This is a genomic window from Streptomyces sp. NPDC044063 (assembly GCF_056434285.1).
Genome location: NZ_JBWKFM010000015.1, coordinates 56,605 through 168,022, shown reverse-complemented (window position 1 = coordinate 168,022; position 111,418 = coordinate 56,605). Strand labels below are relative to the sequence as shown.

Annotated in this window: 102 protein-coding genes and 1 pseudogene (1 of these 103 cut by a window edge); 61 read left to right on the top strand and 42 right to left on the bottom strand. The window is 73.8% G+C overall.

Features of this window, described 5'->3' with window-relative positions:
• Nucleotides 1-263 precede the first annotated feature (263 nt).
• Nucleotides 264-1,115, top strand: coding sequence for a tyrosine-type recombinase/integrase (locus tag AC07BS_RS20390; protein ID WP_478933557.1), 852 nt, complete (start codon nt 264-266; stop codon nt 1,113-1,115).
• A 62-nt stretch (nt 1,116-1,177) separates the two neighbouring features.
• On the opposite strand, the gene AC07BS_RS20385 is transcribed toward AC07BS_RS20390, so the two are convergent.
• The 3 genes from AC07BS_RS20385 to AC07BS_RS20375 form a co-directional block, all read right to left on the bottom strand.
• Nucleotides 1,178-1,777, bottom strand: coding sequence for a restriction endonuclease (locus tag AC07BS_RS20385; RefSeq protein WP_478933571.1), 600 nt, complete (start codon nt 1,775-1,777; stop codon nt 1,178-1,180).
• Nucleotides 1,778-1,860: 83 nt separating this feature from the next.
• Nucleotides 1,861-2,073, bottom strand: a complete 213-nt coding sequence (locus tag AC07BS_RS20380) for a hypothetical protein (RefSeq protein ID WP_478912266.1) — start codon at nt 2,071-2,073, stop codon at nt 1,861-1,863.
• Nucleotides 2,074-2,473: 400 nt separating this feature from the next.
• Complete coding sequence (locus tag AC07BS_RS20375) at nt 2,474-3,625, bottom strand: magnesium and cobalt transport protein CorA (RefSeq protein WP_478640424.1); 1,152 nt, start codon at nt 3,623-3,625, stop codon at nt 2,474-2,476.
• Between the two features lie 127 nt (nt 3,626-3,752).
• On the opposite strand from AC07BS_RS20375, the gene AC07BS_RS20370 reads away from it, so the two are divergent.
• Nucleotides 3,753-4,865, top strand: a complete 1,113-nt coding sequence (locus AC07BS_RS20370; protein WP_478933555.1) for a winged helix DNA-binding domain-containing protein — start codon at nt 3,753-3,755, stop codon at nt 4,863-4,865.
• Between the two features lie 213 nt (nt 4,866-5,078).
• On the opposite strand, the gene lysA is transcribed toward AC07BS_RS20370, so the two are convergent.
• Entirely contained in the window at nt 5,079-6,413 is a 1,335-nt protein-coding gene (gene lysA, locus AC07BS_RS20365; protein ID WP_478933569.1) for a diaminopimelate decarboxylase, read from the bottom strand.
• A gap of 124 nt (nt 6,414-6,537) precedes the next feature.
• Nucleotides 6,538-6,930: an SAV_915 family protein gene (locus AC07BS_RS20360; RefSeq protein ID WP_478640421.1), complete on the bottom strand. Its 393-nt coding sequence runs from the start codon at nt 6,928-6,930 to the stop codon at nt 6,538-6,540.
• Between the two features lie 352 nt (nt 6,931-7,282).
• Between AC07BS_RS20360 and AC07BS_RS20355 the strand changes: the two genes are divergently transcribed.
• Both AC07BS_RS20355 and AC07BS_RS20350 read left to right on the top strand, forming a co-directional pair.
• Complete coding sequence (locus AC07BS_RS20355) at nt 7,283-8,977, top strand: AMP-binding protein (protein WP_478933553.1); 1,695 nt, start codon at nt 7,283-7,285, stop codon at nt 8,975-8,977.
• Nucleotides 8,974-10,620 (top strand): AMP-binding protein, encoded by a 1,647-nt coding sequence (locus tag AC07BS_RS20350; RefSeq protein ID WP_478933551.1) that lies wholly within the window; start codon nt 8,974-8,976, stop codon nt 10,618-10,620. The genes AC07BS_RS20355 and AC07BS_RS20350 overlap by 4 nt, the downstream gene beginning before the upstream one ends.
• Before the next feature lie 232 nt (nt 10,621-10,852).
• Here AC07BS_RS20350 and AC07BS_RS20345 read toward each other — a convergent pair whose 3' ends face one another.
• From AC07BS_RS20345 to AC07BS_RS20330, 4 genes are all read right to left on the bottom strand, one after another.
• Nucleotides 10,853-11,563: a hypothetical protein gene (locus AC07BS_RS20345; RefSeq protein WP_478640415.1), complete on the bottom strand. Its 711-nt coding sequence runs from the start codon at nt 11,561-11,563 to the stop codon at nt 10,853-10,855.
• 174 nt (nt 11,564-11,737) lie between these two features.
• Nucleotides 11,738-13,456, bottom strand: a complete 1,719-nt coding sequence (gene gcl / locus AC07BS_RS20340) for a glyoxylate carboligase (protein ID WP_478641091.1) — start codon at nt 13,454-13,456, stop codon at nt 11,738-11,740.
• Between the two features lie 11 nt (nt 13,457-13,467).
• On the bottom strand, nt 13,468-14,358 hold the full coding sequence (locus tag AC07BS_RS20335) for a 2-hydroxy-3-oxopropionate reductase (protein WP_478933549.1): 891 nt from the start codon (nt 14,356-14,358) through the stop codon (nt 13,468-13,470).
• A 101-nt stretch (nt 14,359-14,459) separates the two neighbouring features.
• The gene (locus tag AC07BS_RS20330; RefSeq protein WP_478933547.1) at nt 14,460-15,323 is read right to left on the bottom strand and encodes a TIM barrel protein; all 864 of its coding nucleotides are present in this window, start codon (nt 15,321-15,323) and stop codon (nt 14,460-14,462) included.
• Between the two features lie 57 nt (nt 15,324-15,380).
• On the opposite strand from AC07BS_RS20330, the gene AC07BS_RS20325 reads away from it, so the two are divergent.
• The 8 genes from AC07BS_RS20325 to AC07BS_RS20290 all read left to right on the top strand — a co-directional run bounded on the left by AC07BS_RS20325 (nt 15,381) and on the right by AC07BS_RS20290 (nt 22,290).
• Entirely contained in the window at nt 15,381-15,635 is a 255-nt protein-coding gene (locus tag AC07BS_RS20325) for a hypothetical protein (RefSeq protein ID WP_478640409.1), read from the top strand.
• Between the two features lie 44 nt (nt 15,636-15,679).
• Nucleotides 15,680-15,982, top strand: coding sequence for a helix-turn-helix domain-containing protein (locus AC07BS_RS20320; protein ID WP_478641089.1), 303 nt, complete (start codon nt 15,680-15,682; stop codon nt 15,980-15,982).
• A 90-nt stretch (nt 15,983-16,072) separates the two neighbouring features.
• On the top strand, nt 16,073-16,621 hold the full coding sequence (uraD, locus tag AC07BS_RS20315) for a 2-oxo-4-hydroxy-4-carboxy-5-ureidoimidazoline decarboxylase (RefSeq protein WP_478640408.1): 549 nt from the start codon (nt 16,073-16,075) through the stop codon (nt 16,619-16,621).
• Entirely contained in the window at nt 16,618-16,959 is a 342-nt protein-coding gene (gene uraH / locus AC07BS_RS20310; RefSeq protein WP_478640407.1) for a hydroxyisourate hydrolase, read from the top strand. The genes uraD and uraH overlap by 4 nt, the downstream gene beginning before the upstream one ends.
• Before the next feature lie 3 nt (nt 16,960-16,962).
• On the top strand, nt 16,963-17,883 hold the full coding sequence (gene pucL, locus AC07BS_RS20305) for a factor-independent urate hydroxylase (protein WP_478933545.1): 921 nt from the start codon (nt 16,963-16,965) through the stop codon (nt 17,881-17,883).
• Nucleotides 17,884-17,946: 63 nt separating this feature from the next.
• Nucleotides 17,947-19,344: an 8-oxoguanine deaminase gene (locus tag AC07BS_RS20300; protein ID WP_478640404.1), complete on the top strand. Its 1,398-nt coding sequence runs from the start codon at nt 17,947-17,949 to the stop codon at nt 19,342-19,344.
• 68 nt (nt 19,345-19,412) lie between these two features.
• Nucleotides 19,413-20,741, top strand: a complete 1,329-nt coding sequence (locus AC07BS_RS20295; RefSeq protein ID WP_478933543.1) for a nucleobase:cation symporter-2 family protein — start codon at nt 19,413-19,415, stop codon at nt 20,739-20,741.
• Between the two features lie 34 nt (nt 20,742-20,775).
• Entirely contained in the window at nt 20,776-22,290 is a 1,515-nt protein-coding gene (locus tag AC07BS_RS20290) for a YfcC family protein (RefSeq protein WP_478933541.1), read from the top strand.
• A 23-nt stretch (nt 22,291-22,313) separates the two neighbouring features.
• On the opposite strand, the gene aceB is transcribed toward AC07BS_RS20290, so the two are convergent.
• Both aceB and AC07BS_RS20280 read right to left on the bottom strand, forming a co-directional pair.
• The gene (gene aceB / locus AC07BS_RS20285; protein WP_478933539.1) at nt 22,314-23,912 is read right to left on the bottom strand and encodes a malate synthase A; all 1,599 of its coding nucleotides are present in this window, start codon (nt 23,910-23,912) and stop codon (nt 22,314-22,316) included.
• Nucleotides 23,913-24,036: 124 nt separating this feature from the next.
• Nucleotides 24,037-24,681 carry a nucleotidyltransferase family protein gene (locus AC07BS_RS20280; RefSeq protein ID WP_478933537.1) on the bottom strand — a complete coding sequence of 215 codons (645 nt, stop codon included), beginning with the start codon at nt 24,679-24,681 and terminating at the stop codon, nt 24,037-24,039.
• 159 nt (nt 24,682-24,840) lie between these two features.
• Here AC07BS_RS20280 and AC07BS_RS20275 point away from each other — a divergent pair, with 159 nt between their 5' ends.
• On the top strand, nt 24,841-25,221 hold the full coding sequence (locus AC07BS_RS20275; RefSeq protein ID WP_478640396.1) for a DUF5955 family protein: 381 nt from the start codon (nt 24,841-24,843) through the stop codon (nt 25,219-25,221).
• A 67-nt stretch (nt 25,222-25,288) separates the two neighbouring features.
• On the opposite strand, the gene AC07BS_RS20270 is transcribed toward AC07BS_RS20275, so the two are convergent.
• Nucleotides 25,289-26,077, bottom strand: coding sequence for an IclR family transcriptional regulator (locus AC07BS_RS20270; protein ID WP_478933535.1), 789 nt, complete (start codon nt 26,075-26,077; stop codon nt 25,289-25,291).
• A gap of 177 nt (nt 26,078-26,254) precedes the next feature.
• Here AC07BS_RS20270 and allB point away from each other — a divergent pair, with 177 nt between their 5' ends.
• Together allB and alc are read left to right on the top strand one after the other, a co-directional pair.
• Nucleotides 26,255-27,583 (top strand): allantoinase AllB, encoded by a 1,329-nt coding sequence (gene allB / locus AC07BS_RS20265; protein WP_478933533.1) that lies wholly within the window; start codon nt 26,255-26,257, stop codon nt 27,581-27,583.
• Complete coding sequence (gene alc, locus AC07BS_RS20260) at nt 27,580-28,824, top strand: allantoicase (RefSeq protein WP_478640390.1); 1,245 nt, start codon at nt 27,580-27,582, stop codon at nt 28,822-28,824. Before allB ends, alc begins: the two co-directional genes overlap by 4 nt.
• Here the strand turns inward: alc and AC07BS_RS20255 are convergent.
• The 4 genes from AC07BS_RS20255 to AC07BS_RS20240 are packed head-to-tail and all read right to left on the bottom strand — an operon-like array spanning nt 28,781 to nt 30,859.
• Nucleotides 28,781-29,341: a GNAT family N-acetyltransferase gene (locus AC07BS_RS20255; protein WP_478933531.1), complete on the bottom strand. Its 561-nt coding sequence runs from the start codon at nt 29,339-29,341 to the stop codon at nt 28,781-28,783. The two genes, alc and AC07BS_RS20255, sit on opposite strands and share 44 nt — an antisense overlap.
• 9 nt (nt 29,342-29,350) lie before the next feature.
• Nucleotides 29,351-30,025, bottom strand: coding sequence for a heme oxygenase-like domain-containing protein (locus AC07BS_RS20250; protein WP_478933530.1), 675 nt, complete (start codon nt 30,023-30,025; stop codon nt 29,351-29,353).
• A 37-nt stretch (nt 30,026-30,062) separates the two neighbouring features.
• Nucleotides 30,063-30,218: a DUF6126 family protein gene (locus tag AC07BS_RS20245; protein WP_478640385.1), complete on the bottom strand. Its 156-nt coding sequence runs from the start codon at nt 30,216-30,218 to the stop codon at nt 30,063-30,065.
• Complete coding sequence (locus AC07BS_RS20240) at nt 30,215-30,859, bottom strand: helix-turn-helix domain-containing protein (RefSeq protein WP_478640384.1); 645 nt, start codon at nt 30,857-30,859, stop codon at nt 30,215-30,217. Before AC07BS_RS20240 ends, AC07BS_RS20245 begins: the two co-directional genes overlap by 4 nt.
• Before the next feature lie 139 nt (nt 30,860-30,998).
• On the opposite strand from AC07BS_RS20240, the gene AC07BS_RS20235 reads away from it, so the two are divergent.
• The 12 genes and pseudogenes from AC07BS_RS20235 to AC07BS_RS20180 all read left to right on the top strand — a co-directional run bounded on the left by AC07BS_RS20235 (nt 30,999) and on the right by AC07BS_RS20180 (nt 42,121).
• Nucleotides 30,999-31,415, top strand: a complete 417-nt coding sequence (locus AC07BS_RS20235; RefSeq protein WP_478640383.1) for a guanyl-specific ribonuclease — start codon at nt 30,999-31,001, stop codon at nt 31,413-31,415.
• 176 nt (nt 31,416-31,591) lie between these two features.
• Nucleotides 31,592-32,782, top strand: coding sequence for a cytochrome P450 family protein (locus tag AC07BS_RS20230; RefSeq protein ID WP_478933527.1), 1,191 nt, complete (start codon nt 31,592-31,594; stop codon nt 32,780-32,782).
• 141 nt (nt 32,783-32,923) lie between these two features.
• A complete protein-coding gene (locus AC07BS_RS20225) occupies nt 32,924-33,700 on the top strand; it encodes a GntR family transcriptional regulator (RefSeq protein WP_478933525.1) in 777 nt (258 codons plus the stop codon).
• Nucleotides 33,701-33,932: 232 nt separating this feature from the next.
• Nucleotides 33,933-34,943: a sugar ABC transporter substrate-binding protein gene (locus AC07BS_RS20220; protein WP_478640377.1), complete on the top strand. Its 1,011-nt coding sequence runs from the start codon at nt 33,933-33,935 to the stop codon at nt 34,941-34,943.
• Complete coding sequence (locus AC07BS_RS20215; RefSeq protein WP_478640375.1) at nt 34,940-35,974, top strand: ABC transporter permease; 1,035 nt, start codon at nt 34,940-34,942, stop codon at nt 35,972-35,974. Before AC07BS_RS20220 ends, AC07BS_RS20215 begins: the two co-directional genes overlap by 4 nt.
• The gene (locus AC07BS_RS20210; RefSeq protein ID WP_478640373.1) at nt 35,971-36,792 is read left to right on the top strand and encodes an ATP-binding cassette domain-containing protein; all 822 of its coding nucleotides are present in this window, start codon (nt 35,971-35,973) and stop codon (nt 36,790-36,792) included. Before AC07BS_RS20215 ends, AC07BS_RS20210 begins: the two co-directional genes overlap by 4 nt.
• Nucleotides 36,793-36,942: 150 nt before the next feature.
• Nucleotides 36,943-38,064, top strand: a complete 1,122-nt coding sequence (locus AC07BS_RS20205) for an ROK family glucokinase (RefSeq protein WP_478640372.1) — start codon at nt 36,943-36,945, stop codon at nt 38,062-38,064.
• A 5-nt stretch (nt 38,065-38,069) separates the two neighbouring features.
• Nucleotides 38,070-38,651, top strand: coding sequence for a hypothetical protein (locus AC07BS_RS20200; protein WP_478640370.1), 582 nt, complete (start codon nt 38,070-38,072; stop codon nt 38,649-38,651).
• A 48-nt stretch (nt 38,652-38,699) separates the two neighbouring features.
• Nucleotides 38,700-39,497: pseudogene (locus tag AC07BS_RS20195) on the top strand (alpha/beta fold hydrolase); the annotation flags it as partial.
• Between the two features lie 21 nt (nt 39,498-39,518).
• Complete coding sequence (locus tag AC07BS_RS20190) at nt 39,519-40,622, top strand: carboxymuconolactone decarboxylase family protein (RefSeq protein ID WP_478933566.1); 1,104 nt, start codon at nt 39,519-39,521, stop codon at nt 40,620-40,622.
• A gap of 28 nt (nt 40,623-40,650) precedes the next feature.
• On the top strand, nt 40,651-41,295 hold the full coding sequence (locus AC07BS_RS20185) for an MBL fold metallo-hydrolase (protein WP_478933521.1): 645 nt from the start codon (nt 40,651-40,653) through the stop codon (nt 41,293-41,295).
• 46 nt (nt 41,296-41,341) lie between these two features.
• Nucleotides 41,342-42,121, top strand: a complete 780-nt coding sequence (locus AC07BS_RS20180; protein WP_478640366.1) for an exodeoxyribonuclease III — start codon at nt 41,342-41,344, stop codon at nt 42,119-42,121.
• 59 nt (nt 42,122-42,180) lie between these two features.
• On the opposite strand, the gene AC07BS_RS20175 is transcribed toward AC07BS_RS20180, so the two are convergent.
• Nucleotides 42,181-44,049: an SGNH/GDSL hydrolase family protein gene (locus AC07BS_RS20175; RefSeq protein WP_478933565.1), complete on the bottom strand. Its 1,869-nt coding sequence runs from the start codon at nt 44,047-44,049 to the stop codon at nt 42,181-42,183.
• 706 nt (nt 44,050-44,755) lie between these two features.
• Between AC07BS_RS20175 and AC07BS_RS20170 the strand changes: the two genes are divergently transcribed.
• The gene (locus tag AC07BS_RS20170; RefSeq protein ID WP_478640364.1) at nt 44,756-45,196 is read left to right on the top strand and encodes a DUF6278 family protein; all 441 of its coding nucleotides are present in this window, start codon (nt 44,756-44,758) and stop codon (nt 45,194-45,196) included.
• Nucleotides 45,197-45,239: 43 nt separating this feature from the next.
• Here AC07BS_RS20170 and AC07BS_RS20165 read toward each other — a convergent pair whose 3' ends face one another.
• Nucleotides 45,240-46,031, bottom strand: a complete 792-nt coding sequence (locus AC07BS_RS20165; protein ID WP_478640361.1) for a GntR family transcriptional regulator — start codon at nt 46,029-46,031, stop codon at nt 45,240-45,242.
• 207 nt (nt 46,032-46,238) lie between these two features.
• Here AC07BS_RS20165 and AC07BS_RS20160 point away from each other — a divergent pair, with 207 nt between their 5' ends.
• From AC07BS_RS20160 to AC07BS_RS20145, 4 genes are read left to right on the top strand one after another with little or no spacing between them, the layout of a single operon-like run.
• Complete coding sequence (locus AC07BS_RS20160) at nt 46,239-46,982, top strand: amino acid ABC transporter ATP-binding protein (protein ID WP_478640358.1); 744 nt, start codon at nt 46,239-46,241, stop codon at nt 46,980-46,982.
• Nucleotides 46,983-47,001: 19 nt separating this feature from the next.
• Entirely contained in the window at nt 47,002-47,916 is a 915-nt protein-coding gene (locus tag AC07BS_RS20155; RefSeq protein ID WP_478933518.1) for a glutamate ABC transporter substrate-binding protein, read from the top strand.
• Between the two features lie 14 nt (nt 47,917-47,930).
• Nucleotides 47,931-48,575 (top strand): amino acid ABC transporter permease, encoded by a 645-nt coding sequence (locus AC07BS_RS20150; RefSeq protein ID WP_478640353.1) that lies wholly within the window; start codon nt 47,931-47,933, stop codon nt 48,573-48,575.
• Nucleotides 48,572-49,480, top strand: a complete 909-nt coding sequence (locus AC07BS_RS20145; RefSeq protein WP_478640352.1) for an amino acid ABC transporter permease — start codon at nt 48,572-48,574, stop codon at nt 49,478-49,480. The genes AC07BS_RS20150 and AC07BS_RS20145 overlap by 4 nt, the downstream gene beginning before the upstream one ends.
• Here AC07BS_RS20145 and AC07BS_RS20140 read toward each other — a convergent pair.
• The 7 genes from AC07BS_RS20140 to AC07BS_RS20110 all read right to left on the bottom strand — a co-directional run bounded on the left by AC07BS_RS20140 (nt 49,435) and on the right by AC07BS_RS20110 (nt 57,220).
• A complete protein-coding gene (locus tag AC07BS_RS20140) occupies nt 49,435-50,625 on the bottom strand; it encodes a globin domain-containing protein (RefSeq protein ID WP_478933515.1) in 1,191 nt (396 codons plus the stop codon). The genes AC07BS_RS20145 and AC07BS_RS20140 overlap by 46 nt on opposite strands.
• An 80-nt stretch (nt 50,626-50,705) precedes the next feature.
• Nucleotides 50,706-51,152 (bottom strand): RrF2 family transcriptional regulator, encoded by a 447-nt coding sequence (locus AC07BS_RS20135; RefSeq protein ID WP_478640347.1) that lies wholly within the window; start codon nt 51,150-51,152, stop codon nt 50,706-50,708.
• Between the two features lie 13 nt (nt 51,153-51,165).
• Nucleotides 51,166-52,563 carry an MATE family efflux transporter gene (locus tag AC07BS_RS20130; RefSeq protein WP_478640345.1) on the bottom strand — a complete coding sequence of 466 codons (1,398 nt, stop codon included), beginning with the start codon at nt 52,561-52,563 and terminating at the stop codon, nt 51,166-51,168.
• Nucleotides 52,545-53,594 carry a cysteine synthase family protein gene (locus AC07BS_RS20125; RefSeq protein ID WP_478933512.1) on the bottom strand — a complete coding sequence of 350 codons (1,050 nt, stop codon included), beginning with the start codon at nt 53,592-53,594 and terminating at the stop codon, nt 52,545-52,547. The genes AC07BS_RS20130 and AC07BS_RS20125 overlap by 19 nt, the downstream gene beginning before the upstream one ends.
• 73 nt (nt 53,595-53,667) lie before the next feature.
• On the bottom strand, nt 53,668-55,080 hold the full coding sequence (locus AC07BS_RS20120; protein WP_478933510.1) for a type III PLP-dependent enzyme domain-containing protein: 1,413 nt from the start codon (nt 55,078-55,080) through the stop codon (nt 53,668-53,670).
• Nucleotides 55,071-56,117, bottom strand: a complete 1,047-nt coding sequence (locus AC07BS_RS20115) for an ornithine cyclodeaminase family protein (RefSeq protein WP_478933508.1) — start codon at nt 56,115-56,117, stop codon at nt 55,071-55,073. The genes AC07BS_RS20120 and AC07BS_RS20115 overlap by 10 nt, the downstream gene beginning before the upstream one ends.
• A gap of 32 nt (nt 56,118-56,149) precedes the next feature.
• Entirely contained in the window at nt 56,150-57,220 is a 1,071-nt protein-coding gene (locus AC07BS_RS20110) for a TauD/TfdA family dioxygenase (RefSeq protein WP_478640336.1), read from the bottom strand.
• A 270-nt stretch (nt 57,221-57,490) separates the two neighbouring features.
• Here AC07BS_RS20110 and AC07BS_RS20105 point away from each other — a divergent pair, with 270 nt between their 5' ends.
• The 10 genes from AC07BS_RS20105 (at nt 57,491) to AC07BS_RS20060 (ending at nt 70,827) form a co-directional block, all read left to right on the top strand.
• On the top strand, nt 57,491-59,038 hold the full coding sequence (locus AC07BS_RS20105) for an ABC transporter substrate-binding protein (protein WP_478933563.1): 1,548 nt from the start codon (nt 57,491-57,493) through the stop codon (nt 59,036-59,038).
• Between the two features lie 110 nt (nt 59,039-59,148).
• The gene (locus AC07BS_RS20100) at nt 59,149-60,075 is read left to right on the top strand and encodes an ABC transporter permease (protein ID WP_478933561.1); all 927 of its coding nucleotides are present in this window, start codon (nt 59,149-59,151) and stop codon (nt 60,073-60,075) included.
• 130 nt (nt 60,076-60,205) lie between these two features.
• Nucleotides 60,206-61,057, top strand: coding sequence for an ABC transporter permease subunit (locus tag AC07BS_RS20095; protein WP_478640330.1), 852 nt, complete (start codon nt 60,206-60,208; stop codon nt 61,055-61,057).
• Nucleotides 61,054-62,475: an ABC transporter ATP-binding protein gene (locus AC07BS_RS20090; RefSeq protein ID WP_478933506.1), complete on the top strand. Its 1,422-nt coding sequence runs from the start codon at nt 61,054-61,056 to the stop codon at nt 62,473-62,475. The genes AC07BS_RS20095 and AC07BS_RS20090 overlap by 4 nt, the downstream gene beginning before the upstream one ends.
• An 88-nt stretch (nt 62,476-62,563) precedes the next feature.
• Nucleotides 62,564-63,463 carry an SGNH/GDSL hydrolase family protein gene (locus AC07BS_RS20085; RefSeq protein ID WP_478640328.1) on the top strand — a complete coding sequence of 300 codons (900 nt, stop codon included), beginning with the start codon at nt 62,564-62,566 and terminating at the stop codon, nt 63,461-63,463.
• Between the two features lie 792 nt (nt 63,464-64,255).
• The gene (ggt, locus tag AC07BS_RS20080; RefSeq protein WP_478640325.1) at nt 64,256-66,076 is read left to right on the top strand and encodes a gamma-glutamyltransferase; all 1,821 of its coding nucleotides are present in this window, start codon (nt 64,256-64,258) and stop codon (nt 66,074-66,076) included.
• 170 nt (nt 66,077-66,246) lie between these two features.
• On the top strand, nt 66,247-67,089 hold the full coding sequence (locus tag AC07BS_RS20075) for a nitrilase-related carbon-nitrogen hydrolase (RefSeq protein WP_478640322.1): 843 nt from the start codon (nt 66,247-66,249) through the stop codon (nt 67,087-67,089).
• Between the two features lie 41 nt (nt 67,090-67,130).
• A complete protein-coding gene (locus AC07BS_RS20070; RefSeq protein ID WP_478641083.1) occupies nt 67,131-68,405 on the top strand; it encodes an aspartate aminotransferase family protein in 1,275 nt (424 codons plus the stop codon).
• The gene (gene hydA / locus AC07BS_RS20065; RefSeq protein WP_478640319.1) at nt 68,402-69,802 is read left to right on the top strand and encodes a dihydropyrimidinase; all 1,401 of its coding nucleotides are present in this window, start codon (nt 68,402-68,404) and stop codon (nt 69,800-69,802) included. Before AC07BS_RS20070 ends, hydA begins: the two co-directional genes overlap by 4 nt.
• 26 nt (nt 69,803-69,828) lie before the next feature.
• Nucleotides 69,829-70,827 carry a TIGR03842 family LLM class F420-dependent oxidoreductase gene (locus tag AC07BS_RS20060; protein ID WP_478640317.1) on the top strand — a complete coding sequence of 333 codons (999 nt, stop codon included), beginning with the start codon at nt 69,829-69,831 and terminating at the stop codon, nt 70,825-70,827.
• Nucleotides 70,828-70,854: 27 nt separating this feature from the next.
• Here AC07BS_RS20060 and AC07BS_RS20055 read toward each other — a convergent pair whose 3' ends face one another.
• Nucleotides 70,855-71,910, bottom strand: a complete 1,056-nt coding sequence (locus tag AC07BS_RS20055; RefSeq protein ID WP_478933502.1) for a lipoate--protein ligase family protein — start codon at nt 71,908-71,910, stop codon at nt 70,855-70,857.
• A gap of 126 nt (nt 71,911-72,036) precedes the next feature.
• Here AC07BS_RS20055 and AC07BS_RS20050 point away from each other — a divergent pair, with 126 nt between their 5' ends.
• The 4 genes from AC07BS_RS20050 (at nt 72,037) to AC07BS_RS20035 (ending at nt 76,869) form a co-directional block, all read left to right on the top strand.
• Complete coding sequence (locus AC07BS_RS20050; RefSeq protein ID WP_478933500.1) at nt 72,037-73,827, top strand: gamma-glutamyltransferase family protein; 1,791 nt, start codon at nt 72,037-72,039, stop codon at nt 73,825-73,827.
• A gap of 115 nt (nt 73,828-73,942) precedes the next feature.
• Nucleotides 73,943-74,815: an inositol monophosphatase family protein gene (locus AC07BS_RS20045; protein ID WP_478933498.1), complete on the top strand. Its 873-nt coding sequence runs from the start codon at nt 73,943-73,945 to the stop codon at nt 74,813-74,815.
• A 32-nt stretch (nt 74,816-74,847) separates the two neighbouring features.
• Nucleotides 74,848-76,257, top strand: coding sequence for a phytoene desaturase family protein (locus AC07BS_RS20040; RefSeq protein ID WP_478641082.1), 1,410 nt, complete (start codon nt 74,848-74,850; stop codon nt 76,255-76,257).
• Between the two features lie 81 nt (nt 76,258-76,338).
• On the top strand, nt 76,339-76,869 hold the full coding sequence (locus tag AC07BS_RS20035; protein ID WP_478640307.1) for a methylated-DNA--[protein]-cysteine S-methyltransferase: 531 nt from the start codon (nt 76,339-76,341) through the stop codon (nt 76,867-76,869).
• 222 nt (nt 76,870-77,091) lie between these two features.
• On the opposite strand, the gene AC07BS_RS20030 is transcribed toward AC07BS_RS20035, so the two are convergent.
• The gene (locus AC07BS_RS20030; RefSeq protein ID WP_478933496.1) at nt 77,092-78,048 is read right to left on the bottom strand and encodes a MerR family transcriptional regulator; all 957 of its coding nucleotides are present in this window, start codon (nt 78,046-78,048) and stop codon (nt 77,092-77,094) included.
• 66 nt (nt 78,049-78,114) lie between these two features.
• Entirely contained in the window at nt 78,115-79,803 is a 1,689-nt protein-coding gene (locus AC07BS_RS20025; RefSeq protein ID WP_478933494.1) for a BCCT family transporter, read from the bottom strand.
• A 123-nt stretch (nt 79,804-79,926) separates the two neighbouring features.
• Here AC07BS_RS20025 and AC07BS_RS20020 point away from each other — a divergent pair, with 123 nt between their 5' ends.
• On the top strand, nt 79,927-81,066 hold the full coding sequence (locus tag AC07BS_RS20020) for a glycerate kinase (RefSeq protein WP_478933492.1): 1,140 nt from the start codon (nt 79,927-79,929) through the stop codon (nt 81,064-81,066).
• Between the two features lie 167 nt (nt 81,067-81,233).
• On the opposite strand, the gene pssA is transcribed toward AC07BS_RS20020, so the two are convergent.
• The 9 genes from pssA to AC07BS_RS19975 form a co-directional block, all read right to left on the bottom strand.
• The gene (gene pssA / locus AC07BS_RS20015) at nt 81,234-82,088 is read right to left on the bottom strand and encodes a CDP-diacylglycerol--serine O-phosphatidyltransferase (protein WP_478640295.1); all 855 of its coding nucleotides are present in this window, start codon (nt 82,086-82,088) and stop codon (nt 81,234-81,236) included.
• Complete coding sequence (locus AC07BS_RS20010) at nt 82,075-82,731, bottom strand: phosphatidylserine decarboxylase (RefSeq protein WP_478640293.1); 657 nt, start codon at nt 82,729-82,731, stop codon at nt 82,075-82,077. The genes pssA and AC07BS_RS20010 overlap by 14 nt, the downstream gene beginning before the upstream one ends.
• Before the next feature lie 180 nt (nt 82,732-82,911).
• On the bottom strand, nt 82,912-84,123 hold the full coding sequence (locus AC07BS_RS20005) for an acyl-CoA dehydrogenase family protein (protein WP_478640290.1): 1,212 nt from the start codon (nt 84,121-84,123) through the stop codon (nt 82,912-82,914).
• A 3-nt stretch (nt 84,124-84,126) separates the two neighbouring features.
• Nucleotides 84,127-84,639, bottom strand: a complete 513-nt coding sequence (locus tag AC07BS_RS20000) for a MaoC family dehydratase (RefSeq protein WP_478641080.1) — start codon at nt 84,637-84,639, stop codon at nt 84,127-84,129.
• Nucleotides 84,640-84,644: 5 nt separating this feature from the next.
• A complete protein-coding gene (locus AC07BS_RS19995; protein ID WP_478933489.1) occupies nt 84,645-85,619 on the bottom strand; it encodes an HpcH/HpaI aldolase/citrate lyase family protein in 975 nt (324 codons plus the stop codon).
• On the bottom strand, nt 85,616-87,628 hold the full coding sequence (locus AC07BS_RS19990; protein ID WP_478640284.1) for a protein meaA: 2,013 nt from the start codon (nt 87,626-87,628) through the stop codon (nt 85,616-85,618). Before AC07BS_RS19990 ends, AC07BS_RS19995 begins: the two co-directional genes overlap by 4 nt.
• A 16-nt stretch (nt 87,629-87,644) precedes the next feature.
• On the bottom strand, nt 87,645-88,982 hold the full coding sequence (gene ccrA / locus AC07BS_RS19985; RefSeq protein WP_478640282.1) for a crotonyl-CoA carboxylase/reductase: 1,338 nt from the start codon (nt 88,980-88,982) through the stop codon (nt 87,645-87,647).
• A gap of 371 nt (nt 88,983-89,353) precedes the next feature.
• Nucleotides 89,354-90,217, bottom strand: coding sequence for a TetR family transcriptional regulator (locus tag AC07BS_RS19980; RefSeq protein ID WP_478640280.1), 864 nt, complete (start codon nt 90,215-90,217; stop codon nt 89,354-89,356).
• Between the two features lie 100 nt (nt 90,218-90,317).
• Nucleotides 90,318-92,138 (bottom strand): 3-hydroxyacyl-CoA dehydrogenase family protein, encoded by a 1,821-nt coding sequence (locus AC07BS_RS19975; protein WP_478933486.1) that lies wholly within the window; start codon nt 92,136-92,138, stop codon nt 90,318-90,320.
• Nucleotides 92,139-92,482: 344 nt separating this feature from the next.
• Here AC07BS_RS19975 and AC07BS_RS19970 point away from each other — a divergent pair, with 344 nt between their 5' ends.
• The 7 genes from AC07BS_RS19970 (at nt 92,483) to AC07BS_RS19940 (ending at nt 101,406) form a co-directional block, all read left to right on the top strand.
• Nucleotides 92,483-93,121: a HEAT repeat domain-containing protein gene (locus AC07BS_RS19970; RefSeq protein ID WP_478933484.1), complete on the top strand. Its 639-nt coding sequence runs from the start codon at nt 92,483-92,485 to the stop codon at nt 93,119-93,121.
• 163 nt (nt 93,122-93,284) lie between these two features.
• On the top strand, nt 93,285-93,743 hold the full coding sequence (locus AC07BS_RS19965; protein WP_478640273.1) for an SRPBCC family protein: 459 nt from the start codon (nt 93,285-93,287) through the stop codon (nt 93,741-93,743).
• A gap of 203 nt (nt 93,744-93,946) precedes the next feature.
• Nucleotides 93,947-96,367, top strand: a complete 2,421-nt coding sequence (locus AC07BS_RS19960; protein WP_478933482.1) for an MFS transporter — start codon at nt 93,947-93,949, stop codon at nt 96,365-96,367.
• A 131-nt stretch (nt 96,368-96,498) separates the two neighbouring features.
• Nucleotides 96,499-97,026: a hypothetical protein gene (locus AC07BS_RS19955; RefSeq protein ID WP_478640268.1), complete on the top strand. Its 528-nt coding sequence runs from the start codon at nt 96,499-96,501 to the stop codon at nt 97,024-97,026.
• 195 nt (nt 97,027-97,221) lie between these two features.
• Nucleotides 97,222-98,055, top strand: coding sequence for a M55 family metallopeptidase (locus tag AC07BS_RS19950; RefSeq protein ID WP_478641079.1), 834 nt, complete (start codon nt 97,222-97,224; stop codon nt 98,053-98,055).
• A complete protein-coding gene (locus AC07BS_RS19945) occupies nt 98,048-99,412 on the top strand; it encodes a M20/M25/M40 family metallo-hydrolase (RefSeq protein ID WP_478933480.1) in 1,365 nt (454 codons plus the stop codon). Before AC07BS_RS19950 ends, AC07BS_RS19945 begins: the two co-directional genes overlap by 8 nt.
• A gap of 5 nt (nt 99,413-99,417) precedes the next feature.
• Nucleotides 99,418-101,406 carry an LpqB family beta-propeller domain-containing protein gene (locus tag AC07BS_RS19940; RefSeq protein ID WP_478933478.1) on the top strand — a complete coding sequence of 663 codons (1,989 nt, stop codon included), beginning with the start codon at nt 99,418-99,420 and terminating at the stop codon, nt 101,404-101,406.
• Nucleotides 101,407-101,430: 24 nt separating this feature from the next.
• On the opposite strand, the gene AC07BS_RS19935 is transcribed toward AC07BS_RS19940, so the two are convergent.
• A complete protein-coding gene (locus AC07BS_RS19935; RefSeq protein ID WP_478933476.1) occupies nt 101,431-102,246 on the bottom strand; it encodes an ABC transporter ATP-binding protein in 816 nt (271 codons plus the stop codon).
• A gap of 158 nt (nt 102,247-102,404) precedes the next feature.
• Between AC07BS_RS19935 and AC07BS_RS19930 the strand changes: the two genes are divergently transcribed.
• The 7 genes from AC07BS_RS19930 (at nt 102,405) to AC07BS_RS19900 (ending at nt 109,198) form a co-directional block, all read left to right on the top strand.
• Nucleotides 102,405-103,199, top strand: a complete 795-nt coding sequence (locus AC07BS_RS19930; RefSeq protein WP_478640259.1) for a 2,3-dihydro-2,3-dihydroxybenzoate dehydrogenase — start codon at nt 102,405-102,407, stop codon at nt 103,197-103,199.
• A gap of 165 nt (nt 103,200-103,364) precedes the next feature.
• Entirely contained in the window at nt 103,365-104,609 is a 1,245-nt protein-coding gene (gene dhbC, locus AC07BS_RS19925; RefSeq protein ID WP_478640256.1) for an isochorismate synthase DhbC, read from the top strand.
• A complete protein-coding gene (locus tag AC07BS_RS19920) occupies nt 104,606-106,255 on the top strand; it encodes a (2,3-dihydroxybenzoyl)adenylate synthase (RefSeq protein ID WP_478640254.1) in 1,650 nt (549 codons plus the stop codon). The genes dhbC and AC07BS_RS19920 overlap by 4 nt, the downstream gene beginning before the upstream one ends.
• Before the next feature lie 36 nt (nt 106,256-106,291).
• On the top strand, nt 106,292-106,924 hold the full coding sequence (locus AC07BS_RS19915; protein ID WP_478640251.1) for an isochorismatase family protein: 633 nt from the start codon (nt 106,292-106,294) through the stop codon (nt 106,922-106,924).
• 8 nt (nt 106,925-106,932) lie between these two features.
• On the top strand, nt 106,933-107,163 hold the full coding sequence (locus AC07BS_RS19910) for a phosphopantetheine-binding protein (RefSeq protein WP_478640249.1): 231 nt from the start codon (nt 106,933-106,935) through the stop codon (nt 107,161-107,163).
• Nucleotides 107,160-108,521, top strand: coding sequence for an AMP-binding protein (locus AC07BS_RS19905; RefSeq protein ID WP_478933471.1), 1,362 nt, complete (start codon nt 107,160-107,162; stop codon nt 108,519-108,521). The genes AC07BS_RS19910 and AC07BS_RS19905 overlap by 4 nt, the downstream gene beginning before the upstream one ends.
• A complete protein-coding gene (locus AC07BS_RS19900; protein ID WP_478640243.1) occupies nt 108,518-109,198 on the top strand; it encodes a 4'-phosphopantetheinyl transferase family protein in 681 nt (226 codons plus the stop codon). The genes AC07BS_RS19905 and AC07BS_RS19900 overlap by 4 nt, the downstream gene beginning before the upstream one ends.
• Here AC07BS_RS19900 and AC07BS_RS19895 read toward each other — a convergent pair.
• The 4 genes in view from AC07BS_RS19895 to AC07BS_RS19880 are tightly spaced (at most 44 nt apart) and all read right to left on the bottom strand, a layout consistent with a single transcriptional unit that may run on beyond the window.
• Entirely contained in the window at nt 109,195-109,392 is a 198-nt protein-coding gene (locus AC07BS_RS19895; protein WP_478640240.1) for a hypothetical protein, read from the bottom strand. The two genes, AC07BS_RS19900 and AC07BS_RS19895, sit on opposite strands and share 4 nt — an antisense overlap.
• A complete protein-coding gene (locus AC07BS_RS19890; RefSeq protein ID WP_478933469.1) occupies nt 109,389-110,168 on the bottom strand; it encodes a MerR family transcriptional regulator in 780 nt (259 codons plus the stop codon). The genes AC07BS_RS19895 and AC07BS_RS19890 overlap by 4 nt, the downstream gene beginning before the upstream one ends.
• A 44-nt stretch (nt 110,169-110,212) precedes the next feature.
• Nucleotides 110,213-110,881, bottom strand: coding sequence for a response regulator (locus AC07BS_RS19885; RefSeq protein ID WP_478933467.1), 669 nt, complete (start codon nt 110,879-110,881; stop codon nt 110,213-110,215).
• Nucleotides 110,878-111,418, bottom strand: partial view of a sensor histidine kinase gene (locus tag AC07BS_RS19880; protein ID WP_478933466.1) — the final stretch only. 782 nt of this gene lie beyond the right edge of the window; 541 of the gene's 1,323 nt are visible here — the last part of the coding sequence; its start codon lies beyond the right edge, outside the window; its stop codon occupies nt 110,878-110,880. Before AC07BS_RS19880 ends, AC07BS_RS19885 begins: the two co-directional genes overlap by 4 nt.

Genomic DNA, 111,418 nt, shown 5'->3' with positions numbered 1-111,418 from the left:
CATCGATGTTCGCCACCCCGCCGCCCTGCGGACGGACCCGCGCCGCAGGCAGCAACGGCTTCACCAACGGCCACAAACCGCCAGGAACAATCCAGCCCCACCGCCCGCTCCCCATGCCCACACCAACGGACAACAGCCATATAGGACACGGTCTAAGCGGGTCGACGAGCGCGTGCGCCTCCACATCCTTCCGCATCTCGGCGAGTTGGCGCTGAGGGACGTCTCCGCGACTGCCCTTCGCAGCTACATCGCCACCCTCGAAGGTGAGCGCGCCCCCCCCCCGCTACGCCCGGCAGATCCTCACCACCCTCTCCAACGTCTTCGAGACGGCGATCGACGACAAGCGGCTCGTCCGCAACCCGATGCGCGCCAAGTCGGTGCGCTGGCCCAAGGTGCCGGAGGACCAGCGGGAGGCATGGCCGCTGGAGACCGCGCAGCGGGTGCGGGACGCGATCAAGGCGCGGTACCGCATCGCGGTCGTCGTCGCCCTCGGGTGCGGGCTACGCCAGGGGGAGGTCTTCGGCCTCTCCCCGGAAGATGTCGACTTCGAGCGTGGCGTTATCCGTGTGCGTCGGCAGGTTCAACTCCTCAATGGGCGCTTGTACTTCACCCTTCCGAAGGGTGGGAAGACTCGCATCGCCGACATGCCCCGGTCCGTCGCGACCGAGCTGACTGCCGACTTCCTGCAGCACCCAGCCGTCGAGGTGGAACTGCCCTGGGGCGGCCCGGAGCCCGAGCGTGAGAAGCGGACCTTCCCGCTCGTTCTGACCACGACGTACGGAAACGCGATCCGCGCCAACATCTTCAACGATGAGGTCTGGAAGCCTGCCCTCGCCGCAGCAGGGGTCATCCCCATGCGGGAGAAGGGGAAGCGCTGGAAGGCATCACGCAAGGATGGCTTCCACGTCCTCCGGCACACCTTCGCCTCGATCATCCTCGAAGCGGGCGAGTCCGTCGTCACCCTGGCCCGATGGCTGGGCCACTCCAGCCCGACCATCACCCTCGACCACTATGCCCACTTCATGCCGGAGGCCGGCGGCAAGGGGCGTGCCGCGGTCGATGCACTGCTCGGCCCGGTTTCCGAGCACGTCCCAGAGAGCTCGATCGCGGCCTGAGCAACGGGTGGTACAGCACATGCTGTGCCACCCGTTCTCGTTGGCGCGTCGCGGCACGCGTGTCATGCCGCTCGACGCCACGGCAAGCGGGAGCCTCTCGTGGGCAGCGCGAGCAGTTCGTGCAGGGGCCTACCTTTGTGGGCCCAGCGGTCCAGCCGGTTGCGGTCTACCCACCGCACGTCATGTCGGTCGCCCCAAGTCATGGCGTCGCGGGTGAATGAGCCGTTGGTGACGACGACGGCGTGGTCCGCCTTGTGCGCGGGACCCGCCGTGCCCTTCACCTGGTACATCACTGACGAGCCGACCTTGCCTCCGGCGCGTGTGTGTTTGGCCTGCACCACGATCCGCCCGAGGGGGGTCCGGACGCCGATCACGTCGGCGGCTTGGTCCCCGGCCCGGCCCACCTTCCTAGCCGCCCAGCCGTCGCGGACGAGGAGGTCACGCAGCGCGTACTCGAACTGCCCGTCGTCCATCGCATCGAACTCGGCCAGGGTGATGCGCAGACGAGCCAGCCGGTCGCTGTCCGCGCGATCTCGACGGTGGCCCCGGATCCGGAGGCTGACCACGGCGACGGCCAAGGCGAAGACGACCAAGCCCAGCAGCGGCCATGCCGCAGCGGCCTTCGTCATTAGGTTCGATGCGGCCTGCGCCAGGGCGACCATGACCGCGAGGGCCACGGCTGCCGCACCCAGGGCGTCCACGGTGCCGCGCGGTCGCCACCTGAGCCTTCGCTGCGGCCGGGCTGTCACTGCCCGCTCGCCGGCGCGGAGACGGCAGGCGTCGGGGCAGGCTGCGGCTCGGCTTCGCTGTCGCCGAACCCGAAGACCTGACCCCACAGCCATACGACCGCACACAAGCCGGCCACGGCCCAGACGCTCAGCCCCTTGGTGGACTTCGGCCCCGGCTTGCGGCGGAGGTGGCTTCGTACGCGCACGTACCCGTCCGGAACCTTCGACATGCTGCATCCCCTCCCTGTCTGTCCGCGCTGCGCGGACCTCCAGTTCGGTTGTAGCGGTGGCCACTGACAGAACCTGATGTCCCGTCATGATCGTGCGGGAGATAAGGGCACAAGTCGGCCATGCCTTCGCGAGTGTCTACCGTCCCTCGCGGTCCTCTGGTCTGCGCCGAGGCTTTCCGGCTGGGTGTCGTGGGCGGATGCGCAAGGCTTTCCGAATGTCCTGTTCCTGCGGAGTGCGGTGAGGAGCGACTGTGCCGGGCGCCGCCGCTCGACGAGAGGGAGGGCCTGAACCCGGTCTACCCGCTGCCGTGCATTCTCCCCGGATTCTCCCCAGGCGGCCTCCGGAGGCGTGATCCGTGGTTCGCTTCTGCTGAGTAGATCAAGGGTGTGGTGTGAGTACCTACAGCCAGTCGCGCTTCTTGAAGATGAAGTAGAGGCTCGTGCACACCACCGCCATCAGCAGGATCGCGAAGGGGTAGCCGAACGCCCAGTGCAGCTCGGGCATCGCCTCGAAGTTCATGCCGTAGATCGTGCCGACCAGCGTCGGTGCGAACAGGATCGCCGCCCATGAGGAGATCTTCTTGATCTCCTCGTTCTGCTCGAAGCCCGCCTCGGCCAGGGCGCGCATCTCGGCGTTCTGTTGTTGGGTGACCAGGGTGGCGTTGACCTGGAGGATGTCGGTCAGGGCCGAGCGGAAGCCGTCGACGCGTTCGCTGGTGTGGGTGACGTGGTCGGCTACGTCGCGGAGGTAGCGCTGGAGTTCGTCGTCCGTGCCGTATTTGGTGAAGCCCGCCATCAGGCCGTGCAGCATGCCCACCAGGGGGCGGGTGGCGCGCTGGAACTCCACCATCTCGCGGGCGAGTTCGTAGATGCGGCGGGAGACGGCCGGGTCGCCGCCGAAGACCTCGGTCTCGATCTCGTCGATGTCGTTCTGGACGCCCGCCACGACCGGGGCGTAGCCGTCGACCACGGCGTCCAGGATCGCGTAGAGCACGGCCTCCGGGCCGAGGGCGAGGAGTTCCGGGGTGGCCTCCATGCGGCGGCGGACGGCCGAGAGGTCCGGGGCCGCGCCGTGCCGGACGGTGATCACGAAGTCGGGGCCGACGAAGACGTGGAGCTCGCCGAAGTCGACCTCCTCGGGTGCGTCGAGGTAGCGCGCGGCCCGCAGTACGACGAACAGGGTGTCGCCGTAGCGCTCCAGCTTGGGGCGCTGGTGGGCCTCCAGGGCGTCCTCGATGGCGAGCTGGTGGAGGTCGAACTCCTCGGCCAGCGAGAAGAGTTCCCCCTCGGTCGGGCGGTACAGCCCGATCCAGGCCATGCTGTCGGGCTGTTCCCGCAGCTGCCGGTACGTGTCGGCCAGCGAGCCCGGGGTGGCCACGCGGTGGCCGTCGCGGTAGACGGCCGCCTGGACGACGCTGCCCTGCTCGGCCGCGGGTTCGGCGGCCGTACCGGGAGCGGGCTCCGCGCCGGGGTTCTGCCGGCCGTTCGCGGGGCGCAGCCAGGAGTGCTTCCGGGGGGACGACGAGCGGTGACGCGGAGGGCGCTCGGCCATGGTTCTCTCGTCCCTCTCGCTCGTCACTGGATAGCGGAATTCAGGATATTCAGGATATACGGCGTCGAAGGAAACACTCGGGCGGCCCCAGGAGGCGCTGTCAGTGCCTCCGCCTACCGTAAGGGGCATGAGAACAGCCGCACCGGCCGGGCCCGTCCTCACCACGCGCGAGCTCAACCGTGCCCTGCTCGCCCGCCAGCTCCTGCTGCGCCGGGCCGCGCTGCCCGCCCTGGAGGCGGTCGAGCACCTGGTCGGGTTGCAGGCGCAGGCCCCCGTCGATCCGTACTACGCGCTGGCCGCCCGGCTGGAGGGCTTCGACCCCGAGGAGCTTTCCGGGCTGCTCGCCTCGCGGGCCGCCGTGCGCGTCTCGGTGATGCGCTCCACCCTCCACCTGGTCAGCGCCCACGACTGCCTCGTCCTGCGCCCGCTGACCCAGCCCGTGCAGGAGCGCCTCCTGCGCGGTTCCCACGGCAAGCGGCTCGGGGGAGTGGACCTGGAGCGGGTGGCCGCCCGCGCCCGGGAGCTGATGGCCGGGCGCCCGTACACCTTCCAGGAGCTGGGCGCGGCGCTGGCCGAGGAATGGCCCGGCAGCGCGCCGCAGGACCTGGCCATGGCCGCCCGGGCGCTGCTGCCGCTCGTGCAGGTGCCGCCGCGCGGGCTGTGGGGCCGCGGCGGCCCGGCGGCCCATACGACCGCCGGGACCTGGCTGGGCCGGGAGCCGGGGCCCGCGCCCGCCCCCGACGAGGTCCTCCTGCGGTATCTGCGCGCCTTCGGCCCCGCCTCCGTCAAGGACATGCGGCAGTGGTCCGGCCTGACCCGGCTGCGCGAGCGGGTGGACACGCTGCGGCCCGGGCTGCGCGTCTTCCGCGACGAGCACGGCGTGGAGCTCCTCGACCTGCCGGACGCCCCGCTGCCCGGCGCCGACGTCCCGGCTCCGGTGCGCTTCCTGCCGGAGTTCGACAACCTCACGCTCTCCCACGCCGACCGGGCCCGGATCGCCACGCCCGACGACCTGCGCCGGGTCTGGCGGGTCAACCGCGCCAACCGCCAGTTCCTGCTGGACGGCTTCGTCGCCGGCATCTGGCGCCTGGATCAGGGGCGGGACACGGCCACGCTCACCGTCGTCCCCTTCCGCCCGCCGACGAAGGCCGACCGGGCCGCGCTGGCCGACGAGGCCGCCGGGGTGCTGGCGATGGCCGCCCCCGGTGCCGACCACGACGTCCGGTTCGCCGAAGCCTAGGTCCTCAGCGAGCGCAGGTGTACCCGTACCACCCGTCGCGTCTCCTCCGCCCCCGTCCGCTCCGGGTATCGGCCTGTGGACCCTGAAGGACGCGCGGGGGCTCGGTGGCGCGGACTACGTCTGGGTGTGGTCGCCGGCTCCCTGCCCGGCGCCGGGCTCGGTGCGGCCCGCGGCCTGCTGACCGGCCTGCCCTTCGCGCCCGAGCGGCGGCCCCTACTCCGTCACCTCCCGGCTCCACAGATCCGCCGGCGTCTCCCGGCGCACCAGCAGCCGCGCCCGGCCGTCCGTCACCGCGGTCACCGGCGGGCGCCCGACGAGGTTGTAGGCCGAGGCCATCGACAGGTGGTAAGCGCCCGACGCGGGCACCGCCAGCACGTCGCCGGGACGGACGTCCCCCGGCAGCGGCACCTCCTCCGCCAGGACGTCGCCCGCCTCGCAGTGCCGGCCCACGACCGTCACCGCCCGCGCCGGCACCGGCGAGGAACGCCCCACCAGCCGCACGGTGTACCGCGCGCCGTACAGCGCCGGGCGGGGGTTGTCGCTCATGCCGCCGTCCACGGCCACGAACGTCCGGCCGCCCGAGGACTTCACCGACAGCACGCGGTACAGCGCCACCCCCGCCGGGCCCGCGATCCAGCGGCCGGGCTCGACGGCCAACCGGGGCACCGGAAGGTCCGCGTGGGCGCAGCGCAGGGCCAGTTCGGCGCCGACCCGGGCCGCGTACGCGTCCGGGTCGAGGGCCGGTTCGCCGTCGCGGTAGGCGATGGCGAAGCCGCCGCCCAGGTCCAGCTCCGGGAAGGTCACCCCGTGGGTGTCGCGGAGGGCGGAGAGGAAGGCCACCAGGCGGCGGACGGCGGCGACATAGGGGTCGACCGAGGCGATCTGGGAGCCGAGGTGGCAGTGGAGGCCGACGAGTTCGAGGCGCGGCTGGCCCAGGACGCGGGCCACGGCGTCCGCCGCCTCGCCGTTCTCCAGGGACAGCCCGAACTTCTGGCCCTCCACCCCCGTGCGCACCGCCCGGTGCGCGCCGGCGGACACCCCGGGCACCACCCGCACGAGCACCTTCTGCCGGGCGCCGGCCGGCACCAGCGCCGCGAGCCGGGCGATCTCGCCGGCGCTGTCGAGGACCACCCGGCCCACGCCCAGGCGCAGGGCCGCGCGCAGGTCGCCGGGGCTCTTGGCGTTGCCGTGGAGCACGATCCGCTCACCGGGGAAGCCGGCGTGGGCGGCGAGCTCGAGTTCCCCGGCCGAGCAGACGTCGAGGCGGAGCCCCTCCTCCTCGACCCAGCGGACCATGGCCCGGGTGAGGAACGCCTTGCCGGCGTAGGCGACGTCGCCGTCCGGCAGGGCGGCGCGCCAGGCCCGGGCGCGCGTCCGCACCTCGTCCTCGTCGACGACGTAGACGGGGGTGCCGAAGCGGTCGGCGATCTCGGCGAGCGGCACCCCGCCGACGGACAGGTCGCCCGAGGGCAGCACCCGCGCGGAGGCGGGCCACACCGGGCCCGGCCGGCCGGGCCCCGGCACGGGCTCCCCGGGCAGCGGCGGCAGCGCGGCCGGGGCCAGGGGGCCGAGGGGAACGAGAGGGGCGGGGCCGCGGGGGACGACGGGAAGGGACGACACGGATGATCTCCTTCGGGGGAAAACGGTGGGCGCGAGGAGTCAGCCGGGGCCGTCAGACGGCGAAGCCGGGCGGCAGCGGCGCGCCGGCCTCGGCGGAGGGGCGCGCGGCCGGCGCCGACAGCTGCGGGTCGACGCGGACGGCGGCCACCCCCAGGGGCACGGCCAGGGCCCGTACGGCGGGCAGGGCGAGGCGGACCGAGGCCACGTCCCGGCCCAGGCAGTCCGTCAGCCGCTGCCGGGAGGTGAAGGCGACGGCCGTGCGGCCGCCGAGCGGGGTGCGGTAGACGCGTAGGGCGTATCCGCAGGCACACGGGCGCACCGGGACGTGGAGGAGGTCCGCCCGGACGGGATGGGACGGTTCGCCGTCGTCGGAGGGGAGGCTGTCGGGTCCGCACGCGCCGGTGACGGCGGCGACGGCGGCGGCTTGCGCGGGGGTACGGCTCACATGCATGACGGTCCTCGGGAGGTGGGTCGGGCGGTTGCGTCGGTCACGCTATGCCCGCCTCGCCGCCGGTCGAGCGTCTCTTTGACAGCACGTTGACCCTCGCCACCGCAGCCTTGACGGACCGTTGACGGCCGGCCGCCGGCCCAAACCCGTAGCTCCTGGGGAATGCCCAGGTCAGCGCGGTGCGCGGGGACCGGACGGCTCTCGCCGCGCGAACACGGCGCACGCACCCGTTCGTCGCGCGCCGGGGCGGACGGCGACCCTCCGCCCGCCGGGTCTGGCCTGACACGGGATCACCGTCGCACGATGATGGGCAGCGGGCCGGCGGCCGGCCCGGCAACCTGGAGGACAAGTGACGGCAACGACCCCGACCGGCACCGCCGGCCCGGCGCACGCGTTCCGGGCGGCGCGGGACTTCCTGCTCGCACATCGCGAGGACTACGACGCCGCCCGCGCGGGCTTCGTCTGGCCGCGGCCCGCCGAGTTCAACTGGGCCCTGGACTGGTTCGACGCGATCGCCCGGGACAACGACCGCACCGCCCTGTGGATCGTCGAGGAGGACGGCAGCGAGGCCCGGCTGACCTTCGACGCCCTCCGCCGCCGCTCCGACCGGGTCGCCAACTGGCTGCGCGCCCACGGCGTACGGGCCGGTGACCGCGTCGTCGTCATGCTGGGCAACCAGACCGAGCTGTGGGAGGTGGCCCTCGCGGCGATGAAGCTGCGGGCCGTCGTCATCCCCGCCACACCCCTGCTGGGCACCGCCGACCTCGTGGACCGCGTCGAACGCGGCCGCGCGGCGCATGTGATCGTCCGGGGCACCGACGCCGGCAAGTTCGCCGACGTGCCCGGCGCCTACACCCGGATCGCGGTCGGCGGCACCGGCGAGCCGGGCTGGCTGGCCTACGAGGAGTCCGCCCGGGCCGGCGCGGACTTCACCCCCGACGGACCCACCCGCGCCGACGACCCCCTCCTCCTCTACTTCACCTCCGGCACCACCGCCCGCCCCAAACTGGTGGAGCACACGCACACCTCGTACCCCATCGGCCACTTGACCACCATGTACTGGATCGGGCTGCGTCCCGGGGACGTCCATCTCAACATCTCCTCCCCGGGCTGGGCCAAGCACGCCTGGTCCAACCTCTTCGCCCCCTGGAACGCCGAGGCCACCGTCTTCGTCCACAACTACACGCGCTTCGACCCCGCGCGCCTCATGGCCGAGATGGACCGCTGCGGCGTTACCAGCTTCTGCGCCCCGCCCACCGTCTGGCGCATGCTCATCCAGGCCGACCTGACCGCCCTGCGCACCCCGCCCCGCGAGGCGGTGGCCGCCGGCGAACCCCTCAACCCCGAGGTCATCGAGGCCGTCCGGCGCGCCTGGGGCCTCACCATCCGCGACGGCTTCGGGCAGACCGAGACCTCGGTGCAGGTCGCCAACCCGCCCGGCCAGGAGCTGCGCACCGGCTCCATGGGCCGCCCCAGCCCCGGCTTCGACGTCGTCCTCCTCGACCCCCACACCGGCGAACCGGCCGACGAGGGCGAGATCGCCCTCGACCTCACCGACCGGCCCGTCGGCCTGATGACCGGCTACGCCGGCGACCCCGAACGCACCGCCGAGGTGATGGCGGACGGGTACTACCGGACCGGAGACATCGGCTCGCGCGACGCCGACGGCTACATCACCTACGTCGGCCGCGCCGACGACGTCTTCAAGTCCAGCGACTACAAGATCTCCCCCTTCGAGCTCGAGAGCGCCCTCCTGGAGCACGAGGCCGTCGCCGAGGCCGCCGTCGTACCCGCCCCCGACCCGCTGCGGCTGACCGTGCCCAAGGCCTACGTGGTCCTCGCCGCCGGCTGGGAGCCGGGCCCGGACACCGCCAAGGCCCTCTTCGCCCACTCGCGCGCCGTGCTCGCCCCCTACAAGCGGCTGCGCCGCCTGGAGTTCGCCGATCTGCCCAAGACCGTGTCCGGCAAGATCCGCCGCATCGAGCTGCGCGAACGCACCGCGCGGGGCGGCGGCGACGAGTACCGAGAGGAAGACCACCGGTGAGCACCCCCTCCCCGTCCCACGCGGCGGGCCCCGCCGACACCCCGCTGCTCGACGACACCATCGGCGCGAACCTGGCCCGTTCGATCGCGCGCTTCCCCGACCGCGAGGCCCTCGTCGACGTCCAGGGCGGGCGCCGCTGGACCTACGCCGAGTTCGGCGCGGCCGTGGACGAGGTCGCCCTGGGACTGCTCGCCAAGGGTGTGCGGAAGGGCGACCGGGTGGGCATCTGGGCCGTCAACTGCCCCGAGTGGGTCATGGTGCAGTACGCCACGGCCCGCGTCGGCGCCATCATGGTCAACGTCAACCCGGCCTACCGGGTGCACGAACTGGCCTATGTCCTGCGACAGGCCGGGATCAGCCTGCTCGTCTCCTCCACCGAGTTCCGTACCAGCGACTACCGCCGCATGGTCGAACAGGTCCGCTCCGGCTGTCCCGCCCTGCGCGACGTCGTCTACATCGACGACCCCACCTGGGACGGCCTGGTCGCCCTCGGCGCCCGCACCGACCCCGAGCGGCTCGCCGAGCGCGGCCTGCTGCTGCGCTGCGACGACCCGGTGAACATCCAGTACACCTCCGGCACCACGGGCTTCGCCAAGGGCGCCACCCTCTCCCACCGCAACATCCTCAACAACGGTTATTTCGTGGGGGAGACCCTCGGCTACACCGAGGAGGACCGCATCGCCCTCCCGGTGCCCTTCTACCACTGCTTCGGCATGGTGATGGGCAACCTCGCGGCCACCTCCCACGGCGCCTGCGTGGTGATCCCGGCGCCCGTCTTCGACCCCACCGCCACCCTCCACGCCGTCGAACGCGAGTGCTGCACCTCGCTCTACGGCGTCCCCACCATGTTCATCGCCGAGCTCGGCCTGCCCGACTTCGCCACCTACGACCTCTCCTCGCTGCGTACCGGCATCATGGCGGGGTCGCCGTGCCCGGCGGAGGTGATGAAGCGCGTCGTCGCCGAGATGCACATGTCCGAGGTCGCCATCTGCTACGGGATGACCGAGACATCCCCGGTCTCCACCCAGACCCGGCGCGACGACGACCTCGACCGCCGTACCGGCACCGTCGGCCGGGTGCTGCCGCACATCGAGGTCAAGGTCGTCGACCCCGGCACGGGCGCGACGGTCCCGTGCGGCGAGCCGGGGGAGCTGTGCACCCGGGGCTACTCGGTGATGACGGGCTACTGGGACGACCCCGAGCGCACCGCCGAGGCCGTCGACGCCGAGGGCTGGATGCACACCGGCGACCTCGCGGAGATGGGCGAGGACGGCTACGTACGGATCGTCGGCCGCATCAAGGACATGATCATCAGGGGCGGGGAGAACGTGTACCCGCGGGAGATCGAGGAGTTCCTCCACACCCATCCGAAGATCGCCGACGTCCAGGTCGTCGGTGTCCCCGACGAGAAGTACGGGGAGGAGATCATGGCCTGCGTCATCCTGCGGGACCCGGCCGAGACCCTCACCCGTGACGAGCTCGCCCGCTACTGCCGGGGCCGGCTCGCGCACTACAAGGTGCCGCGCCACCTGTGGCTGATGGAGGCCTTCCCGATGACCGTCAGCGGCAAGGTGCGGAAGGTGGAGCTGAGGGAGGAGGCCGCGAGGCTGCTGAGCCCCACGACGACCGTGCCGCGCGCCTGAGCGCTCCGCCGGACGTGCGCGGGGCGGGCCGCTCGGCGGCCCGCCCCGTCACCCCCCGTCGTGGGTTGCCCCGTTTCCCCCGTTCCCCGTAGCGCGGCGTTCCCCCGTGGGCGGGCCCGCGTTCCCCCGTGCTGCGCGGGCCCGTGTGCTCAAGTCTCGGCCCGTACGTGTCAACTCGCCACCGTCGTGCCGTAGTTCAGAGCAAGACTTGAGCTTGGGGGTGCGCGCGGGCTCAGCCGCGGGAGCGCCCCGCGAGATCGTCGGCCCATTCGTTCAGGGCGCGCGGGGTGCCCGTCAGATCCATCACGAACAGCGGTAGCCGCAGGTCGTCGGCGCGGCAGCGGGCGTCGGGGGCGTAGCCGGCCAGCGAGAAGCAGGCGGCGTCCGCGGTGTCCAGCAGGCCGTGCAGCCACAGGCATTCGATGTCGCGCAGGGTGGTGGGCAGGGTGGTGGGGTCGACGCGGGCCACGAGCCCGGTGGCCCGCAGGTCCACCCCGGCCGCGGCGGGGGCCGGGCAGCTGCCGGGCCTCGTCACGTCGGTGAAGCCGAGCCAGCGCAGATAGCGCTCGGCGGCCATCACGGCGTCGCGCTCGGTGCGGATGGCCACCGGGCGGAAGACCGCGCGGGAGGGGGCGCGGCGGCGCGGAGCCGGCTCGGGCTCCGGCTCCCGCTCCGGCTCGCGCACCGGTTCGACGGGCAGGCGCACCACCGTTCCGCAGGAGCAGCCGAACTCGGGCCGGGGCCACTGGCCGCGGCGGTCGCAGGACGGGCAGCGCACGGCCACCCAGGAGTCCCGCCAGGTGCGGTGGGTCATTAACTCCGCCTCGGCCTCCGGCAGGACCGGCACGGTGAGCGGGGCTCCGCACGCGCAGGGGAAGGTCGGTGGGGTGAAGGAGTGTTCCCGGTGGCACGTGGGGCAGTGCACCGGCACGCTCTTGGCCATCTTCGGCTCCAGCGAGTGGTCCGTAGGGGTTGTGGGGTACCCCATCGTCCACGATGCGGGCGCGGCCCGGGAGCGAATCGCGAAGGCGGGAAGGAGGAGTTCCGGGCGGCGGCGCCGGGGCGCGGCCGACAGTGGTGCCGGCACCGTCGCCCGGAGGTGCGGTGGGTGCCCGGATCAGGGCGGGGGCTCGAACTCCCGTACGGAGTCGATGTCCTGGCCGTGGGGGGTGAAGGCCTCCCGGTCGATCATGATTTCGACCAGTGCGGGCCGGGAGGTGGCGGCGGCCTCCGCGCGCGCCCACGCGATCGCCGGCCGGATGTCCGCCGGCTCCACCACGCGGCGGGCCGCGCACCCGTAGGCCCGCGCGATCGCCACGTTGTCCGTGCCCGCCCGGTCGTAGTGGACGTCGACCTCGTAGTCCATCCGGTAGCGCGCGCCGTAGCCGGCCGCGGCCTGCCGGATCAGGCCCAGGTACTGGTTGTTGAGCAGGATCAGCACATACGGGACCGCGTACTGCGCCGCCACCGCCAGCTCCTCGACGAGGAACTGGAAGCCGTAGTCACCGACGATGCCGACCACCTCGGTGTCGCCCCGGCCCATGCCCTGGAGGGCCTTCTTCACCCCGATCGCCGCCGGGACCTCCCAGCCGAGCGGGCCCGCCTGGCCGCACACCTGGTAGTGGCGGGGCCGGTGGGCCTTCTGATGCTGGCCGCCCCAGATCTGGTACAGCCCGATGGCGGTGACGACATGGGTGTCCGGGCCGAAGGCCTCGTTGATCTCCCGGTAGACGCGCGGCGCCTTGACGGGCACGGTGTCGAAGTCGTCGCGGCGGGTCAGGGTCCGCTTGAGGTGGCGGCAGCGGGCCACCCAGGCCTCGGTCCGGGGCCGCGCCGCCCGGGCGCGGGCCTCCTCCAGCAAGGCGGCCAGGAACAGCCGCGCGTCCGAGACGATCCCCAGCTCCGGCTCGATCACCCGGCCGATCTGGGTGGGCTCGATGTCGACATGGACGAAGGTCCGGTCGCCCCGGTAGACGCCGGTGTCCGCGCCGGTGTGGCGGTCGCCGAAGCGGGCGCCCACCGCGAGGACGAAGTCGGCCTCCAGGAAGGAGGCGTTGGCGTAGCGCTGCGACGTCTGGATGCCCGTGGTGCCCATGTGCAGCTCGTGGTCGTCCTCGACGGCGCCCTTGCCCATGAGGGTGACCTGGAACGGCACCCGCAGATACTCCACCAGCGCCCGCAGCTCGGCGGCCGCGCCGGACAGGATCACCCCGCCGCCCGCCAGCACCAGCGGCCGCTCGGCGGCCAGCAGCAGGTCCAGGGCCGCCGCCACCCGGGGCGGGTGCGGCACCGCGGTCCGTACGGGCAGCCGGGTGTCGGTCGCCGCGTCGTAACGGATGTCGCGCCGGGCCACATCGACCGGGATATCGATCAGTACGGGCCCGGGGCGGCCCTCCCGCGCGGTGCGGAACGCCTCCCGGAACACCCAGGGGATCTGCGCCGCCTCCCTGACCTGCACCGCCCACTTGGTGACCGGCCGCGCGACGGCGACGATGTCGACCGCCTGGAACGCCTCCTGGTGCAGCCGGCCCGTCACCGCCTGCCCGGTGACGCACACCATCGGCACCGAGTCCGCGAAAGCTGTATAGAGACCGGTGACGAGATTGGTGCCGCCGGGGCCCGAGGTCGCGAGCGCCACGCCCACCCGGCCGTTGGTGCGGGCCCAGCCGTCCGCCATGTGGGCCGCGCCCTCCTCGTGCCGCACGATCAGGTGCTCGATGCCGCCGACGGCCTCCATCGCCTTGTACAGCGGCAGGATCGCGGCGCCCGGGCAGCCGAACACGACGTCCACGCCCTCGTCCTTGAGCACGTGCACCGCCGCCTCCATGGCCGGCATGGTGACCGCGCTCACGACGCCGCCGTCCCCGACAGCCGCTCGACGCCGCGCAGCAGCGCCGAGTGGTCGAGCCCGCCGTCGCCCTGCGCCCGGGCGGCGGCGACCAGCGTCGCCACCAACGCGCCCAGCGGCAGCACCGCGCCCACGGCCCGGGCGGCCTCGGTGACGATGCCCAGGTCCTTGTGGTGGAGGTCGATCCGGAAGCCGGGGGTGAACTCGCGGGCGAGGAAGTTGTGCCGCTTGCGACCGAGCACGGCCGACCCGGCGAGCCCGCCGGCCAGCACGTCGAGCGCCGCGGCGAGGTCCACGCCCGACCGCTCCAGGAACACCACGGCCTCCGCGCAGGCCTGGAGGTTGGCGGCGACGACGAGCTGGTTCGCGGCCTTGACCGTCTGCCCGGCGCCGTGGGGACCGCAGCGTACGACCGTCGTGCCCAGTGCCCCGAACAGCGGCCGGGCCTCGTCGGCGTCGGCCCGCTCCCCACCGACCATGATCGCGAGGGTGCCCTCGACGGCCCCCGCCTCACCGCCGGAGACCGGTGCGTCGAGGACCCGTACGCCCCGCCGGGCACCGGCGCCCGCGAGGGCCGTGGCGGTGGCCGGGGCCACCGTGGACATGTCGACGTACAGCGCGCCGGGCCTGACGTGGGCCAGGACGCCGTCCTCGCCGAGGGCGACGGCGGTGACCTCGGGGTCCGCCGGCAGCATCGTGATCACGACGTCGGCGTCCGCGACGGCCTCGCGCACCGAACCGGCGGGAGTGCCGCCGGCCGCGGCCAGCCGGTCGAGCCGGTCCGCCTCCAGGGTGTGGCCGGTGACGGCGTAACCGGCCCTGAGCAGGTTCTCGGCCATGGGCGCGCCCATGACGCCGAGGCCGATCCACGCGACGTGGGGGAGTGACATGGCGATCCCTTCCCGTGGGAGACCGTGGGAGACCGTGGGAGACACAACCGGGGGAGACGCGGCCGTGGGACACACAGCCGTGGGACACACGGCGGCCCCCGTCAGTGGTCGTCGGTGAGCCAACCGAAGCTGTGCGCGCTGCCGCGCTCGGAGGGCCGGTGCTCCAGCCCGACCCATCCGTCGTAGCCGGCGCGGCGGAGCCGGCCGAGCAGGCCCGGGACGTCGAGCCGGCCGGTGCCGGGCGCACCGCGCCCGGGCACGTCGGCGATCTGGACGTGGCCCGCCCGGCCGGCGTACCGGTCGACGACCGCCGGCAGGTCCTCGCCGCCCGTCGCCAGGTGGTAGAGGTCGAGCAGGACGCGGGTGTTGTCCAGGCCGGTCGCGGCGTTGACCCGGTCGGCCACCGCGGCGGCGTGCTCAGCCCGGGTGAGCGGATAGTGCGGCGACTCCACGGCGTTGAGCGCCTCGACGAGGACGACGGCGCCCGCCCGGTCGGCGGTGCGGGCGGCGAGGGCGAGGTTCTCCAGGGCCGTGGCGTCCTGCTCGGCGGCGGGGACGCCGGGCACGCGGTTGCCGTAGAGCGCGTTGAGCCGCCGGCAGCCGGCCGAGCGGGCGAACGCGACGGCGACCTCCACGTTGGCGCGGAAGCGCTCCGACTCCGCGCCGGGGACGGACAGCGCCCCCCGGTCCGGGCCGGGCAGCCGGCCCGCGTAGAAGTTGAGCGCGACGAGCCGGGTCCCGGCCTCCGCCAGCGCGGAGCGCAGCGCGTCGAGCGCGGCGGCGGGCGGCACCGGGTCCTCGGGCCACGGCCACCACAGCTCGACCGCCGTGAAACCGGCCGCGGCCGCCGCCGCGGGGCGCCGGGGCAACGGCAGCTCGGTGAAGAGGATGGAGAGGTTCACGTCGAAGCGACTCCTCGTCGCGGCCCCCTCGTGAGATTCCTTATCGTGGAAATCTACTTCCATGATGGGGAAGGTTGCTCCCGCCCGGCCAACCCTGTCAAGGCCCGGTACGTTGACCGCGTGCGATTGCGACTGGAGTTCACGACCGAGCCGTTCGACCTCGACGAGCCTCCCGCTCATGCCGTGGCGGCCCGTGGGGCGGTGGAGAGCGCCACGCTCGACGCCGTCGACGTCGGCCCGTTCGGCACCTCCGCCGAAGGGCGCGCCGACGCCGTCCTCGGCGCGCTGGACGCACTGCTGCGCGAGGCCCTCGGGGCCGGGGCCACCCGGGTGTCGCTCCAGGTCAACGTCATCGAGGACGGAGCGGGCACGTGAGCGAGCACCCGTTCCGCGCGGCCGTCCGGCCGCTCGTCGACGCCATGGGCGGGCGGCTGCTGGAGCCCGAGCAGGCCGGGGAGGACGACGTCGTCCTCTCCTGGGAGGGGCGCGCGGTCGTGGCCGTACGCCTGCCGCGCCTGGGCGACTCGCTGGAGCACCTCCTCGCCGACCTCGAGCGCCGCCACGGCGCACCGCTCGCCGAACTGGACCGCAGGACCAAGCAGTCGGTCGTACGGAACCTGGAGGCGCGCGGCGCGTTCTCGCTGCGGCACGGCGTGGAGACCGTCGCCGCGGCGCTCGGCGTCAGCCGCTTCACGATCTACAACTACCTGAACCGCGAATAGCGTTTCAACAAACTGTTGACGCGGTGGCCCCCAGGGCGTTAGCTATGCGCATCCCGTCCGAGCGCGACGAGCAGCGCCACGGAGGCTCCCGTGACTTCGAGTTCGACGCCGGGGCTCACCCGGTTCAACGCGGCCGAGGACGGCCCGGCGCGGGCCGCGCTGCGCGAGATCTGCGCCAGCGGCGCGTGGGCCGAAGCGGTCCTCGCCCGGCGCCCCTACCCCGACGCCGACGCGCTGCTGACCGCCAGCGACGACGCCGTCGCCCGGCTCGGGCCGGCCGACCTCGCCGAGGCCATGGCCGCCCATCCGCCCATCGGACGCCCCGCCCCCGGGGACCCGGTCTCCGCCCGCGAGCAGCGCGGCATGGCGGACGCCCCCGCCGGGCTCCGGGCCGAGATGCTGGAGCTGAACCTCGCCTACCAGGAGCGGTTCGGGCACGTCTTCCTCATCTGCGCCACCGGTCTGACGGCCGAGCAGATGCGGGACGCCGTACGGCGGCGCCTCGGCAACACGGCGGAGCGGGAGCGCGAGATCGTGCGGGGCGAACTGGGCCGCATCAACCGCGTCAGACTCGCCCGGCTCGCCGTACGCCCGGAGGCGGGCGAACGGGAGACGGGCCGGTCGGGGCGCCGGTCGTGACCGGCGGCGCGGCGACCGTCTCGACCCATGTCCTCGACACCGGCACGGGCCGCCCGGCGGCCGGCATCGGAATCGAACTCGCCGTACGGGACGGCGCGGAGGGCACCTGGACCGTCCTCACCACCGGGCGCACCGACACCGACGGCCGCTGGACGGACCTGCCCGCGCTGCCGCCGGAGGCCGCCCACGCCCGGCTGCGCTTCACCACCCCCACCCGGCCCTCCCGGCCCGCCTTCTTCCCGGAGGTGACGGTGACCTTCGCGGTCGACCCCGGCGAGCACCACCACGTCCCTCTGCTGCTCAGCCCGTTCGGCTACTCCGTATACCGAGGGAGCTAGCACGTGATCCTGGGTCAGAACCAGTACGGCAAGGCCGAGACGCGCGTCGTGCGGATCACCCGTGACGGTGCCACCCACCACATCAAGGACCTCAACGTCTCCGTCTCCCTCTCGGGCGACATGGAGGACGTGCACCTCTCCGGTTCCAACGCCGCCGTGCTGACCACCGACACCACCAAGAACACGGTCTTCGCCTTCGCCAAGGAGTACGGCATCGCGTCGGCCGAGGCGTTCGGCATCCGGCTCGCCCGTCACTTCGTCACCGGCCAGCCCTCCATCCACAGTGCCCGCATCCGTATCGAGGAATACGCGTGGGACCGGATCGAGACCCCCGGCCCCAAGCGGCACTCCTTCGTCCGGGAAGGCCGGGAGACCCGCACCGCCCAGATCCGCTTCGACGGCACCGACTGGGAGATCGTCTCCGGGCTCAAGGACCTGACCGTGCTGAACGCCACCGACTCGGAGTTCACCGGCTACCTCAAGGACCGCTACACCACCCTCCCCGAGACCCGCGACCGGGTGCTCGCCACCCAGGTGCACGCCCGCTGGCGGCACTCCACCGCCGATGCCGCCGATGCCGCCGACGCCGCCGATGCCGCCGGCGCCTCCGACGCCGACTGGAACGACTCCTACCGGCAGGCCCGGGAGCACCTCCTGCGCGCCTTCGCCGACACCTACTCCCTCTCCCTCCAGCAGACGCTCTACCGCATGGGCACCGAGGTCCTGGAGAATTGCCCCGGTGTCGACGAGATCAGACTCTCCCTGCCCAACCGGCACCACTTCCTCGTCGACCTCGCCCCCTTCGGCCTCACGAACGACAACGAGGTCTACTACGCCGCCGACCGCCCCTACGGGCTCATCGAGGCGACCGTCCTGCGCGACGGCGCCGAGTCCCGCATACCGGTGGACATGACGAACCTCTAGGACCTCAGGACCCCCAGGACCTCCAGGACCCAGGACCTCCAGGACTTCGAAGGACACGCGACCATGGCGGAACCCCCACCCCCCGCGCCCGAGGCGCACGCCCGCACCGTCATCGAGAACTGCGCCGTCGCGACCGTCGACGCGGCCGGCACCGAATACGCCTCGGGCCACGTCGTCGTGCGCGGCAACCTCATCGAGGCCGTCGGACCGGGCCGCGCGCCCGCCGGGCTCACCGGCGTCGTGCGCCGCGTCGACGGCACCGGCCACCTCGTCACCCCGGGCCTCGTCAACACCCACCATCACTTCTACCAGTGGCTCACCCGGGGCCTCGCCCAGAACTCGAACCTCTTCGACTGGCTCGTCGCCCTCTATCCCGTCTGGGCGCGCATCGACGAGGAGATGGTCCACGCCGCCGCGCGCGCCTCCCTCGCCATGATGGTCCGCGGGGGCGTCACCACCGCCATGGACCACCACTACGTCTTCCCCCGGGGCGCGGGCGACCTCCTCGGCGCGGAGATCCGCGCCGCCCGCGAGCTGGGCGTCCGCTTCAGCCCCACCCGGGGTTCCATGGACCGCGGGGAGTCGGCGGGCGGGCTGCCGCCCGACTTCGCCGTCGAGACCACCGAGGCCGCGCTCCTCGCCACCGAGGAGGCGATCGACACCCACCACGACCCGTCCTTCGGTTCGATGCTGCGCGTCGGCGTCGCCCCCTGCTCCCCGTTCTCCGTCTCGACCGAACTCCTCCGCGAGGCCGCCGTGCTCGCTCGCCGCAAGGGCGTCCGGCTGCACACCCACGGCTCGGAGACGGTGGAGGAGGAGCGGTTCTGCCGGGAGACCCACGGCATGGGCCCCACGGACTACTTCGAGTCCACCGGCTGGCTCGGCGACGACGTGTGGATGGCCCACTGCATCCATATGAGCGACGCGGACATCGAGGCCTTCGCACGCACCGGCACCGGCGTCGCCCACTGCCCCTCCTCCAACGCCCGCATCGCCGCCGGCACCGCCCGCGTCCCCGACCTGCTGGGGGCCGGTGTCCCGGTCGGCCTCGGCGTCGACGGCACCGCCTCCAACGAGGCCGGCGAGCTCCACACCGAGCTGCGCAACGCCCTGCTCGTCCACCGCCTCGCGGGCGGCGAGGGCGCCCTGACCGTCCGGCAGGCCCTGCGGCTGGGCACCCACGGCGGCGCGGTCATCCTCGGGCGGGGTACGGAGACCGGCTCGCTGGAGGCCGGCAAGCTCGCCGACCTGGTGCTGTGGAAGCTCGACGGACTCGGCCACTCCACCATCGCCGACCCCGTCGCCGCCCTGGTCCTGGGCGCGCCCGCGCCCGTCACCCTGTCGCTGATCGACGGGCGGCCGGTGGTCGAGGACGGCCGCCTCCGTACCGCCGACGAGGACGACATCGCCCGCCGGGCGCGCCACGAGGCCCACCGCCTGGCCCGGATCGCCGCCGGCTGACAGGCCGGCCGAGGGCCGTCCCCCTCGGCCGGGCCGGTGCCGACCCCACCGATCAGGAGGAACCGCACGTGGCAGTCCACCCCGTGGACCGGCGGCCCGGGACCGCCACCCTGCTCGCCGGCGGCCTGCAGCACGTCGCCGCCAGTTACGCCGGTGTCGTCGCGCCACCCCTCGTCGTCGGGGCGTACGTCGGCCTCTCCCCGGCGCAGATCACCTTCCTCGTGGGCGCCTGCCTGTTCACGGCGGGCATCGCCACACTGCTCCAGACCATCGGCTTCCACGGGGTCGGGGCCAGGCTGCCGTTCGTCAACGGCGTCTCCTTCGCGGGCGTCGCGCCCATGCTGGCCGTCGCGGACGCGGCGCCGGACCGGCGGGACGCGCTGCCCGCCGTGTACGGGGGCGTCATGGTGGCCGGGGCGCTGGGGTTCCTCCTCGCCCCGTACTTCTGCCGCCTGGTGCGTTTCTTCCCGCCCGTGGTGACCGGCACCGTCATCACCCTCGTCGGGCTGAGCCTGCTGCCCGTCGCCTACGGCTGGATCCGGGGCGACGATCCCGGGCGGCCCGCCTCCGCGCGGAACCTGGGCCTGGCCGCCGCGACCCTGGTGATCGTGCTGCTCCTGCGCCGCCTGCTCACCGGTTTCGCCCGGCAGATCGCGATCCTGCTCGGCCTGGTCGCCGGCACGCTGCTGGCCGTCCCGCTGGGTGCGGTCGACACGTCCGTCACCCGCCACGCGGCCCTCGCCGGCTTCCCCGTGCCGTTCCACTTCGGCGCTCCCGTCGTCACGCTCCCGGCGGTGACCGCCATGTGCGTGCTCATGCTGGTGTGCATGACCGAGAGCACCGCCGACATGCTCGCGCTCGGCGAGATCGTCGGGCGCGAGGCCGACGAGAAGGTCATCGCGGCGGGGCTGCGCGCCGACACCCTCGGCACCGCCGTCAGCCCGCTCTTCAACGGCTTCGCCAACAGCGCCTTCGCCCAGAACATCGGCCTGGTCGCGCTCACCGGGGTGCGCAGCCGCTTCACCGTCGCCGCCTGCGGGGTGATGTTCGTCCTGCTCGGCCTGAGCCCGGCCTTCGCCTCGCTGATCGCCCTGGTGCCGCGGCCCGTCCTGGGCGGCGCGGGCATCGTCCTGTTCGGCACGGTCGCGGCCAGTGGCATCGGTGTCCTCCGCCGGGCGGGGCTCGACCGTGACGACAATGTGCTGATCGCCGCGACCGCGCTGGGCGTGGGCATGATCCCGGTGGTCTCCCGCACCTTCTACGACGGCGCGGGCATCCCCGCTACCCTGCGGATCGTCCTGGACTCGGGCGTCAGCGCCGGCTGTCTGACGGCGGTCGTGCTCAACCTCGTCTTCCACCACCTGGGCGGTGGGCGGCGGTCCGTGCGTGGCGACTAGGGGCGAGCATGCCATTACGCCACAATCTGCACAAATGACTGAGCAACAGGAACAGCGACAGCGACAGAAGAAGCACCGCTTCGTCTTCCCCAGCGCGCTGACGGTCCTCGCGATCGTGACGGTGGTCGTCTGGGCCCTGGCCTTCGTCATCCCCTCCGGCTCCTACGACCGCGACGCCGACGGCGACCCCGTCCAGGGCACGTATCACCGCGAACCGGCGCCCGGCGGCTTCGCGTACCGGCTCGGCCAGCTCTTCCTCGCGCCCGTCAACGGTCTCTACGGTGTGCGCGACATCAAGACCGGCCAGGTCGCCCCGGACGCCGTCGGGGTGCTCTACGGCAGCGCCGGGGTGTTCCTCTTCGTGCTCGCCATCGGGGCGTTCATCACCGTCGTCTTCGCCACCGGAGCCCTGGACCGGGGCATCGAGCGGCTCGCCCACCGGCTGCGCGAACGCGGGACGCTGCTCATCGCCGGGATCATGACGGTCTTCTCGCTGCTGGGCACCGTCGAGGGGTTCGCGGAGGAGACCCTGGGCTTCTACGGGCTGCTGGTGCCGCTGATGCTGGCCCTCGGCTACGACCGCATGGTGGCCACGGGCACGATCATCCTCGGCGCGGGCATCGGGGTCCTCGCCTCCACCGTCAACCCCTTCGCCACCGGCGTCGCCTCCTCGGCCGCCGGGATCTCGCTGGGCGACGGCATCGCGCTGCGCTTCGTGATGTGGGTGGTGCTGACCGCCGTGACCATCGCCTACGTCGTCCGCTACGCGCACCGGGTGCGCGCCGAACCGGCCCGGTCGCTGGTCGGCTTCCAGGAGGGCGACCGCGAATTCGCCGAGCAGGCGGTCCACCCGCCGGAGCTGACGGGGCTGCACAAGGGCGTCCTGGTGCTCGTCGTCGTGGTCTTCGCCTTCATGATCTTCTCGGTGATCCCCTGGGCGGGCGCGATCAGCGGCAGGGCCGACGCGCTCCCCTACGGCTGGGAACTGGACTGGTCCTTCGCCCAGTTGGCGGCGCTGTTCATCGTCGCGGCCGTCCTGGTCGGGGTGGTCGCGCGGCTGGGCGAGCGGAAGCTGAGCGCCACGCTCGTCCAGGGCGCCGGCGACTTCATGGCCCCCGCGCTGGTGATCGTGCTCGCGCGTGGCGTGACCGTCATCATGACGAACGCGAAGGTGCTCGACACCGTGCTCCACGCCGTCGAGGGCGTGGTCTCCGGCACCCCGCCGGTCCTCTTCGCGATCCTCGTCTACATCGTCAATCTGCCGCTGGCGTTCCTGATCCCCTCCACCTCGGGCCACGCCACGCTGGCCATGCCCATCCTGGCGCCGCTGGCCGAGTTCGCGGGCGTGGCCCGGTCGGTGGTGGTCACGGCGTGGCAGGCGGCGAGCGGCTGGATGAACCTGTGGGTGCCCACCACCGCCGTGGTGGTGGGCGGGGTGTCGCTGGCGAACGTGGGCTACGACCGCTATCTGCGGTTCGTCTGGCCGCTGCTGGCCATCCTGGCCGTGCTGATCTGCGGCTTCGTGGCGCTGGGCGCGGCGCTGGCGTAGGCCTGGCCCAGCAGCCGTAGGCCCTAGTCCAGCAGCTCGTACGCCGGGAGCGTCAGGAATTCCGCGTAGTCCTCGTCGAGCGCCACCTTCAGCAGGAGGTCGTGGGCCTGCCGCCAGGCGCCGTCCGGTGTGCGCGCCGCGGCCAGCTCCTCGGCGGCGATCCCGCGCACCAGCGCCGCGGTGACCCGCTCGCCGGTGTCGAGGACGACGCCCGCGTCGGTCCACTGCCAGATCTGCGACCGGGAGATCTCCGCCGTCGCCGCGTCCTCCATCAGCCCGAGGATGGCGACCGCGCCCACGCCTCGCAGCCACGACTCGATGTAGCGCAGCGCGACCCGTACGGCGGAGCGCAGCCCCTCGGCCGTCGGCCGTTCCAGGAGCGTGTCCACGGCGACGAGCTGGTCCGCGGTCACCCGGACGTCCTCGCGGAGCCGGTCCTTCTGGTGCGGGCGGTCGCCGAGGACGGCGTCGAAGGAGGCGCGGGCGACGGGCACCAGGTCGGGGTGGGCGACCCAGGAGCCGTCGAAGCCGTCGGCCGCCTCGCGGTCCTTGTCGGCCCGGACCTTCGCCAGCGCGACCTCGTTGGCCCGCGGGTCCCGGCGCGACGGGATGAACGCGGCCATGCCGCCGATGGCGTGCGCCCCCCGCTTGTGGCAGGTGCGCACGAGCAGTTCGGTGTACGCGCGCATGAACGGCGCGGTCATGGTCACCGCGTCGCGGTCGGGCAGGACGAACTTCTCCCCGCCGTCACGGAAGTTCTTGACGATGGAGAAGAGGTAGTCCCAGCGGCCCGCGTTGAGCCCCGAGGCGTGCTCGCGCAGCTCGTGGAGGATCTCCTCCATCTCGTACGCGGCGGTGATCGTCTCGATGAGGACGGTGGCGCGGACGGTGCCCCGGGGAATGCCGAGGTGCTCCTGGGCGAAGAGGAAGACGTCGTTCCAGAGCCGGGCCTCCAGGTGGGACTCGGTCTTCGGCAGGTAGAAGTACGGGCCCTTGCCGAGGTCCAGCAGCCGCCGGGCGTTGTGGAAGAAGTAGAGGCCGAAGTCGGCCAGCGCGCCCGGGACCGGCCGGCCGTCGACCGTGAGGTGCCGCTCGTCGAGGTGCCAGCCGCGCGGGCGCATCACGACCGTGGCGAGCTCCTCGGCGGGCCGCAGGGCGTACGCGCGCCCCTCGGGGGTGGTGAAGTCGATGCGGCGCTCGAAGGCGTCGATCAGGTTCAGCTGGCCGTGGACGACGTTCCGCCAGGTGGGTGCGGAGGCGTCCTCGAAGTCGGCGAGCCAGACGCGGGCGCCGGAGTTGAGGGCGTTCACGGTCATCTTGCGGTCGTCGGCGGGGCCGGTGATCTCCACGCGCCGGTCCCGGAGCGCGGGTGGCGCGGGGGCCACCCGCCACGCGGGGTCCGCGCGGACGGCCGCGGTCCGCTCGGAGAAGTCCAGCCGGCCGGTGCGGGCGATCTCCGCGCGCCGCACGGCGCGGAGGGCGAGCAGCTCGTCGCGGCGCGGCGTGAACCGGTGGTGCAGCGCCGCGAGGAAGGCGAGCGCCTCCTCGGTCAGCACCTCCTCCTGCCGGGGCACGGGCCGGGCGTCGACGACGACCGGTGAGGACGGCGCTGGTGCGGCCATGGACGGTCACTCCTCTGCGACGGGCGGGCCCGGGCGGCGCGCGCCGGAACCGGCGTGAACTGATGCGGTGGACTATGCCGTGGAGAATAGTTTTCTCATCGTGGAAGTTCAATGGCGCCCCGTGTCACTCCAGCAGCGCGAGGTCATCCGGGGTGTCCACGTCGTCGGGCGCCGCCACGTCGGAGCACTCCACGAGCCGTACGGCGGCGGCGTGCCGGCGCAGATAGGCCCGCGCGCCCCGGTCGCCCTCCGCCGCCGCGGCCGCGCCCGCCCAGTGCTCCCGGCCCAGCAGCACCGGGTGCCCCCGCTCGCCGCCGTAGGCCGCCGCCGCCAGCCCCGCGCCGGCCCGGTGCGCGGCCAGCAGCCGGGCCACGGCCGCCGCGCCCACCCGCGGCTGGTCGACGAGCGTGACCACCGCCGCCGAGATCTCCCGGGCCCCGGCCAGCGAGGCGAGCCCGGCCCGCAGCGACGACCCCATGCCGTCCGCCCAGCCGGGATGGTCCACGAGCACCAGCCCGTCCTCGTCGTCGCCGCCGTCGCCGGGCGGTCCCAGCAGGGCCCGTGCCCGCGCCGCGCCCGCGCCCAGCACCACGTGCACCGGCCCGCAGCCGCCCGCGCGCAGCAGCCCCACCGCGTGCTCCACGAGCGAGCCCCCGCGGTACGGCAGGAGCGCCTTGGGGTGCCCGCCGAGCCGCCGGCCGCCGCCGGCCGCCAGCAACAGCCCCGCCACGCACATCTGTTCCGTACCCCTGTCCGCCGTTCGCGTCATAGCCCCTGCATAGCGCATGGCTGAGCGAATGTGCGTCGGACGTCAGTTCGTCACTCGTACGTGAACACTCGGCCTGGATTTCGCTGTGCGTGTGGCGCGGCGCACGGAAAGTGGCGTTAACTGATCCGCGCGAGCGAGCACGCGGGAGGGGGACAGGTCGTGGCGGAAGGCGCCGTAGTGGTGGAAGAGGAGCGGACGGGACGTTCCGGCGAAGGGCCGGACCCGAGAGCGGGCGAGCTGGGCACGGCGGTGGCCCGGCTCCGGCGCGAGCTGGCCGGACACCCCGCCCCCTTACCCGACCGGGACGCGGCCGAGGACGAGCTGGCCGCCCTGGACGCCATGGCCCGTGCCGGCGCTCCCGACGTCTCCCGGCTGCGCCGCTCCCTGCTGCTGGTGGCGGGCGCCGTGGGCTCCGTCAGCGCCCTGGCCCCCGCCCTCGGAGCCGTCCGCGAGGCCGTCGACCGCTTCGCCGGGCCGCTGCCCGTCGAACCGGCGGACCCGGACGCGGCGGAGGTGCCACGCCCCCGCGAGGGTGCCTGAGCGGCCCGCCGCCCGAGCGGGAAGCCGTCACGCGGGGCCGCTCGGGCGGGACTGTAGGAAAGGTCGCTCAGGCGCTGACGACGGTGGCGGCGATCGCCCGCGACAGCTCCGCCGCCACGCTCTGCAGCACCGGCACGATGCGCTCCGTGGCGGCCTCGGTCACCCGGCCCGCCGGGCCCGAGATCGAGATCGCGGCCGAGGTCGGGGAGTCGGGCACCGGGACGGCGAGGCAGCGGACGCCGATCTCCTGCTCGTTGTCGTCCATCGCGAAGCCGGACTCGCGCACCCGGGCCAGCTCCGCCAGGAAGCCGTCGGGCGTGGTGATCGTCTTCTCGGTGGCGGCCGGCATGCCCGTCCGGGCCAGCAGGGCGCGCACCTCGTCGTCGGCGGACTGGGCGAGCAGCGCCTTGCCGACGCCGGTGGTGTGCGGCAGCACCCGCCGGCCGACCTCGGTGAACATCCGCACGGAGTGCCGCGAGGGCACCTGCGCCACGTAGACGACCTCGTCGCCGTCGAGCAGGGCCATGTTCGCGGTCTCGCCGGTCTCCTCGACCAGGCGGGCGAGGTGGGGGCGGGCCCAGGTGCCCAGCAGCCGTGCCGAGCTCTCGCCGAGGCGGATCAGCCGGGGGCCGAGGGCGTACCGGCGGTTGGGCTGCTGCCGGACGTATCCGCAGGCCACCAGCGTGCGCATCAGGCGATGGATGGTGGGCAGCGGCAGGCCGCTGCTCGCTGACAGCTCGCTGAGTCCGACCTCGCCGCCGGCGTCGGCCATCCGCTCGAGCAGGTCGAAGGCACGCTCGAGGGACTGGACGCCGCCACTGCTAGAGGCGGTTCGGGGCTCGGCGGACGAGGGCACGGCGCTCCTTCCGGGGGATGGGGGTCGGCAGCAGCCTACCGGCCGCCGTCGATGCCCCATGCGTGCTTCTGTTGAGTGGAACCCATATTCCGTTGTGCGGGAAGTCTTGACCGGGATCGGTCCTCGCTGAAGAATGCGGGCGCTGCGCTTCAACAAAACGTTGAAGGGGGTCGAGGAGTGGACCTGATCCTGCGCTCGACGCGGGTCGTCACACCGGAGGGCGTCCGCGCCGCCTCCGTCGCCGTCACCGGCGGCCGGATCGCGGCGGTCCTGCCCCACACGGCCGGGGACGCGCCGCCCTGCCCCGTCGAGGAGCTCGGCGACGACGTCCTGCTGCCGGGCCTCGTCGACACCCATGTGCATGTGAACGATCCCGGCCGCGCCGCCTGGGAGGGGTTCGCGACCGCCACCCTGGCCGCGGCCGCCGGCGGCGTCACCACCCTCGTCGACATGCCCCTCAACAGCCTCCCGCCCACCACCACCGTGGCGAACCTGCTGATCAAGCGCGCCGCGGCTCGCGGCCGGGTCCATGTGGACACCGGCTTCTGGGGCGGGGCACTGCCCGGCAACACCGCCGACCTCCGGCCGCTCCACGAGGCCGGGGTGTTCGGCTTCAAGGCCTTCCTCTCCCCGTCCGGCGTCGAGGAGTTCCCGCACCTCGGCCACGCCGAACTGGAGAGCGCGGCGGCGGAGATCGCCGGCCTGGGCGGGCTGCTGATCGTGCACGCCGAGGACCCGGGCGAACTGGCCGCCGCGCCGCCGCCCGGCGGCGCCCGCTACGCCGGCTTCCTCGCCTCCCGGCCGCGGGCCGCCGAGGACACGGCCGTCGCCACGCTCGTGGAGGTCGCCCGGCGCACCGGCGCGCGCGTCCACGTCCTCCACCTGTCCTCCTCCGGAGCGCTGCCGGTGATCGCCGCCGCCCGGGCCGCGGGCGTGCCCGTCACAGGGGAAACCTGCCCGCATTTCCTCGCCCTCACCGCGGAGGAAGTGCCCGACGGCGCCACGGAGTTCAAATGCTGCCCGCCCATCAGGGAGGCGGCCAACCGGGACGCCCTGTGGGCGGCGCTGGCCGACGGGACCCTCGGCTGCGTCGTCTCCGACCACTCGCCGTGCACCGCCGACCTCAAGTCCCCCGACTTCGGCACCGCCTGGGGCGGCGTCTCCTCCCTCCAGCTCGGCCTGCCCGCCGTCTGGACCGAGGCCCGGCGGCGCGGGCACACCCTCCACGACGTCGCCCGCTGGATGTCCACGGGCCCCGCCGCGCTCGCCGGCCTGACCCGCAAGGGGGCCGTCGCGCCCGGCCGGGACGCCGACTTCGCCGTCCTCGCCCCCGATGAGACCTTCACCGTCGACCCGGCCGCCCTCCACCACCGCAACCCGGTCACCGCCTACGCCGGCCGCACCCTCCACGGCGTCGTCCGGTCCACCTGGCTGCGCGGCCGCAGGATCACCGACCACGGCACCCCCCTGACCGAGCCCACCGGCCGACTCCTGGAGCGCCCATGAGCACCAGCGCCCGCGCCACGCCCAGCGCCACGACCCCGTCCCGCGCCGCCGAGCCCCGCGCCGCCGAGTCCGTCACCGCGACGTCCTTCACCGCCACGTCCTTCACCGGCGCCGCCGCCCCGTACGCGGGCGGCGACCCGTACGCCGACTACCGTGCCGCGCCCCTGCCGTTCACCGGCCTCCCCGACCTCGCGGACCGCCGCCTGGGCGGCGCCGTCGTCGCCGCCAACGACGAGTTCTTCGCCGAGCGCGAGAACCTGCTCCGGCCCGGCCCCGCCGTCTTCGACCCGGACCTCTTCGGCCCCAAGGGCAAGGTCATGGACGGCTGGGAGACCCGCCGCCGGCGCGGCGCCTCGGCCGGCGCGCCGCACCCCGCGCCCGGCGACCACGACTGGGCGCTGATACGGCTGGGCATACCCGGCGTCGTCCGGGGCGTCGTCGTCGACACCGCCCACTTCCGCGGCAACCACCCCCGGGCCGCGGGCGTCGAGGCCACCGCGCTGCCCGGCACCCCGTCCCCCGAGGAGCTGCTGGCCGGCGACGTGGAGTGGACCGTCCTGGTGCCGCCCACCCCCGTCGGCGGGCACGCCGCCAACGCCTTCCGCGTCGACGACGGGCGGCGCTTCACCCACCTGCGCCTCACCCAGCACCCCGACGGCGGCATCGCCCGCCTCCGGGTCCACGGCGAGGCCGTCCCGGACCCCGCCTGGCTCGCGGCGCTGGGCACCTTCGACCTCGCCGCACTGGAGAACGGCGGCCATGTCGAGGACGCCTCCGACCGCTTCTACTCCTCGCCGTTCCACAGCATCCACCCCGGCCGGTCCCGGGTGATGGGCGACGGCTGGGAGACCCGCCGCCGCCGCGACAGCGGGCACGACTGGGTGCGCTACCGCCTCACGGGGCAGGCGGCCCTGCGCGCCGTCGAGATCGACACCGGCTGCTACAAGGGCAACGCGCCCGGCTGGGCCGCCCTCTCCGTCCTCGACGCCACGAGCGGCGCCGACCCCGGCGACCCCGCCGCCGACTGGCGCCGGCTCCTGACCCCCGTCCCGCTGCAACCCGACACCGTGCACCGGATCCCGCTCCCCGGCACCCCCGTCGCCACGCATGTGCGCCTCGACATCCACCCCGACGGCGGCGTCGCCCGGCTGCGCGTCCACGGCGAGCTCACCGAACGCGGTGCGCGCGAGCTGGAGTTCAGGGCCGGGCTGCCGCCGCGAGGTCGAGGGAACGGCTCATGAACAGGGCGGTCTCGCCCTCGGAGGACGTACCGGTGTAGAGCGAGGTGTCCAGCCCGCACAGCGCGAACCCCATGCGCCGGTAGGCCCGTACGGCCGGGGCGTTGACGTTGCTGACCTCCAGCCAGGCGGTCCGCGCGCCCAGCGCCCGGCCGCGTTCGAGGGCGCGTTCCATCAGGCCCGCGCCGATGCCCCGGCCGCGGTGGCCGGGGGAGACCCGTATGTCGGCGACGACCAGCCGGCGGTTCCACTCCTCGTAGGCGAGGACGACGGCACCGCACAGCTCACCGCCCTCGTCGGCCACGACGACCTGGCGCTGACCGTCGGCACCGTCCTCGTCGTCCTCGCCGTCCTCGCCGTCCGGGAACACCTTGCGCAGGGCCGGCTCGACGGGGACGAAGCGCAGGGCGAAACCGTCGTCCGAGGCGGTCACCTCGACGACGGTCGTGGTCGTGAAGGAGTTGTCCAGCGCGAGGGCGGCCTGCTCCTCGCCGGGTCGTGCGGTCCGGAAGATCACCATGCCGTCAGCCTACGGCGCGGCCGTCCCCGCCAGGGTGTCCCAGAACATCGCCTCGTATTCCCGCAGCAGCCGGCCGTGACGGTGCGCCAGCGGCTCGGAGAGCCGGTCGCCCGCCAGGCCCTCGCCCACGGCCGCCAGCGCCCGCTGCGCGCCCTCGGGGTCGGGCGCGGCGAAGAGGTCGAAGAAGCCGCACGCGGCGTCGTCGAGGCCATAGTGCTCGCGCAGCGCCAGGGCGACGGTGGCGCAGTAGCCGCCCCAGGCGGTGAAGTTGGCGCCGAGCGCGACGACGGCGTCCACCGGCTCGGCGCCCAGCGCCAGCCAGGCCACGTACGCCGGGTAGGCCTGGCAGCCGGCGCGCGGCTCGTACGCCCGCACCGCCGCCTCGTCGAGGCCGCAGGCGGCGGCGAGCGGGCCGAGCCGCTCCAGGGCGGTGTCCTCGCCCCGCGCGAGGTGGTCGAAGAAGTCGGCGACGGCCGGCTGCCGGTGGGGGTCGGCCCGCTCGGCGAGGTGCCGGAAGGACCGCCGGTCGGCGGCGATGACGTGGTGCTGCTCCAGCGCCAGCGCGCCGACGACCGCGAGCGGGGCGCGGCCGTCGGCGATCAGGGCGACGAGGTGGTTGCCGGTGCTGTCCGGCGCGAGGACGCGGACCGCGTCGTCGAGCACGTCCCGGGCTGTACGGGCCATGGCACCAGCGTATCGGCGGGGTGCCGGCCGCGCGGCGCTATCCGCGCGCCCCGCCCAGATAGAAGAGGAGGAAGAAGAAGGCGACGATGAAGTGGACGGCGACGAGGTAGATGAAGACGCGGACCGTCATGGCCATCGGGGCCCGGTCCTCCTCGTCGAAGTCGGACTTGCCGCCGATCGCTTTGTCGCTCATGGCATTGCCCTCCTTGTCGGTGCGTCGCCGAGGCACAGCTCGGAGGCGCCGCTCTGCAACAGCGTGTGCGTGAACAGCAGGTCCACCCCGCCGGCCGAGGCCGCGGCGATGCGGTGCGGGGTGAGCGAGTCGAAGTGGGCGGCGTCCCCGGGGTCGAGCAGATGGACCGTCTCGCCCAGCGTCAGCCGCAGCCGTCCGCCGGTGACGTAGAGCCACTCCTCGCCCGGGTGCACCCGCACCAGCTCCTCCTGGCTGCCCCGGCCGTGCGGCACGTGCAGCCGCAGGGCCTGCATGGCCCGCCCGGAGCCGCCCGCCCGCCAGTACGTCCAGCCGCCGGCCTCCTGGGCCTCCATGCGGTCCGCCCGTACGATGGGATCGCGGCCCTCGGGTATCTCACCCAGGAGGTCGGACACGGTCGTTCCGTAGGTGCGCGCCAGCGCGAGCAGCATCGGCAGCGACGGGGTCCGGCGTCCGGTCTCCAGCCGGGACAGATGGGCCGGGGACAGCCCGGCCAGGGCGGCGGCGGCCTCCAGCGTCAGCCCGCTGCGCCGGCGCAGGGCGCGCAGCTGCGGGGCCACGAGGGGCATCTCCTCCGCGGCGGCCGCGACGGGCGCGGACCGCGGGTCGGGCGGTGGGTTCATGTCTCCGGTATAGGCCCCGGCGTGCCTGTCAGGCAAAACTTTTGCCCCAGGGGCAAAATCGCGGATGTGATGAACGTCAGGGAAACATCAACTGTTTGGCATTGACATGACATACCGCCCCCGCGTCATGCTTGTGTCCATGACAACCCCCCATCGTGCCGCGCGCTTCGCCGCGCTCGTCGCCGTCGCCTCGACGCTCCTCCTCGGTGGCCCGGCCGTCGCCGCCACGCCCGCCGCGCCCGCCTCGGTATCGGCCCCGGTCGTGAAGGTCACCGGCGACATCTGCTACTCGGACCTGCCCTCCCAGGCCCACGACACCATCCGCAAGATCGACGCCGGCGGCCCCTTCCCGTACCCCAAGGACGGGACCGTCTTCTCCAACCGCGAGAACGTGCTGCCGCGTCAGTCCGCCGGCTACTACCACGAGTACACCGTGATCACCCCGGGCTCCCCGGACCGCGGCGCCCGTCGTATCGTCACGGGCCGCAACGCGCACGAGGACTACTACACCGGCGACCACTACCGCACCTTCGACCTGGTCGACTTCGGCTGCTGACGGACACGTCCGGCCGACGGCCCCGCCGCGCCCGCGGCGGGGCCGGTCTCGTCCGGCGGACCGATGCGGCGGGCCGCCCCCGCCCGTAGGCTGATGGACTGTCAGCACATCGTGGTACGTCCCGCGGTACGTCTCGCGGTACGTCCCGCGGCACTTCCCGGCGACAGGGGGCACGCATGGCGGTGGTCAGCGATCTGGCGGCGATGGGCGCGGAGTTCGCCCGCGATCCCTACGCGGTGTACGCCGCGTTACGGGAGCGGGGCCCGGTGCACCGGGTGCGGATGCCGGAGGGCGACGAGTGCTGGCTCGTCGTCGGCCACGACGAGGTCCGGGCCGCCCTCAACGACCCCCGGCTCTCCAAGAACTGGGACAACGCCTCGGACGCCCTGAACGTGGTCGCGGTCGCCGCCGGACCGCACATGCTGGTCGCCGACGAACCCCAGCACACCCGGCTGCGGCGACTGGTGACCAAGGAGTTCACCGCGCGGCGCGTGGAGGCGCTCGCGCCCCGCGTCCAGGAGATCACCGACGAGCTGCTCGACCGGATGCTGCGCTCCCCGGACCGGCGCGCCGACCTCGTCGAGGCCCTCGCCTTCCCGTTGCCCATGAACGTCATCTGCGAGCTGCTGGGCGTGCCCGACCTCGACCGCGACGCGTTCCGCCACTGGTCGGCCACCGCCATCGGCACCGCCCCGCCGGCGGAGAAGGCCAAGGCCGTCCAGGAGGTCGCCGGCTACCTCGCCGAGCTCGTCGTCGCCAAGCGCCGGCACCCCGGCGAGGACCTGCTCAGCGGTCTCATACGCACCACGGACGAGGACGGCGACCGGCTCTCGTCCGACGAGCTCATCGGCATGGCCTGGCTGCTGCTGGTGGCCGGCCACGAGACCACGGTCAACCTGGTGAGCAACGGCGTGCTCGCCCTCCTGCGCCACCCGGACCAGCTCGCGGCCCTGCGCGCCGACTTCGGGCTGCTCGACAACGCCGTCGAGGAGATGCTGCGCTACGACGGCCCGGTGGAGACCTCCACCTACCGCTTCACCACCGAGCCCGTGGACATCGGCGGCACGGTCGTACCCGGCGGCGGCGAGCTCGTGCTCGTGGCCCTGGCCGACGCCGACCGCGACCCGGCCCGCTTCCCCGACCCGCACCGCTTCGACATCCGCCGGGACGCCCGCGGCCACGTCGCCTTCGGGCACGGCATCCACTACTGCCTGGGCGCGCCACTGGCCCGCCTCGAAGGCGCGATCGCCGTCCGCACGCTCCTGGAACGCTGCCCGGACCTGACCCTGGACTGCCACCCGGACGCCTTGGCCTGGAGAGAGGGCCTGCTGATGAGGGGGCCGTGGAGGCTGCCGGTGCGCTTCTGACGGCGCCCCGTAAGGCCGCGCCCGAAGGGGCGCGGGGAACTGCGCAATCAGCCCCCACCGGGGCGCGCGTGGCGACCGCCCGGAAGTCCAGGAGTCCGGAGGTCCGGATGTCCGGACATCAGGACCTCCGGACTTCCCGTCATGAGATCCCGCGGCTACGCTCCCTTCGTGGCGAAGCAGCGACCCCTCCAGTTCACCCTCGACCGCGGCAGCCCCGTCCCGCTCTACTTCCAGCTGTCCCAGCAGCTCGAAGGGGCCATCGAGCGGGGTGAGCTCGCCCCCGGCAGCCTCCTCGGCAACGAGATCGAGCTGGCCGGGCGGCTGGGGCTGTCCCGTCCCACGGTCCGCCAGGCGATCCAGTCCCTGGTCGACAAGGGCCTGCTGGTGCGCCGCCGAGGCGTGGGCACCCAGGTCGTGCACAGCCAGGTCAAGCGCCCGCTGGAGCTCAGCAGCCTCTACGACGACCTGGAGGAGGCCGGCCAGCAGCCCGCCACCCGGGTGCTGCGGCACGCCGTCGAGCCGGCGCCCGCGCCCGTCGCCGCGGCCCTGGGCGTCGCCGAGGGCACGGACGTCGTGGTCCTGGAGCGGCTGCGGCTGGCCCACGGCGAGCCGGTCGCCCGGCTGCGCAACCACCTGCCCGCCGGTCTGCTCGACCTCGACGTCGAGACGCTCACCGGGACGGGCCTCTACCGCCTCATGCGTCTGGCCGGCATCACCCTGCACAGTGCCCGCCAGACGATCGGCGCCCGGGCCGCCACGGCCGAGGAGGGCGAGCTGCTCGGCGAGCCGGCGGGCGCCCCTCTGCTGACCATGGAACGGACGACGTTCGACGACACCGGGCGGCCGGTGGAGTTCGGCTCGCACCTCTACCGGGCCTCGCGCTACGCCTTCGACTTCCAGCTCCTGGCCCGGTCCTGAGCCTCCGGCCGACCTGTCATGGCGTAAGAATGTTCTGACAAAGTCTTGACGGGGTGAGACGCCCGCCACTACAACTCCACAGCACAGGGGAGCGGCCCCGCCCGGCACCGCCGGGCGCACCCGGCCGACAGCGGTGACGGATGGTGACGGATACTTGGGCGGTTGGGTCCGTGGGAAAGTGGCAAAAAGGGCCCGGCCGCACCGTGACAGACAGTGAGAAGGGCAAGTCCTCGTGGCAAGGGTTCGGACAGGCGTACGCGCGGTGAGCGCGGTGCTGGCAGCGGTACTCGGCGCCACACTGGCCGGGTGCAGCAGTACGGGCGGCAAGCGGGCCGAGGAGCGGGCCGCCAAGGCCGCCCAGGGACGCTCGGCGGTCGACACCCCCCGGTGGACCTTCGCGATGGTCACCCACTCGGGCGATGGCGACACCTTCTGGGACATCGTCCAGAGCGGTGCGAAGCAGGCGGCGGTCAAGGACAACATCAAGTTCCTCTACGCCCATGACGTCGAGGGCAACAAGCAGGCCCAGAGCGTCCAGGCCATGATCGACCAGAAGGTCGACGGCCTGATCGTCACCCTCGCCAAGCCCGACGCCATGAAGGACGTCGTGGCCAAGGCGGTCAAGGCCGGCATCCCGGTGGTCACCGTGAACTCGGGCTCCGACAAGTCCAAGGACTTCGGCGCGCTCACCCACATCGGCCAGGACGAGGTCGTCGCCGGCGAGGCCGTCGGCGAGCAGCTCAACCAGCGCGGGAAGAAGAAGGTCGTCTGCGTCCTGCACGAGCAGGGCAACGTCGGCCACGAGCAGCGCTGCGACGGCGTGAAGAAGAGCTTCAAGGGCGACGTGGAGAACCTCTACGTCGAGGGCACCAACATGCCCGGCGTCCAGTCCTCCCTGGAGGCGAAGCTCCAGTCCGACAAGGACATCGACGCCGTCGTCACCCTCGGCGCGCCCTTCGCCCCCACCGCCGTCAAGGCGGCCCAGCAGGCCGGCAGCAAGGCCGAGGTCGACACCTTCGACCTCAACGCCAAGGTCGCCGAGGCCCTCCAGAAGGGCTCCCTCGGCTTCGCCGTCGACCAGGACCCGTATCTCCAGGGCTACGAGGCCGTCGACCTGCTGTGGCTCTACCGGTACAACCGCGACATGCTCGGCGGCGGCCGCCCGGTCCTGACCGGCCCGCAGATCGTCACCAAGGACGACGCGAAGACCCTGGCCGAGTACACGAAGCGGGGCACCCGATGACGACCGCCGCACCGGCCGACGAACGACTGCTGGACACCAGCCGCCTGCGCCGCCTGCTGGGCCGCCCCGAGCTGGGCGCGGTCGTGGGCGCGGCCGCCGTCTTCGTCTTCTTCTCGTTCGTCGCCGACAGCTTCCTCAAGGCGTCCAGCCTGTCGACCGTCCTCTACGCGTCGTCCACGATCGGCATCATGGCCGTGCCCGTGGCGCTGCTGATGATCGGCGGCGAGTTCGACCTGTCGACGGGTGTGATGGTCACCACGTCGGCCCTGGTCTCGTCGATGTTCAGCTACCAGATGACGGCGAACGTCTGGGTGGGTGTGGGGGTCTCCCTCCTCGCCACCCTGGCGATCGGCTTCTTCAACGGCTTCATGCTGACCCGCACCAAGCTGCCGAGCTTCATCATCACGCTCGGCACGTTCCTCATGCTCACCGGCCTGAACCTGGGCTTCACCAAGCTCATCAGCGGCACGGTCTCCACCAAGACCATCGGTGACATGGAGGGCTTCGAGTCGGCCCGCACGGTCTTCGCCTCCCACCTGACGATCGGCGGCGTGGACCTCCAGGTCACCATCCTGTGGTGGCTCGGCCTGGTGGCCGTGGCCACCTGGGTCCTGCTGCGCACCCGGGTGGGCAACTGGATCTTCGCCGTCGGCGGCGGCTCGGACGCGGCCCGCGCGGTGGGCGTCCCCGTCAACCGCACCAAGATCGGCCTCTACATGGCCGTGGCCTTCTGCGCCTGGATCTCCGGCCAGCACCTGCTGATGTCGTACGACGTCGTCCAGTCGGGCGAGGGCGTGGGCAACGAGTTCCTCTACATCATCGCGGCCGTGATCGGCGGCTGCCTGATGACCGGCGGCTACGGCTCGGCCATCGGCTCCGCGGTCGGCGCGTTCATCTTCGGCATGACCAGCAAGGGCATCGTGTACGCCCAGTGGAACCCGGACTGGTTCAAGTTCTTCCTGGGCGCGATGCTGCTCCTGGCGACCCTGCTGAACGCGTGGGTCCGTAAGCGCGCGGAGGCGACCGCATGACCGCTCTCGTCAAGCTCACGGACGTGAGCAAGTACTACGGCAACATCCGGGCGCTGGAGGGCGTGTCCCTGGAGGTCCACGCGGGGGAGATCACCTGCGTGCTGGGCGACAACGGCGCCGGCAAGTCGACCCTGATCAAGATCATCGCGGGTCTCCACCAGCACGACGCGGGCACGTTCGAGATCGAGGGCGAGGAGACCCGGCTCGGCTCCCCGCGCGAGGCCCTGGACCGCGGCATCGCCACCGTCTACCAGGACCTGGCCGTCGTCCCCCTGATGCCGGTCTGGCGGAACTTCTTCCTCGGCTCCGAGCCGACCACCGGCGTGGGCCCCTTCAAGCGCCTCGACGTGCGGAAGATGCGCGAGACCACCCGCGCGGAGCTGCTCCGCATGGGCATCGACCTGCGCGACGTCGACCAGCCGATCGGGACCCTCTCCGGCGGCGAGCGCCAGTGTGTGGCGATCGCCCGCGCCGTCTACTTCGGCGCGAAGGTCCTGGTGCTGGACGAGCCGACGGCGGCGCTGGGCGTGAAGCAGTCCGGCGTGGTCCTCAAGTACGTCGCGGCCGCGCGGGACGCCGGTCTGGGCGTGGTCCTGATCACGCACAACCCGCACCACGCGTACCTGGTCGGCGACCGCTTCGTGCTGCTCAAGCGCGGCGCCATGGCGGGCAGCCACGCCAAGCGGGAGATCGCGCTGGACGAGCTGACGCGCCAGATGGCGGGCGGCTCGGAGCTGGACCAGCTCAGCCACGAACTGGAGCGGGCGCCGGGCCCCGACGTGATCGGCGGCAAGCCGGTCGACTCCGTCGAGGGCTGACCGCGGGCCGGGGCCGGGGCCCTCCGGGGCCTCCGGGACCGCCCCGGAGGCCCCCGGCCCCGGTCCGCCCCAGGACGCACCGCACCCCGCCCGTAGGGCACAATCGGCCACGTCACACATCCACGAACCACCGCAGGGGCGACAATCGCGATGAGCATGTACCGCGAGCGGGTACACCGAGGCACCGCCAAAGCCACCGTGCTCCGCACGGTCGGCACGCGCGAGCGCCGCTCGCACCTCACGGCTCCCCGCGTCCCCACCGTCGGCATCGACATCGGCGGCACCAAGGTCATGGCGGGCGTGGTCGACGCCGACGGCAACATCCTGGAGAAGCTCCGCACGGAGACCCCGGACAAGTCCAAGAGCCCCAAGGTCGTCGAGGACACCATCGTCGAGCTGGTCCTCGACCTCTCCGACCGCCACGACGTGCACGCCGTCGGCATCGGCGCCGCCGGCTGGGTCGACGCCGACCGCAACCGCGTCCTCTTCGCCCCCCACCTCTCCTGGCGGAACGAGCCGCTGCGCGACCGCCTCGCCGGCCGGCTGGCCGTCCCCGTCATGGTGGACAACGACGCCAACACCGCCGCCTGGGCCGAGTGGCGCTTCGGCGCCGGCCGGGGCGAGGACCACCTGGTCATGATCACCCTCGGTACCGGCATCGGCGGCGCGATCCTGGAGGACGGCCAGGTCAAGCGCGGCAAGTTCGGCGTGGCCGGGGAGTTCGGCCATATGCAGGTCGTGCCCGGCGGCCACCGCTGCCCCTGCGGCAACCGCGGCTGCTGGGAGCAGTACAGCTCCGGCAACGCGCTCGTCCGCGAGGCCCGTGAGCTGGCGGCGGCCGAGTCGCCGGTCGCGTACGGGATCATGGACCGGGTCGGCGGGAACGTCTCCGAGATCACCGGCCCCCTCATCACCGAGCTCGCCCGCTCGGGCGACGCCATGTGCGTGGAACTGCTCCAGGACATCGGCCAGTGGCTGGGCGTGGGCATCGCCAACCTGGCCGCCGCGCTCGACCCGTCCTGCTTCGTGATCGGCGGCGGCGTCTCGGCCGCCGACGACCTGCTGATCGGTCCAGCGCGGGACGCCTTCCGCCGCCACCTCACGGGCCGCGGCTACCGCCCCGAGGCGCGCATCGTCAAGGCGCAGCTGGGCCCGGAGGCGGGCATGGTCGGCGCCGCGGACCTGGCCCGGCTGGTGGCCCGCCGCTTCCGCCGCGCCAACCGGCGCCGCGTCGAACGCTACGAACGGTACGCGCGGGCCGGCCGCGGGTGATCACGATGGACCAGCCCGAACGCACGGCGGCGCAGGAGCCGCCCGAGGACCCCAAGGCCGCGCCCGGCGGCGGCCCCGCCCGGCGCCACCGCTGGCTGAAGCCGCTGATCGTCTTCCTCCTCGTCGCCATCCCCGCCGGCTACCTCTACATCTCCGCGATGCAGAGCCGGGGCGGCGGCGAGAGCAAGAAGGAGCAGGCGGCCGCCACGGGTCTGGAGGAGGGCTGGCCCACCCGGCTCCAGCGGCGCCTGTACGAGGTGTCGGTCCCGCCGTACGCGGAGCACGTGGCCCACTTCGAGACGAACGCGTGGAAGGCGAGCTCGCTCTACCTGCAGTTCACCACCACGCGCGAGAAGTTCGACCAGTGGCTGCGGGACTACGCCGGCTCCGACGCCGAGCTCAAGGACGGCGAGGTCACGATCGACGAGGACGAGGCCGCCGTGGTGGGCTGGTCGTTCGGCGAGGGCCACCACTGGGCGGGCACGGTCCACGAGCAGGACCGGCCGCGGCCGAACATCGAGATCACGGCGAATCTGGACAACCCGGATTTCCCGCAGGTCTACGTCGTCTCGACGACCACGCCCTGAGGCGCCCCCATCGAACGGGTGTCCGTCGCCGGCGGATAGCGTGGCGCGGTGAGCGAGAAGCAGACCCCTACTCTCCAGTACCGGACCGACGGCCCCGAGGAGGCCCCCGTCCTGGTCCTCGGTCCCGCGCTGGGCACCACCTGGCACATGTGGGACCGTCAGATCCCCGAGTTCACGCGCCATTGGCGCGTGGTGCGGTTCGACCTGCCGGGGCACGGCGGCGCCCCCGCCGAGCCGGCAACGACGGTCGGTGACCTGACCGACCGGCTCCTCGCCACCCTCGACGCGCTGGGCGTCGACCGCTTCGCGTTCGCCGGCTGCTGCGTCTCCGGCGCGGTGGGCGCCGACCTCGCCCTGCGCCACCCGGCCCGGCTCGCGTCGCTCGCCGTGGTCGGCGCGGCCGCGCGGTTCGACGGCATCGAGCGGTGGGCCGGCGGCCCGGCCGGCGTCCGCGCGAACGGCCTCGAACCGGTGGCGCGCACCGCGCCCGAGCGCTGGTTCACGCCCGCGTTCGGCGGGGCACAGCCGGCGATCGTCGACTGGGCCGTCCAGATGGTGCGCACGACGGACCTCCACTCGTACGCGGCCGCGTGCGACGCGCTGGCCGCGTTCGGGATACGCGGCGAACTGGGCCGCATCGACGTGCCCACGCTGGTCGTCGTCGGCGCGGAGGACGACCTCACCCCGCCGGCGGAGGCCCGCGTCCTGGTGGCCGGCATCCCCGACGCCCGCCTCGCCGTCGTCCCGGCGGCCCGCCACCTGGCCCCGGTCGAACAGCCGTCGGCGGTGACGGACCTGCTGGTACGGCACTTCACGACGACATGGCGGCGGCCGGTTCCGGGCGCGCCCGGAGGCGGGGGGCAGACGGTGCCGGGCGGCGACGGGCTCGCGGCCGGCGCCCGTACGGCCGCGGGCGGGACGGTCGGCGGGGGTGGCGAGCACGGGTACGCGGCTCCGTCGGCCGTGCCGGGCGACGAGCGGCCCGGATCGGGCGGTCCCGTGGCCACGGGTCAGGGCGAGGAGGAGCGCGCCGACCGGCTGCCGGCTGGTGCGACGCCGGGGGGCGCCACGGCCCGGGCGGGGTCGTCGGCGACGGCCGGGCGGGGCGAGGACGGATACCGGGGGTCCGGTGCGCCGGGCGGTGAGGGGCCGGCGTCGGGAGCCGGCGCGGCGCCGGCCGCGCAGGCCGTGCTGAGCGAGGCCGGGTACCCGGACTCCGCCGTGCCAGGCGGCGACAGGCCGTCGGGCACCGGGCACGGCGACGGCGGCTGTCCGGTCTCCGCCGCACCTGACGGCGAACGGGCCGCGCCCGGCGCCGCGCCGGCGACGGGCGAGGGCGGTCCGGCCGGCGGTCTCGCCGCAGGCGGTCCCGCGGCCGGTGACCCGCTCGCCGGGAGCACCGGTACCGCTTCCCCGGCAGAGCCGTCCGGCTTCGGGCCGGCCCGGGCGGCCGCCGTGGCCGTCGCCACCCCCGGCGCCTTCGGTCCGGCGCTGCCGCCCGCCGAGAGCCCGGCCGGGGCCGCCGCGCCCCACGTCGGCTTCGGGCCGGTGCCACCGGTCGGCGGCCCCCTGGACGGCAACCCGTACGCCGCCGCCGACGCGGCCGCGGCATCGGCCGGCGACACGGCCGCCCGGCGCCTCCGCGACGAGGTCCTCGGGACCGCCGCCCCCACCAGCGGTGACCCCGTCTTCGACGCCTTCGCGGACCGCGTCGAGTGGGGCGGGACGTGGGCCCGCCCCGGCCTGGACCGGCGCACCCGCGGCCTGGTGACCCTCACGGCGCTCGCCGTCGGCGGCCACCTCGACGAGCTCGCCGCGCACACCCGTGCGATCCTGCGGGCCGGCGTCACCCCGGAGGAGATCCGGGAGACGCTGATCCAGACCGCGCCGTACTGCGGTCTGCCCACCGCCAGGGCGGCCATGGCGGCAGCGCACCGTGTCCTGGCCGAAACCAGCAGCGGGAACGCGTAACCGCGGAGCGCCGTAGCAGGATGGCCCCATGAAGCTGATCAAGCAGAGCCATGCCTGTGTCCGCCTGGAGAAGGACGGCCGCACGCTCGTGATCGACCCGGGAGGGTTCAGCGAGACGGACGCGGCCGTCGGCGCGGACGCGGTGCTCGTCACCCACGAGCACCCCGATCATTTCGACGAGGCCCGGCTGCGGGCGGCCCTCGACGCCAACCCGGCCGCCGAGCTGTGGACGCCGCGCAGCGTCGCGGAGCAGGTCTCGGCGGCCTTCCCCGGCCGGGTGCACACGGTGGGGGAGGGCGACGCCTTCACGGCGGCCGGGTTCGACATCCAGGTGCACGGGCAGCTGCACGCCGTGATCCACCCGGACATCCCGCGGATCACGAACGTCGGCTACCTCGTGGACGGTTCCGTCTTCCACCCCGGCGACGCGCTGACGCTGCCGGGGCGGCCGGTCGACACGCTGATGGTCCCGGTCATGGCCCCGTGGAACAAGGTCTCGGAGGTCATCGACTACGTCAGGGAGGTCGCGCCGCGCCGGTCCGTCGACATCCACGACGCGCTGCTCACGGATCTGGCGCGGCCCGTCTACGACCGGATGCTGGGGCCGGCCGGGCCGGGCGTCGCGGGGGCGGACCACATCAGGCTGGCGGCGGGCGGGAGCATCGACGTCTGACGGGCGACGGCCGGGGGCTGTCAGTGGTGGCCGTTAGGCTGGCCGCATGCGCATCGCCACCTGGAACGTGAACTCGATCACCGCCCGTCTCCCGCGGGTCCTGGCCTGGCTGGAGAGCACCGGCACGGACGTGCTGTGCGTCCAGGAGACCAAGTGCGGCGCCGAGCAGTTCCCGGCCGACGAGCTGCGCGAGCTCGGGTACGAGTCGGCGGTCAACGCCGACGGCCGGTGGAACGGCGTGGCCCTGGTCTCCCGCGTCGGCCTGGAGGACGTGGTCATGGGGCTGCCGGGCGGCCCCGACTACGACGGTGGGCAGGAGCCCCGCGCGATCTCGGCGACGTGCGGGGGCGTCCGCCTCTGGTCGGTGTACGTGCCGAACGGCCGCGAGGTCGGCCACGACCACTACACGTACAAGCTGCACTGGCTGGAGGCCCTGCGCGACGCGGTCACCGCCGACGTGCCGGGGGAGCGGCCGTTCGCGGTCCTCGGCGACTTCAACATCGCCCCGACCGACGAGGACGTCTTCGACCCGGCGGTCTTCGAGGGCGCGACGCACGTCACCCCGGCCGAGCGCGCCGCCCTGGCGGCCCTGCGGGACGCGGGCCTGTCGGACGTCGTGCCGCGCCCGCTGAAGTACGACCGGCCGTACACCTACTGGGACTACCGCCAGCTGTGCTTCCCCAAGAACCGCGGCATGCGGATCGACCTGGTGTACGGCAACGCCGCGTTCGAGAAGGCCCGCAAGGACGCCTACGTGGACCGCGAGGAGCGCAAGGGCAAGGGCGCCTCGGACCACGCCCCGGTGGTCGTCGACCTGGAGCTCTGACGAGGGAAGGGGGCGGCCGCGGGCCCTGGGCCGCCCCCCCCGTCTTCTCCCGTATGCCGTCAGACCAGCTTGCGCAGGTCCACGGACTCGCTGAACGCCCGCATGCCGGCGTCGTTGGGGTGGAGGTGGTCCCCGGCGTCGAAGCGCGGCAGCATCCGCTCCGGGTGCTGGGGGTCGCGGATCGCCGCGTCGAAGTCGAACACGGCGTCGTAGATCCTGGCGGTGCGGATGTGCCGGTTGATGGCCGCGCGCTCGGCGTCGGCCGCCGGGGTGCAGTCGTAGAAGCCGCCGCACGGGGCGATCGTGGCCGCCACGACGCGCAGGCCGCGCGCGTGGGCCCGGGCGGTGATCGACCGGAGGACGGCGATGACCTCGTCCGCCTTGGTGCCGGCGCGGATGTCGTTGACGCCCTCGAAGACGATGACCGTACGGGCCGAGGTCTGCGCCAGGACGTCGCGCTCGAAGCGGTTGCCGGCGCTCACCCCGCTCTTGACGTTGCTGGTGCCCTCGCCGGGGTAGCGGTCGGTGGCCACGCGGTTGCCGGAGATGCCGTGGTTGAGGACGCCGAGCGCCGGGACGGTGTGCTGGGCGCGCAGGCGGCGGCCCAGCAGGTCGGGCCAGCGGCCGTTGGTGCCCGGGGTGGCCGCCTCGCCGTCGGTGATGGAGTCGCCGAGCGTGACGAGCGAGCCGGGCCCGCCGCTGACGTCCACGCCGGTCAGGAGCGGCCAGGCGTCGAGCTTCTCGGTGAACACGCCCGCGCCGCGGTCGCCGGTGCGGTCGCCGAGGCCGTCGGCGCTGAGGTACGAGACCTGGCTGGTGTAGCTGTGCACGGGCACGGCGCGGACGGTGCCGGGGAGGTGGATGCTGACCAGCAGGTTGGTGTCCGGCGGGACCCGGAAGCCCACGGGGTCGCTGAACTGCTGCGCGCCCGCCGGGATCTCGGTGCCGGCGCGGCCGCCGAAGGTGAGCGGCACGGGCCGGCCGGCCGCCCCGGCGTCCTTGTCCTGCAGGGCCACGCTGACGTGCCCGATGCGCACCGGCCGCGCGGCGAACGTGTTCTCCAGCCGGATCCTGGTCCCGGGGCCGCCGGCGCTGCTGTGCACGACGAGGCGCAGCGTACGGTCCGTCCACGGGCCGACGGTGGCGTACCCGGACGTGGACGCCGCCCAGCTGCCGGTCCACTCCTTGGTGGGAGCGCGCAGCGCCAGGGAGAAGACGTGGAGGCCGGTCGCCGCGCCGGAGGTGCGGGGCAGCACCACGGAGGCGATGTCCCGCCCGCGCGCGACGGGCACGGTGACGGCGTAGAGACGGGTGGTCTCGGTGCGCTGGCCGTCACGGGTGTTGCGGTGGGGCAGGGCGACGGCCTTGGTGGTGAGCGGGCCGCGCCGCCAGTCGGGCGCGTCGAGGGCGTAGGAGGTGGTGGACCCGTCGCGGTAGCGGACGGTCCCCTTCCCGCCGATCGTGCGTCCGGTGGCGCCCTTGGTGCTGCCCGCGACCAGGAACGTCAGGGCGTCGCCGCGCCCGGTCAGGCGTACGGACTGCCCGGCGGCGCGGACGTTGTCGGGCCGGCCGGGCGCGGTGCGCGGCCATACGAGCCGGGAGGCGTCGATGTCCAGCGCGCGGCCGGGCGTCCAGCCGGCGGCCGCGAGGTCCTGCGCGGAGAAGGAGCCGCCCGAGCCGTCGAAGTCGGCGGCACCCGGGCGGGCGTCGTCGCTGACCGCCCGATTGTCGAAGAGCCGCTCCAGAGGGAGCGGCTCCTTGTACGCGGCGGAGTGCGCCGGGGGGTTCGCGGCGGCGGTTCCGGCCAGGGCGGGGGTGTCGGCGAGAACGACGGCGCACACGGCGCCGGCCGCCACGACCCCGGCCAGGGCCGCGGTCCGTCTGTGCCGTCCGCCGCCGCCCGTCCTGCGACTCGGTGTCCGGAGCATGCGTGTCATGCCTCCCAGGTTTGCCCGCTCGGAAAGTGGCGGGATGAAGCTAAGGAGACGGGTGATGAACGTCAAGGAGGCCAATCGGCCACGTCGGGCGCGTCGTGACGGCGGCGAGGCCTCTGCCGTACCGTCCATACCCGCCCGGGGCGGCCGGACACGGCCCGGACGTGGCACGACGGCCTCCCGCCGGGGCGGTCCGGACGGGTCGCCGGCCGTGCGCGTGTGTCCCTCCAACGGGCGTACGCCGAAGGCGAGGTAAGCCCGTTGGTCGGCCCTGAAGAAGCTGGGCCGGTGATGGTCCCCCTCGACGTTTCCTCCGTCCCTCCTTCCGGTTAACGACGCCCGAATCCGGGACGGTCGGCATACCGGCCGGGACGATGGTGGGATGACGGGACGTCAGGAGATCCAAGGCCCTCCGCTGGTGCGGTGCAATCGGTGCGGGAGTCCCATGTGGTGGGACACCACCCCTGGCCGTGCCCCGTGCTGGTACTGCTCGGTGTGCGATCACCCGCGGGACCGCAGGATCAATTTCGCCGCCGTGCCCTCTCCGTGCCCGGAAGGCTGTCCGTCGCCCATCACGGAGATCCGCGACGGCGTGCGCCGTCACGTGTGTCACTGACGTGCTTCCGCGCCGGGGCCGCGGGACCGGGCCCGTTCCGGTCCTGGCGGCCGAACGGCGTCCCGATGCGTCAGACTGCTCAGTATGAACATTCCCTTCTTGGACGGCTGGCGCAAGCGGCTCGGTCCGGCTCACGGCGGGGTGGCGCCCGGGGTGGCCGATCGTGACCCGGAAGGACTGGCCGAGCTGTTGTCGGAGTGCGAACTGCTGCGTGCGCACGCGCAGTCGGCCGGTGTCGCGCTCGACGACGCGCCGTCGTCCCTGGAGGAGCTGGACCAGCTGCAGCCGCGCTGGCGCGAGGACCCGGAGCTGGTCTCCTGGCTCGGCAACGACGCCGGTCTCTATCTGGGCACGGTCGTCGTGCGGACCGTGGAGGGCGCGGGCTGGTGGATCCGGCAGGACGGCCAGCCGGTCGTCCGGCTGGCCAACGGCCGGGAGATCGACGTGGTCGAGGCGGGCCGGACCTGGGCGGCGGACGGCGCGCCGGAGCTGTCCCGGCTCTACGCGGAGATCGCGGAGCACTGACCTTCGGGCCGCCCCGGCCGCCCTCCACCCGGTGACGGGACGGTCAGCTCGTGAAGGGGATCGTGTACTCCAGCCGCCAGCGGTCCGCGCGGACCACGATGTCGGAGGTCTCCACCGCCCGGTCGTCACCGTCGAAGTGGGTGCGTTCGACGACGGTGACGCACTGGCCGGCGGCGCAGCCCAGCGCCTCCGCCTCGGGGGTGGTGGCCGGGCGGGAGCCGACCAGTTCGCGGGCCCGGACGACCCGGACGCCGATGGCGGCGAGCCGGCCACGTACCCCGCGCCGGGCGTAGGGGCCGCGCTCGGGGAGGGCGACGTCGGTGCCCTCGGTGATGGTCAGCGGTTCCCAGCTGGTGGCGAGCTGCACGGGGTGGCGGTTGGCGAGGTACTCGTACTGGGTGCAGAGCACCGGCTCGCCCGTGTCGATGCCCAGCCGCTCGGCGATCGGCGCCGGGGCGGTGGTCTCGCTGGAGGAGGCCTCCCAGGTGAGCACGGTCTCCCGGCCGTCGCGGCCCGCCGCGGGGCCGGCCGCCGGGTGGCTGTCGTACTCCTTGATCTGTGCCGCGAAGGGGGAGTCGACGGCGCCGGTCGACCGCAGGAGCGTGCCCAGCGGCGCCCGGTCGGTGACGAACACCCCCCGTCCGAACTGGCCCTGCGCGTAGCCGGCGGCCTTCAGGACCCGGACCGCGCGGTCCACGGTCTGGTCGCTGGCCTCGTACGCGCGTTTGAGCTCGGAGCGGGAGGGGATGCGGTCGCCCACCGCGAGGCCTCCCTCGTCGATCCGCTGCCGCAGGTCGTCCGCGATGCGCAGGTATACGGGCCTGCTGTCGCCCACTCCGGGCTCCCTTCCCCCACTGCTTCCCCCAACCGGCCACCACAGGCTAGGTACCCAGGCTCGGTCTGTGTACCTAGGGCAAATGGCGGCTTCCGGGGTCGCCGGTCCGGGTCGATCCCGGTACGTACGCGTGTCGCCGGAGACGTCCCGTACGGGGGCGGATAGCTTGCGGCGACCACGAGGGTGCCGAGAGTGGGTAGGGCTGGTATGGCCGTCGATCCTTTGATCGAGCTGCGCGACGTCAACAAGCACTACGGACAGCTGCACGTGCTGCGGGACATCAACCTCACCGTCGGCCGCGGCGAGGTGGTGGTGATCATCGGCCCATCCGGCTCCGGCAAGTCCACGCTGTGCCGGGCCATCAACCGCCTGGAACCCGTGGAGTCCGGCACGATCCTGCTCGACGGTCACCCGCTGCCCGAGGAGGGCCGCGAACTGGCCCGGCTGCGCGCCGAGGTCGGCATGGTCTTCCAGTCGTTCAACCTCTTCGCGCACAAGACCGTGCTGGAGAACGTCTCCCTGGCGCCCCTCAAGGTCCGCAAGCGCGGCCGGGAGGAGGCCGACCGGCGCTCGCGCGAGCTGCTGGAGCGTGTCGGGCTGCTCGCCCACGCGGAGAAGTACCCGGCGCAGCTCTCCGGCGGCCAGCAGCAGCGCGTGGCCATCGCCCGCGCGCTCGCCATGGACCCCAAGGTGATCCTCTTCGACGAGCCGACCTCCGCGCTCGACCCGGAGATGATCAATGAAGTGCTGGAGGTCATGCAGCAGCTCGCCCGGGACGGCATGACGATGGTCGTCGTCACCCATGAGATGGGCTTCGCCCGCTCCGCCGCCAACCGCGTGGTCTTCATGGCCGACGGCCGCATCGTCGAGGACCGCTCGCCCGAGGAGTTCTTCACCGCCCCGCGCAGCGACCGGGCGAAGGACTTCCTCTCCAAGATCCTCAAGCACTGAGCGGGGGTGACCGCACACCATGAGACGCCTCGCCACCGCCCTCGTCGCCGCCCTCGCCCTCGCCGCCGTCCTGCTCACCGCGGGCTGCGGCAAGGAGGGCAGCCCCCCGGTCAAGGGCCCCAAGCCCGAGCAGCTGCCCACCTACCAGGTCGCCACCGGCTTCCAGCTGCCCGACTCGCCCACCTGGCGGGCGGCGAAGCGCCGCGGCCACCTCGTCGTCGGCGTCAAGGAGGACCAGCCCTACCTGGGCGAGAAGGACCCCGCCACCGGCACCTACTCCGGCTTCGACATCGAGATCGCCCGGATGCTGAGCGCCTCCCTCGGCTTCGACCCGAAGACCATCGCCTTCCGCACCATCGCCTCCGCCAACCGCGAGACCGCCCTGCAGAACGGCCAGATCGATTTCTACGTCGGCACGTACACCATCAACGACCTGCGCAAGAAGCAGGTCGGCTTCGCGGGCCCGTACTACATCGCCGGGCAGTCCCTGCTCGTACGGAAGGACGAGACGGACATCAACGGCCCCCAGGACCTGGCCGGCAAGCGGGTCTGCTCGGCGGCCGGTTCCACCCCGCTGCAGCGCATCCAGCGCGACTACCCCAAGGCCGTCGCCGTCGCCTACGACACGTACTCGATCTGCGTGGACAACCTCATCAGCCTCCAGGTGGACGCCGTCACCACCGACAACTCCATCCTCATGGGGTACGCGGCGAAGGCGCCCGAGGAGCTGAAGGTGGTCGGACAGCCCTTCTCCCGGGAGCCCTACGGCGTCGGGGTGCCGCGCGGTGACACCGCCCTGCGCTACGCCCTCGACGACGCCCTCACGGCCCACGAGAAGAACGGCGACTGGAAGAAGGCCTACGACGCGACCCTCGGCCTGTCCGGTGTGCCCGCCCCGCAGCCGCCCCCCGTCGACCGCTACCCGGCGAGCTGAGGAGCAGCGCCCCCGTGAACGTCCTCATCGACAACCTCTCCCTCTACGGCGAGGGCCTGCTCGGCACCGTCGAACTCACCGTCTACGCCTCGCTGCTCGCGCTCGCCCTCGGCTTCGTCATGGCCTCGTTCCGGGTGGCGCCCGTCGGCTCGCTGCGCGTCTTCGGCACCGTGTGGGTGACGGTCCTCCGCAACACCCCGCTCACCCTGCTGTTCTTCGCGGTGATGCTGGGGCTGCCGCGCTTCGGGATCGTGCTGCCCTTCCAGCTCTTCGCGGTCCTCGCCCTCGGCTGCTACACCTCGGCCTTCATCTGCGAGGCGCTGCGCTCGGGCATCAACACCGTGCCCACCGGCCAGGGCGAGGCGGCCCGCAGCCTGGGCATGACCTTCACCCAGACCCTCGGCCTCGTCGTGCTGCCGCAGGCCTTCCGCTCGGTCATCCCGCCGGTCGGCTCGACGCTGATCGCGCTCGCCAAGAACTCGGCGATCGCCGGGTCGTTCAGCGTCACCGAGCTCCTGGGCACGTACCGGACGACCAGCGAGCTGGGCTACAGCGTCGTCTGGTCCTTCGTCTGGATCGCCGTCGGCTATCTGATCGTGACCCTGTCCATCAGCGCGATCTTCAATCTGCTCGAGAAGCGCTACGGAGTGGCCCGATGAGCACCGGCACCGCCCTCTACGACATCCCCGGTCCGCACGCCCGGCGCCGCCACCTCCTCTACGGCCTGGTGGCCACGGTGGTGATCCTGGGCATCATCGCCTGGGCGCTCTACCTGCTCTTCGACACCGAGCAGTTCACGGCCGCCAAGTGGACCCCGTTCACGTACGTGGGCATCCAGGAGATGCTGCTGCGCGGCCTCGGCAACACGCTCAAGGCCTTCGCCTACGCCGCCGTGCTCTCGCTCGCCCTCGGCGGGGTCCTCGCCTGCGGCCGGCTGTCGGTGCACCGGCCGCTGCGCTGGGCCGCCACGCTCGTCGTGGAGTTCTTCCGGGCCATGCCGGTGCTGGTGATGATCTTCTTCATCTTCGTCGCGCTCAAGGTCCAGCCCCTGCCCGCGCTGGTCACCGGCCTGACGCTCTACAACGGCTCGGTGCTGGCCGAGGTCTTCCGCACCGGCGTGAACTCCGTGGACCGCGGGCAGCGCGAGGCGGCGTACTCACTGGGCATGCGCAAGACCCAGGTGATGACGTACGTCCTGGTCCCGCAGGCCGTGCGCGCGATGCTCCCGGCCATCATCAGCCAGCTGGTCGTCGCCCTGAAGGACACCTCGCTCGGTTTCCTCATCACCTACGAGGAGTTCCTCCACGCGGGCAAGCTGATCGCCAGCAACCTCGACTACGACCTGCCGTTCATCCCGGTCGTCATGATCATCTCGCCGATCTACATCGGGATGTGCATGCTCCTGTCCTGGGTCGCCAACCGGGTCGCCAGGCAGCAGCGCCGCAGCGTCAAGACGGAGGCCGTGGAGGTGGCGGCCGCGGAGCCCGGCACGCTGCTGCCGGGCCCCGGGCACCAGCCTCAGGAACCGCCCCCCAGCCACAGATCGGGGCCGAACACCTCGTAGTGGACGCGCTCGGGAGCGACGCCGGTCGCCAGCAGCTGGGCGCGGGCCGCCTTGAGGAACGGCAGCGGGCCGCAGAGGTAGGCCGTGGTGCCGGCCGGGACCTCGATCAGGGAGAGGTCGGCCAAACCGGTGCGGGACGCGGGCCTGGGCTCCTCGGGGTGTTCGTACCAGACGTGGGCCGTGGCGTCCGGGAGCTTGGCGACGAGCTGGTCGAGGTCGGCGCGGAAGGCGTGCGAGGTCTCGTCCCGGTCGGCGTGCACGGCGATGACGCGGCGGGTGGAGCCGGTGGCGGCGAGGTGGGAGAGCATCCCGATCATCGGGGTGCAGCCGATGCCGGCGGAGGCGAGGAGGACGGGGCCGTCGCCGTCGTCGAGGGTCACGTCGCCGAAGGGGTGTCCGACGCGCAGCACGTCGCCCACGGCCACCCGGTCGTGGAGGTGGTTCGAGACCTCCCCGTCCGGCTCGCCGGTCACCCGCTTCACGGAGAACTGGAGGGCGTCCTCGGGGTGGCCGGAGAGGCTGTACTGGCGGATCTGCCGGGCGCCGTCGGGGAGGACGACCTGCACGGACACGTACTGGCCGGGCCGGGCGGCGGGCAGCGGGCGGCCGTCCTCGGGACGGACGAGGAAGGTGGTGACGTCGGGCGTCTCGCTCCGGCGGGCGACGACGCGGCACACGCGCCAGGTGGTGCCGAGCAGCACGCCCGACTCCTCGTAGAGCCGGGACTCCAGGGCTATGAGGGCGTTGGCCATCAGCCAGTAGACCTCGTCCCAGGCGGCGGCGACCTCCTCCGTCACCGCGTCGCCCAGCACCTCGGCGATCGCGGCGAAGAGGTGCTGGTGGACCACGAGGTACTGGCCGCGGGTGACGCCGAGCGAGGCGTGCTTGTGGGCGATGCGGGAGAGCATCGCGTCCGGTCGGACGTCCGGGTGCTCCAGCAGTGCCGTGGCGAACGCGGCGATGGAGCCGGCGAGGGCCTGCCGCTGGGTGCCCGCGGCCTGGTTGCCGCGGTTGAACAGGTCGCGCAGCAGCTCCGGGTGGGCGGCGAAGAGCCGCTCGTAGAACAACCCGGTGATCTCCTCGATGGCCCCGCCCACGGCGGGCAGGGTGGCGCGGACGATCTCGGCCGACTTCGGGGACAGCATCGGCACTCCTCCCAAGATAATTGGTATCTCAGATTCGTATTTTTGCGCGGACGGAAGGACGGGTAGGGGGCGGCACGGTGTCAGCTTCCCGGGCGGGTTCCCAGGGAGAGGAGGACCGGTCCGGTCGGCGGGCCGGTCAGTTCCTCGATGGTGATCGGGTCGAGCGCGGAGTAGAAGGCCTCCTGGGCCGCGCGCAGCGCGCCGCGCAGCCGGCACGCGGACCGCAGCGGGCAGGGCGGCTCGTCCTCGCAGCCCACGACGTCGCCGGTGCCCTCGAGCTCGCGCACCAGCCGGCCGACCGACCCGGTGCGCCCGGCGGCGGTGAGGGTGAGCCCGCCGCCGCGGCCCCGGCGGGCCTCGACGACCCCCAGGTGTTGCAGGCGGCTGACCACCTTGGCGGCGTGCGTGTACGGCACGTCCACCGCGTCGGCCACCTCGCGGGTGGTCGGCGCGTCCTCGGCGTCGTCCGCCACCGCCAGGCGCATGGCGATGCGCAGGGCGATGTCGGTGCTCTTGGTCAGTCGCACGGCCTCAGCGTAGCTAATTGGATTCTTGGATGCCAATTAACCGGTCCCGCCTCCCCTCCAGCCCCCTCGCGTAGCGGCGCAGCAGCAGGATCGCCGTCGCCGCCAGGCCCGTCAGGAGGCCGAGCCATACGCCCACCACACGCAGGCCCGCCGTGTGGCCCAGGAGGAGTGCGGCGGGCAGGCCGATCAGCCAGTAGCCGACCAGGGTGACGCGGAAGCCGCCCCGGGTGTCGTCCAGGCCGCGCAGCAGTCCGACGCCGATGTTCTGCGCGCAGTCGAAGAACTGGAGCACGGCGACGACGAGCAGGAGGCGGGAGGCGATCGGCAGGGCGTCCGCGTCCCCCGCCGCGGTGCCGTCCAGGAACGGGCGCAGCACCAGGCGCGGTGCCGCGAGATAGAGCGCGGCCACCCCGGCCGTCACCACGGCGCCGCAGGCCAGCGCCGTGCTGCCGACGCGCCGGGCCGCCGGGACGTCGTCCAGGGCCAGGGCGCGGCTGACGTGGACGGACGCCGCGTGCGACAGGCCCACGGCGACCTGGAAGACGATGTACACGAGCTGGTTGACGGCGGTGTGGGCGGCCAGCGCCGCGCCGCCGAACGTGCCCGCCAGCAGCGTCGTCAGCGAGAAGAACCCCGCCTCCGAGCCGTACGTGGCCGCGATCGGCACGCCCAGGGACAGCAGGTCGCGTACGGTCGCCCGGTCGGCCCGTACCGGGTCGAGGCTCAGCAGCGGGGCCAGCGCGCGGTCCGCGCGGGCCGACGCGTACAGCGCCAGGAACGTCAGCAGGTGCACCACGGACGTCGCCACGCCGACGCCCGTCAGGCCGAGCCGGGGCAGCCCCCACGAGCCGTGGATCAGCGCCCAGTCGAGCGCGGCGTTGACGGCCACCGACGCGAGCGTGATGCGCAGCAGCGCCCGCGGCCGTCGCATGCCGACCGTGAACTGACGTACCGCCTGGAACCACAGACAGGGCAGCAGCCCGGGGGCCAGCGCCGCCAGCAGGTCCCGGGCCCGCCGGGCCACCGCCGCGTCCTGGCCCAGCAGCGGCAGGCACTGACCCGCGGCGACCAGCAGCAGCGCCCCCGCGAGCCCGGCCAGCGTCGCCACGGCCATGCTCGCCCGGACGATCGCGCGGATCTCCCCGGAGCCGTCGCGCCCGGAGCGCTCGGCCCGGGCGGCCGCCGCCGCGATCCGGTTGCCCACCGACGTCACCAGCCCCACGCCCATGGTGCGCACCTGGTTGAACAGCACGAGGGCGAGGCCGCCCGCCGCCAGGTCCGCCGTGCCGAGCAGACCCAGCATCACGGTGTCGGTGGTGCTGAGCGCGACCTGGGCGAGTTGGGTGAGGATCAGCGGGACGGCGAGGGCGGTCAGTGACCGCACCTCCCGTATCAGTGGTGCCGGTCGCACCTCGCCTCCCTTCCGCGGAGCTTGCCGAGCACGTCCTCGATCCCGCGCTCGGCCGCCGGGTCGAGGAGGCCCCGGGCGGCCATCCAGTCGTCGTCGAAGACGGTGTCCAGGTACTTCTCACCGCCGTCGTTGACGAGGGCTACCACGGTGCTGCCGGGCGGGAGAACCGGCAGCCTGCCCAGGGCCTCGTGGACGACCCCTCCGGCGGAACCGCCGATGAGCAGGCCGGTACGCGCCACCGCCCGGCAGGTGGCGAAGGCCTCGACGTCGCCGACCTTGGCGCCCTCGTCGATGAGGGCGAAGTCGACCAGCGCGCCCAGGGGCGCCCCGGCGGGCGTGCCGGTGCCGGACTGGTGGTAGTCGTGGGCCGGCGGGCCGAAGGCGACGGACCCCTCGGGCTCCACGCCGACCGTTCGCAGCCCCGGCACCAGGCCGCGCAGCACGCGCGCGGTGCCGCAGAGCGAGCCGCCGGTGCCGACGGCCCCGATGAGCACGTCCAGCCGGCCGCCGAGGGCCTGGTGCAGTTCGTGGGCGACCGGGGCGTAACCGGTGCCGTTGCTCGGGTTGTTGTGCTGCTCGGTGAAGACGGTGTTGTCGCGGCCGCGCGCCAGGCGCTCGGCCAGCTCCTCCCGGGCGGCGGTGGCGAGTTCGCCGGACCCGTCGCCGGTGACGTACACCAGCTCGGTGCCCAGGGCGCGCAGGGCACGCAGCTTGTCGGGGCAGGCGTGGTGGTCGACCACGGCCGTGAACGCGTAGCCGCGCTCGGCGGCGATGACGGCCAGGCCGAGCCCGGTGTTGCCGGAGGTCGACTCGACGATGCGGCCGCCCGGGCGGAGTTCGCCGCGGGCCTCGGCGTCCAGCACCATCCGGCGGGCCATACGGATCTTCGCCGTGCCCGTCGGGTTGAACATCTCCAGCTTCAGCAGCAGCCGGCTGCCGGTCGCGGTGCGGCACAGCTCCAGCAGCGGGGTGGCGCCGATGAGGTCGGAGACGCGGGTGACCACGGCGGGGCGGGTGAGTGCCTCGTGCATGGGATCGGTACTCCTGGGGTCGGTACTCCTGTGGTCGGTGCTTCTGTGACAAGGCGGTACGCCATGGCCGGCGTCACGGGCGGGCGGCCCCGTGCCGGTCCAGGCGCCAGCGCGGCCGTGCCCCGGGCGACGCCGGGCGTTCGACGACGACCTTGGGCGGCAACGGCAGCTCGTGGAACGGGGACTCGTTGGAATCCATCTGGTAGCCGGCCGTGTTCGGGTAGACCAGCAGGTCGCCGACCGACGGCCGGGCGGGGAAGGGCACCTTCCGCCAGCTGAGCATGTCGTTCTCCAGACAGGTGGCCCCGCCCACGCAGGCCGCCACGACCGGTGGGCCGGTGACGGGCCCGGCCGGGGTGAGCAGCACGGGGTCCGGCAGGTACTCGCTGCCGAACCACTGCTCGGACAGGCTCAGGCTGCTGCCGTCCACGGTGAGGACGGCGTGGCCGTCGCGCTCCTTGACCCCCTGGACCCGGAAGACGGTCGACCCGGCCCGGTCCAGCAGGGCCCGGCCCGGTTCCGCGAGCAGGGCGACGCCCTCGTCGCGCAGGAGCCGGGCGAGGGTACGGGTGTGCCCGGCCGGGGTGGCGGCGAGGACGGCCCGCAGGGCGTCGGCCCCGGCCACGGGGGAGTGGTACGGATAGAAGGCGCCCGGCGCGAACTCCCTGCCCGCGTGGTAGTGCGCGGGGCCCTGCCGGGCGAGGAAGCCCTGCCAGTCCGCGGCCGCGGCGTAGTCCACGGCGAAGCCGCCGCCGACGCTGATCCGGTCGGCCCGCAGCCCCAGCGCCCGGGCCGCCCGGCAGAGCGTGACCAGCTGCCCGGCCAGGTCGGTACGGGGCTGGACGGCGTAGCCGGACAGATGGAAGCCGAAGCCCTCCATGCGGACGGCGTCCCCGGCCTCCGCGCAGCGCCGCAGCGCCACCGCCACCTCGGCGGCGTCCAGGCCGAAGCGGCTGTGCGGCTGCCCGGGCGGCAGCCGCCGCAGCAGCACCCGGGCCGGCCGGGCCCGTTCGCCCGGGGCGAGGGCGAGCATCGGGATCGGCGCCAGGGAGACCAGGCGGTCCAGCTCGTCGACGGAGTCCACGGCGATCAGGCAGCCGTGCAGCACGGCGATCCGCAGCAGGTACGCGTCCTTGGCCGGGCCGGTGACCACGAGATCCTCGCCCCGCACCCCGTGGGCGAGGGCCTCGCGCAGCTCCCCGCCGGAGGAGACGTCCACGCCCGCCCCCGCCGCCGCGCACCGCTCGGCCCACACGGCCGCCTTGTTGGCCTTCTTCGCGTAGTACACCCGGCCCGCCACGCCCGCCTCGGCGAGCACGGCCCGGAAGGCGGCGAGACGGTCGTCGAAGTGCTCGGGGAGCAGGAAGTGGAAGGGGCCGCCGAAGGCGTGGGAGAGCTCCTGGAGCAGCCCGCTGGCCAGCACCTCCGCCGCCCACCCGTCCGGATGGGCGGGCAGCGGGGGCGCGCTCGTGCCCGTCATCGCCACAGCGGCACCCGGGTTCCCAGCCCCTGGGCGAGGGCCAGCCGCGCGAACCGGTGCCCGAGGGCGATGTCGGTGACGACCAGACCGCTGTTGTACGCGAAGACGCGCTCGCCGGGCGCGTGCCGGCCGGCCGCGGTGCCAGCCAGGACCTCGGGGAACTCCGCGTCCACGGCCCGCAGTTCGCCCTTCTCGTCGGCCATGTCGGTGCCGGTGACCCGCATCTGGGCCTCGCTGGTGGCCACCACCCGGTCCGCGTCGCGCAGGGTGGAGGGGTCCAGGCCGTAGCCCACGAGGACGGCCAGGGCGCCGGGCCGCAGCCGGGCGGAGGGCACCCGCGCCGGCGTGTGGGGGCCGGCCGTGGCGAGCACGACATCGGCCTCCGCGGCGGCGACCGCGGGGTCGTCGACGACCTCCGCGGACCGGTCGGGGGCGTGGGCGCGCAGCGCCGCGCGGACCGCCGCGAGGCCCTCCGGGTGGGTGCCGTAGACCATCAGCCGGTCCAGCCCGGGCAGGGTCGTCAGCAGGAACGGCAGCGCGAGACGGCCCTGGGTGCCGGTGCCGATGAGCAGGGCGCTGCGCGCCCCGGGGGCCGCGCACTCGCGGGCCAGCAGCGCGGAGACGGCGGGGGTGCGCAGGGCGCCGACGCGGCCGCAGTCCATCATCGCCAGCGGCAGGCCCGTGCGGTCGTCGTAGAGGGTGAGGGCGGTGTAGTAGTGCTGCGCGTCGCGGGGGGCGCGCAGGCCGTGCTTGTACGAGGTCTTGACGGCGACGACCTCGCGGGAGCCGTCCCGGCCGAGCATGGCGTACGCCACGGAGTGACCGTCGGCCGGCTTGACGGTGAGCTTGCGGGGGTTGTCGGAGAGCCCGGCGGCCAGGGCCCGGTAGGCGCTCTCGACGGTCTCGACGACGTCGGCCGGGGTGACGGCGATGCCGGCCACGTCGCCGGCGGACAGGAGGGTCAGGAAGCGGTCGTCGGCGGATATCGGCTCGGGGGCGGTGGGGGAGGTGGGGACGGTGGGAGAGGCGGTCCGGTCGGTCATGGCGGTTCCTCCGGGGCGCGTACGGAAGGCGGTCAGGCGGTGGGGTCGGCCTCAAGGGCCTTGGGCGTCCCCGGCGTCTCAGGCGGCTCACACCTCTCGGGTGCCTCGGGTGCCTCGGGTGCCTCAAGGGCCTTCTGGCCGTAGCCGTGTTCGTGCTCCTCGGCGGTGGGCCGGGTGCGGCGGCCGGGCACCCGGACCGAGGCGCGCTTGAGCCAGCGGTCGGTGCCGTCGTAGCGCGGGGTGAACGGCACCCGGCCGTGGACGACGAGGTCGTTGTCGACGACGAGGACGTCGCCGGGGGCGAGGCGCACCGCGACGGAGACGCGGGCGAGTTCGTCCGCCAGGCGCGCGTAGGCGGCCCGGTAGGAGGGGCCGGCCTCGTCGAGCGGGGTGTAGGCCGGGTCGAAGCGCAGGGTGAGGCCGTCCGGGGAGTGCCACAGGGCGGGGACGGCGGGGCGTGATCCGGTGATGTCCCGGGCGGGGAAGTAGGCGTCGTCGGGCAGGATCGGCAGGACCGGGCGGCACAGTTCGGCGATGGTGGCCTCGTCCAGGCGGACGCGGCGGACGCTGGCGGCGGTGGTGGCGACGCCGTCGGGGTTGCGCACGCAGCTCAGCAGGAGCAGGTGGGCGCGGCCGGGGTGGAAGGCGTCCTCGGTGTGCGGGCCGAGCAGGACGGTGCTGCCGGCCCCGGTCTGTTTCCGCTCCTGGCCGGCGGCGGGGACGATGTTGTGCACGAAGCGGCCCTCCTGCTGGCCCTCCCAGGCCAGTGGTACGCCCATGAGACCGGCCAGCAGGAGCAGGACGACGTCGTGCCGGGCCCCGGCGGTGCCGGCGGTGGCCCAGTTCGTGGGGGTGGGGCCGAGCCCGGCGTCGTCGACGGGCAGGCCGCGCAGGACGTACAGGCCGGCGTCGGTGTCCACGGGCCGGCAGTGCCGGCGCAGGGTCGTGCCGAGGTCCGCGGCGCGTTCCCGTACGTGACGCAGGAGGCCGGGCGAGGCGGTGGAGGGGCCGTGGGCGGCGATGATCTCCGCGGCGGCGCGGTGGAGGGCGTGGACCGAGGCGTCGTCGAGCCGGCGGGTGGGGGCGGATGTTCCCGTGCTCATGGCGCGATCTCCCGTTTCCGTGGCGGTGGTGGGGGCGGCGCGAGGGGGACTGGCTTGAAGTTACTGCGTCAGGTTAGGTAAGGCAAACCTAACTCGACGGTTACCCGTTAGGTCCGTTCCGGCCGAACTCATCGTGAAATAGCGGGAGTTGGGGTGCGGATCGCGCGCTGGCCGATTTCCCTGCATCACGCACGGGAGCTTGCCGGGCGAAGGTCATTAGGGTAGGCAAACCTAAGTACCCCTCACTTCTGCGTGCGGATCGAGGTCGATGTGGACGTGAACAGGCGTCAGGTGCTGATGGCCGGAGCGGGGGCGGGCGCCGCGGCGCTGCTCTCCGCCTGCGGGGAAGGCGACGGAAAGACCTCCGGGGACAACGGGAACAAGCCGCGCACCGGAGGCACCTTGCGCGTCGGCGCACTCGGTCGCGCCTCCGCCATCACGCGCGACCCCCATGGAAATCAGGGCAACGAGAGTGACTATCTGGTCATATCCCTGACCTACGACACCCTGACCGCACCCGGCGCGAAGGCCAACACCGTCGGCCGCCTCGCCACCTCCTGGAAGGCCTCCGACGACCTGCGGACCTGGCGCTTCACCCTCGCCGAGGGCGCCGCCTTCCACGACGGCACCCCGGTCACCGCCGACGACGCCGTCTGGTCCCTGCGCCGGCTGCGCGGCACCCCGGCCGGCGCCGCCCGCCTCCCCGGCGTCCGGGCGGAGGGCATCACCGCCGACGGCGGGAACACCGTCGTCCTCGTCTCCGACCGGCCCAACGCCGACCTGCCCCTGCTCACCCGGCTCACCACGTTCGTCCTCAAGAAGGGCACCGGCGACAAGGAGCTGGAGAAGGCCCCGGGCACCGGCCCCTTCCGGCTCGACTGGTACCGCGGCGGCAACGCGCGCCTCCTGCGCAACGACCACTGGCACGGCGGCACGGTCCTCCTCGACGCCGTCGAGGTGACCATGTTCGAGAGCCCCCAGGCCATGTCCAACGCACTGCTGGCGGGCCAGATCGACCTCGCCTCCAACGCCGGCGCCGTCGCGGGCCGCACCGCCGCCGGCCGCCGGGACATCACCGTCGTACGCCGGCCGAACGACATGGCCATGCCCATCGTCATGCGCGCCTCCGCCGGCAGCCCCTTCGCCGACCCCCGGGTCCGCGAGGCGCTCAAACTCACCGTGGACCGCGAGGCCATGGTCAAGCAGGTCCTCTCCGGCTACGGCGCCGTCGCCAACGACGTCCTGGGCACCGCCGACCCCGCGTACGCCAAGGACATCCCCCGGCGCACCCGCGACCTGGACCGCGCCAGGAGACTGCTGAAGGACGCGGACTTCGACCTCGGCCGCACATACGAGCTGGTCACCACCGAGGACATCGCCGGACTCGCCGAGTCCGCCACCCTCTTCGCCACGCAGGCCCGCGAGGCCGGGGTGAAGGTCACGGTCGTCAAGCAGGAGTCCGGCGCCTTCTACGACCGGATCTGGCTCAAGGGCGATCTCTACACCACCTACTGGGGCACCAACGACTCCGTCGTCTTCTTCGCCTCCAAGACCCTGGCCACCGGCGCCGGCCAGAACGAGGCGAACTTCTCCGACCCGGACTTCGACGCCGCCTACGCCGAGGTCACCGGCACGAAGGACGCCGCCGCGCGCGCGGACGCCCTGCGCACCCTCCAGCGCGTCGAGCACGAACGCTCCGGCTACCTGCTGTGGGGCATGGCGGACGGCATCGACCTGGCCGCCGCCCGGGTCCGCGACCTGCCCCGGCTGCCGGGGTACGGGCGCGTCCAGCTCGAACACGTCTGGCTCGACCGGTGACGGGCCGACCCGGCGGCATACGCGGGGCGGCGGGGCGGGGGAAGACGGCCCCCGGGGCGGCCGCACCCGGCCCCGCCGCCCCCCGGGCGCGCCGTCTCGCCGGAGCCGTCCTGCGCCTCGCCGCTCTGCTCGGCCGGCGTCTCGCGCTGCTCGGCGTGCTGCTCGCCCTCGTCTTCGCGGCCGTCCAACTCCTCCCGGGCGACGCCGCGTCCGCCACCTCCGACCGGGGCGAGAGCGCCGCCGACGTCGCCCGGCGCCGGCACCTGCTCGGCCTCGACCGGCCGCTCCCCGTACGCTTCCGGGACTGGATCACCGGCCTGCCCACCGGAGACCTCGGCACCTCCGCCCACGGCCGGCCCGTCACCGACCTGCTGGCCGCCCCCCTCCCCAACACCCTCCTGCTGGGCGGCACCGCCTTCGTCCTGACCGCCCTGCTCTCCCTCACCCTCGGCTGCCGGGCCGCCGCCCGGCCCGGCGGCCCCGTCGACCGGGCCGTCTCCATCGCCTCCACCGCCGCCTTCGCCCTGCCCGAATTCGTCGTCTCCGCCGCCCTGTTGCTCGTCCTGTCGCTGTGGACCGGCTGGCTGCCCGCCGCCACCCTCACCGGCGCCGACGGCGCGCCCGCCGACTGGACCATGCTGGTCATGCCGGTCCTGGCCCTCGTGGTGCCGCAGACCGGCTGGAACACCCGCGTCGTCCGCGCCGCCCTCGCCGACCAGGCCCGTACGCCGCACGTCGAGGCGGCCGTCCTCGACGGGCTGTCCCCCTCCCGGGTGCTGCTGCGCCACGTGCTGCCCGGGGCGCTGCCGGCCGTCGTCACCGGCCTGGCCACCTCCACCGGCATGCTGCTGGGCGGTGCCGTCGTCGTGGAGACCCTCTTCAACTACCCCGGCGCCGGCACCGTCCTGGCCGGGGCCGTCGCCGACCGCGACACCCCCGTCATCGCCGGCGTGGTGGCCTGCGCGGCCGCCGTCATCACCCTCGTCCTCGTCCTCGCCGACCTCGTCCGCGCCCGCACCGTGGGAGTCCGCCCATGACCGCTCGCACCCCTGACGCCGACCCCGCGCCGCTCCCGGCCGGGGCCGCCGCCGCGATGTCCCGCACGGGCCGGGAGAGGGGCGGGTTCACGCCTCCGCGCGCGTTCCTCCGTACGCCCGGAGGTCGACCGTGAGCGTCACCGCCGCATCCGGTCCGGCGCGCCGCCGGCGCCCCGGGGCCCGCGCCCTCACCCTGCTCCTCGCCGCCCCGGGCCTCGCCCTCGCCCTGCTCGCCCCCCTCGGCCCGCTGCTCGCCCCGCACCCCCTCGACACCCCCGTCGCCGCCCCCTACGCCCCGCCCGGTGGCGGCGCGCTCCTCGGCGGGGACCAGCTCGGCCGGGACGTGTGGAGCCGGCTGCTGCACGGCGGCGGCGCCCTCGTCGCGGGGGCGCTCGCCGTCGCCGTGATCGTGACCCTGCTGGCGGCCGTCCTGGGCTGCCTCGCCGCCCTCGCCCCGCGTCCGGGCCGGCTGCTGGAACGCACCGCCGACGTCGTCATCCTCCTCCCGCCCGTCCTGGGCTTCATGCTGATCGCCCTCACCTGGCCCGGCGGACGCCGCCTGGCCGTCGCCGCCGCGGCCGTCGTCCTCGGCACGCCGTACGCCGTGCGCGTCGTCGCCGCGGCCGCCGCGCCGCTCGCCGCCTCCGGCTTCGTCGAGGCGGCCGTCGCCGGTGGCGAACGGGCCCCGTACGTGGCCCTGCGCGAGATCCTGCCCAACCTGCGCGCCACCGTCCTGGCCCTGTTCGGGCTCCGCTTCGTCGAGGCCGTCTACGTCATCGCCATGGCCGGGTTCCTTCAGCTGGGCCCCCAGCCGCCCGCGGCCGACTGGGCCCTGATGATCCGGGAGAACGCCCCCGGTGTACTGCTCAACCCCTGGGCCGTCCTCGCGCCCGCCGCCGCCGTCGGCATCCTCGCCGTCGGCGCCGGCCTGGCCGCCGACGCGCTCGCCGCCGGCCCCCGGCACCGGACGGCCACCCCGTGACCGCCGCCCCGGGCCGGCCCCCGGTCACCGTCGCCGGGCTGGAGGTCGGCATCCCGGGCGGCCCCGTCCTGCTCCCGCGCACCGACCTCGTCCTGCGCCGGGGCGGGATCACCGCCCTCACCGGCCCCTCCGGCTCGGGCAAGACCACCCTCCTGCGCGCCCTCCTCGGCACCCTCCCCGCAGGGGCGCGCGTCACCCACGGCACCGTCCACGTCCTCGGCCGGGACGTGTTCGCCCTGCCACCGCTGGCCCTGCGCGCGCTGCGCCGCCACCACCTCGCGTACGTGGGCCAGGACCCCGGCTCCGCGCTCGACCCGCGCATGATCGTGCGCCGCCTGGTCGCCGAGACCGCCGCCGACCCGGGGGCCGGGGCGGTCCGGGCCCTGCTGACGGAATGCCGGCTGCCGGCCGACGGCGATCTCCTCGGACGCCGGCCCGGCGCCCTCTCCGGCGGTCAGCAGCGCCGCGTCGCCCTCGCCCGCGCCCTCGCCCGCGCCCCCGGCGTCCTGCTGCTCGACGAACCCACCGCCGGACTCGACGACGCCCTGCGCGACGAGATCGCCGCCCTGCTGCGCCGCGTCGCCACCGAACGCGCCCTGGCCGTCGCCCTCGCCTGCCACGATCCGGCCCTGCTGGACCGCTGCGCGGACGAGGTCGTGGAGCTGGGCGGTGGCCCGGCGGTACGGGTGGCACCCCCGCCCCCGGCCCCTTCCTTCCGGCCCGCCGCCGAGGCGCCCGTACTGGCCGCCCACGGCGTCACCGTGACCTACGGCCGGGGCCGGACCGCCCACCGGGCCCTGGACGCCGTGGACTTCGACGTCGCCCCCGGCGCCGCCGCCGGCCTCACCGGGCCCTCCGGCTCCGGGAAGACCACGCTGCTGCGCGTACTGGCCGGGCTGCGACCGGCCGACGCCGGGCACCTCACCCTGGACGGCCGGCCGCTGCCAGCACCCGCCCACCGTCGTGGCCGCGAGCAACTGCGCCGCGTCCAGCTCGTCCCGCAGAACCCCCTCGACGCCCTCAACCCCGCCCGCACCGTGGGCGCGACGCTGGCCCGGCCGCTGCGCCTGCACCGGATCGCTCCCGGGCGCCGGGCGGCGGAACACGTCGGCGCGCTCCTGAGCGACGTCGGGCTGCCCGCCGGCTTCGCCCTCCGCTACCCGCACGAGCTCTCGGGCGGTCAGCGCCAGCGCGTCTCCATCGCCCGCGCCCTGGCCGCCCGCCCCGACGTGCTCCTCTGCGACGAGGTCACCTCCGCCCTCGATCCCGTCACGGCCGTCGCCGTCCTGGACCTGCTGACCCGGCTCCGGGCCGAGCGCGGACTGGCCCTGGTGCTCGTCGGCCACGACCGGGAGTTGGTCGCCGCGTACACCGACACCGTCCATGTGCTCACCGACGGCCGGATTGACAGTCCATGATCACCCCGGGGAGTCTGACCCCCAATGATCGGCTGTTCGGACGACGAGCGGCTTTTCAAAGATAGTTTTCGGACTTTTTGGAGTACTTGTGGCACGAGTGCGTGAACGCGGTGCGGGATACGGAAAGGCGCTGGCGGCGCTCGGCGCGGCCGCGGCCCTGACGGCCGGAGTGACGGGCACCGCCGGGGCGACGACCGCCCCGGCGACCGGACAGGCCGCCGGCGCCCGCTACGTCGCGCTGGGGGACTCGTACACCTCCGGCCCGGGCATACCCGAGCAGACGGGCGGCGACTGCGCCCGATCCAGCGTCAACTACCCGTCGCTGACCGCGAAGAGCCTGCGTCAGACGTCGTTCAAGGACGTCAGTTGCAGTGGCGCGACCACCGACGACATGTGGCGCGCCCAGGGCGACAACCAGCCGCAGCTGGACGCCCTCGGCAAGAACACCCGCCTCGTCACCGTCGGCATCGGCGGCAACGACATCGGCTTCGGCACCATCATCGGCACCTGCGCCCAGCTGTCGGTCACCGACCCGGCCGGCGCGCCCTGCAAGAAGCAGTACACCGCGGCCGACGGCTCCGACCAGCTGGCCCAGCGGATCAACGACGCCGCACCCAAGATCGCCAAGGTGCTGAAGGCCGTTCACGAGCGCGCCCCGTACGCCAAGGTCGTGCTCGTCGGCTACCCGACGATCATGCCGGACAACGGGACGAGCTGCTTCCCGGCCGTGCCGATCGCCGCCGGCGACGCGCCGTACCTGCGCGACACGGAGAAGCGCCTGAACACCATGCTCCAGGAGCAGGCCCGGGTGGCGCACGTCCGCTTCGCCGACACGTACGCCCCGACCGCCGGCCACGACGTGTGCGTCCCGGCCGCCGACCGCTGGGTCGAGGGCGTCAGCCCCGAGAGCCCGGCCGCGCCGTTCCACCCCAACGCCAAGGGCGAGAAGGCCATGGCCGACGCGGTCCTGGCCCGCCTGCGCGGCTGAGCCCTTTACCGGGGCCGGTGGGCCGGCCGCGGATGCGTTGTGGCTGGTCGCGCAGTTCCCCGCGCCCCTTCGGGGCACGGCCTCCGGCTGGCGCCGGGAGCAGCCCGCGCCGCCGGTGCGCTGTGGTCCGCGCCCCGGTGTCCGGCTTGGCCGGACACCGGGGCGCGGGCCGGCAGCATCCCGGCGTTCCGGTCGCCGGTGCCCGACGGCCCGTCAGTGGACGGGCGTCGTAGGCGTATCCACCGGCACGCCGTACGGCGCCCGGGCCGGCGCCCGGAGCGACCTCACGCCGCCGCTGCGCTGCGGTGCGCCCCCCTAGGCCCCCGGCGTCCGGCATGCCCTGGCGCCGGGCGCACCTCGCGCGGCGCCCCGGATGCCGCAGCCCACGCTCCCGCTCGTCCGCACTCGACGGCCGGTCGCGAGCCCGGCCGGCCCCCGGAGGCCGAACGCCTGGCGCCATGGGCGTAGCCCCGGGCCGTCACTGGCCCTGGCGGGTGCCGGGCCGGACCACGGCCCGCGGCCGTGACCGGCCCCCCGAACCTCGCCCCCGGCGCGGTCCGGCGGTCGTCGGACGACGTCCGTCCCGTCGGCGTGACGGCCGGCGGCTGTCCCCTGGCGGTGTTCCGAGGGGCGGAACGCCCGCCCGCCGTCGGCGCCCGGCGCCGCGTAGCCCCGACGGCCCCCCACCGGTCCAACGGGCCCAACGGGCCCGCCCGGCTTGGGCGATGCCCTGTCGGCAGGCCCGCTCCGGCGGTAGGCTCCGGGGCCCGTTCGTCCGTCACGGAGGCAGTCATGGCCCTCGCCAGACCGAACACCCGCCGGAGCCTGCCCGTCCTCGCGGCCGTGGCCGCGCTCCTCGCCGGGGCGACGGCAACGCCCGCCGCCGCTGCCCGCGCCCCCGGCAAGACCCCGGTGGCGGTCGGCTACGGCGGCGCCGTGGCCAGCGTCGATCCCGATGCCACCGCCGCCGGCATCGAGGTGCTGCGCAAGGGCGGCAACGCCGTCGACGCGGCGGTGGCCACGGCCGCCGCCCTGGGGGTCACCGAGCCCTACTCGGCCGGCATCGGCGGGGGCGGCTACTTCGTCCACTACGACGCCCGTTCGGGTGAGGTCTCCACCATCGACGGCCGGGAGAGGGCCCCGCTCAGCGCCGGCCGCGACCTCTTCCTGGAGAAGGGCAGGCCCCTGCCGTTCGCCGACGCGGTCACCAGCGGCCTGAGCGTCGGCACTCCCGGCACCCCCGCCACCTGGGACACGGCGCTGCGCACCTGGGGCAGCCGTTCGCTGGCCGACGTGCTGCGGCCGGCGCGGCGGCTGGCCCGGGACGGGTTCACCGTCGACGAGACGTTCCGCCGGCAGACCGCCGACAACGAGGCGCGTTTCAAGGACTTCCCCGCCACCGCGAAGCTCTTCCTGCCCGGCGGGAAGCCGCCCGTCGTCGGTTCGACGCTCAGGAACCCCGACCTGGCCCGCACCTACGAGCTCCTCGGCCGCGAGGGCGTGGGCGCGGTCTACCGGGGCGCGGTCGGCAGCGACATCGTGCGGACCGTCCGCAAGCCCCCCGTCGACCCCGCCTCGCGGCGCGTCGCCCGCCCCGGCGACCTGACGGAGAAGGACCTGCGGGCGTACGCGGCGCGGGTCCAGGACCCGACCCGGGTGTCCTACCGCGGCCTCGACGTCTACAGCATCGCTCCCTCCTCGTCCGGCGGCACGACGGTCGGCGAGGCGCTCAACATCCTGGAGAACTCCGACCTCAGGCGGCTCGACGCCACCACCTACCTCCACCGCTACATCGAGGCGTCCCGGATCGCCTTCGCGGACCGCAACCGCTGGGTCGGCGACCCGGCGTTCGAGAAGGTGCCGGTCGCCGGGCTCACCTCGCAGCGCTTCGCCGACGCGCGCGCCTGCCTCGTCAAGGACGACAAGGTGCTCACCAGTCCGCTGCCGCCCGGCGACCCGCGCCACCCGGAGGAGGCCTGCGCCCGGCGCGGCACGCCCGCTCCGACCCCGTACGAGGGCGAGCACACCTCGCACCTGACGGTCGCCGACAAGTGGGGGAACGTCGTCTCGTACACCCTCACCATCGAGCAGACCGGCGGCAGCGGCATCACCGTTCCCGGCCGCGGCTTCCTGCTCAACAACGAGCTGACCGACTTCTCCTTCACGCCCGTCAGCCCCGGCGTCCACGACCCCAACCTGCCCGGGCCCGGCAAGCGCCCGCGCTCCTCGCTGTCGCCGACGATCGTCCTCGACCACGGCCGGCCCGCGTTCGCGCTCGGCTCGCCCGGCGGCGCGACGATCATCACCACGGTGCTCCAGACGCTGCTCAACCACGTCGACCGGGGGATGCCGCTCGTCGAGGCGATCGCCGCGCCGCGCGCCAGCCAGCGCAACGCCGCGGCCACGGAGCTGGAGCCCGGGCTGTGGGACAGCGCGCTGCGCGGCCGGCTGGAGGCCAAGGGCCACGTCTTCAAGGCGAACCCGGAGATCGGCGCGGCGACCGGTGTCCAGCGGCTGCCGGACGGCCGCTGGGTGGCCGCCGCCGAGAAGACCCGGCGCGGCGGTGGTTCGGCGATGGTGGTGCGCCCGGCCGGGAAGCCCCCGGTGCGCTGACGCACGCCGCGCGCACGCCGGACCCGTACGCCGCCCGGATGGGGCGGCGTACGGGTTTTCCACAGGAAGCGCGATGGTCTTGCCACGGGGAGTGACGGGTCCTACGGTCGCATGCACACGCGGATCTTCGGGTCCCCGCCTCGCTTCACGCCCCGGCAGAGGAGCAGCTCATGGCCAATGTCGTACGCGCCGCACTGGTCCAGGCGACGTGGACCGGTGACACGGAGTCGATGGTCGCCAAGCACGAGGAGCACGCCCGCGCGGCCGCCGCGCGGGGCGCGAAAGTGATCGGCTTCCAGGAGGTGTTCAACGCCCCCTACTTCTGCCAGGTGCAGGAGGACGAGCACTTCCGCTGGGCCGAGCCGGTGCCCGACGGCCCGACCGTCCGCCGGATGCGCGACCTGGCCCGCGAGACCGGCATGGTGATCGTGGTCCCCGTCTTCGAGGTCGAGCAGTCCGGTTTCTACTACAACACCGCCGCGGTCATCGACGCCGACGGCAGCTATCTCGGCAAGTACCGCAAGCACCACATCCCGCAGGTCAGAGGCTTCTGGGAGAAGTACTACTTCAAGCCCGGCAATCTGGGCTGGCCCGTCTTCGACACCGCCGTGGGCAGGATCGGCGTCAACATCTGCTACGACCGCCACTTCCCGGAGGGCTGGCGGGCCCTCGGCCTGGCCGGGGCCCAGCTGGTCTACAACCCCTCCGCCACCTCGCGCGGCCTCTCCTCCCACCTGTGGAAGCTGGAGCAGCCGGCCGCCGCCGTCGCCAACGAGTACTTCGTCGCCGCCATCAACCGCGTCGGCCGGGAGGAGTACGGCGACGACGACTTCTACGGCACCTCCTACTTCGTCGACCCGCGCGGCCAGTTCGTGGGGGACCCGGCCAGCGACTCCGAGGAGGAACTGATCGTGCGCGACCTGGACTTCGGCCTCATCGACGACGTCCGCCGGCAGTGGGCGTTCTACCGCGACCGCAGGCCCGACGCGTACGACGGGCTGGTCCGGCCGTGAGCACGCCGCCGTCCTCCCTGCGCGCCCGCCACCGGGCCGTCATGCCCGACTGGCTCGCCCTCTACTACGCCGAGCCGCTGGAGCTCACCCACGGCGAGGGGCGGTACGTGTGGGACGCCGCCGGCCGGCGCTACCTGGACTTCTTCGGCGGCATCCTCACCACGATGACCGCCCACGCCCTGCCCGAGGTCACCAAGGCCGTGAGCGATCAGGCCGGGCGCGTCCTCCACACCTCCACCCTCTACCTCGACCGGCACATGGTGGAGCTGGCCGAGCGCGTGGCCGCCCTGTCCGGCATCCCCGACGCCCGGGTCTTCTTCACCACCTCCGGCACCGAGGCCAACGACGCCGCCCTGCTGCTGGCCACCACGTACCGCCGCTCCAACCAGGTCCTGGCCATGCGCAACAGCTACCACGGCCGCTCCTTCTCCTCCGTCGCCGTCACCGGCAACTCCTCCTGGTCGCCCACGAGCCTCTCGCCGCTCCAGACCCTCTACGTCCACGGCGCCGTCCGCACCCGCGGCCCCTACGCCCACCTGGGCGACGAGGAGTTCATCCGGGCCTGCGTCGCCGACCTGGAGGACACGCTCGGCCAGGCCCACGGCACCGTCGCCGCGCTCATCGCCGAACCGGTGCAGGGCGTCGGCGGGTTCACCGCGCCGCCCGACGGCCTCTACGCCGCCTTCCGCGAGGTCCTCGCCCGGCACGGCATCCTGTGGATCAGCGACGAGGTGCAGACCGGCTGGGGCCGCACCGGCGACCACTTCTGGGGCTGGCAGGCGCACGCCGCGGCCGGCCCGCCGGACGTGCTGACCTTCGCCAAGGGCATCGCCAACGGCATGTCCGTCGGCGGGGTCGTGGCCCGCGCGGAGGTGATGAACTGCCTCGGGGCCAACTCCATCTCCACCTTCGGCGGCAGCCCCGTCACCATGGCCGCCGGGCTCGCCAACCTCACCCACCTCCTCGAGCACGACCTCCAGGGCAACGCCCGCCGCGTCGGCGGTCTGCTGATCGAGCGGCTGCGCGCCATCGCCGCCGGGCTGCCCGTCGTCCGCGAGGTCCGCGGCCGCGGGCTGATGATCGGTGTCGAGCTCGTCGAGCCCGACGGATCGCCCTCCGCCCGCGCCGCCTCCGCCGCCCTCGAACACGCCCGCGAGCACGGCCTGCTGATCGGCAAGGGCGGCCGCGAGGCCAACGTCCTGCGCATCGCCCCGCCCCTGTCCCTCACCGTCGCCGAGGCGGAGGAGGGCGCCGCCGCCCTGGAACACGCGCTGCGCGAGGCGGGAGACCTCACCGCCGGAAGGAGCCGGTCATGACCAGAACGATCATCAGCGGCGGCCTGGTCGTCACCGCCTCCGACGAGATCCACGCCGACGTCCTCGTCGAGGGGGAGAAGGTCGCCGCGCTGGCCGCGCCCGGCAGCGCGTACGCCCGCGGCTGGAGCGCCGAGCGGACGATCGACGCGACGGGCAAGTACGTCATCCCGGGAGGCGTCGACGCCCACACCCACTTCGAGCTCCCCTTCGGCGGCACCTCCTCCTCCGACACCTTCGAGACCGGCACCCGCGCCGCCGCCTGGGGCGGCACCACCACCGTCGTCGACTTCGCCGTCCAGTCGCGGGGACAGGCGCTGCGCGAGGGCCTGGACGCCTGGCACGCCAAGGCCGACGGCGTCTGCGCCGTCGACTACGCCTTCCACATGATCCTCTCCGATGTGAACGACGGCACGCTCAAGGAGATGGACCTCCTGGTGGGGGAGGGGGTGACGTCCTTCAAGCTGTTCATGGCCTACCCCGGCGTGTTCTACAGCGACGACGGGCAGATCCTGCGGGCCATGCAGCGGGCCGCCGGCAACGGCGGGCTGATCATGATGCACGCCGAGAACGGCATCGCCATCGACGTCCTGGTCGAACAGGCCCTGGCCGCCGGGAAGACCGACCCCCGCTACCACGGCGAGGTCCGCAGGGCGCTGCTGGAGGCCGAGGCCACCCACCGGGCGATCCAGCTCGCGAGCGTCGCCGGCAGCCCCCTCTACGTCGTGCACGTCTCCGCCGAGGAGGCCGTGGCCGAGCTGGTCCGGGCCCGTGACAAGGGCCTGCCCGTCTTCGGCGAGACCTGCCCGCAGTATCTCTTCCTGTCCACCGACAATCTGGCCGAGCCCGGCTTCGAGGGCGCCAAGTACGTCTGCTCCACACCGCTGCGCCCCCGCGAGCACCAGGCCGCGCTCTGGCGCGGGCTGCGCACCGACGACCTCCAGGTCGTCTCCACCGACCACTGCCCCTTCTGCTTCTCCGGCCAGAAGGAGCTGGGCCGCGGCGACTTCTCGAAGATCCCCAACGGCCTGCCCGGCGTGGAGAACCGGATGGACCTTCTCCACCAGGCCGTCGTCGACGGCCGCATCAGCCGCCGCCGCTGGATCGAGATCGCCTGCGCCGCGCCGGCGCGCATGTTCGGCCTCGCCCCGCACAAGGGCACCATCGCCCCCGGCGCCGACGCCGACATCGTCGTCTACGACCCCCACGCCCAGCAGGTCCTCTCCGCCGAGACCCACCACATGAACGTCGACTACTCGGCCTACGAGGGCCGGCGCGTCACCGGACGGGTCGAGACCGTCCTCTCGCGCGGCGAGGTCGTCATCGACGCCCGCCGCTACACCGGCAGGCCCGGGCACGGCCGCTTCGTGCCCCGCACCACCTGCCAGTACCTCACCTGACCCGCACGCAAGGAGTACTCCGCACCGTGGACTTCGGCCTCGTCCTCCAGACCGACCCGCCCGCCTCCGCCGTCGTCGAGCTCATGCGCCGCGCCGAGCGGGCCGGCTTCCGCTACGGCTGGACCTTCGATTCCGCCGTGCTGTGGCAGGAGCCCTTCGTCATCCACAGCCGCATCCTGGACCACACCGAACGCCTCGTCGTCGGCCCCATGGTCACCAACCCCTCCACCCGCAGCCCGGAGGTCACCGCCTCCACCTTCGCCACGCTCAACGACATGTACGGCAACCGCACGGTGTGCGGCATCGGGCGCGGCGACTCGGCGATGCGGGTGGCCGGCCGCAAGCCCAACACCCTGGCCACGCTGAGCGAGGCGATGCGGATCATCCGCGATCTGGCGGAGGGCCGCGAGACGGACATAGAGGGTACGGCGCTGCGCCTGCCCTGGGTGCGGGAGGGCCGGTTGCCCGTCTGGATGGCCGCCTACGGGCCGAAGGCGCTGGCCCTCGCCGGCCGGGAGGCCGACGGCTTCATCCTCCAGCTCGCCGACCCCTATCTGACGGAGTGGATGATCAAGGCGGTGCGCGACGCGGCCACCGCGGCCGGCCGCGACCCCGCGTCCGTCACGATCTGTGTGGCCGCCCCCGCCTACGTCGGCGACGACCTCGACCACGCCCGGGAACAGTGCCGCTGGTTCGGCGGCATGGTCGGCAACCACGTGGCCGACCTCGTCGCACGCTACGGCGCCCACTCCGGGGCGGTGCCCGAGGCCCTCACCGCCTACATCGAGCGCCGCTCCGGCTACGACTACAGCCACCACGGCAAGGCGGGCAATCCCTCGACCGACTTCGTGCCGGACGAGATCGTCGACCGGTTCTGCCTGCTGGGGCCGGTGGAGGCGCACCGCGAACGCCTGGAGCGCCTCCGCGACCTGGGCGTGGACCAGTTCGCGGTCTACGCGATGCACGACGCGAAGGAGGCCACCATCGACGCTTACGGGAAGCACCTCATCCCCGCGCTGGGCTGACGCCCCCGCGGCCGCCTCCCGAGTCCCCTACGGCACGCGGGCCGTCCACTCCGCCGACGAGAACTTGGTCGTGGCCAGTTCCTCGGCCCGCGCCATCTCCTCCGGCGTGATCGCGCCCTCCCGCAGCCCGTACCGCCCGCGGAAGGACTCGATCATCCGCTCGATGACCGCCGCGCGCGGCAGCCCGGTCTGCCGGCGCAGCGGGTCCACCCGCTTCTTCGCGCTCGTGGTGCCCTTGTCGGACAGCTTCTCCCGGCCGATGCGCAGCACGTCGAGCATCTTGTCCGCGTCGATGTCGTAGGCCATCGTCACGTGGTGCAGCACGGCCCCGGCCGTGCCCACCAGCCGCTTCTGCGCCGCGCCCGCGATCTTGCCGTGCTCGGTGGCGATGTCGTTCAGCGGCTGGTACCACGCCTTGACGCCCATGCCCTCCAGCGCGCCCAGCACCCAGTCGTCCAGGTAGGCGTAGCTGTCGGCGAAGGACAGGCCCTGCACCAGGGCGTCGGGCACCGACAGCGAGTAGGTGATGGTGTTGCCCGGTTCGATGTACATGGCACCGCCGCCGCTGATCCGGCGCACCACCGTCATGCCGTGCCGGGCGGCGCCCTCGGGGTCCACCTCGTTGCGCAGCGACTGGAAGCTGCCGATGACCACGGCGGGCGCGCCCCACTCCCACACCCGCAGCGTCGGCGCCCGCCGCCCGGCGGCGACCTCGGCCGTCAGCACCTCGTCGAGGGCCATGTGGAGGGCGGGCGACTGCGGCCCGTCGTGGATGAGCTCGAAGTCGTAGTCGGACCAGTCGGTGGCGTTCGCCAGGGCCCGGCGGACGGCGATGCCCACGGCCTCGGAGGTGAAGCCGAAGAGGACGGCGTCCGCGGGCAGGGCCGCGTCGATCCGGGACGCCAGGCTCGGCGCCGGGGTGTCGGCGGGCGCGCCCTCCAGTGCCCGGTTGATGTCGAGGAGCGCCTCGTCGGGCTCCAGGAAGAAGTCCCCGGCCACACGTACGTCGCGCAGCACCCCGTCCGCGACCTCCAGGTCGACGACGACGAGCTTGCCGCCCGGCACCTTGTACTCACCGTGCACGGCGCACCCTCCAGCTTCCGTTCCCGCGCCGGCCCACCCGGCCGGCGGCAGGGTCCACCGTAACCCCGCCCCCTCGGGCCACGCGGTGTTGCGCCGGCGGGGGCACCTCTGCCTTGCTTGGGTGCCATGGCGTTCACGACGCGGCCCACCCTCCGGGGCACCTTCGGCATGGTGTCCACCACCCACTGGCTCGCCTCGCAGTCCGGCATGGCCGTACTGGAGCGCGGCGGCAACGCCTTCGACGCGGCCGTGGCCGCCGCCTTCGTCCTCCACGTCGTCGAGCCGCACATGAACGGCCCCGCCGGAGAGGTGCCCGCCCTGATCGCCCCCGCCGGGGGTCCGGTGCGGGTGCTGTGCGGCCAGGGCCCGGCGCCCGCGGGCGCGAGCGTCGGCCACTACACCTCTCTCGGCCTCGACCTCGTCCCCGGCACCGGCCCGCTGGCCGCCACCGTGCCCGGCGCGTTCGACGCCTGGATGCTGCTCCTGCGCGACCACGGCACCCGCCCGCTCGCCGACGTCCTCGACCACGCCATCGGCTGTGCCGAGCGTGGGCACGTCCCCGTCGAGCAGGTCACCGAGACCGTGCTGTCCGTGCGCGAACTGTTCGCGACCGAGCCGGAATGGGCGGCTTCCGCCGCGCTGTACCTGCCCGGAGGACGGCCCATGGCGCCGGGCGGGCTGCTGCGCAACCCGGCCCTCGCCGCCACCTGGCGCCGCCTGCTCGCCGAGGCCGAACGCGGCGGCCGCACCCGTGAGGCGCGCATCGACGCCGCCCGCCGCGTCTGGCGCGAGGGCTTCGTCGCCGAGGCCCTCGTCCGCGCCGCCGCCCGCCCCACCCTCGACACCTCCGGCGAACGCCACACCGGCACCCTCACCGCCGACGACCTCGCCCGCCACCGGGCCCACTACGAGGACCCCGTCACCCACGACTGGAACGGCTGGACCGTCTGCAAGGCGGGCCCCTGGTCGCAGGGCCCGGTCCTGGCACAGCAGCTCGCCCTGCTGCCGGCCGAGCTGCCCGCGTACGGGTCGCCCGAGTACGTCCACCTCCTCGTCGAGGGCGGCAAGCTGGCCATGGCCGACCGCGAGGCCTGGTACGGCGACGCCGGCCCGGACGTGCCGCTGCGCACCCTGCTGTCCGACGGCTACAACACCGCCCGCCGCACGCTGATCGACGGCACCGCCTCGTACGAGCTGCGCCCCGGCAGCCCGGGCGGGCGCGCGCCGCGCCTGGCCCGGTACCCGGTGGGCGGGGCCGCCGGCCCGGCCGTGCCGGGTGGCGGCGAGCCGACCGTCGCCGCGAACGGTGCCACCCGGGGCGACACCTGCCACCTCGACGTCGTCGACCGCTGGGGCAACATGATCTCCGCGACCCCCAGCGGCGGCTGGTTGCAGTCCAACCCCGTCGTCCCCGAGCTCGGCTTCCCCCTCGGCACCCGCCTGCAGATGACCTGGCTGGAGCCGGGCCTGCCCAACTCCCTCACTCCCGGTCGCCGCCCCCGCACCACCTTGTCGCCCTCCCTCGCCCTGCGCGGCGGCGAGCCCGTCCTCGCCTTCGGCACCCCCGGCGGTGACCAGCAGGACCAGTGGCAGTTCCATTTCCTCCTCGCCACCGCGCTGCGCCCGCCCGTACGCGGCGGCCTCGATCTCCAGGGCGCGATCGACGCGCCCAACTGGCACCAGGACGCCTTCCCCAGCTCCTTCCACCCGCGCACCGCGTACCCCGGCAGCGTCACCGTCGAGTCCCGTATCGGCGAGCGGACCATCGCCGAGCTGCGCCGCCGCGGGCACGACGTGACGGTCGGCGGGCCGTGGTCGGAGGGGCGGCTGTGCGCGGTGGCGCGCGACCCGGAGACGGGGGTGCTGTCGGCGGCGGCCAATCCGCGCGGCATGCAGGGGTACGCGGTCGGTCGGTGAGCAGGGGCCCGGCGAGCAGGGGCAGGGGCAGGAGCGGACCGGTCGTTCACCGGGGCGTCGGCTGCCCGCCACCGGCCCCTCACCGGATGTCGGCGCCGCGTGGTTCGATGTCCGTATGGTTCACACGGTTCACACGCTCGGCACATTCCTCGCGGGCGATCTCCACGAGGTCGAGGAGGCGGTCCGCAAGGCGGCCGCGGCGGAGATCCTGCCCCGGTTCCGGCAGCTCGCGGCGGACGAGATCGTCGAGAAGAACGGCCCCCACGACCTGGTGACCGTCGCCGACCGGCGTGCCGAGGAGCACCTCACGGCCTCGCTCACCGCGCTGCTGCCCGGTTCGGTCGTCGTCGGCGAGGAGGCCGTGCACGCCGACCCGGGCATCCTGCGGGCGCTCACCGGCGACGCCCCGGTGTGGATCGTCGACCCGGTCGACGGCACCCGGCAGTTCGTGCACGGCGACCCCGGCTTCGCCACCCTCGTCAGCCTCGCGCACCGCGGCGAGACGCTCGCCTCCTGGACGTACGCACCCGCCCTGGACCAGCTGGCCGTGGCCCGCCGCGGCGCCGGGGCCACCCTCAACGGCGTGCCGCTGCGCTCCGGTTCGCCCGACCCGGGGCGGGATCTGACCGTGGCGATATCCCACTACGACTTCACCACCGACGAGGAGAAGCGCGTCCTGGCGACGCTGCTGACGGAAGGCGTCGTGCCGCGCCCCTGCGGCTCGGCGGGCCTGGAGTACCTGCGCGTGGCGCAGGGCACGCTCGACGCGCTGGCATTTTCGTGGGAGAACCCGTGGGACCACGCGGCGGGGCTGCTGCTGGTCGCCGAGGCCGGCGGGGCGAGCGCGACGGTCGCGGACGAGCCGTTCCGTCTGGAGGGCGGCAACACCCTGCCGTTCAGCGCGGCTCGGGACGGGAAGACCCTGCGGCATATCCTGGACCTGCTGGCGTCCGCCGGCCGGCCTGACGGGGTGTCCGCCGGGTCGTGACCCTGACGAGGGGAGACGGTCCGGTGGCCGGCATGCTCGACGCGGTCGTCGTGGGAGCGGGGCCCAACGGGCTGACCGCCGCGGTCGAACTCGCCCGCCGCGGCCTGTCGGTGGAGGTGTTCGAGGCCGCCGACGCCGTGGGCGGCGGTGCCCGCACCGAGGAGCTGACCCTCCCCGGCTTCCGGCACGACCCCTGCTCGGCGGTGCACCCGCTGGCGGTGCGCTCGCCCGCGTTCACCGGGATGCCGCTGGACCGGCACGGCCTCGAGTGGCTCCACCCCGACCTGCCGATGGCCCATCCGTTCCCCGACGGCACGGCCGCGGTCCTCTCCCGGCTGATCGGCGAGACGGCGTGCTCGCTCGGCCCGCGCGACGCGGGCGCCTACCGCCGGCTGGTGGCGCCGTTCCGCGGCACGTGGGACACGCTCGCCGCGGACTTCCTGCGCACCCAGTGGGACGGCCTGCCGGCCGACCCGGTCACGTACGCGCGCTTCGGGCTGGTCGCCGCCCAGTCGGCGGACCTGCTGGCGCGCACCCGCTTCCGCGACGCCAAGGCCCGCGGGCTCTTCGCCGGCCTGGCCGCGCACGGCATCGCGCCCCTCGGCGGCTTCGGGCTCGGCGGCATGGCGCTGATGTTCGCCCTCGCCGCCCATGAGTGCGGCTGGCCCGTCCCGCGCGGCGGTTCGCAGGCCATCGCCGACGCCCTCGCCTCGTACCTGCGCGAGCTGGGCGGCACGATCCACACCGGCTTCGAGGTCAAGCACCTCGACGACCTGCCGCCCGCCCGCGCCTTCGTCTTCGACACCTCGCCGACCGCCCTCGCCCGCATCGCGGGCCTGGGCGACGCGTACAAGCGGTTTCGCTACGGCCCCGCCGTTTTCAAGATCGACTACGCGCTGGACGGGCCGGTGCCCTGGACCGCCGAGCCCGCGCGCCGGGCCGGCACGGTCCACGTCGGCCCCACCTTCGAGGAGATCGGCGCGGCCCTCGACGCCGCGACGGCCGGCCGCGACCCGTCCGTGCCCTTCCTCATCACCGCCCAGCCCGCCGTCGTGGACCCCACCCGGGCCCCCGAGGGCAAGCACACGTTCTGGGTGTACGGCCATGTGCCCAACGGCTGGGAGGGCGACGCCACCGACGTCATCGAGCGGCAGATCGAACGCTTCGCGCCGGGCTTCCGCGACCTCGTCCTGGCCCGCGCCACCGCGGGTCCGCCCGAGCTCGCCGCGCGCAACGCCAACTACGTCGGCGGCGACATCGCCACCGGCTCGGTCGCGGGCCTGCGCCTGCTCGTCCGCCCCAAGCTGGCACGTGTGCCCTACGCCACCGCGCACCCGGCCGTCTTCCTCTGCTCGTCGGCCACCCCGCCGGGCCCGGGAGTGCACGGCATGAGCGGCCACCACGCGGCGAAGGCGGTGTGGCGCCGGCTGCGCGGGGCCTGACGGGGTCTGGCGCGAGGGCGCCGGGGGATGATGTCCGAAACCCGCCAGCCCCGCCCGCCCCCCTGGCATCATCCTGGAACCATGCGCACCGAGTCCCCCCGCACGCACACCGTCGTCGACAGCCCCTACGGCCCGCTGACCCTGGTCGCCACCGAGGGCGTGCTGAGCGGCCTGTACATGGACGGCCAGCGGCACCGCCCGCAGGAGGAGAGCTTCGGCGAACGGGCCGGAGCCGAGGACGGGCCGTTCCCCGAGACGATCCGCCAGCTGGAGGCCTACTTCGCGGGCGAGTCGACCGAGTTCGACGTCCCGCTCCGCCTGGAGGGCACGCCCTTCCAGCAGCGGGTCTGGGAGGAGCTCTGCCGGATCCCCTTCGGCGAGACGATCACCTACGGCGAGCTCGCGGCCCGCATCGGCTCCCCGAGCGCCTCCCGCGCCGTCGGACTCGCCAACGGCAAGAACCCCGTCAGCATCATCGTCCCCTGCCACCGCGTCATCGGCTCCAACGGGAGCATGACCGGCTACGGCGGCGGCGTCGACCGCAAGCGCCGGCTGCTGGCCTTCGAGGGCGCGGGCGTACCGGGCACCGAGGACGACGGACGGCTCTTCTAGGGCCTGTCCGGCGGATCTTCGTGGATCAGCGAGCGGCGTCCGGCGCTGGGGGCACCTCCCAGCGGTAGCTGGGGGAGATCGCAAGGCGGAGGGGCGCCCTCGTACCGGGCGTACTTGGGCGATCCCGACAACGCGGCGAGCGTGCGTGCCTGGGGGCACCCCCAGCGGTAGCTGGGGGAGCGTCGGGAGCCCGCGAAGATCCGCCGGACAGGCCCTAGGCACCTATCCGGCCACCGGATGCGCGCGCAGCCAGTCCAGGACCTGCCCGGCGTGCCGGTCCGGCGGGAAGACCGGGTAGAAGACGTGCTCGACCGCCCCGTCCCGGACGATCATCGTCAGTCGCGAGAACAGCGTCCGCCCCCCGGCCTCGAACGTCGGCAGCCCCAGCGCCCCGGCCAGCTCCAGCTCCGGGTCGGACAGCATCGCGAACGGCAGCCGCAGCCGCTCCACGACCTCCCGCTGGTACGCGGTGTCCTGGCCGGACAGCCCGAACACCCGGGCCGCTCCCGCGTCGCGCAGCTCCTGGTGGTGGTCGCGGAAGTCGCAGGCCTCGGCCGTGCAGCCGCGGGCCCCCGGAATGGCCTCCCAGCCCTCGGGGAGGTCCGTGTCCGGCCGCCCGGTCAGCGGGTAGACGTAGAGCACGGTGCGCCCGGCACCCAGCCCGTCGAGGCGTACCGTCCCGCCCGAGGTGTCCGGCGGAGCGAGCGCCGGAAGGCGCAGCCCGGGCAGGTGGTCGGCGGCGCCGTCGTCCTCGGGGACGGGCAGGCCGGCGGGCAGGACGGTGTGGTCGGTCATCGGTTCCCCCTGGACGACACTGTGGGCGCTGTTGCGGTGGGCGGCCTCGCGCAGTCGCGCGAGGAGGACCGCCCGGCGGGTGGTGAGTTCGTCGATGCGCCGCGTCAGCTCGTCGGCGGCCGCGCGGTAGCCGGCCAGCGAGGCCGGGCAGTCATCGGCGTGCTCCCGGCCGGCCGTGAGGCACTCCAGGAACGGGCGCGTGCGCTCGGCGGGGACGCCCAGCCGGGCCAGCGCCCGGATCTCGGCGACGAGCCGTACGTCGTGCTCGCCGTAGTCGCGGTAGCCGTTGGCCAGCCGGCCCGGCGTGATCAGCCCCAGCGACTCGTAGTAGCGCACCGCCTTCACGGTCGCCCCCGCCCGTCGCGCGGCCTCGCCGATCCTCATCCCGGGAACCCCCTCTCACCTGTGCGGGAGGCTAAACCCTGCCCCCGGGGGCAAGGTCAAACGGGGTCAGTCGCGCTGGTCAGGCCCCTCGCCCCGGTCCCGTGCGCTGTCCGCCACCCGGCGCAGCCGGGGATGCCGGACCGGGCCGCCCTGCTCGGTCAGCGCCTCGCCGACCATCGTGCGCAGCGCGTCCCGCAGCCCGTGGAGGGCGTGGTGCCGCGCCGGGCCGGCGCCCGGGTCCGTCCGCAGCTCCGTCAGCAGCGCCCAGCACAGGGCGAGCATCACCAGCACGAAGGGCAGCGCGACCAGGATCGTCGCCGACTGCAACGACTTCAGGCCGCCCGCCACCAGCAGGACGGCCGCCACCGTCGCCATCAGCACCCCCCACACCACCACCAGCCAGGTGCGCGGGTGCAGCGCGCCGCGGCTGGAGAGCGACCCCATCACCAGCGACGCCGAGTCCGCGCTGGTGATGAAGTACGTCATGACCAGCGCCATCGCGATCCACGAGGTGAGTGTGGCCAGCGGCAGGGTGTCCAGCAGGGCGAACAGCGAGGCCTCCGCGCCCTCCTTCACCGTCCCGGCCATGTCGGCGGCGCCCGTCATGTCCAGCCGCAGGGCGCTGCCGCCCATCACGCAGAACCACACCACCGTCGCCCCGCTGGGCACCAGCAGGACGCCGACGAGGAACTCGCGGATCGTCCGGCCGTGCGAGATGCGGGCGATGAACGTGCCCACGAACGGCGCCCAGGACAGCCACCACGCCCAGTAGAAGATCGTCCAGGCGCCCAGCCACTCCGAGTCGGTGAACGCCCCGGTACGGGTGGCCAGGACCATCAGGTCGTGGAGGTAGCCGCCGGTGGCCGCCGGGATCGTGTTGAGCACGAAGACCGTCGGGCCCAGCAGGAAGACGAAGAGCATCAGGCAGGCGGCCAGCGCGATGTTGAGCGTGCTCAGCCATTTGACGCCCTTGTGCAGCCCGGAGAACGCCGAGAGCACGAACGCGGCCGACAGCGAGGCGATGATGATCAGCTCCAGCGCGGTCGAGTCCTGGACGCCGGTCGTGATGTTCAGGCCCTTCGACACCTGGAGCGCACCCAGGCCCAGGCTGGTCGCCGTGCCGAAGACGGTGGCGAAGACCGCCAGCAGGTCGATCGCCCGGCCCGGCCAGCCGGCCGCCCGCTCCGCGCCGAGCAGCGGTACGAAGGCCGAGCTGAGGCGGTTGCCGCGGCCCTTGCGGAAGCCGGCGTAGGCCAGCGCGAGGCCGGCCATGCCGTAGATCGCCCAGGGGTGCAGCGTCCAGTGGAAGAAGGAGTACTCCAGGGCCGTACGGGCGGCGGCCGGGGTGCCCGAGGGCACCCCGCTGCCCGGGGGCGGGACCACGAAGTGCTGGAGCGGCTCCCCGACCCCGTAGAACATCAGCCCGATGCCCATCCCGGCGCTGAACATCATCGCGATCCACGCCAGGTCGCCGAACTCCGGCCGGGAGTCGTCCGCGCCCAGCCGGATCCGGCCGAACCGGCTGACCGCGATCACGACGCTCAGCACGAGGAACGCGTCCGCCGCGATCACGAAGAGCCAGGCGAAATTGGACAGCACCCAGCCCAGGGCCGTCCTCGACAGCCGGTCGAACGAATGCTTGCCCAGGGCCGCCCACGCCACCACCGCCAGGACCGCGGCGCCGCCGACGACGACCAGCGGGAGGTCCGGCGGCTCGTCCCCCGGGGCGCGCACATCCGTGCTCTCGGTGCTCATGACGCCCCACTATGGCCGGGATCGCCCGGATCGGACGGGGTGGCACGCCGCCGCCGGGGCATGGGCGGCACCGCAGTCCCCCGGGTAGGGTCACCGCGGCGCGACCGGGAAGCGAGGGGACTCATGGTGGCGGAGACGACCCGCGGGCGACGCGTACTGATCGCCGCGGACAAGTTCAAGGGCTCCCTGACGGCCGCCGAGGTCGCCCGGCACGTGGCGGCCGGGCTGCGGCGCGCCGTGCCGGACACGGCCGTCGTGGCGCTGCCCGTGGCGGACGGCGGCGACGGCACGGTCGCGGCCGCCCTGGCCGCCGGGTTCGCGCGGCGCGCGGTGAGGGTGACGGGGCCGGTGGGGGAGCCGGTCGACGCCGCGTACGCGCTGCGGGCCGGCGACGGCACCGCCGTGGTGGAGATGGCCGAGGCCTCGGGGCTGCGGCTGCTGCCGGGCGGCGCCTTCGCGCCGCTCACCGCCACCACGTACGGCACCGGCGAGCTGCTGCGGGCCGCGCTGGACGCCGGCGCGCGCACGGTCGTCCTGGGCGTGGGCGGCAGCGCCACCACGGACGGCGGGGCCGGGATGCTCACCGCGCTGGGCGCCCGCCTCCGCGACACCGCGGGCCGCCCTCCGGCTCCCGGCGGCGGGGCCCTCGCCGGCCTCGCCGAGGCCGACCTCTCCGGGCTGGACGCGCGGCTCGCGCGGACCCGGATCGTGCTGGCGAGCGACGTCACCAACCCGCTGACCGGGCCGCACGGCGCGGCGGCCGTCTACGGGCCGCAGAAGGGCGCCGGTCCCGCCGACGTCGCCGCGCTCGACGCCGCCCTCGGGCACTGGGCGCGGCTGCTGGACGGCGGCCGGCTGGCGTCCGCGCCCGGGGCCGGGGCGGCCGGCGGCCTGGGCTACGGCGCCCTCGCCGGGCTGGGCGCGGCCTTCCGGCCCGGCATCGAGGTGATGCTGGACGTGCTGGGGTTCGACGCGGCGGTCGCCGGGGCGGACCTGGTGATCACGGGGGAGGGGTCGCTGGACGAGCAGACCCTGCACGGCAAGGCACCGCTGGGAGTGGCCCGCCGGGCCGGGGCGCGCGGGGTCCCGGTGGTGGCGGTGTGCGGCCGCCTGACCCTGCCGCCGGGCCGCCTGGCCGAGGCGGGCATCGCCCGGGCGTACGCCCTGACGGACCTGGAGGCGGACCCGGCGCGTTGCGTGACGGAAGCGGGCTCGCTGCTGCGCCGCCTGGCCGAGGAGATCGGGCGGGATCTCCTCGGCTGATACCGGGGCCCCGCCCCGGCCCCGGACGCGGCCGCGCCGCGTGTCCTCAAGCGCCGGACGGGCTGCTGTGCCTTGTCCTCAAGCGCCGGACGGGCTGCCAAAGGGCGTGGGCCCGGGCGAAATCGCCCGGGCCCACGCCCTTTGTCCGGTGCCGTCCCGCGGCCGCGTTACGGAATCTGTGCCGCTTCCCGCGCCTCGCGGCGGTTGTCGCGGAAGGTGTTCACCCGGCGGGCCGTGGCGAACAGCGGGATGACCGCTCCCAGGACGACCTGGAGGGCGCAGCCCGTCTGGAGGAGGAGCTCACCGCCGGGGGCGTCGAAGGCCCAGGCGGCCAGCAGACCCATGCTGAGCACGATCCAGCTGAGCATGGCCACCGCCAGCGGACCCCGCGGCTTCGGGTACTCCACGCGGCTGACCATCAGCCACGCCACACCCATGATCGCCAGCAGCGTCGGGACGAAGGGCAGCTCCAGCAGCACGATCGAGACGACCGTGAGCGCCCCGAAGGGGCTCGGCATGCCCTGGAAGATGCCGTCGCGCATCGGTACGCACGAGAAGCGCGCCAGCCGCAGGACGACCGCCAGCAGCACCACGATCGCGGCGACCGCCGAGACCCGCTGCATGGCGTCGTCGGCGACCATGCCCCACACGACCACGAAGTACGCGGGCGCGAGGCCGAAGCTGATCAGGTCCGACAGGTTGTCCAGCTCGGCACCCATCGCCGAGCTGCGCAGCTTGCGGGCCACGAGGCCGTCGAAGAGGTCGAACACCGACGCGAGGAGCATCAGTATCACCGCGGTGGCCGCGCTGTGGCGGGCCATTCCGCCGTCCTCGTTCCCCGTGAGGTGGGGGATGAGGACGCCGGTGGTGGTGAAGTACACCGCCATGAAGCCGCAGATCGCGTTGCCCAGGGTGAGGGTGTCCGCTATTGACAGCCGGGTGGACAGCGGCATGTCGTCCGTGTCGTCGGTGTCCGCCTCGGGAACCCAGGCGGCCTGGGTGTCGGGCTCAATCACGGTCAAGGCGGGTCACTCCTGCCGTGGTGGCCTGGCCGACCTCGACCGCGACCTCGACGCCCTCCGGGAGGTAGACGTCGACACGCGAGCCGAAGCGGATCAGGCCGATCCGGTCACCCTGCTCCACCTTCGTGTCCGCGTCGATGTACGGCACGATGCGACGGGCGACGGCGCCGGCGATCTGGATCATCTCGATGTCACCGAGCTCGGTGTCGAAGTGCCAGACCACCCGCTCGTTGTTCTCGCTCTCCTTGTTGAAGGCCGGCACGAACCCACCCGGGATGTGCTCGACCGACGTCACCGTGCCGGCCATCGGGGCGCGGTTGACGTGGACGTTGAGCGGGCTCATGAAGATCGCGACGCGGGTTCGTCCGTCCTTCCACGGCATGATGCTCTGCACCACACCGTCGGCCGGGGAGATGACCCGGCCGGGGGCGATCTCACGATCGGGGTCGCGGAAGAACCACAGCATGCCCGCCGCGAGAGCGGTGGCGGGCACGGCCAGCGCCGCCCAGCGGCCGGAGCGGCGGGCCTTGCTGAGACTGACCGCCGCCGTGGCGACGGTGGGGAGGAGCCACGGCGATGCTCCGCGCGCGAGGCGTACGCCGAGGAGGCTGTCGCGGTGTGCAGAGGAAGAGCTGTGGGGCATGGGTGACCTTCGTAGCGGAGGGTGCCGCGTAATGATCGGGGGACGGCGGCTTTCCCGGGATGCTATCGGTTGCGAGTGGCAACTGGCCAAGCGCCAGGGCCAGTCGATGGCCGAACAGTGATGACAGTGTGTGATCTTCTTCTCTGTTATATGGCCGCCATATCTCCCTAAAACGGACAATTACCCCTGGATTCGGTACTCCTCGAGCAGGCGGCGACCGATGATCATTTTCTGGATCTCGGCCGTGCCCTCACCGATCAGGAGCATCGGCGCCTCCCGGTAGAGCCGCTCGATCTCGTACTCCTTGGAGAAACCGTAGCCGCCGTGGATGCGGAAGGCGTCCTCGACGACCTCCTTGCAGTACTCGGAGGCCAGGTACTTGGCCATTCCGGCCTCGAGGTCGTTGCGGCGGCCCGAGTCCTTCTTGCGGGCCGCGTTCACCATCATCGCATGGGCCGCCTCGACCTTTGTAGCCATTTCGGCCAGTTTGAACTGAATGGCCTGGTGCTGGGCGATGGGTTTTCCGAAAGTGTGACGCTGCTGGGCGTAGGAAACACCCAGTTCGAAGGCACGCTGTGCGACACCGCAACCACGTGCCGCGACGTTCACCCGGCCCACCTCGACGCCGTCCATCATTTGGTAGAAGCCCCGGCCGGGGGTCCCACCGAGCACCCGGTCGGCCGGAACGCGCAGGCCGTCCATGATCAGTTCGGTGGTGTCGACGCCCTTGTAGCCCATCTTCTCGATCTTGCCGGGGATGGTCAGACCCGGCCTGACCTGCCCGAACCCGGGCTCCTTCTCGATCAGGAAGGTGGTCATCGACTTGTGCGGGGCCAGCCCGGCCGACTGCCCGTCCTCGGGCTCCGTCCGGCACAGCACCGCCACCAGCGTCGACGAGCCGCCGTTGGTCAGCCACATCTTCTGGCCGTTCAGGACGTACGTGTCGCCGTCCCGCACGCCCTTGGACGTGATGGCCGACACATCCGAGCCCAGCCCGGGCTCCGACATCGAGAACGCGCCCCGCACCTCACCGGTGGCCATCCGGGGCAGGAAGTGATCCTTCTGCTCCTGGGTGCCGTGCTGCTTGATCATGTAGGCGACGATGAAATGCGTATTGATGATTCCCGACACACTCATCCAGCCGCGCGCGATCTCCTCCACGCACAGCGCGTATGTGAGAAGGGACTCACCGAGCCCGCCGTACTCCTCGGGGATCATCAGCCCGAACAGGCCGAGTTCCTTCAGCCCCTCCACTATTCGGGTGGGGTATTCGTCGCGGTGCTCCAGCTCGGTCGCGACCGGGATGATCTCTTTGTCGACGAATTCACGGACCGTCGCCAGGATTTCCCGCTGGACGTCCGTCAGCCCTTCCGTCTGTGCCAGGCGGCCCATCGCTCACTTCTCCCGGATGATCGGTTCGGGACGGCCGGGCTGCTCCCCGCCGCGTTCCTTGATGTAGGTGGCGGTGGGGACCATCACCTTGCGCCGGAAGGTGCAGACCACCGTGCCGTCCTGCTTGTAGCCGATGGTCTCGACGTACACGATCCCGCGGTCGTCCTTCGACTTCGAGGGCGTCTTGTCCAGCACCCGCGTCTCGCCGTAGAGGGTGTCGCCGTGGAAGGTCGGGGCTATGTGCCTCAGCGATTCCACCTCGAGATTGGCGATCGCCTTGCCCGAGACGTCGGGCACCGACATGCCCAGCAGCAGGGAGTAGATGTAGTTGCCCACCACCACGTTCCTGCCGAAGTCGGTCGTCTCCTCGGCGTAGTGGCTGTCCATGTGCAGCGGGTGGTGGTTCATCGTGAGCAGGCAGAAGAGGTGGTCGTCGTATTCCGTGACCGTCTTCCCGGGCCAGTGCTTGTACACATCGCCGACGGTGAACTCTTCGAAGGTGCGGCCGAACTGCATCGCGCTCATGCCTCCGGGATCTCGAAGACGGACTTGCGGACCATTCCGGCCGCCCGGCCCTTGCCGGCGATGACCAGGGCCATCTTCCGGCTGGCCTCGTCGATCATCTCGTCGCCGAGCATCGCCGAGCCCTTCCTGCCGCCCGCCTCCGACGTGCAGTAGTCGTACGCGTCCAGGATCAGCTCGGCGTGGTCGTAGTCGGCCTGCGAGGGCGAGAAGACCTCGTTGGCGGCCTCCACCTGGCCCGGGTGCAGCACCCACTTGCCGTCGAAGCCCAGCGCCGCCGCCCGGCCGGCGACCTCGCGGTAGCCGTCCACGTTCTTGATCTGGAGGTAGGGGCCGTCGATGGCCTGGAGGTCGTGGGCGCGGGCCGCCATCAGGATGCGCATGAGGATGTAGTGGTAGGCGTCCGCCGGGTAGCCGGGCGGCTGCTCGCCCACGACCAGGGAGTTCATGTTGATCGAGGCCATGAAGTCGGCCGGGCCGAAGATGATCGTCTCCAGGCGCGGCGACGCGGCGGCGATCCCGTCCACGTTGACCAGGCCCTTGGCGTTCTCGATCTGCGCCTCGATGCCGATGCGGCCGACCTCGAAGCCCATGGTCTTCTCGATCTGCGTGAGCAGCAGGTCCAGGGCGATGATCTGCTGGGCGTCCTGCACCTTGGGCAGCATGATGCAGTCGAGGTTGGGGCCCGCGCCCTCGACGACCGTGATCACATCGCGGTACGTCCAGTGGGTGGTCCAGTCGTTGACCCGCACGACCCGGGTCTTGCCCGTCCAGTCGCCGTTGTTCAGCGCGTCGACGATCGTGTGCCGGGCGCCCTCCTTGGCCAGCGGCGCGCACGCGTCCTCCAGGTCCAGGAAGACCTGGTCGGCGGGGAGCGACTGGGCCTTCTCCAGGAAGCGGGGGTTGCTGCCGGGGACGGCGAGGCAGGAGCGGCGCGGACGGAGGCGGTTCACGGGGGTGGTGCTGCCGGTCATGCGGTGACCTCCAGGGGGTCGAGCTGGTTCGCTGTACGGATCTCGTCGACGATACGGCCGATGATCTCCGTGATACCGAAGTCCTTCGGGGTGAAAACCGCGGCGACCCCGGCCGCCCGCAGGGCGGCCGCGTCGGCCGACGGGATGATGCCACCGACGATGACGGGCACCTCGCCCGCCCCCGCCGCGCGCATCCGGGCCAGGACGTCGGGGACGAGCTCGGCGTGCGAGCCGGAGAGGATGGACAGGCCCACGCAGTGCACGTCCTCGGCGACGGCCGCCGAGACGATCTGCTCCGGGGTGAGCCGGATGCCCTGGTAGACCACCTCGAAGCCGGCGTCGCGGGCCCGTACGGCGATCTGCTCGGCGCCGTTGGAGTGCCCGTCCAGGCCCGGCTTGCCCACCAGCAGCCGCAGCCGGCCGCCGCCCAGCTCCTCGGCCGTACGGGCCACCTTCGCCCGGACGGCCGCCAGCGGGGTGCCCGCCTCGGCGGCCACGGCCAGCGGGGCGCCGCTGACGCCCGTGGGGGCGCGGAACTCACCGAAGACGTCCCGCAGCGCCCAGGACCACTCGCCGGTGGTGACGCCCGCGCGGACGCACTCGAGGGTGGCGGGCATCAGGTTCTCCGCGCCGGCGGCGGTCTTCTTCAGGACCGACAGGGCCTCCTGGGCACGGCCCTCGTCCCGGTCGTCGCGCCAGCGGTGGAGGGCCGCGACGACCCGGGCCTCGTCCGCCGGGTCGACGGTCATGATGGCGGCGTCGAGGTCGGAGGTGAGCGGATTGGGCTCGGTGGACTCGAAGCAGTTGACGCCGACGATCCGCTCCTCGCCCGCCTCGATCCGCGCCCGCCGCTCGGCGTGCGAGGAGACGAGCTGCGACTTGAGGTAGCCGGACTCCACGGCCGCCATCGCCCCGCCCATCGCCTGGATCCGGTCGATCTCGGCCAGGCACTGCTCGACCAGGCCGGCCACCCGGGCCTCGATCACATGCGAGCCCTCGAAGATGTCGTCGTACTCCAGCAGGTCGCTCTCGTGGGCGAGGACCTGCTGGATGCGCAGCGACCACTGCTGGTCCCAGGGCCGGGGCAGGCCCAGCGCCTCGTTCCAGGCGGGCAGCTGCACGGCGCGGGCGCGGGCGTCCTTGGAGAGCGTGACGGCCAGCATCTCCAGCACGATGCGCTGGACGTTGTTCTCCGGCTGGGCCTCGGTCAGGCCCAGCGAGTTGACCTGGACGCCGTAGCGGAACCGGCGGTGCTTGGGGTTCTCGATGCCGTAGCGCTCGCGGGTGACCTGGTCCCAGATGCGGCCGAAGGCGCGCATCTTGCACATCTCCTCGATGAACCGGACACCGGCGTTGACGAAGAAGGAGATGCGGCCGACGACGTCGCCGCGCCGCTCCTCGGGGACCTGCCCGGAGGCGAACACCGCGTCGAGGACGGCGATCGCGGTGGACATCGCGTAGGAGATCTCCTGGACCGGGGTGGCCCCGGCCTCCTGGAGGTGGTAGCTGCAGATGTTGATCGGGTTCCACCGGGGGATGTGGTTCACCGTGTAGGTGATCATGTCGGTGGTCAGCCGGAGGCTGGGGCCGGGCGGGAAGACGTGCGTCCCGCGCGACAGGTACTCCTTGACGATGTCGTTCTGCGTGGTGCCCTGCAGGGCGGTCACGTCGGCGCCCTGCTCCTCCGCGACCACCTGGTACATCGCCAGCAGCCACATGGCGGTGGCGTTGATGGTCATGGAGGTGTTCATCCGCTCCAGGGGGATGTCCCGGAACAGCCGCCGCATATCCCCGAGATGGGCCACGGGGACCCCGACCCGGCCGACCTCGCCGCGGGCGAGGACGTGGTCGGGGTCGTATCCGGTCTGCGTCGGGAGGTCGAACGCGACCGAGAGGCCGGTCTGCCCCTTGGCGAGGTTGCGCCGGTAGAGCTCGTTGGACGCCTCGGCGGTGGAGTGCCCGGCGTACGTCCGCATCAGCCACGGACGATCCTTCTGACGCTGAGTCATTTAATGCAGCCGTCTCTCACACGTTCCGGAAGCGGTTGATCGCGTCGATGTGGCGGGCCCGCATCTCCTCGTCGCGTACGCCCATGCCCTCCTCGGGAGCGAGGCAGAGCACGCCGACCTTGCCCTGGTGGAGGTTGCGGTGGACGTCGTACGCGGCCTGGCCGGTGTCGGCGAGGGCGTACGTCTTCGAGAGGGTGGGGTGGATCTTTCCCTTGGCGATCAGGCGGTTGGCCTCCCACGCCTCGCGGTAGTTGGCGAAGTGGGAGCCGACGATGCGCTTGAGGGACATCCACAGGTAGCGGTTGTCGTACTCGTGGCGGTAGCCCGAGGTCGAGGCGCAGGTGACGATCGTGCCGCCCTTGCGGGTGACGTAGACCGAGGCGCCGAACGTCTCGCGGCCGGGGTGCTCGAAGACGATGTCCACGTCCTCGCCGCCGGTCAGTTCGCGGATGCGCTTGCCGAAGCGCTTCCACTCGCGCTGGTCCTGCTCGTGCTCGTCCTTCCAGAAGCGGTAGCCCTCGGCGCTGCGGTCGATGATCGCCTCGGCGCCCATCCGCCGGCAGATCTCCGCCTTCTTCTCGCTGGAGACCACGCAGATCGGGTTGGCCCCGCCGGCGAGCGCGAACTGCGTGGCGTACGAGCCGAGTCCGCCGCTGGCGCCCCAGATCAGGACGTTGTCGCCCTGCTTCATCCCGGCGCCGTTGCGGGAGACCAGCTGCCGGTAGGCGGTGGAGTTGACGAGCCCGGGGGCCGCGGCCTCCTCCCAGCTCAGGTGCTTCGGCTTGGGCATCAGCTGGTTGGACTTCACCAGCGCGATCTCGGCCAGGCCGCCGAAGTTGGTCTCGAAGCCCCAGATCCGCTGCTCCGGGTCGAGCATGGTGTCGCCGTGGCCGTCGGCGGACTCCAGTTCCACCGAGAGGCAGTGGGCGACGACCTCGTCTCCGGGCCGCCAGGCGTTGACGCCGGGGCCGGTGCGCAGGACCACGCCCGCCAGGTCGGAGCCGATCACGTGGTAGGGCAGGTCGTGCCGCTTGGCGAGCGGCGAGGTCCTGCCGTAGCGCTCCAGGAAGCCGAAGGTGGACATCGGCTCGAAGATCGAGGTCCAGACGGAGTTGTAGTTCACGGAGCTGGCCATCACGGCCACGAGGGCCTCGCCGGGGCCCAGTTCGGGCACCGGCACCTCCTCCACGTGCAGGGATTTGCGCGGGTCCTTCTCCCGGGTGGCGAGGCCGGCGAACATCTCGGCCTCGTCCTTGTGCACGGTGACCGCCCGGTATGACTCGGGGAGCGGCAGGGCTGCGAAGTCCTGGGAGCTGGTGTCCGGCGCGAGGATCGCGTCGAGTATCTGGTTCACGGATTGCCTCCGGCGAAGCACGTCGGGGAACGGGCTTGAGGGAACGTCGGGGGTGGTGAAGCGGTGGTGCCGTCGGTTCGGCGGGTGGTGCGGGGGTGGTGCTCGCATGGCGCGGGTGAGCGCTCGAGGGCCTGGTGACGCAGGCGTGTCCGGACGCACAAGTGGCTTGCGGGGACAGCCGGCACACGACGGTCGTGTCTGCGTGCCGGCCGCCCGGACACCCACAAGGTATGGCACCGCGTGCCACTCGACAAGACACTGGGTGCCAACAATTTCTCTCAGATGTCATCCCGATGGCACGTATGAGCAACGAAGGCCACCCCGGAGGGTGGCCTTCGTCATCATTTGTTCGTTTATGTCGGGGCTATGTCTCAGCTCGGCTTGAGCGCCTTCTCGATCGCCCGCATGACCTCGCTCAGCGGCGCGTCCGTCCGGGCCACCGTCACCAGCACCTCGCCCCGGGCCCGGGCCGTGGCGGCCGGTGCCTCGCCGGCGCCCGCGCGGCCCGAGCCGATGCCCGCCCCGAACGTCTCCCGCACGATGGCGAACGCGTGGTCGAGCTGGGCCTCCACGTCGCCCTGGCCGCCGCCGCGCAGCCAGCGCCGCAGGACGTGGTTGTGCGCGGTCACCACCGCCGAGGCCGCGACCTCGGCGAGCAGCGGGTCGTCGTCGCCCACGTGATGGGCGGTCTCGTCGAAGTGCCCCAGCAGATAACGGGTGAACAGCCGCTCGTAGCGGGCCACCGAGGCGATCTCGCGCTCGCGCAGCGCCGGCACCTCGCGGGTCAGGCGGTAGCGCTCCACGGACACGGCCGGGGAGGCCGCGTACATCCGCATGACCTCCTTGATGCCCCGGCAGACGGTGTCGAGCGGGTTCTCGTGCGGCGGCGCGGCGTCCAGTACGCCCGCCGCGCGCACCAGCGTGTCGTCGTGGTCCGGGAAGATGGCCTCTTCCTTGGAGCGGAAGTGGCGGAAGAACGTCCGGCGGGCGACTCCGGCCGTGGCCGCGATCTCGTCGACGGTGGTCGCCTCGTAGCCCTTGGTCGCGAACAACTCCATGGCCGCGGCCGCGAGTTTGCGGCGCATGGTGAGCCGCTGGGCGGCGGCGCGGCGGGAACCGGCGCTCTCCGGACCGGTCCCCTTGGCGGCGGTCGATACCTTCGTGCCGTCGGCTCCCCTGGGATCGGTGGTGGCGGCCCCGCGCGGCGCGCGGGCGGACTTGGCGGGCTGGGACATGTGGGGAACGTAACACGCGCTGGTCCGGGCGTGCCGGGACGGACCGCCGCCGGGTTCGAGCAGTCCGCCCCAGCCCGCCTTCCGGTCGGGCACGGCCCGGTCAGGCCTTCGTGTACTCGCGGAACCCGCGGCCGGTCTTGCGGCCCAGGCAGCCCGCCGCCACCAGGTGCTCCAGCAGCGGCGCTGGGGCGAGGCCGGGGTCGCGGAACTCGCGGTGCAGCACCCGCTCGATGGTGAGCGAGACGTCCAGTCCCACGACGTCCAGCAGCTCGAACGGGCCCATGGGGTAGCCGCCGCCCAGCTTCATCGCCGCGTCGATCTCGTCCAGCGAGGCGTAGTGCTCCTCCACCATCTTCACGGCGTTGTTGAGGTACGGGAACAGCAGCGCGTTCACGATGAAGCCGGCCCGGTCCCCGCAGTCCACCGGGTGCTTGCGGACCTTCGCGCACACCGCCCGCACCGTGGCGTGGGCGTCGTCGGCCGTCAGGACCGTGCGCACCACCTCGACCAGCTTCATCGCCGGCGCCGGGTTGAAGAAGTGCATGCCGACGACGTCCTGCGGCCGCGAGGTGGCCCGGGCGCAGGCCACCACCGGCAGCGACGAGGTGGTGGTGGCCAGTACGGCCCCCGGCCGGCACACCTTGTCGAGCGTGGCGAACAGCTGCCGCTTGACCTCCAGGTCCTCCGCCACCGCCTCGACGGCCAGATCCACCTCGGCCAGCGCGTCCAGCGACCCGGCCGGGGTGAGGCGGCCCAGCGCGGCGTCCCGTTCGGCCGCCGTCAGCCGGCCCTTCTCCACCGACCGCGCCAGCGAGCGGGCTATGCGTTCCACCGCGGCCCGTGCCTTCTCGGGGGTGCGCGCCGCCAGCACCACCGGGTAGCCGGCCTTGGCGAACACCTCGGCGATCCCGCTCGCCATCGTCCCCGAGCCCGCGACCCCGACCGACCGCACCTCGCGGACGGCCGTCTCCCGTTCGGCGGGGCGCGGGGTGAGGGCGTCCGGCACCGTCGTCGCGGAGCCCGCCGCCTCGTACGTGTAGAAGCCGCGCCCCGCCTTGCGGCCCGTCAGGCCCGCCGCCGCGAGCTGGCCGAGCACCGGCGCCGGCGCGTGCAGCCGGTCGTGCGAGGCGGCGTACATCGCCTCCAGGACCGTCCGCGCGGTGTCGATGCCGATCAGGTCCAGCAGGGCCAGCGGGCCCATCGGCAGCCCGCAGCCCAGCCGCATGGCCGCGTCGATGTCCTCGCGGGTGGCGTACCGCGCCTCGAACATGGCGGCCGCCTGGTTGAGGTAGCCGAAGAGCAGCCCGTCGGCGACGAACCCCGGCCGGTCGCCGACCGCGACCGGTTCCTTGCCCAGCTCGTGGGCGAGTTCGGTGACGGCCGCGACCGCGTCCGGCGCGGTGAGCACGGACGAGACGATCTCGACCAGCTTCATCGCGGGCGCCGGGTTGAAGAAGTGGAGGCCCAGGACGCGCTCGGGGCGGGCGGAGTCGGCGGCCAGCCGGGTCACCGACAGGGCGTTGGTGCCCGTCGCCAGGATCGTCTCCGGGCGGACGACGGCGTCCAGGGCGGTGAACACCTCGTGCTTGAGGTCGTAGTCCTCGGGGACGACCTCGATCACCAGATCGGCTTCGGCCGCCGCGGCGAGGTCGCGGGCGGTGCGGAAACGGCCCAGCGCGGCCCGGCGGTCGGTCTCGGTGAGCCGGCCGCGCTCGACCGCGCGGGCGGTGGCGGCCTCCAGGGCCGCGTCGGCCCGCAGCGCGGCGGCGTCGCTGACGTCGACGCCGACGACGGTGCGGCCGGAGAGGGCGAGCACTTCGGCGATGCCGGTGCCCATGGTCCCCAGACCGATCACGGCGACGGTCTGGATGGAGGCGGCGGAGCGGGGAGGGGACGGCTCTGACGCGGAGGTGCGGTCCATCGCGTAACTCCAGGAAGGTCTCCCGGGCGGACGAGCGCGCGGGGAGGTCGGCGGTCGGTGGCCCCGGCGGGGGCGGCGACTGGATGCGTCCGAGGACGGGTAAGGGGCGTCCACGGAGAGGGAGTCGAGGAAACGGCGGGGCCCTGTCCCGGGGCCGGGCCGTACTCGGTGCCGAACCGACGAACCGGCCACGAGGGCCGGGATACCGCACGGCCGCGTCACCGGCCGTCGGAGCGGGGGTGCCGCTCCTGCCGGGGAGACTAACCCAGCGGTAACCAAGAGCGCCAGGGGACGGGCGGGCGTCCTACCATGTGGCCCAGGCCACTCGGCGAGGGGAGCGGGAGATGGAAGAGGAATTCCGCGCGCTGCTGGCGCGGGTGCGGGCCGAACTGGTCTCCCCGGCCGAGTTCTCGGCGTACGAGCGGCTGCTCGCCCTCGTGCGCGCCGGCACCCCCGCCGCGCGCGACGCGCTGGCCGGCGTGCTGACCGCACCCGAACAGCCCCTCTGGGCGCGGGAGATCGCGGCCTTCACGCTCGGCGGTACGGGCGACCGGAGGGCGTTCGAGACCCTCGTCCTCCTCCTCAACTACCGCGAGCCCGTGCGCTGCGCCACCGCCGCGCACGCCCTCGCCCGCCTCCGCGACCCCCGTACGGGACGCGCCGCCGCGGCCCTGGCCACCAATCCGCTGCGCACCGCCTACGCCCTCTACCCCGTCCGCCTCCTCACCGAGCTGCGCGCCCCGGAGGCGGTGCCGGCCCTGCTGTCCACGCTGGAGCGGCTGCTCGCCGCCCGCGACCACTGCTGGCCGGTGGCCCGCGCGTGCGTCGAGGGCCTGGGCCTCCTCGGCGACCGGAGCGCCGAGGCCGTGCTGGTCGCCGCCCGCGAACACGAACGACTGCGCCCCGCCGCCGTCACGGCCCTGGCCCGGCTCGCGGGCCGCGGCGGCGGGCGGCGCGACGGCCGCGGGGGCACCGGGGCATAGCGGTCCGGACCGGGACGCGCGGTCCGACCGAAAGAAGAACGTATGTATGTACGTAAAAGGTGCGACCCCGGATTTGGGCGGGTGTGGCGATGGTGGTTGGCTTTGCCCCGCACCAGCAGATACGGCAAGCGCCGTCTTCTTCATCGTCCCGGAGGAACAAGCCATGGGCCAGGTCGAGGCCACCACCGAGCGGATCATCGCGGCGGGCGCTGAGGACGTCTTCGACGCCCTCGCCGACTACAGCGGCACCCGGTCCAAGCTGCTGCCCGAGCACTTCAGCGAGTACGAGGTGCGCGAGGGCGGCGACGGCGAGGGCACCCTGGTCCACTGGAAGCTCCAGGCCACCAGCAAGCGCGTGCGCGACTGCCTGCTGGAGGTCTCCGAGCCCTCCACCGGGCAGCTGGTGGAGAAGGACCGCAACTCCACCATGGTCACCACCTGGACCGTCACCCCCGCCGGCGAGGGCCGCTCCAAGGTCGTCGTCACCACCACCTGGACCGGCGCCACCGGCATCGGCGGTTTCTTCGAGCGCGCCTTCGCGCCCAAGGGCCTCGGCCGTATCTACGACGCCGTGCTGGGCCGCCTCGCCGCCGAGACCGAGGGGAAGCCCAGCGCCGGCTGACCCTGCCCGGACGCCCGGACCGTCCCGGTCCGGGCTCACCGGTTCGGGTGGTTTTCGCGGCGCGGGGGCGTCGTGCCTAAACCGCCTCCGACCGGCAGAAAGTGCCGTGTCCGGCGCTCCCCCGCAAATCGTCGCGCTTGCTGGCCGTTGTCGCGTAATGCGAGAAATGGGCGGCAACGCAGGCGCGACGAGGGGAGTTGTTCGTGGGCGGGTCCACCGTCGAGACCACCTTGGAGAAGAGCGCGAGGACGCTCGCCCTGCCCCCGACAGCACCCGCCCCCGCCGACCCGGGCCCCGCGCCCGGCCCGGCCCGGGTCCGCCTGGTCTTCGCCGGCCTCATGCTCACGCTCCTGCTCGCGGCGCTCGACCAGACCGTCGTGGCCACGGCGCTGCCCAGGATCGTCGGCGAACTCCACGGCCTGGAACGGATGTCGTGGGCCGTCACGGCCTATCTGCTGACGTCCACCGTCGTCCTGCCGCTCTACGGCAAGCTCGGCGACCTGACGGGCCGCAAGGCCGTCTTCGTCCTCGCCATCCTCGTCTTCGTCGCCGGCTCCGGGCTCGCCGGCGCCGCCCGCACCATGGACCAGCTCGTCGCCTTCCGCGCCCTCCAGGGCGTCGGGGCCGGCGGACTGCTCATCGGCGTCCAGACCATCATCGCCGACCTCGTCCCCGTCCGTGAACGCGGCCGCTACATGGGCGTCATCAGCGCCGCCTACGGACTCGCCTCCGTCGCCGGGCCGTTGCTCGGCGGCTTCCTCACCGACCACGCCTCCTGGCGCTGGTGCTTCTACCTCAACGTCCCCCTCGGCCTCGTCACGCTCGCCGTCGTCGCCGCCGGCCTCAAGCTGCCCCGGCCGCCGCGCCGCGCCCGCTTCGACGTCCTCGGCGCGCTGCTGCTCACCGCCGCCTCCACCTGCGTGATCCTGCTGACCACCTGGGGCGGCACCGAGTACGCCTGGACCTCCCGGACCATCCTCGGCCTCGCCTCCGGCGCGCTCGGCACGGCCCTGCTCCTCGTCGTCGTCGAGCACTTCGCCGCGGAACCGATCATCCCCCCGCACCTCTTCCGCGACTCCGTCTTCACCGTCACCGCCCTCCTCGGCGCGGTCACCGGCGTCGCTCTCTTCGGGGCCGCGAGCTATCTGCCCACCTTCCTCCAGATGGCCGACGGCGTGGACGCCACCGCGTCCGGGCTGCTGATGCTGCCCATGATGGGCGGCATCGCCGTCGCCTCCCTCGTCGCCGGCAGCCTCATCAGCCGGACCGGCCACTACAAGCTCCTGCCCATCCTCGGCGGCGCCCTGTCCGCCGAGGGCATGTACCTCCTCTCCCACCTCGACGCGCGGACCGGCCGGCTCGTCTACAGCCTCTGGATGGCCATCCTGGGCGTGGGCATCGGCCTGGTCCTCCCCGTCCTCGTCCTCGCCGTCCAGAACTCCGTACGCCCCGCCGACCTCGGCACCGCCACCAGCTCCCACAACTACTTCCGGCAGATCGGCGGTTCCATCGGAGCCGCCGTCTTCGGCACCCTGTTCGCCCACCGCCTCTCCGCCGCCCTGGCCACCGAACTCCCGCCCCGCGCCGGGCTCCCGGCCCCGGACGCCCTCACCCCGCGACTGGTGCACGCCCTCCCCGCGCCGCTGCGCGACGGCTACGTCAGGGCCTACGCCGACGCCATGCCGCGGGTCTTCCTCTACCTCGTACCGGTGCTCATCGTGGGCTTCTTGCTCGCCTTCCTGCTGAAAGAGAAACCGCTGGTGTCCCACAACGCTCCCCCCGAGACCGCCACCGTCCCCTCCGCGCGCCACGCCGCGCCGCCCGCCGAACCGGCGGCCCCGCCGCCCGCCGCGCCGTTCGTCGCCGGCATCCCCGTGACCGGCTCGGTCCAGCACCACGACGGCACCACCGTGCCGCGCGCCGCCCTCACCCTCATCGACATCCAGGGCCGCCAGATCGGCCGGGGCGCCAGCGGCGCGGACGGGCGGTACGCGCTGAGCACGCCCGGCACCGGCTCGTACGTCCTGATCGCCGCGGCGGGCGGCCACCAGCCGCAGGCGGTCACCGTCACCGTCGGCGAACGGCCCGTCGAGCTCGACGTCATCCTCGGCGGCGCCGGCCGGCTGGCCGGCACCGTGCGCACCGCCGACGGCACCCCGGTGCGCGAGGCGCTGGTCACCCTCACCAATGTGCACGGCGAGGTCGTCGCCTCCACCCGCACCGGCCACGACGGCGGCTACGTCATCGGGGAGCTCGTCGCCGGCGAGTACACCCTCGCCTCCAGCGCCCCCGCCTTCCGTCCCGCCGCGCTGCCGGTCACCGTCCAGTCGGCCCGCGAGACCCGGCAGGACATCGAGCTCGCGGGCGGCGCGGTGCTGCGCGGCACGGTCCGCGCCGGCGGCGGACGGCCCGTCGAGGACGCCCGGGTCACGCTGCTGGACGCCGCCGGGAACGTGGTCGACTCGACCATCACGGGCGCGGACGGCACATTCCGCTTCGTCGACCTCTCGGCGGGCGAGTACACGGTCGTCGCCGCGGGCTACCCGCCCGTGGCGACGGTCCTCCAGGTGGCCGGCGGCGGGCGCACCGAGCGGGACCTCCAGCTGGGCCACGCGGACCACTAGGGCGGGCATCGGGGGGCCGACCGGCCCGGTTTCCCGCGGTAGTTCGGCGATTGCCCGGTGGGGCGGGCGCGCCGGGCCCTACCGTGGTACTGGTGAGTAGAACGTGCCGAGGCGCGCGAAGGAGCACATCCATGAACCGTGGCACGTCCGTTCCCGGGCGGGTTCCGCTCGCGGTCGTCGTGGTGGGGCCCGGAGGCGTGGTGACGCACTGGAGCAGGGGTGCGCGCGAGCTCTTCGGCCGGCGCGGCGAGGAGGCCGTGGGCCGGGCCGCCACCGACCTGATGCCCGTGGGCGGCGCGCTGCGCGGCCCGGCGGGGCCCGGGTCCGCCCGGTCGGGGCGGGCCCGCGCGGACCGCGGCGGGGCCGGCGGCCGGGTGGAGGTGCTCTGGTGGGCCTATCCGCTGTCCGGCCCCGGCCCGGAGCGGATGCTGGTGCTCGCCGCGGACGCCGCGCGGCTGCCGGACGACACCCGGCGGCGGGCCGTCCCCGCCTTCGCCCCGCACTCCGACCCCTACGCCGCCGAGGAGCTCGCCGGGCGGCTCCCCGGCGTCCTGCCCGGCATGGGGGCCGCCGCGAGCGGGCGTATCGCGGCCCAGGTCCTCGAACGGGGCTGCCCGGTCCTGGAGATCGGGCGGAGCGGCCGGGTCCAGGGCCACTGAACCCCACCGGCCTCGTCCACCTGCTGTAGCGGCGGGTGACGCCCGTACGGTCCGTCCCGCACGTCCGCGCCGACGCCGACTACGTCGATCCGGTGAGGGGTGACCGGCACCGCCCGCCCGTTCCGGCGCCCGCGGCGACGAACCGGTGCCGAGGCCGGTGTACGCGCTTCGCGGCTGCGGTAGGACTGGTGCATGGTGAAGATCCTGATCTCCGCGGACATGGAAGGCGCCACCGGTGTGACGTGGCCGGGTGACGTGCTGCCCGGCACCCCCGGGTGGGAGCGCTGCCGGCACCTGTTCACCTCGGACGTCAACGCCGCCGTCGCCGGCTTCTTCGACGGGGGCGCCGACGCCGTGCTCATCAACGAGGCGCACTGGAGCATGCGCAACCTGCTGCTGGAGAAGCTGGACGAGCGCGCGGAGATGATCACCGGGAAGCACAAGACGCTCAGCATGGTCGAGGGCGTGCAGCACGGCGACGTCGACGGCATCGCGTTCGTCGGCTACCACGCGGCGGCCGGGGCCGAGGGGGTGCTCGCCCACACCTATCTGGCCAATTCCCTCACCGGCGTCAGAGTGAGCGGCAGGCGCGCCAGCGAGGGGTTGCTCAACTCTCTGGTGGTCGCCGAATACGGTGTGCCCGTGGTGCTGGTGACCGGCGACGACCGGACCTGCGAGGACGCCCGCGGATACGCCCCCGCGGCGCGTGCCGTGGCGGTGAAGGACTACGTCTCCCGGTACGCGGCCGTGTGCCGCACCCCCGCCCGGACGGCGGCCGACATCCGGGCCGCGGCGAAGGAGGCCGTGGCGCTGGCGGTGCGGCACGAGCCGGTCCGGAGCGGTCCGTTCACCGTGGAGCTGGAGTTCGACGCGGAGCATCTGGCCGGGGCCGCCACGGCGGTGCCGGGCGTCGAACAGACCGGCGAGCGCCTGGTCGCCTACACCATGCCGACCATGTACGACGCGATCCGCTGCTTCAAGGCGGTCACGACCGTCGTGTCGGCGGCGGTGGAGGACCAGTATGGCTGACAGCATCGACGACAGAGCGCTCGCGGAGGCGGTGGCCTTCACCTCCGACCTGATCAGGATCGACACCACCAACCGCGGCGGCGGGGACTGCCGGGAGCGGCCGGCGGCCGAGTACGTCGCCGAACGGCTCGCGGAGGCCGGCCTGGAGCCGCTTCTGCTGGAGAAGGAACGCGGCCGGACCAACGTCGTCGCCCGGGTGCCGGGCACCGATCCGGCGGCCGACGCCGTCCTGGTGCACGGGCACCTGGACGTGGTGCCCGCCGAGCCCGGCGACTGGACCACCCACCCCTTCTCGGGCGAGGTCCGTGACGGCGTGGTCTGGGGCCGGGGCGCCATCGACATGAAGAACACGGACGCGATGGTGCTGGCCGTCGTACGGGCCTGGGCCCGGGCCGGGGTGCGGCCGCCGCACGACGTGGTGCTCGCCTTCACCGCGGACGAGGAGGACCAGGGCGTCGTGGGCGCGGGCTTCCTCGCCGACGAGCACGCGGCGCTGTTCGAGGGATGCGTGGCGGGCATCGGCGAGTCGGGGGCCTACACCTTCCACGCCGGCGGCGGCCTGCGGCTGTACCCGGTGGGCGCGGGGGAGCGCGGCTCCGCGTGGCTCCGGCTGACCGCCCGGGGCACCGCCGGGCACGGCGCGAAGGTCAACCGCCGCAACGCCGTGACCAATCTGGCCGCCGCCGTCGCCCGCATCGGGGAGCACCGCTGGCCGGTGCGGCTCACCCCCACCGTCCGGGCCGCGCTGCGCGGCATCGCGGCCGCCCAGGGCATCGAGGTCGACGTCGACGCGCCCGGCCTGGACGTGGACGTGCTGCTGGAGAAGCTGGGGCCGGCCGCCGCGCTGGTGGCCGCGACGGTCCGCAACAGCGCCAACCCGACGATGCTGGACGCCGGGTACAAGATCAACGTCATTCCGGGGCAGGCCGTGGGCTTCGTCGACGGGCGCACGGTGCCGGGCGGCGACGAGGAGTTCCGTATCACCATGGACCTGCTGACCGGTCCCGATGTGGAATGGGACATCTACCACGGGGAGGTGGCTCTGCAGGCGCCGGTCGACGGACCGGTGTTCGCGCGGATGCGCGCCGCCCTGGAGCGATGCGACCCGGAGGGGAGAGTGGTGCCGTTCTGCATGTCCGGCGGGACCGACGCCAAGCAGTTCTCCCGCCTGGGCATCGCCGGCTACGGCTTCTCGCCGCTGCGGCTCCCCGAGGGCTTCGACTACCAGGCGCTGTTCCACGGCGTCGACGAGCGGGTGCCCGTCGACGCCCTCCACTTCGGCGTCCGGGTGCTCGACCACTTCTTCATGTCCCCCCTGCACGACGACCAGCACCACCCCTGTCACGAGGAGGAGTAACGACGATGGTGTCCACGACGCCGTACGGAGCCTGGCGGTCCCCGATCGACGCAGCGCTCGCCGCATCGCACGACAGCAGGCCGGAGTACGTGGGCATCGTGGGCGACGAGGTGTGGTGGGTGGCCTCCCGGCCCCGGGAGGGCGGCCGGATGACCCTGGTCCGGCGGCGCGCCGACGGCGTGGAGGAGTCCGCGCTGGACGCCCCGTGGAACGTCCGCACGCGTGTCGTCGAGTACGGCGGGCGGCCCTGGGCGGCGGTGCCCCGGGCCGGCCGGGGCCCGCTGGTGGTCTTCGCCCACTTCGCGGACCAGCGGTTGTACGTCTGGGAGCCGGACGACCCGGCGGGCGCCCCGCCCCGCCCGCTGACCCCGGTGTCGGCGGTGGGCGGCGGGCTGCGCTGGGCCGATCCCCTCCTGCTGCCCGACCGGGGCGAGGTGTGGTGCGTGCTGGAGGAGTTCACGGGGGAGGGGCCCGGGGACGTCCGCCGGGTGCTCGCGGCCGTGCCGCTGGACGGCTCGGCCGCCGGGGAGCGTTCCGCCGTACGGGAGCTGACGGACGACCGGCACCGCTTCGTGACCGGCCCCCGGCTCTCCCCGGACGGCCGGCGGGCGGCGTGGATCGCCTGGGACCACCCGCGCATGCCCTGGGAGGGCACGGAGCTGAAGATCGCCGAGGTCGGCGCTGACGGGCCGTTCACCGGCATACGCACGGTGCTGGGCGGCCCCCGGGAGGCGGTCGCCCAGGCGGAGTGGGCGGCGGACGGCTCGCTGCTGGTGGCGACGGACCGGACGGGCTGGTGGAACCTCCACCGGCTGGCCCCGGACACCGGGGAGCTGGTGGCGCTGTGCCCGCGCGAGGAGGAGTTCGCTGGGCCGCTGTGGCGGCCGGGGACGCACTGGTTCACCCCGCTGGAGAACGGCCTGGTGGCGGTCGTGCACGGCCGGGGCGCCATGGTCCTGGGCATACTCGACCCCGAGACCGGTGAGCTGGTGGACGCGGCCGGGCCGTGGACGGAGTGGGCGGCGACGGTGTCCTCCAGCGGCAGCCGGGTGGTCGGCGTGGCCGCCAGCCCGCGCAGCACGTACGAGGTGGTCGAGCTGGACACCGGGACGGGGCGGGCCCGGGCGATCGGCGCCCGGCACCTGGACCCGGTGGACCCCGCGTACTACCCGGAGCCGCTGATCCGCACGTTCACCGGCCCGGACGGGCGGGAGATCCACGCCCATGTCTATCCGCCGCACAGCCCGGACCACGTGGCGCCCGCCGACGAGCTGCCGCCCTTCGTGGTGTGGGCGCACGGCGGCCCGACCGGCCGCTCGGCGCTGGTGCTGGATCTGGAGATCGCCTACTTCACGTCCCGGGGCATCGGCGTGGCGCAGGTCAACTACGGCGGCTCGACCGGCTACGGGCGGGAGTACCGCGACCGGCTGCGGGAGCGCTGGGGCATCGTCGACGTCGAGGACTGCGCGGCGGTGGCCGAGGCGCTGGCGGAGGAGGGCACGGCCGACCGGGCCCGGCTGGCGATCCGGGGCGGCAGCGCGGGCGGCTGGACGACGGCCGCCTCGCTCGTGGCGAACGGCCTGTACGCCTGCGGCACCATCCTCTTCCCCGTGCTGGACCTGCTGGTGTGGGCGGACGGGGGCACCCACGACCTGGAGTCGCGCTACCTGGACTATCTGGTGGGCCCGCTCGCCGAGTTCCCCGACCGCTACCGCGACCGGTCGCCGCTCGGTCGCGCGGACCGGATCGACGTGCCGTTCCTGCTGTTGCAGGGGCTGGAGGACCCGGTGTGCCCGGCGGAGCAGACCGAGATGCTGGTGGCGGCGGTCGCCGGGCGCGGGGTGCCGCACGCGTACCTCGCCTTCGAGGGCGAGGGGCACGGCTTCCGGCGCGCGGACTCGCTGATCCGGTCGCTGGAGGCGGAACTGTCGCTGTACGCGCAGGCCTTCGGCATCGACGTGCCCGGGGTGCCCGTGCTCGAACTGGAGAAGTGACCGCGGTGCCCCGCTGACGCGAGGTCAGGCGGCGGCGGCCCCGGCCTCCGCCCGTACGGCCGAGCCGGCGCGGGCGGCGGGGACGACCACCGGGGAGCCGTCGCCGGGGGCCGCCAGGATGTCGGCGTCGACGCCGTAGAGCTCGCGCACGAGCGCGGCGTCGACGACCTCCCGGGAGGGGCCGTGGGCGACGATCCGGCCGTCGCGCATGGCGACGATCACATCGGCGTAGCGGGCGGCACTGGCCAGGTCGTGGAGGACCATCAGGACCGTGCGGCCGGCGGCGGCGACCTCGCGGACGAGCTCCAGGACGTCGACGGCGTGCCCGAGGTCGAGGGCGCTGGTGGGCTCGTCCAGCAGGACGACCGGCGTCTCCTGGGCGAGGACCATGGCCAGCCAGCAGCGCTGCCGCTGGCCGCCGGAGAGCTGGTCGAGGCGGCGCGCGGCCAGGGCGGCGGTGCCGGTGGCCTTGAGCGCGGCCCGTACGGCGCGCTCGTCGTCGCGCGACCACTGGCGGAACAGGCCCTGGTGGGGGTGGCGTCCGTAGCGGACGAGCCCGGCGACGGTGACGGCCTCGGGCGCCTGCGGCGACTGGGGGAGCAGGGCGATGCGGTGGGCGGCCGCGCGGGGGGTCAGCGCCCAGAGGTCGGCGTCGCCGATCCGGACGGTGCCGGAGTCGGGCCGGTGGAGGCGGGCGATCGAGCGCAACAGGGTCGACTTGCCGCAGCCGTTGGGGCCGACGACGGCGACGACCTGTCCTTCGGGGACGGCGAGGTCCACGCCGTGCACGACCGGGTGGCCGGGGTAGCCGGCGGTGAGCTGTTCGACGACGAGTCGCATGAGGTTAGCCTAACCTAATGTCGCGCGCCGGGTTTCCCGCGCGGCTTTCTCCCGTTCTCTCATGGGCATTTGACGCATCGGCCAAACGTTCGTCGCACGCTAATTCCCTTCGAGCGGGTCTGTTGTGTAAGGTAAGGCTTACCTTAATTCGAGTTGGAATGGGGGAAACCGCCGTGGAGCAGTCCGAACTCGCCGGGCGCGTCGCGCTGGTCACCGGGGCCGGACAAGGCATAGGCGAGGCCGTGACCCGCGCTCTCGTCGCCCGAGGGGTACGCGTCGCGGCCCTCGACGCCACGCCGGACGGTGTCAAGAAGCTCGAAGCGGAATTCGGCGCCGACGCGGTGACCCACCACACCGCCGACGTCTCCGACAGTCATGCCGTCGAGACCGTCGTCGACTCCGTCGAGAAGACCTTCGGGCCGCTCGACATCCTCGTCAACGTCGCCGGGATTCTGCGGACTTCGCCCGTCGTCGGGATCAGCGACGAGGACTGGCAGCGCACCTTCGCCGTCAACTCCACCGGTGTCTTCAACGCCTCCCGCGCCGCCGCCCGCCGCATGGCGTCGCGCCGCCGCGGATCGATCGTCACCGTCGGCTCCAACGCCGCCGGGGTGCCACGCACCAGCATGGCGGCGTACGCGGCCTCCAAGGCCGCCGCCACCATGTTCACCAAGTGCCTCGGGCTGGAGCTCGCCCGCAGCGGCGTCCGCTGCAACGTCGTCTCGCCCGGTTCCACCGACACCGCGATGCAGCGCGCGCTGTGGTCCGGCGAGGAGGTCCCCGACCGCGTCCTCGACGGCGACCCCGCGACGTACCGCGTCGGCATCCCCCTCGGCCGTATCGCCGAGCCGTCGGACGTCGCCGACGCCGTCCTGTTCCTCGTCTCCGACCAGGCGCGGCACATCACGATGCACGACCTGTACGTGGACGGCGGCGCGACGCTGCGCGCCTGACGACACGTCATATCGGCTCACCCGTAAGGCCGCCACCCCGCCCGCCCGGTGCCCGGGCGGTCCCGGCGCGCGCCCGGCCGCCCGCCCTCCGACCGGGGGCCAGGGCCGCCGACCCGAACCTCACCCCACGCCCGGTGCGAACCACCGGGGGAATTGGAGCAGCAGGTGACCACCGCTCACCACGTCGCCGACCGGCCGGGCGAGCCCGGCGCGCCCTCGGCGCGGGACGCCGGGACCTCCGGCACCCGGGACGCCGTCGGCGCGGCGACGGCGCTGCTCGACGCGTACGAGCCGGACCGCGACCGCGCCCGCTTCTTCGCCTCGCCCACCCGCACCCTCCTGGCCCACGGCATACGCGCCGAGGTGCCGCACGGCGACGCGCCGCTGGCCGAGCGCGTCCACCGCACCCTCGACGCCGAGCTGCTCGCCGGCAACCCGGCGCCCGTCGTCGTCGGCACGGTCCCCTTCGACCGGACCGCGCCCGCCGTGCTCGCCGTGCCCGAGCGCCTCCGCTGGGCGCCGCCCCTCGCCCAGGACCCGCTGATCGCCCTCCCCGCCGCCGAGCCCACCGCGGCCGGCTGGCAGGTCACGCCCGAGCCGGAACCCGGCGTGTACGGCGCGGCCGTCGCCGAGGCCGTACGCCGCATGCGGCGCGGCGAGTTCAGCAAGGTCGTCCTCGCCCGCACCCTGCGGCTGACCTCCTCCCGCGACCTCGACCTGCCCGGCCTGCTGCAGCGCCTGGCCCGCCGCGACCCCGCCGGCTACACCTTCGCCGTGCCCTCCGGTCCCGGCCGCACCCTGCTCGGCGCCAGCCCCGAACTCCTCGTCTCCCGGCACGGCGGCCGCCTCGTCGCCAACCCGCTCGCCGGCTCCACGCCCCGCAGCGCCGACCTCGCCGAGGACGTGCGCCGGGCGGCCGCCCTGCTGGAGTCCGCCAAGGACCTCCACGAGCACGCCGTCGTCGTGGACGCCGTCCGCGAGGCCCTCGCCCCCTACTGCCGCACCCTCGACGTGCCGGCGCGCCCCACCCTGGTGCGCACCGCCGCCATGTGGCACCTGTCGACGACCGTCACCGGCGAGCTCGCCGACCCGGGCGTCTCCGCGCTGGAGCTGGCCTGTGCCCTCCACCCCACGCCGGCCGTGTGCGGCACGCCGACGGCGACCGCGCGCGACGTCATCGGGGAGCTGGAGCCCTTCGACCGGGGCGCCTACACCGGCATGGTCGGCTGGGGCGACGCGAGCGGCGACGGCGAATGGGTCGTCACGATCCGCTGCGCCGAGGCCGAGGGGCGCACGCTGCGGCTCTTCGCCGGCGCGGGCGTGGTCGAGCAGTCCTCGCCGGAGGCCGAGACGGCCGAGACCGGCGCCAAGTTCCGGACGTTCCTGCGGGCAGTGGGGGTAGACCAGTGACACAGCCGACCGTCGACGCGCCGGGGTATCCGGCCGAGTTCGCCGAGCGCTACCGCGCGGCGGGCTGGTGGCGCGGCGAGACCTTCGGGGGCATGCTGCGCGAACGCGCCGAGCGGCACCCGGACCGGGTGGCGATCGTCGACCCCGCCGGCGGCGGCCGCCGCTGGACGTACGGCGAGCTCGACGCGCGCGCCGACCGGATGGCCGCCGGCCTCCTCGCGCTCGGCATCGGCAAGGGCGACCGCGTGGTCGTCCAGCTGCCGAACATCGCCGAGTTCTTCGAGGTCGTCTTCGCCCTCTTCCGTATCGGCGCCCTCCCCGTCTTCGCGCTGCCCGCGCACCGCGAGACCGAGATCCGGCACTTCTGCTCCTTCACCGGGGCCGCCGCCTACGTCGTGGCCGACGTCGCCGACGGCTACGACTACCGGACGCTCGCCACCGCGGTGCGCGCCGAGGTCCCCACGCTCCGGCACGTCCTCGTCGCCGGGGAGCCGGGCGCCCACACCGCCCTCGCCGACGTGCCCCGCGACCCCGTCGCCGTCCCGGACCCGCCCCGCCCCGACGAGCTGGCCTTCCTCCAGCTCTCCGGCGGCTCCACCGGCGTGCCCAAGCTCATCCCGCGCACCCACGACGACTACATGTACTCGCTGTGGGGCTCCAACGAGATCTGCGGCGTCGACGAGGACAGCGTCTACCTCTGCGCCCTGCCCGTCGCCCACAACTTCCCGCTCAGCTCGCCCGGCACCCTCGGCGCGCTCTACGCGGGCGCCCGTGTGGTGCTCGCCCCGCGCCCCAGCCCGGACGTCGCCTTCCCGCTCATCGAGCGCGAGCGCGTGACCATCACCGGCCTGGTGCCGCCGCTCGCCCTGGTGTGGACCGAGGCCGCGGAGGGCGGGGAGCACGACCTCTCCAGCCTGGAGGTCCTGCTCGTCGGCGGCGCCAAGTTCAGCGAGGAGGCCGCCCGCCGGGTCCGGCCCACGCTGGGCTGCACCCTCCAGCAGGTCTTCGGGATGGCGGAGGGCCTGGTGAACTACACCCGGCTCGACGACCCCGAGGACATCATCGTCAGCACCCAGGGCCGCCCGATCTCGCCCGGCGACGAGATCCGCGTCGTGGACGACGAGGACAACGACCTGCCCGTCGGCGCGACCGGCCACCTGCTGACCCGCGGCCCGTACACCATCCGCGGCTACTGGCGGGCGCCCGAGCACAACGCCCGGTCGTTCACCCCGGACGGCTTCTACCGCACCGGCGACGTCGTCCGCCTCACCCCGACCGGCCACCTCGTCGTCGAGGGCCGGGCGAAGGACCAGATCAACCGGGGCGGCGAGAAGGTCGCCGCCGAGGAGATCGAGAACCACATCCTCGGCCACCCCGCCGTCCACGACGTCGCCGTCGTCTCCATGCCCGACGACTACCTCGGCGAGCGCACCTGCGCCTACGTCGTGCTGCGCGCCGGAGCCGAGCCGGTGAAGTCCATCGCCATCAAGAAGTTCGTGCGCGAGCGCGGCCTGGCGGCCTTCAAGGTGCCCGACCGGGTCGAGTTCGTCGACGCGTTCCCGCGGACCGGCATCGGCAAGGTCTCCAAGAAGGACCTCCGGGCGGCCATCGCCGCGGAGCTCCGCGCCGCCGCCCCGCGGAACTGAGACCCCCGGCCGCACCGAGAGAGGCACCACACCACCATGGCGCTCCCCGCCATCGCCCCCTACCCCATGCCCACCGAGGCCGACCTGCCCGCCAACAAGGTGAGCTGGACCGTCGACCCCGCCCGCGCCGTGCTGCTCGTCCACGACCTGCAGAACTACTTCCTCGACGCCTTCGAGGCCGGCGCCCCGCCGCTGACCGAGCTGCTGGCCAACGTCGCCACGCTGAAGCGGCGGTGCGCGCGGCTCGGCGTGCCCGTCGTCTACTCCGCCCAGCCCGGCGGCCAGAGCCCCGCCGAGCGCGGCCTCCAGCAGGACTTCTGGGGGCCGGGCCTGCCCGCCGACCCGCGGGCCCGCGCCATCCCCGACGCCGTCGCGCCGGGCCCCGCCGACACGGTCCTGACGAAGTGGAAGTACAGCGCGTTCGTCCGTACGGACCTCGCCGAGCGGATGGCGGAACAAGGCCGCGACCAGCTCGTCGTCGTCGGGGTCTACGCCCACATCGGTGTCATGATGAGCGCCTGCGACGCGTGGATGCGCGACATCCAGCCGTTCCTCGTCGCCGACGCCGTCGCCGACTTCTCGCCCGAGGACCACGCGACGGCCCTGCGCTGGGCGGCCGCCAAGTGCGCGGTCGTCACCACCACCGACCGCGTCCTCGAAGGGAAGTGACACCCCCCATGGCCCTCACCCTGGACCAGATCCGTGCCGACGTCGCCGATGTGCTCGGCGAGGACCCCGCCGACATCCCCGACGACGAGAACCTCGTGGACTACGGCCTGGACTCCGTGCGCATCATGACCCTCGTCGAACGCTGGCGCCGCGACCACGGCACCGGGGTCACCTTCGTCGACCTCGCCGAGAAGCCGGCCATCGAGCAGTGGGCACCCCTGCTGGGAGCGGGGACATGACGGTCACCGCGCCGGACCGGCCCGCCCGGGTCCTCGACCCGGGCGGCCCCGGCCCCTCGGGGCGGTTCCCCCTCGCCACCGCCGAGGAGCGCCGGCAGGTCCTGGAGGAGTTCAACGACACGGCGGCCGCGCTGCCCCCGACCACCCTCATCGGCCCCGTCGAGGCCCGCGCCGCCCGCACCCCCGGCGCCCTCGCGCTCCTCGCGGACGGCCACGCCTGGACGTACGCCGAGCTCAACGCCCGCGCCAACCGGCTCGCCCGCCACCTCGCCGGCCTCGGCGTCCGGCCCGGCGTCACGGCCGCCGTCGCCCTGCCGCGCTCGGCGGACCTCGTCGTCGCCCTGCTCGCCGTCGTCAAGGCGGGCGGCGCCTACGCCCCGCCGGCCCCCGGCCGCCCGGCAGGCGGCCTCGGGACCCTCCTCCGGGAGGGCGCCCCCGTCTGCGTCGTCACCGACACCGCCACCAGCGACTCCGTACCGCCCGGCACGGCCGCGCCCACCGTCCTCCTCGACGACCCCGCGCTGGCCGCCGCGCTCCGGGCCCACCACCCCACCGACCCCGGCCGCCCCCTCACACCCCGTCACCCCGCCCGCGTCGTCGACGGCGTCGCCGTTCCGCACGCGGTCGCCGACCAGCGGCTGCGCTGGATGCAGGACCGTTTCCGCCTGACCGCCGCCGACCGCGTCCTCCACCGGACCCCGGCCGACCGTGACGCCTCGCTGTGGGAGCTCTTCTGGCCCCTGCGCGAGGGCGCCACGCTCGTCCTGGCCGGCCCCGGCGACGACCACGACCCGGCCGGGGCGGCCCGCGCCGTCCGCGAGCACGGCGTCACCACCGTCCACGTCGCGGCGTCCGCGCTCGCGGCCTTCCTCGACGAGGCCGCCACCGCCGAGCCCCTCCCGCTGCGGCGCGTGATCACCTGCGGCGAGCCCCTCACCCGCGCGCTCGCCGACCGCTTCCACACCGCGCTGCCCGGCACCGAACTGCACCGCCTCCACGGGTACGCCGGGGCCGCCGACGTCCTCCACCACCCTTGTGTGCCCGGCGAGCAGGGCCCCGTCCCCCTCGGACGGCCCGTCTGGAACACCCGGCTGTACGTCCTCGACGACGCCCTGCGGCCCTGCCCGCCCGGCGTCCCCGGCGACCTGTACGTGGCCGGCGCCCGGCTGACCCCCGGCCGTCAGGACCCCGGATCCCGCCTGGTCGGCGACCCGTTCGGGGCGCCCGGCGAGCGGATGTACCGTACGGGGGACCGGGCCCGCTGGCGCGCGGACGGCGTCCTCGTCCGCGACGCCTCCCCGACTCCGGCCCCGGTGGATGCCGCCACCGGGGCCGGACACCCCGAGGACGCCACATGACGCGCGTGCTGGGCCGCGACCCGCTGCCCGGCCCCTGGCGCCCGGGCGGCGCGGGCCCCCACGTCTGGCTGCTGCCCGTCCCCGACGGCGGCCCGCCCTGGCCCCAGGACGACCTCGACGCCGGCGAACGGGCCCGGGCCGCCGGCTTCGTGCGCCCCCTGCACCGCGACCGCTACATCGCTTCCCACGCCGGTCTCCGCCGGCTGCTCGGCGCCTACCTGGGGCTGGCGCCGGGCGCGGTGGAGCTCACGCGCGAGCCGTGCCCCGGCTGCGGCGGCCCGCACGGCAGGCCGGCCGTGGCGGACGCCCCGGTGCGCTTCAGCCTCTCGCACGCCGGCGAACTCGCCCTGTTCGCCTTCGCGGACGTACCGGTGGGCGCGGACGTGGAGCGCGTCCAGCCGCCGTCCGTCGTCGCCGAGGTGTCCCGCGTGCTCCATCCGACGGAGACCGCCGAGCTGGACGTCCTCCCCGAGGCCGCCCGCCCGGCGGCCTTCGCCCGCTGCTGGACCCGCAAGGAGGCCTACCTCAAGGCCACGGGCACCGGCCTGTCCGAGGACCCGTCCCGCACCTACGTGGGCGCCGGCCCCACCCCCGCCGCGCTCCCCGGCTGGACCCTCACCGACCTCACCACGACCCCGGGCTACGCGGCGGCGATCGCGGTCGCCGCCGGTGACTAGCCTCGCGGCGGCCGTCCGTCCAGCCGCGCGTACACGACGGCGGCCTGTGCCGCGAGCGCGACCGGGAGGGCGAGGAGCAGGGCGAGGAACACCTCCCACGGAAGGACGCCGGCGGCGGCCAGGAGGCAGCAGAGGGGCACGGTCAGGAGAAGGGGGAACGCCGAGGCCAGGGCGGTCCGGGAGCGCGGGGTCACGACCGGCCCTCCGGAGCCCGGCGGGCGTCGTCGAGCCAGGTGGCCAGCGCGCGCCACTCGTCCGCCGGGGCCGCGGTCTCCCCGGACATCGCCGCCGGGTCCTCGTGCCACGCCTGACGCACACCGCGGGAGACGCCGGCGTCCCCGCCGCCGAAGAGGGCGCCCAGTTCGTCCATGCGGGCCACCAGCCGCCGTACGGCCGGATCCGTGGGCTGCGTCCCGGCGGCGCGCAGTCGCTCGGCCCTGCGGTACAGCTCCGGCCACTCGACCCGCAGCAGGTAGTGGGCCGCGGGCCCCAGGCCGGCGCCGCGTTCCGCCAGCGTCCGCATCTGCCCGGCGTCCAGGTGGCGGCGGAGCACCGCCTCGCCCTCCGGGCCGGGCCCGCCGATGGCCCGCAGCGCGTCCAGCACGGTCGTGGCGTCCGGCTTCCGGCCCGCCGCCAGTTCCCCGCCGAGCCGCACCAGCCGGTCGCGCAGGGCCCCGAGCGCGGCGAGGGACGCCTCCACCTCGGCCGTGTGCTCCCGCACCAGCCGCACCGGGTCGACGCCCGCGTCCAGGCAGACGGAGATCGTCTCCAGGGCCAGTCCGAGGTCGCGCAGGGCCAGGATCTGATAGAGGCGGGCGAGGTCGCCCTCGGCGTACTCCCGGTGCCCGCCCGCCGTGCGCCGGGACGGGCTGAGCAGCCCGATGGCGTCCCAGTGGTGGAGGGTACGGACGGTGAGCCCGGCGGCCTCGGCCAGCGGACCCACTTTCCAGGTGGTGTTCGGTGCGGTCATGGAACCTACGATGCATCCTTACGCCGCGTAAGGTTCAAGCCCGGCTACGGGGCGGCCGGTCTCACCAGTCCCGTCTCGTAGGCGAAGACCGCCGCCTGGGTGCGGTCCCGCAGCCCCAGCTTGAACAGGATGCGCCCCACATGGGTCTTCACGGTCTGCTCCGCGAGGACCAGGTGCCCGGCGATCTCGCCGTTCGACAGGCCCTGGGCGATGAGCGCGAGGACCTCGGTCTCGCGTTCGGTCAGGGCGCCCACGCGGTCCTTGAGGGGGGCGCGCGGGGCGCCCGTCATCCGGGAGAACTCGGCGATCAGGCGCTTGGTGATGTTCGGTGCGAGCAGCGCGTCGCCGGCCGCCACCACCCGTACGGCCTGCGCGAGTTCGTCGGCCGAGGCGTCCTTGAGGAGAAAGCCGGAGGCCCCGGCGCGCAGCGCCTCGTAGACGTACTCGTCGAGGTCGAACGTCGTCAGGACCAGGACCTTCGCCGTCGCGCCGGGCACCTCGCGGATGCGCCGCGTCGCCTCGATGCCGCCCAGCTCGGGCATCCGGATGTCCATCAGGACGACGTCGGGGGCCAGCTCGCCGGCCCGGTCGACGGCCTCCAGGCCGTTGACCGCCTGGCCCACGACCTCGATGTCCGGTTCCGCGTTCAGCAGGACCGTGAAGCCCTGGCGGACCAGCATCTGGTCGTCGGCGATCATTACCCGGATCGTCATGCGCGTTCGTCCTCCGCCCTCGTGACGGGCAGTTCCGCCACCACCTCGTACCCGCCGACCGGGGTCGGTCCGGCGGCCAGCTCGCCGCCCAGCATCGCCGCCCGCTCCCGCATCCCCAGCAGGCCGTGGCCGGCGCCGGGGGAGGGGACGGCCGGGGGGCGGGCCGGGGCGGTGTTGACGACCCGCACGGTGAGGGTCGCCGGGCCGTACGCGACGTCCACCCGGACGTCCGCGCCGGGCGCGTGCCGCATGGCGTTGCTGAGGGCCTCCTGCACGATGCGGAAGGCGGACAGCCCGACCGCGGGGGAGAGGGGACGTACCTCGCCGGTCCGTTCCAGCGCCACCGTCATCCCGGCCGCGCGCACCGTGCCCACCAGCTCGTCCAGCCGTTCCAGGCCGGGCTGCGGCGCGTGCCGTGTGCCGTCGGCGGTGGGGTCCTCCGCGCGCAGGACGCCCAGGACGTGCCGCAGTTCCGCCAGCGCCTCGACGGCGTTCTGCCGGATGCTCGCCAGGTTCTCCCGGAGCTCGGCGGACGGG

What these genes read in the sequence shown, in the direction of transcription:
- AC07BS_RS20000 (WP_478641080.1), bottom strand. Translation starts at nt 84,639, where the DNA reads ATGCAGTTCGGCCGCACCTTCGAAGAGTTCACCGTCGGCGATGTGTAC.
- AC07BS_RS20205 (WP_478640372.1), top strand. Translation starts at nt 36,943, where the DNA reads ATGAGCATGTACCGCGAGCGGGTACACCGAGGCACCGCCAAAGCCACC.
- AC07BS_RS20200 (WP_478640370.1), top strand. Translation starts at nt 38,070, where the DNA reads ATGGACCAGCCCGAACGCACGGCGGCGCAGGAGCCGCCCGAGGACCCC.
- AC07BS_RS20010 (WP_478640293.1), bottom strand. Translation starts at nt 82,731, where the DNA reads ATGCCCCACAGCTCTTCCTCTGCACACCGCGACAGCCTCCTCGGCGTA.
- AC07BS_RS19915 (WP_478640251.1), top strand. Translation starts at nt 106,292, where the DNA reads ATGGCGCTCCCCGCCATCGCCCCCTACCCCATGCCCACCGAGGCCGAC.
- AC07BS_RS20180 (WP_478640366.1), top strand. Translation starts at nt 41,342, where the DNA reads ATGCGCATCGCCACCTGGAACGTGAACTCGATCACCGCCCGTCTCCCG.
- AC07BS_RS20330 (WP_478933547.1), bottom strand. Translation starts at nt 15,323, where the DNA reads ATGGAAGTAGATTTCCACGATAAGGAATCTCACGAGGGGGCCGCGACG.
- AC07BS_RS20175 (WP_478933565.1), bottom strand. Translation starts at nt 44,049, where the DNA reads ATGCTCCGGACACCGAGTCGCAGGACGGGCGGCGGCGGACGGCACAGA.
- AC07BS_RS19935 (WP_478933476.1), bottom strand. Translation starts at nt 102,246, where the DNA reads ATGCGACTCGTCGTCGAACAGCTCACCGCCGGCTACCCCGGCCACCCG.
- AC07BS_RS20185 (WP_478933521.1), top strand. Translation starts at nt 40,651, where the DNA reads ATGAAGCTGATCAAGCAGAGCCATGCCTGTGTCCGCCTGGAGAAGGAC.
- AC07BS_RS20300 (WP_478640404.1), top strand. Translation starts at nt 17,947, where the DNA reads ATGGCGGAACCCCCACCCCCCGCGCCCGAGGCGCACGCCCGCACCGTC.
- AC07BS_RS20115 (WP_478933508.1), bottom strand. Translation starts at nt 56,117, where the DNA reads ATGACCGACCGGACCGCCTCTCCCACCGTCCCCACCTCCCCCACCGCC.
- AC07BS_RS20030 (WP_478933496.1), bottom strand. Translation starts at nt 78,048, where the DNA reads ATGAGGATCGGCGAGGCCGCGCGACGGGCGGGGGCGACCGTGAAGGCG.
- AC07BS_RS20320 (WP_478641089.1), top strand. Translation starts at nt 15,680, where the DNA reads ATGGGCGGGCGGCTGCTGGAGCCCGAGCAGGCCGGGGAGGACGACGTC.
- AC07BS_RS20155 (WP_478933518.1), top strand. Translation starts at nt 47,002, where the DNA reads ATGAGACGCCTCGCCACCGCCCTCGTCGCCGCCCTCGCCCTCGCCGCC.
- AC07BS_RS19970 (WP_478933484.1), top strand. Translation starts at nt 92,483, where the DNA reads ATGGAAGAGGAATTCCGCGCGCTGCTGGCGCGGGTGCGGGCCGAACTG.
- AC07BS_RS20375 (WP_478640424.1), bottom strand. Translation starts at nt 3,625, where the DNA reads ATGGCCGAGCGCCCTCCGCGTCACCGCTCGTCGTCCCCCCGGAAGCAC.
- AC07BS_RS20020 (WP_478933492.1), top strand. Translation starts at nt 79,927, where the DNA reads ATGGTGGCGGAGACGACCCGCGGGCGACGCGTACTGATCGCCGCGGAC.
- AC07BS_RS19885 (WP_478933467.1), bottom strand. Translation starts at nt 110,881, where the DNA reads ATGACGATCCGGGTAATGATCGCCGACGACCAGATGCTGGTCCGCCAG.
- AC07BS_RS20040 (WP_478641082.1), top strand. Translation starts at nt 74,848, where the DNA reads ATGCTCGACGCGGTCGTCGTGGGAGCGGGGCCCAACGGGCTGACCGCC.
- AC07BS_RS20035 (WP_478640307.1), top strand. Translation starts at nt 76,339, where the DNA reads ATGCGCACCGAGTCCCCCCGCACGCACACCGTCGTCGACAGCCCCTAC.
- AC07BS_RS19905 (WP_478933471.1), top strand. Translation starts at nt 107,160, where the DNA reads ATGACGGTCACCGCGCCGGACCGGCCCGCCCGGGTCCTCGACCCGGGC.
- AC07BS_RS19955 (WP_478640268.1), top strand. Translation starts at nt 96,499, where the DNA reads ATGAACCGTGGCACGTCCGTTCCCGGGCGGGTTCCGCTCGCGGTCGTC.
- AC07BS_RS20225 (WP_478933525.1), top strand. Translation starts at nt 32,924, where the DNA reads ATGAGATCCCGCGGCTACGCTCCCTTCGTGGCGAAGCAGCGACCCCTC.
- AC07BS_RS20025 (WP_478933494.1), bottom strand. Translation starts at nt 79,803, where the DNA reads ATGAGCACCGAGAGCACGGATGTGCGCGCCCCGGGGGACGAGCCGCCG.
- AC07BS_RS20245 (WP_478640385.1), bottom strand. Translation starts at nt 30,218, where the DNA reads ATGAGCGACAAAGCGATCGGCGGCAAGTCCGACTTCGACGAGGAGGAC.
- AC07BS_RS20170 (WP_478640364.1), top strand. Translation starts at nt 44,756, where the DNA reads ATGAACATTCCCTTCTTGGACGGCTGGCGCAAGCGGCTCGGTCCGGCT.
- AC07BS_RS20075 (WP_478640322.1), top strand. Translation starts at nt 66,247, where the DNA reads ATGGCCAATGTCGTACGCGCCGCACTGGTCCAGGCGACGTGGACCGGT.
- AC07BS_RS20140 (WP_478933515.1), bottom strand. Translation starts at nt 50,625, where the DNA reads ATGCTGTCCCCGAAGTCGGCCGAGATCGTCCGCGCCACCCTGCCCGCC.
- AC07BS_RS19930 (WP_478640259.1), top strand. Translation starts at nt 102,405, where the DNA reads ATGGGGGAAACCGCCGTGGAGCAGTCCGAACTCGCCGGGCGCGTCGCG.
- AC07BS_RS20110 (WP_478640336.1), bottom strand. Translation starts at nt 57,220, where the DNA reads ATGAGCACGGGAACATCCGCCCCCACCCGCCGGCTCGACGACGCCTCG.
- AC07BS_RS20385 (WP_478933571.1), bottom strand. Translation starts at nt 1,777, where the DNA reads ATGGTCGCCCTGGCGCAGGCCGCATCGAACCTAATGACGAAGGCCGCT.
- AC07BS_RS20250 (WP_478933530.1), bottom strand. Translation starts at nt 30,025, where the DNA reads ATGGCCCGTACAGCCCGGGACGTGCTCGACGACGCGGTCCGCGTCCTC.
- AC07BS_RS20050 (WP_478933500.1), top strand. Translation starts at nt 72,037, where the DNA reads ATGGCGTTCACGACGCGGCCCACCCTCCGGGGCACCTTCGGCATGGTG.
- alc (WP_478640390.1), top strand. Translation starts at nt 27,580, where the DNA reads ATGAGCACCAGCGCCCGCGCCACGCCCAGCGCCACGACCCCGTCCCGC.
- AC07BS_RS20005 (WP_478640290.1), bottom strand. Translation starts at nt 84,123, where the DNA reads ATGGGCCGCCTGGCACAGACGGAAGGGCTGACGGACGTCCAGCGGGAA.
- AC07BS_RS20235 (WP_478640383.1), top strand. Translation starts at nt 30,999, where the DNA reads ATGACAACCCCCCATCGTGCCGCGCGCTTCGCCGCGCTCGTCGCCGTC.
- AC07BS_RS20125 (WP_478933512.1), bottom strand. Translation starts at nt 53,594, where the DNA reads ATGCACGAGGCACTCACCCGCCCCGCCGTGGTCACCCGCGTCTCCGAC.
- AC07BS_RS20215 (WP_478640375.1), top strand. Translation starts at nt 34,940, where the DNA reads ATGACGACCGCCGCACCGGCCGACGAACGACTGCTGGACACCAGCCGC.
- AC07BS_RS20145 (WP_478640352.1), top strand. Translation starts at nt 48,572, where the DNA reads ATGAGCACCGGCACCGCCCTCTACGACATCCCCGGTCCGCACGCCCGG.
- aceB (WP_478933539.1), bottom strand. Translation starts at nt 23,912, where the DNA reads ATGGCCGCACCAGCGCCGTCCTCACCGGTCGTCGTCGACGCCCGGCCC.
- hydA (WP_478640319.1), top strand. Translation starts at nt 68,402, where the DNA reads ATGACCAGAACGATCATCAGCGGCGGCCTGGTCGTCACCGCCTCCGAC.
- AC07BS_RS20240 (WP_478640384.1), bottom strand. Translation starts at nt 30,859, where the DNA reads ATGAACCCACCGCCCGACCCGCGGTCCGCGCCCGTCGCGGCCGCCGCG.
- AC07BS_RS20210 (WP_478640373.1), top strand. Translation starts at nt 35,971, where the DNA reads ATGACCGCTCTCGTCAAGCTCACGGACGTGAGCAAGTACTACGGCAAC.
- AC07BS_RS19900 (WP_478640243.1), top strand. Translation starts at nt 108,518, where the DNA reads ATGACGCGCGTGCTGGGCCGCGACCCGCTGCCCGGCCCCTGGCGCCCG.
- AC07BS_RS20370 (WP_478933555.1), top strand. Translation starts at nt 3,753, where the DNA reads ATGAGAACAGCCGCACCGGCCGGGCCCGTCCTCACCACGCGCGAGCTC.
- ggt (WP_478640325.1), top strand. Translation starts at nt 64,256, where the DNA reads ATGGCCCTCGCCAGACCGAACACCCGCCGGAGCCTGCCCGTCCTCGCG.
- AC07BS_RS19890 (WP_478933469.1), bottom strand. Translation starts at nt 110,168, where the DNA reads ATGACCGCACCGAACACCACCTGGAAAGTGGGTCCGCTGGCCGAGGCC.
- AC07BS_RS20070 (WP_478641083.1), top strand. Translation starts at nt 67,131, where the DNA reads ATGCCCGACTGGCTCGCCCTCTACTACGCCGAGCCGCTGGAGCTCACC.
- AC07BS_RS19990 (WP_478640284.1), bottom strand. Translation starts at nt 87,628, where the DNA reads ATGACTCAGCGTCAGAAGGATCGTCCGTGGCTGATGCGGACGTACGCC.
- AC07BS_RS20230 (WP_478933527.1), top strand. Translation starts at nt 31,592, where the DNA reads ATGGCGGTGGTCAGCGATCTGGCGGCGATGGGCGCGGAGTTCGCCCGC.
- AC07BS_RS19940 (WP_478933478.1), top strand. Translation starts at nt 99,418, where the DNA reads ATGGTGTCCACGACGCCGTACGGAGCCTGGCGGTCCCCGATCGACGCA.
- AC07BS_RS20255 (WP_478933531.1), bottom strand. Translation starts at nt 29,341, where the DNA reads ATGGTGATCTTCCGGACCGCACGACCCGGCGAGGAGCAGGCCGCCCTC.
- AC07BS_RS19975 (WP_478933486.1), bottom strand. Translation starts at nt 92,138, where the DNA reads ATGGACCGCACCTCCGCGTCAGAGCCGTCCCCTCCCCGCTCCGCCGCC.
- AC07BS_RS20280 (WP_478933537.1), bottom strand. Translation starts at nt 24,681, where the DNA reads ATGACGCGAACGGCGGACAGGGGTACGGAACAGATGTGCGTGGCGGGG.
- gcl (WP_478641091.1), bottom strand. Translation starts at nt 13,456, where the DNA reads ATGCCGGCCATGGAGGCGGCGGTGCACGTGCTCAAGGACGAGGGCGTG.
- AC07BS_RS19945 (WP_478933480.1), top strand. Translation starts at nt 98,048, where the DNA reads ATGGCTGACAGCATCGACGACAGAGCGCTCGCGGAGGCGGTGGCCTTC.
- AC07BS_RS20345 (WP_478640415.1), bottom strand. Translation starts at nt 11,563, where the DNA reads ATGGCCAAGAGCGTGCCGGTGCACTGCCCCACGTGCCACCGGGAACAC.
- AC07BS_RS20335 (WP_478933549.1), bottom strand. Translation starts at nt 14,358, where the DNA reads ATGTCACTCCCCCACGTCGCGTGGATCGGCCTCGGCGTCATGGGCGCG.
- AC07BS_RS19910 (WP_478640249.1), top strand. Translation starts at nt 106,933, where the DNA reads ATGGCCCTCACCCTGGACCAGATCCGTGCCGACGTCGCCGATGTGCTC.
- AC07BS_RS19995 (WP_478933489.1), bottom strand. Translation starts at nt 85,619, where the DNA reads ATGACCGGCAGCACCACCCCCGTGAACCGCCTCCGTCCGCGCCGCTCC.
- AC07BS_RS19965 (WP_478640273.1), top strand. Translation starts at nt 93,285, where the DNA reads ATGGGCCAGGTCGAGGCCACCACCGAGCGGATCATCGCGGCGGGCGCT.
- AC07BS_RS20290 (WP_478933541.1), top strand. Translation starts at nt 20,776, where the DNA reads ATGACTGAGCAACAGGAACAGCGACAGCGACAGAAGAAGCACCGCTTC.
- AC07BS_RS19980 (WP_478640280.1), bottom strand. Translation starts at nt 90,217, where the DNA reads ATGTCCCAGCCCGCCAAGTCCGCCCGCGCGCCGCGCGGGGCCGCCACC.
- AC07BS_RS20380 (WP_478912266.1), bottom strand. Translation starts at nt 2,073, where the DNA reads ATGTCGAAGGTTCCGGACGGGTACGTGCGCGTACGAAGCCACCTCCGC.
- AC07BS_RS20045 (WP_478933498.1), top strand. Translation starts at nt 73,943, where the DNA reads ATGGTTCACACGGTTCACACGCTCGGCACATTCCTCGCGGGCGATCTC.
- AC07BS_RS20160 (WP_478640358.1), top strand. Translation starts at nt 46,239, where the DNA reads ATGGCCGTCGATCCTTTGATCGAGCTGCGCGACGTCAACAAGCACTAC.